The organism is Methylocella silvestris, from assembly GCF_002891535.1.
In the GTDB taxonomy this organism is placed as follows: domain Bacteria; phylum Pseudomonadota; class Alphaproteobacteria; order Rhizobiales; family Beijerinckiaceae; genus Methylocapsa; species Methylocapsa silvestris_A.
In genome coordinates, this window is sequence record NZ_PDZR01000012.1 from 1 (window position 1) to 115,343 (window position 115,343).

96 protein-coding genes and 1 other RNA gene (1 of these 97 running past the window's edge) are annotated in these 115,343 nt (G+C 64.1%); 63 read left to right on the plus strand and 34 right to left on the minus strand.

The genetic code is table 11. The features are described from left to right. From tagH to CR492_RS11485, 7 genes are all read left to right on the plus strand, one after another. Positions 1-721: type VI secretion system-associated FHA domain protein TagH (tagH, locus tag CR492_RS11455; RefSeq protein WP_102843969.1), on the plus strand; the 721-nt coding region annotated here is incomplete at its 5' end. Positions 722-783: 62 nt separating this feature from the next. Further along, on the plus strand, positions 784-2,121 hold the full coding sequence (tssK, locus tag CR492_RS11460; RefSeq protein ID WP_102843970.1) for a type VI secretion system baseplate subunit TssK: 1,338 nt from the start codon (positions 784-786) through the stop codon (positions 2,119-2,121). A 16-nt stretch (positions 2,122-2,137) separates the two neighbouring features. Further along, positions 2,138-3,631 carry a type VI secretion system protein TssL, long form gene (tssL, locus tag CR492_RS11465; RefSeq protein ID WP_102843890.1) on the plus strand — a complete coding sequence of 498 codons (1,494 nt, stop codon included), beginning with the start codon at positions 2,138-2,140 and terminating at the stop codon, positions 3,629-3,631. 7 nt (positions 3,632-3,638) lie between these two features. Beyond that, positions 3,639-7,184, plus strand: a complete 3,546-nt coding sequence (gene tssM, locus CR492_RS11470; RefSeq protein ID WP_102843891.1) for a type VI secretion system membrane subunit TssM — start codon at positions 3,639-3,641, stop codon at positions 7,182-7,184. Between the two features lie 172 nt (positions 7,185-7,356). After that, positions 7,357-8,055, plus strand: a complete 699-nt coding sequence (gene tagF / locus CR492_RS11475; protein ID WP_102843892.1) for a type VI secretion system-associated protein TagF — start codon at positions 7,357-7,359, stop codon at positions 8,053-8,055. Between the two features lie 58 nt (positions 8,056-8,113). Further along, the gene (locus CR492_RS11480; RefSeq protein WP_102843971.1) at positions 8,114-8,563 is read left to right on the plus strand and encodes an FKBP-type peptidyl-prolyl cis-trans isomerase; all 450 of its coding nucleotides are present in this window, start codon (positions 8,114-8,116) and stop codon (positions 8,561-8,563) included. 140 nt (positions 8,564-8,703) lie between these two features. Then, on the plus strand, positions 8,704-10,554 hold the full coding sequence (locus tag CR492_RS11485; RefSeq protein ID WP_102843893.1) for a serine/threonine-protein kinase: 1,851 nt from the start codon (positions 8,704-8,706) through the stop codon (positions 10,552-10,554). A 3-nt stretch (positions 10,555-10,557) separates the two neighbouring features. Here CR492_RS11485 and CR492_RS21425 read toward each other — a convergent pair whose 3' ends face one another. The 5 genes from CR492_RS21425 to CR492_RS11505 form a co-directional block, all read right to left on the minus strand. Beyond that, on the minus strand, positions 10,558-10,767 hold the full coding sequence (locus CR492_RS21425; RefSeq protein WP_348626710.1) for a hypothetical protein: 210 nt from the start codon (positions 10,765-10,767) through the stop codon (positions 10,558-10,560). Continuing rightward, complete coding sequence (locus tag CR492_RS21430; protein WP_348626711.1) at positions 10,764-11,063, minus strand: YqhA family protein; 300 nt, start codon at positions 11,061-11,063, stop codon at positions 10,764-10,766. Before CR492_RS21430 ends, CR492_RS21425 begins: the two co-directional genes overlap by 4 nt. A 104-nt stretch (positions 11,064-11,167) precedes the next feature. Further along, complete coding sequence (locus CR492_RS11495; RefSeq protein WP_102843894.1) at positions 11,168-12,400, minus strand: M48 family metallopeptidase; 1,233 nt, start codon at positions 12,398-12,400, stop codon at positions 11,168-11,170. A 189-nt stretch (positions 12,401-12,589) separates the two neighbouring features. After that, on the minus strand, positions 12,590-13,072 hold the full coding sequence (gene irrA / locus CR492_RS11500) for an iron response transcriptional regulator IrrA (RefSeq protein ID WP_102843895.1): 483 nt from the start codon (positions 13,070-13,072) through the stop codon (positions 12,590-12,592). Positions 13,073-13,336: 264 nt separating this feature from the next. Continuing rightward, the gene (locus CR492_RS11505; RefSeq protein ID WP_102843972.1) at positions 13,337-13,693 is read right to left on the minus strand and encodes a phasin; all 357 of its coding nucleotides are present in this window, start codon (positions 13,691-13,693) and stop codon (positions 13,337-13,339) included. Between the two features lie 316 nt (positions 13,694-14,009). Between CR492_RS11505 and CR492_RS11510 the strand changes: the two genes are divergently transcribed. Together CR492_RS11510 and CR492_RS11520 are read left to right on the plus strand one after the other, a co-directional pair. Beyond that, positions 14,010-14,786, plus strand: coding sequence for a PRC-barrel domain-containing protein (locus CR492_RS11510; RefSeq protein ID WP_102843973.1), 777 nt, complete (start codon positions 14,010-14,012; stop codon positions 14,784-14,786). A 548-nt stretch (positions 14,787-15,334) separates the two neighbouring features. After that, a complete protein-coding gene (locus CR492_RS11520) occupies positions 15,335-16,861 on the plus strand; it encodes a hypothetical protein (RefSeq protein WP_102843897.1) in 1,527 nt (508 codons plus the stop codon). 173 nt (positions 16,862-17,034) lie between these two features. Here CR492_RS11520 and adh read toward each other — a convergent pair whose 3' ends face one another. Further along, positions 17,035-18,555, minus strand: a complete 1,521-nt coding sequence (gene adh, locus CR492_RS11525; protein ID WP_102843898.1) for an aldehyde dehydrogenase — start codon at positions 18,553-18,555, stop codon at positions 17,035-17,037. A 788-nt stretch (positions 18,556-19,343) separates the two neighbouring features. Here adh and CR492_RS11530 point away from each other — a divergent pair. Continuing rightward, entirely contained in the window at positions 19,344-19,973 is a 630-nt protein-coding gene (locus CR492_RS11530) for a response regulator (protein WP_102843899.1), read from the plus strand. A 106-nt stretch (positions 19,974-20,079) separates the two neighbouring features. Here the strand turns inward: CR492_RS11530 and CR492_RS11535 are convergent, their stop codons facing one another. From CR492_RS11535 to CR492_RS11545, 3 genes are all read right to left on the minus strand, one after another. After that, the gene (locus CR492_RS11535; protein WP_102843900.1) at positions 20,080-21,555 is read right to left on the minus strand and encodes an ATP-binding protein; all 1,476 of its coding nucleotides are present in this window, start codon (positions 21,553-21,555) and stop codon (positions 20,080-20,082) included. Then, entirely contained in the window at positions 21,542-22,693 is a 1,152-nt protein-coding gene (locus CR492_RS11540; protein ID WP_102843901.1) for an FIST N-terminal domain-containing protein, read from the minus strand. The genes CR492_RS11535 and CR492_RS11540 overlap by 14 nt, the downstream gene beginning before the upstream one ends. A 103-nt stretch (positions 22,694-22,796) precedes the next feature. Beyond that, positions 22,797-23,198: a DUF4399 domain-containing protein gene (locus CR492_RS11545; RefSeq protein WP_102843902.1), complete on the minus strand. Its 402-nt coding sequence runs from the start codon at positions 23,196-23,198 to the stop codon at positions 22,797-22,799. A gap of 254 nt (positions 23,199-23,452) precedes the next feature. Between CR492_RS11545 and CR492_RS11550 the strand changes: the two genes are divergently transcribed. Beyond that, positions 23,453-23,695: a hypothetical protein gene (locus CR492_RS11550; RefSeq protein ID WP_102843903.1), complete on the plus strand. Its 243-nt coding sequence runs from the start codon at positions 23,453-23,455 to the stop codon at positions 23,693-23,695. A 17-nt stretch (positions 23,696-23,712) separates the two neighbouring features. Here CR492_RS11550 and CR492_RS11555 read toward each other — a convergent pair whose 3' ends face one another. The 7 genes from CR492_RS11555 to CR492_RS11585 all read right to left on the minus strand — a co-directional run bounded on the left by CR492_RS11555 (position 23,713) and on the right by CR492_RS11585 (position 31,979). Then, positions 23,713-24,537, minus strand: coding sequence for a metallophosphoesterase family protein (locus tag CR492_RS11555; protein WP_180982522.1), 825 nt, complete (start codon positions 24,535-24,537; stop codon positions 23,713-23,715). Positions 24,538-24,545: 8 nt separating this feature from the next. Further along, positions 24,546-25,481: a diacylglycerol/lipid kinase family protein gene (locus tag CR492_RS11560; protein ID WP_102843905.1), complete on the minus strand. Its 936-nt coding sequence runs from the start codon at positions 25,479-25,481 to the stop codon at positions 24,546-24,548. A gap of 68 nt (positions 25,482-25,549) precedes the next feature. Beyond that, a complete protein-coding gene (locus CR492_RS11565; RefSeq protein WP_102843906.1) occupies positions 25,550-26,275 on the minus strand; it encodes a phosphatase PAP2 family protein in 726 nt (241 codons plus the stop codon). A 13-nt stretch (positions 26,276-26,288) separates the two neighbouring features. Further along, entirely contained in the window at positions 26,289-26,684 is a 396-nt protein-coding gene (locus CR492_RS11570) for a DoxX family protein (protein ID WP_102843907.1), read from the minus strand. A 56-nt stretch (positions 26,685-26,740) separates the two neighbouring features. Then, entirely contained in the window at positions 26,741-28,447 is a 1,707-nt protein-coding gene (locus tag CR492_RS11575; protein ID WP_102843908.1) for a cation:proton antiporter, read from the minus strand. 6 nt (positions 28,448-28,453) lie between these two features. Beyond that, positions 28,454-30,139 carry an FAD-dependent oxidoreductase gene (locus CR492_RS11580; protein WP_102843974.1) on the minus strand — a complete coding sequence of 562 codons (1,686 nt, stop codon included), beginning with the start codon at positions 30,137-30,139 and terminating at the stop codon, positions 28,454-28,456. A gap of 214 nt (positions 30,140-30,353) precedes the next feature. Continuing rightward, on the minus strand, positions 30,354-31,979 hold the full coding sequence (locus tag CR492_RS11585; protein ID WP_102843909.1) for a sensor histidine kinase: 1,626 nt from the start codon (positions 31,977-31,979) through the stop codon (positions 30,354-30,356). 797 nt (positions 31,980-32,776) lie between these two features. Between CR492_RS11585 and CR492_RS11595 the strand changes: the two genes are divergently transcribed. After that, positions 32,777-34,096: a UDP-glucose dehydrogenase family protein gene (locus tag CR492_RS11595; RefSeq protein WP_102843911.1), complete on the plus strand. Its 1,320-nt coding sequence runs from the start codon at positions 32,777-32,779 to the stop codon at positions 34,094-34,096. Positions 34,097-34,115: 19 nt separating this feature from the next. Here the strand turns inward: CR492_RS11595 and hrpB are convergent, their stop codons facing one another. Then, on the minus strand, positions 34,116-36,611 hold the full coding sequence (gene hrpB / locus CR492_RS11600; RefSeq protein WP_102843975.1) for an ATP-dependent helicase HrpB: 2,496 nt from the start codon (positions 36,609-36,611) through the stop codon (positions 34,116-34,118). 270 nt (positions 36,612-36,881) lie between these two features. On the opposite strand from hrpB, the gene CR492_RS11605 reads away from it, so the two are divergent. From CR492_RS11605 to CR492_RS11615, 3 genes are all read left to right on the plus strand, one after another. After that, a complete protein-coding gene (locus CR492_RS11605; RefSeq protein WP_102843912.1) occupies positions 36,882-38,855 on the plus strand; it encodes a potassium transporter Kup in 1,974 nt (657 codons plus the stop codon). 83 nt (positions 38,856-38,938) lie between these two features. Beyond that, on the plus strand, positions 38,939-41,710 hold the full coding sequence (gene mutS, locus CR492_RS11610) for a DNA mismatch repair protein MutS (protein ID WP_432431208.1): 2,772 nt from the start codon (positions 38,939-38,941) through the stop codon (positions 41,708-41,710). Positions 41,711-41,832: 122 nt separating this feature from the next. After that, the gene (locus CR492_RS11615) at positions 41,833-42,321 is read left to right on the plus strand and encodes a MarR family winged helix-turn-helix transcriptional regulator (protein WP_102843913.1); all 489 of its coding nucleotides are present in this window, start codon (positions 41,833-41,835) and stop codon (positions 42,319-42,321) included. Positions 42,322-42,344: 23 nt separating this feature from the next. On the opposite strand, the gene hrcA is transcribed toward CR492_RS11615, so the two are convergent. Next, the gene (hrcA, locus tag CR492_RS11620; RefSeq protein ID WP_102843914.1) at positions 42,345-43,439 is read right to left on the minus strand and encodes a heat-inducible transcriptional repressor HrcA; all 1,095 of its coding nucleotides are present in this window, start codon (positions 43,437-43,439) and stop codon (positions 42,345-42,347) included. Positions 43,440-43,527: 88 nt separating this feature from the next. Beyond that, positions 43,528-43,893, minus strand: a complete 366-nt coding sequence (locus CR492_RS11625) for a response regulator (RefSeq protein ID WP_102843915.1) — start codon at positions 43,891-43,893, stop codon at positions 43,528-43,530. A 298-nt stretch (positions 43,894-44,191) separates the two neighbouring features. On the opposite strand from CR492_RS11625, the gene CR492_RS11635 reads away from it, so the two are divergent. The 3 genes from CR492_RS11635 (at position 44,192) to CR492_RS11645 (ending at position 50,793) form a co-directional block, all read left to right on the plus strand. Beyond that, a complete protein-coding gene (locus tag CR492_RS11635) occupies positions 44,192-46,978 on the plus strand; it encodes a DUF6165 family protein (RefSeq protein WP_102843917.1) in 2,787 nt (928 codons plus the stop codon). 287 nt (positions 46,979-47,265) lie between these two features. Next, entirely contained in the window at positions 47,266-48,492 is a 1,227-nt protein-coding gene (locus tag CR492_RS11640; RefSeq protein WP_102843918.1) for a glycosyltransferase family 4 protein, read from the plus strand. A gap of 111 nt (positions 48,493-48,603) precedes the next feature. After that, complete coding sequence (locus CR492_RS11645) at positions 48,604-50,793, plus strand: amylo-alpha-1,6-glucosidase (RefSeq protein ID WP_102843919.1); 2,190 nt, start codon at positions 48,604-48,606, stop codon at positions 50,791-50,793. A 106-nt stretch (positions 50,794-50,899) separates the two neighbouring features. Here CR492_RS11645 and CR492_RS11650 read toward each other — a convergent pair whose 3' ends face one another. Continuing rightward, positions 50,900-51,631: an OmpW/AlkL family protein gene (locus tag CR492_RS11650; protein WP_102843920.1), complete on the minus strand. Its 732-nt coding sequence runs from the start codon at positions 51,629-51,631 to the stop codon at positions 50,900-50,902. A gap of 258 nt (positions 51,632-51,889) precedes the next feature. Here CR492_RS11650 and aroB point away from each other — a divergent pair, with 258 nt between their 5' ends. The 3 genes from aroB (at position 51,890) to CR492_RS11665 (ending at position 56,491) form a co-directional block, all read left to right on the plus strand. Next, entirely contained in the window at positions 51,890-53,740 is a 1,851-nt protein-coding gene (gene aroB, locus CR492_RS11655) for a 3-dehydroquinate synthase (RefSeq protein WP_102843977.1), read from the plus strand. Positions 53,741-53,744: 4 nt separating this feature from the next. After that, positions 53,745-55,061 carry an HlyC/CorC family transporter gene (locus CR492_RS11660; RefSeq protein WP_102843978.1) on the plus strand — a complete coding sequence of 439 codons (1,317 nt, stop codon included), beginning with the start codon at positions 53,745-53,747 and terminating at the stop codon, positions 55,059-55,061. Between the two features lie 368 nt (positions 55,062-55,429). Beyond that, positions 55,430-56,491 carry a DUF2778 domain-containing protein gene (locus tag CR492_RS11665; protein ID WP_102843921.1) on the plus strand — a complete coding sequence of 354 codons (1,062 nt, stop codon included), beginning with the start codon at positions 55,430-55,432 and terminating at the stop codon, positions 56,489-56,491. On the opposite strand, the gene CR492_RS11670 is transcribed toward CR492_RS11665, so the two are convergent. Further along, the gene (locus tag CR492_RS11670) at positions 56,488-56,931 is read right to left on the minus strand and encodes a GNAT family N-acetyltransferase (RefSeq protein ID WP_102843922.1); all 444 of its coding nucleotides are present in this window, start codon (positions 56,929-56,931) and stop codon (positions 56,488-56,490) included. The genes CR492_RS11665 and CR492_RS11670 overlap by 4 nt on opposite strands. 10 nt (positions 56,932-56,941) lie before the next feature. Between CR492_RS11670 and CR492_RS11675 the strand changes: the two genes are divergently transcribed. The 5 genes from CR492_RS11675 (at position 56,942) to CR492_RS11695 (ending at position 60,095) form a co-directional block, all read left to right on the plus strand. Next, positions 56,942-57,964 (plus strand): polysaccharide deacetylase family protein, encoded by a 1,023-nt coding sequence (locus CR492_RS11675; protein ID WP_102843979.1) that lies wholly within the window; start codon positions 56,942-56,944, stop codon positions 57,962-57,964. A gap of 28 nt (positions 57,965-57,992) precedes the next feature. Next, positions 57,993-58,463, plus strand: coding sequence for a low molecular weight protein-tyrosine-phosphatase (locus CR492_RS11680; protein ID WP_102843923.1), 471 nt, complete (start codon positions 57,993-57,995; stop codon positions 58,461-58,463). Then, complete coding sequence (locus CR492_RS11685) at positions 58,460-59,266, plus strand: fructosamine kinase family protein (protein WP_102843924.1); 807 nt, start codon at positions 58,460-58,462, stop codon at positions 59,264-59,266. The genes CR492_RS11680 and CR492_RS11685 overlap by 4 nt, the downstream gene beginning before the upstream one ends. 3 nt (positions 59,267-59,269) lie before the next feature. After that, entirely contained in the window at positions 59,270-59,737 is a 468-nt protein-coding gene (locus CR492_RS11690; RefSeq protein ID WP_102843925.1) for a hypothetical protein, read from the plus strand. A gap of 121 nt (positions 59,738-59,858) precedes the next feature. Then, entirely contained in the window at positions 59,859-60,095 is a 237-nt protein-coding gene (locus CR492_RS11695; protein ID WP_102843926.1) for an FmdB family zinc ribbon protein, read from the plus strand. Positions 60,096-60,103: 8 nt separating this feature from the next. Here CR492_RS11695 and CR492_RS11700 read toward each other — a convergent pair whose 3' ends face one another. Then, positions 60,104-61,888 carry a glucan ABC transporter ATP-binding protein/ permease gene (locus CR492_RS11700; protein WP_102843980.1) on the minus strand — a complete coding sequence of 595 codons (1,785 nt, stop codon included), beginning with the start codon at positions 61,886-61,888 and terminating at the stop codon, positions 60,104-60,106. Positions 61,889-62,197: 309 nt separating this feature from the next. Between CR492_RS11700 and CR492_RS20800 the strand changes: the two genes are divergently transcribed. From CR492_RS20800 to CR492_RS11725, 5 genes are all read left to right on the plus strand, one after another. Next, a complete protein-coding gene (locus CR492_RS20800) occupies positions 62,198-62,368 on the plus strand; it encodes a hypothetical protein (protein WP_180982523.1) in 171 nt (56 codons plus the stop codon). A 109-nt stretch (positions 62,369-62,477) separates the two neighbouring features. Continuing rightward, on the plus strand, positions 62,478-63,506 hold the full coding sequence (locus CR492_RS11710) for an RluA family pseudouridine synthase (protein ID WP_102843928.1): 1,029 nt from the start codon (positions 62,478-62,480) through the stop codon (positions 63,504-63,506). Between the two features lie 333 nt (positions 63,507-63,839). Further along, positions 63,840-64,751 (plus strand): RNA polymerase sigma factor RpoH, encoded by a 912-nt coding sequence (rpoH, locus tag CR492_RS11715; protein ID WP_102843929.1) that lies wholly within the window; start codon positions 63,840-63,842, stop codon positions 64,749-64,751. A 268-nt stretch (positions 64,752-65,019) separates the two neighbouring features. Then, on the plus strand, positions 65,020-65,709 hold the full coding sequence (locus tag CR492_RS11720; protein ID WP_102843930.1) for a glutathione binding-like protein: 690 nt from the start codon (positions 65,020-65,022) through the stop codon (positions 65,707-65,709). Between the two features lie 186 nt (positions 65,710-65,895). Beyond that, positions 65,896-66,642, plus strand: a complete 747-nt coding sequence (locus CR492_RS11725) for a YebC/PmpR family DNA-binding transcriptional regulator (protein WP_102843931.1) — start codon at positions 65,896-65,898, stop codon at positions 66,640-66,642. A 126-nt stretch (positions 66,643-66,768) separates the two neighbouring features. Here the strand turns inward: CR492_RS11725 and CR492_RS11730 are convergent, their stop codons facing one another. Beyond that, positions 66,769-67,824 carry a hypothetical protein gene (locus CR492_RS11730; RefSeq protein ID WP_146030248.1) on the minus strand — a complete coding sequence of 352 codons (1,056 nt, stop codon included), beginning with the start codon at positions 67,822-67,824 and terminating at the stop codon, positions 66,769-66,771. Between the two features lie 35 nt (positions 67,825-67,859). Between CR492_RS11730 and CR492_RS11735 the strand changes: the two genes are divergently transcribed. Then, positions 67,860-68,144: a hypothetical protein gene (locus tag CR492_RS11735; RefSeq protein WP_102843933.1), complete on the plus strand. Its 285-nt coding sequence runs from the start codon at positions 67,860-67,862 to the stop codon at positions 68,142-68,144. Between the two features lie 366 nt (positions 68,145-68,510). On the opposite strand, the gene CR492_RS11745 is transcribed toward CR492_RS11735, so the two are convergent. Continuing rightward, positions 68,511-68,714 carry a hypothetical protein gene (locus tag CR492_RS11745; protein WP_102843935.1) on the minus strand — a complete coding sequence of 68 codons (204 nt, stop codon included), beginning with the start codon at positions 68,712-68,714 and terminating at the stop codon, positions 68,511-68,513. A gap of 317 nt (positions 68,715-69,031) precedes the next feature. On the opposite strand from CR492_RS11745, the gene CR492_RS11750 reads away from it, so the two are divergent. The 9 genes from CR492_RS11750 to CR492_RS11790 all read left to right on the plus strand — a co-directional run bounded on the left by CR492_RS11750 (position 69,032) and on the right by CR492_RS11790 (position 82,712). Beyond that, a complete protein-coding gene (locus CR492_RS11750; protein ID WP_102843981.1) occupies positions 69,032-70,510 on the plus strand; it encodes a circularly permuted type 2 ATP-grasp protein in 1,479 nt (492 codons plus the stop codon). Between the two features lie 137 nt (positions 70,511-70,647). Beyond that, the gene (locus tag CR492_RS11755; RefSeq protein WP_102843936.1) at positions 70,648-71,607 is read left to right on the plus strand and encodes an alpha-E domain-containing protein; all 960 of its coding nucleotides are present in this window, start codon (positions 70,648-70,650) and stop codon (positions 71,605-71,607) included. A gap of 476 nt (positions 71,608-72,083) precedes the next feature. Further along, complete coding sequence (gene rimP, locus CR492_RS11760) at positions 72,084-72,914, plus strand: ribosome maturation factor RimP (protein ID WP_432431209.1); 831 nt, start codon at positions 72,084-72,086, stop codon at positions 72,912-72,914. Positions 72,915-72,926: 12 nt separating this feature from the next. Beyond that, positions 72,927-74,525 (plus strand): transcription termination factor NusA, encoded by a 1,599-nt coding sequence (gene nusA / locus CR492_RS11765; protein WP_102843937.1) that lies wholly within the window; start codon positions 72,927-72,929, stop codon positions 74,523-74,525. A gap of 14 nt (positions 74,526-74,539) precedes the next feature. Next, positions 74,540-75,232, plus strand: a complete 693-nt coding sequence (locus CR492_RS11770) for an RNA-binding protein (RefSeq protein ID WP_102843938.1) — start codon at positions 74,540-74,542, stop codon at positions 75,230-75,232. 240 nt (positions 75,233-75,472) lie between these two features. Next, positions 75,473-78,139: a translation initiation factor IF-2 gene (gene infB, locus CR492_RS11775; protein ID WP_102843983.1), complete on the plus strand. Its 2,667-nt coding sequence runs from the start codon at positions 75,473-75,475 to the stop codon at positions 78,137-78,139. A 140-nt stretch (positions 78,140-78,279) separates the two neighbouring features. Then, positions 78,280-78,675, plus strand: coding sequence for a 30S ribosome-binding factor RbfA (gene rbfA / locus CR492_RS11780; protein ID WP_245412056.1), 396 nt, complete (start codon positions 78,280-78,282; stop codon positions 78,673-78,675). Beyond that, positions 78,672-79,571 (plus strand): tRNA pseudouridine(55) synthase TruB, encoded by a 900-nt coding sequence (gene truB, locus CR492_RS11785; RefSeq protein WP_102843940.1) that lies wholly within the window; start codon positions 78,672-78,674, stop codon positions 79,569-79,571. The genes rbfA and truB overlap by 4 nt, the downstream gene beginning before the upstream one ends. Before the next feature lie 96 nt (positions 79,572-79,667). After that, positions 79,668-82,712, plus strand: coding sequence for a tetratricopeptide repeat protein (locus tag CR492_RS11790; protein ID WP_245412055.1), 3,045 nt, complete (start codon positions 79,668-79,670; stop codon positions 82,710-82,712). A gap of 95 nt (positions 82,713-82,807) precedes the next feature. Here the strand turns inward: CR492_RS11790 and CR492_RS11795 are convergent, their stop codons facing one another. Continuing rightward, complete coding sequence (locus tag CR492_RS11795) at positions 82,808-83,410, minus strand: L,D-transpeptidase (protein ID WP_102843985.1); 603 nt, start codon at positions 83,408-83,410, stop codon at positions 82,808-82,810. A gap of 336 nt (positions 83,411-83,746) precedes the next feature. On the opposite strand from CR492_RS11795, the gene purE reads away from it, so the two are divergent. From purE to CR492_RS11820, 5 genes are all read left to right on the plus strand, one after another. Continuing rightward, positions 83,747-84,211, plus strand: a complete 465-nt coding sequence (purE, locus tag CR492_RS11800; protein WP_102843986.1) for a 5-(carboxyamino)imidazole ribonucleotide mutase — start codon at positions 83,747-83,749, stop codon at positions 84,209-84,211. 5 nt (positions 84,212-84,216) lie between these two features. Beyond that, positions 84,217-85,317 carry a 5-(carboxyamino)imidazole ribonucleotide synthase gene (locus CR492_RS11805; RefSeq protein ID WP_102843941.1) on the plus strand — a complete coding sequence of 367 codons (1,101 nt, stop codon included), beginning with the start codon at positions 84,217-84,219 and terminating at the stop codon, positions 85,315-85,317. Positions 85,318-85,493: 176 nt separating this feature from the next. Continuing rightward, on the plus strand, positions 85,494-85,733 hold the full coding sequence (gene rpsU, locus CR492_RS11810; RefSeq protein WP_012591288.1) for a 30S ribosomal protein S21: 240 nt from the start codon (positions 85,494-85,496) through the stop codon (positions 85,731-85,733). Positions 85,734-85,811: 78 nt separating this feature from the next. Beyond that, positions 85,812-86,687 (plus strand): tetratricopeptide repeat protein, encoded by an 876-nt coding sequence (locus tag CR492_RS11815; RefSeq protein ID WP_102843942.1) that lies wholly within the window; start codon positions 85,812-85,814, stop codon positions 86,685-86,687. A 43-nt stretch (positions 86,688-86,730) separates the two neighbouring features. Then, entirely contained in the window at positions 86,731-87,342 is a 612-nt protein-coding gene (locus CR492_RS11820; protein ID WP_102843943.1) for a nucleoside 2-deoxyribosyltransferase, read from the plus strand. 42 nt (positions 87,343-87,384) lie between these two features. Here CR492_RS11820 and CR492_RS11825 read toward each other — a convergent pair whose 3' ends face one another. Together CR492_RS11825 and gap are read right to left on the minus strand one after the other, a co-directional pair. Next, positions 87,385-88,608, minus strand: coding sequence for a phosphoglycerate kinase (locus tag CR492_RS11825; RefSeq protein ID WP_102843944.1), 1,224 nt, complete (start codon positions 88,606-88,608; stop codon positions 87,385-87,387). Beyond that, positions 88,605-89,612, minus strand: coding sequence for a type I glyceraldehyde-3-phosphate dehydrogenase (gene gap / locus CR492_RS11830; protein WP_102843945.1), 1,008 nt, complete (start codon positions 89,610-89,612; stop codon positions 88,605-88,607). Before gap ends, CR492_RS11825 begins: the two co-directional genes overlap by 4 nt. A gap of 450 nt (positions 89,613-90,062) precedes the next feature. On the opposite strand from gap, the gene CR492_RS11835 reads away from it, so the two are divergent. From CR492_RS11835 to CR492_RS11855, 5 genes are all read left to right on the plus strand, one after another. Beyond that, the gene (locus CR492_RS11835; protein ID WP_102843946.1) at positions 90,063-90,350 is read left to right on the plus strand and encodes a DUF4164 domain-containing protein; all 288 of its coding nucleotides are present in this window, start codon (positions 90,063-90,065) and stop codon (positions 90,348-90,350) included. Between the two features lie 30 nt (positions 90,351-90,380). Next, entirely contained in the window at positions 90,381-90,755 is a 375-nt protein-coding gene (locus tag CR492_RS11840) for a cell division protein ZapA (protein ID WP_102843947.1), read from the plus strand. 59 nt (positions 90,756-90,814) lie between these two features. Continuing rightward, a non-coding RNA gene (ssrS, locus tag CR492_RS11845) (6S RNA) lies at positions 90,815-90,969 on the plus strand. 66 nt (positions 90,970-91,035) lie between these two features. After that, positions 91,036-91,629 carry a 5-formyltetrahydrofolate cyclo-ligase gene (locus tag CR492_RS11850; RefSeq protein WP_102843948.1) on the plus strand — a complete coding sequence of 198 codons (594 nt, stop codon included), beginning with the start codon at positions 91,036-91,038 and terminating at the stop codon, positions 91,627-91,629. 68 nt (positions 91,630-91,697) lie between these two features. Next, positions 91,698-92,513: a TIGR00282 family metallophosphoesterase gene (locus tag CR492_RS11855; RefSeq protein WP_102843949.1), complete on the plus strand. Its 816-nt coding sequence runs from the start codon at positions 91,698-91,700 to the stop codon at positions 92,511-92,513. A gap of 43 nt (positions 92,514-92,556) precedes the next feature. Here the strand turns inward: CR492_RS11855 and katG are convergent, their stop codons facing one another. Further along, complete coding sequence (gene katG / locus CR492_RS11860) at positions 92,557-94,758, minus strand: catalase/peroxidase HPI (protein ID WP_102843950.1); 2,202 nt, start codon at positions 94,756-94,758, stop codon at positions 92,557-92,559. 281 nt (positions 94,759-95,039) lie between these two features. On the opposite strand from katG, the gene CR492_RS20510 reads away from it, so the two are divergent. The 3 genes from CR492_RS20510 to CR492_RS11880 all read left to right on the plus strand — a co-directional run bounded on the left by CR492_RS20510 (position 95,040) and on the right by CR492_RS11880 (position 98,716). After that, a complete protein-coding gene (locus CR492_RS20510; protein ID WP_146030249.1) occupies positions 95,040-97,610 on the plus strand; it encodes a tetratricopeptide repeat protein in 2,571 nt (856 codons plus the stop codon). Between the two features lie 112 nt (positions 97,611-97,722). Further along, positions 97,723-98,103 carry a nuclear transport factor 2 family protein gene (locus CR492_RS11875; RefSeq protein WP_102843953.1) on the plus strand — a complete coding sequence of 127 codons (381 nt, stop codon included), beginning with the start codon at positions 97,723-97,725 and terminating at the stop codon, positions 98,101-98,103. Between the two features lie 16 nt (positions 98,104-98,119). After that, entirely contained in the window at positions 98,120-98,716 is a 597-nt protein-coding gene (locus tag CR492_RS11880) for a DNA-3-methyladenine glycosylase (protein ID WP_102843954.1), read from the plus strand. Between the two features lie 7 nt (positions 98,717-98,723). Here the strand turns inward: CR492_RS11880 and CR492_RS11885 are convergent, their stop codons facing one another. After that, positions 98,724-99,263 (minus strand): DUF3280 domain-containing protein, encoded by a 540-nt coding sequence (locus tag CR492_RS11885; RefSeq protein WP_102843955.1) that lies wholly within the window; start codon positions 99,261-99,263, stop codon positions 98,724-98,726. Between the two features lie 12 nt (positions 99,264-99,275). Beyond that, a complete protein-coding gene (locus tag CR492_RS11890; protein WP_102843956.1) occupies positions 99,276-99,779 on the minus strand; it encodes a DUF2380 domain-containing protein in 504 nt (167 codons plus the stop codon). Between the two features lie 168 nt (positions 99,780-99,947). Between CR492_RS11890 and CR492_RS11895 the strand changes: the two genes are divergently transcribed. The 4 genes from CR492_RS11895 to CR492_RS11910 all read left to right on the plus strand — a co-directional run bounded on the left by CR492_RS11895 (position 99,948) and on the right by CR492_RS11910 (position 105,014). Beyond that, entirely contained in the window at positions 99,948-101,363 is a 1,416-nt protein-coding gene (locus tag CR492_RS11895) for a sensor histidine kinase (protein ID WP_102843957.1), read from the plus strand. After that, entirely contained in the window at positions 101,360-102,031 is a 672-nt protein-coding gene (locus CR492_RS11900; RefSeq protein ID WP_102843958.1) for a response regulator, read from the plus strand. The genes CR492_RS11895 and CR492_RS11900 overlap by 4 nt, the downstream gene beginning before the upstream one ends. A 165-nt stretch (positions 102,032-102,196) precedes the next feature. Continuing rightward, entirely contained in the window at positions 102,197-104,293 is a 2,097-nt protein-coding gene (locus CR492_RS11905) for a hypothetical protein (protein WP_102843959.1), read from the plus strand. A gap of 130 nt (positions 104,294-104,423) precedes the next feature. Then, on the plus strand, positions 104,424-105,014 hold the full coding sequence (locus CR492_RS11910) for a histidine phosphatase family protein (protein WP_102843987.1): 591 nt from the start codon (positions 104,424-104,426) through the stop codon (positions 105,012-105,014). Positions 105,015-105,065: 51 nt separating this feature from the next. Here the strand turns inward: CR492_RS11910 and CR492_RS11915 are convergent, their stop codons facing one another. Together CR492_RS11915 and otnI are read right to left on the minus strand one after the other, a co-directional pair. Continuing rightward, positions 105,066-105,572: a GNAT family N-acetyltransferase gene (locus CR492_RS11915; RefSeq protein ID WP_102843960.1), complete on the minus strand. Its 507-nt coding sequence runs from the start codon at positions 105,570-105,572 to the stop codon at positions 105,066-105,068. 168 nt (positions 105,573-105,740) lie between these two features. Next, positions 105,741-106,586: a 2-oxo-tetronate isomerase gene (gene otnI, locus CR492_RS11920; RefSeq protein WP_102843961.1), complete on the minus strand. Its 846-nt coding sequence runs from the start codon at positions 106,584-106,586 to the stop codon at positions 105,741-105,743. Between the two features lie 177 nt (positions 106,587-106,763). On the opposite strand from otnI, the gene mbfA reads away from it, so the two are divergent. The 3 genes from mbfA to CR492_RS11935 all read left to right on the plus strand — a co-directional run bounded on the left by mbfA (position 106,764) and on the right by CR492_RS11935 (position 109,733). After that, a complete protein-coding gene (gene mbfA / locus CR492_RS11925) occupies positions 106,764-107,735 on the plus strand; it encodes an iron exporter MbfA (protein ID WP_102843962.1) in 972 nt (323 codons plus the stop codon). A 22-nt stretch (positions 107,736-107,757) separates the two neighbouring features. Next, the gene (locus CR492_RS11930) at positions 107,758-108,657 is read left to right on the plus strand and encodes a metallophosphoesterase family protein (RefSeq protein ID WP_180982524.1); all 900 of its coding nucleotides are present in this window, start codon (positions 107,758-107,760) and stop codon (positions 108,655-108,657) included. Positions 108,658-108,914: 257 nt separating this feature from the next. Further along, complete coding sequence (locus CR492_RS11935) at positions 108,915-109,733, plus strand: TIGR04325 family methyltransferase (RefSeq protein WP_146030250.1); 819 nt, start codon at positions 108,915-108,917, stop codon at positions 109,731-109,733. Here CR492_RS11935 and CR492_RS11940 read toward each other — a convergent pair. Beyond that, positions 109,730-113,215, minus strand: coding sequence for a YhaN family protein (locus CR492_RS11940; RefSeq protein WP_102843964.1), 3,486 nt, complete (start codon positions 113,213-113,215; stop codon positions 109,730-109,732). The genes CR492_RS11935 and CR492_RS11940 overlap by 4 nt on opposite strands. Next, positions 113,215-114,453, minus strand: a complete 1,239-nt coding sequence (locus tag CR492_RS11945) for a metallophosphoesterase family protein (protein ID WP_102843965.1) — start codon at positions 114,451-114,453, stop codon at positions 113,215-113,217. The genes CR492_RS11940 and CR492_RS11945 overlap by 1 nt, the downstream gene beginning before the upstream one ends. 332 nt (positions 114,454-114,785) lie before the next feature. Here CR492_RS11945 and CR492_RS11950 point away from each other — a divergent pair, with 332 nt between their 5' ends. Both CR492_RS11950 and CR492_RS11955 read left to right on the plus strand, forming a co-directional pair. Then, positions 114,786-115,097 (plus strand): plasmid stabilization protein, encoded by a 312-nt coding sequence (locus CR492_RS11950; protein ID WP_102843966.1) that lies wholly within the window; start codon positions 114,786-114,788, stop codon positions 115,095-115,097. Positions 115,098-115,226: 129 nt separating this feature from the next. Continuing rightward, a protein-coding gene (locus CR492_RS11955) for a PQQ-dependent dehydrogenase, methanol/ethanol family (RefSeq protein ID WP_245412059.1) crosses the window boundary here: on the plus strand, positions 115,227-115,343 show its 5' end (the start). The gene runs 1,605 nt beyond the window's last position; 117 of the gene's 1,722 nt are visible here — the first part of the coding sequence; the start codon lies at positions 115,227-115,229; its stop codon lies off the right edge, out of view.

Here is a 115,343-nt window from a genome sequence, read left to right on the forward strand (position 1 = left end):
ACCCCAGGTTGCCCCCCAGGCCTCGCCCCAACTTCCGCCCCAATTCCCGGCCGAAGCGCCGCCAGCGGCTCCCCTTCCGCCAGCGTCGCCCGCTCCGATGGCGCCCGCGCCGCCGCCGGTTCGCGCGGATGCAACAGACGCGGCGGGCGCACGCTTCGTGCGTCGCTTCGCGGAGGCCGCCGGCCTGCCGCCGGAGGCGATCGCCAAGCAGGACGCCGACGAATTGGCGAGCGAACTTGGCGCGCTGATGAGGCTCGTCACCGAGGATTTGCGCCAGCTCCTTGGCGCAAGGCTCGAAGTCAAGCGCATGGCGCGGGCGAGCCAGACGACGATTCGCGCCGCCGACAATAATCCGTTGAAATTCTCGCCGACCACCGAGGACGCGCTGCGCCAGTTGTTCGGTCCGCCGACGCGCAGCTATCTGCCCGCAGGCGCCGCGCTGAAACAGGGTTTTGAGGATCTAAAACGCCATCAGCTTCAGTCCGCCTCGGCCATGCAGGGCGCCGTGCAAATGCTGACCGAAGATCTCGATCCGGACAAGATCGAACAGGAGATCGCGCCGGAGAGCGGCTTCATGGGGCTTTTTTCGGCGCGCAAGGGCAAGCTGTGGGACGCCTATGTGGCGCGCTTTAAAGCCAAGACGCACCGCCATGGCGATGGCCTGATCGGGGCCTTCATGCTCTACTTCTCGCAATGCTATGATCAAACGCACAAACGATAGGGTCGCGACGCGGCATAGGTTGAGGCCTCGATCAAGGCTTGGCCGCAGCAAACGGGGTGATGATGTCCTGGTACAGTAAAGTCCTTTGGTCGGAAGGACTTTTCCTTCGCCCCCACCATCTGCAGCAGGCCGACCGCTACCTCGAACATCTGATCGAGGCGCGAACGCGCAGCGCCACCCCCTATCCCTGGGGGTTTTCGCATCTTGAGATCGACCGCGACCTCGCGCAGCAGAGCAAATTCGCGGTGCGCCGCGCGGCGGGCGTAATGCCGGACGGAACGCCCTTCGACATCCCCAACGACAGCCCGGCGCCGCCGCCGCTCGAAGTGCCGGACGGCGCGGCGCAGCAACTGCTCTGGCTGTCGATGCCGACCGCATCTTCCAATACGCGCGAGGTCGACGCGGCCGAGTCCTCGAGCGCCAGCCGCTTCGTCATCGGCGCCGAGACTTTCATCGATTCCACCTCCTCGCTGCGCATCGAGGAGGAGATCGACGTCGCCTATCCGCGCCTCGCTTTTGATCTGCGCAAGACAGCCAAGCCCGGCTTTCAGGGGCTCCCCATCGCCCGAATCGTCGAGGTGCGCGACAAATCGATTGTTTTCGACGAGAAATTCGCCCCGACGGTTTTGGTTTGTTCCGCTCATCCGACGGTCGAGGGCTGGCTCGACCGGGTGATCGGCTGGATCGACGCCAAGCTTGGCGAGCTCGCCCGCTATGCGGCGGACCCGACGGCCGGCGGCGGGCTGCAAAGCGTGGACTATCTGGTGCTGCAGGTTCTGAACCGGCACATCACGGTGATGCAGCATCTGCGCGGATCGCGCTACGTCCATCCCGAACGGCTCTATGTCGAACTGATTCGGCTCGCCGGGGAACTTGCGACCTTCGCCACCACCGAGCGGCGCGCGCGGCTTTATCCGCTTTATGACCATGACAATCTGGAGGCGAGCTTTTCGCCCGTCCTGCGCGATTTGCAGGATTTCCTGTCGGCGCGACTGGGGCGCAGGGCGATCCGGCTCGATATCATCGCGCGGGCGGAAAACGCTTTCATCTCGCCGATCCGCGACCGCAGCCTGTTTCGCAATGCAAGCCTCGTCCTCGAAGTGTCGGCGCGCCGTCCGCTGACCGAGATCCAGTCGAGCTTCCCGCATCTGTTCAAGGTCGGGCCCGGCTCCAAGATGAACGAGATCGTGCACGCCCATCTGCCCGGCGTGCCGCTGGTGCATCTGCCGACGCCGCCGCCGCAGATCCGCGCCATCACCGATCATGTCTATTTCTATCTCGACCGCACCTCGCCGCTGTGGCCGGAATTCTCGACGGCGAGTTCGATCGGCATGCATTTCTCCGGCGATTGGCCCGAGCTCAGCCTCGAGCTCTGGGCCGTCCTGGAAGACCGGTCATGAGTAAGGGCCTCGCGCCATGAACGAGAAGGACCCGCCGGACAGCCTCGGGCGGCGCGACAATCGCACGATCATTGTGCCAAATCCCGGCGGGCGCAGGCCCGAGCCGGCGCGCCCGTCAGCGCCCTATGCGCCGCCGCCTCCGGACGCGCCGCAACCGCCCTATGTCCCGGCGCAACCGGGCGCGGCGCCGGCCTGGCCGTCGCATCCCTCCCACGGCGCAGACGCGTCGCCCGGCGACGAATGGATCAAGGGACGCGCGGCGGCGGCGCAAGCTCCAGATCGGATTGTGCGTGATATTCCGATCGACGATCTGCTTGTGCCCAATGAAAATCCCCTGCTGCGCGCGGCGGGGCCGCTGCTGCTGCTGCTCGGACGCCTCCGCGTCGCGCAGCTGCAGGCCTCGCCCGCGAGCCTGATGGGGCAGGTGGCGGAGGCGGTCGGCTTCTTCGACAAGGAGATCCGCGCGACAGGCGTCGCGCCGCAGCAGGCGGAAACCGCCAAATATATTCTCTGCGCCACCGCCGACGACATCGTCCAGAATATCCCGACGGAGGATCGCCACGTCTGGACGCAATATTCGATGTTGAGCCGCTTCTTCGGCGAGCGCATCGGCGGCGTCCGCTTCTTTTCCGAGCTCGATAAAGCGAAGACCGATCCGCTCAACAATTACGATCTGCTCGAACTCATCTATGATTGTCTCGCCCTCGGCTTTCAGGGCGTCCACCGCAGCTCGCCGACCGGCGCCGTCAGCCTGCAGCAGATCCAGCGCGATCTTTACGAGCTTTTGCGCCGGGTGCGCCCGCGCGTCGACCGGGAGCTGTCGCCGCATTGGCGCGGCCAGAGCCTGCCGCGCGGCGTCATGCGCGCGCGCATCCCCTTCTGGGCAATCGCCAGCCTCGCCGCGCTTTGCCTGTTCGGCCTCTTCATCACCTTGCGCATGCTGCTGACGGGCGCCGCCGACGTTGCCGCGGCGGACCTTAACGGGCTTATCGGCCGCGGCGACCTGAAGCTGGTGCGGCATAATTTTGCCCCGCCGCCGAAGCCGCCCGAGCCGCCGCCCGGCAAACTGACCCAGCTCCAGCGCATCAGGCTCGCGCTCGCCCCCGAAATCGCGGCCAAGAAGGTCGACGCCACCCAGACGGCGACGAAGATCAAGATCATCGTCGGCGATCTCGTGCTGTTTCCGTCAGGGCAGGCCAACGTCAAGCCGCAATTCGAGCCGATCGCCAAGCGCATCGCGCAAACCCTGGAAAAAGAACCGGGCGCGATCACGATCGTCGGCCATACCGACAATGTGAAGTTGCAGGCGACCTCGCCCTTCGACTCGAACTGGACTTTGTCGATGGCGCGCGCCAAGGCGGTCGCCGCCGTGCTGAAGCCGGGCCTCAGCGATCCGGCGCGGGTCGAGGTCGACGGCAAGGCCGACGAGCAGCCGATCGCGCCGAACGACACGCCTTTGGGGCGGGCGCAGAACCGCCGCGTCGAAATCATGCTCGCCCGCTCGGATTGAACCCGCGATGAACAAGGAAATCATCCGCATCATCGCTTATGGCGTCGGGCTTTCCTCGATCGCCGCGGTGGTCTATCTCGCCGGTCCGATGATCGAGATCGGCGGCGTTCGCCCGCTCGAAAATTCGATCGTTCGCGACGTCATCATCGTCGTGCTGGTCGCCGCCGCCGCCGGGTTGGCCGGCTTTACCTTCTGGCGGCGCAAGAAAAACGCCGCCGCGATCGAAAAAGGGATCGCCGAAAGCAGCGCCCCCGACAGCGACGCCGAAGTTTTGGGCGAGCGCATGAAGGACGCGCTGGCGACGCTGAAAAACGCCAGCAAGGGAGCGGGCAAGGGCGCTTATCTTTATGAACTGCCCTGGTATCTGCTGATCGGACCGCCCGGCGCCGGCAAGACCACGGCGCTTGCCAATTCCGGGCTCAAATTCCCGCTGAGCCGCGGCGCGACGCCGGCGGCGGTCGCGGGCGTCGGCGGCACGCGCTATTGCGACTGGTGGTTCACCGAAGACGCGGTGATGATCGACACGGCGGGGCGCTACACGACGCAGGATTCCGATGCGCGGGCCGATCAGAAGAGCTGGCTCGCCTTTCTGGATCTCCTGAAGAAGAACCGTCCGCGCCAGCCGATCAATGGCGTCATCGTCGCGATCGCCCTCTCCGACATCATGACCGAGACGCAGGCGCAGATCGAGGCGCATGCGCAGGCGATTCGCTCGCGGCTCATCGAGGTCAACAAGCAGCTGAAGGTCGATTTTCCGGTCTATGTGCTGTTCACCAAGGCCGACCTCATCTCGGGCTTTCGCGAATTTTTCGCCTCCCTGAACGAGACCTCCCGCGCCCAGGTGTGGGGCGCGACCTTCCAGACGGCCGACAAGAAGCTCAATCTTGTCGGCGAGGTGCCGACCGAATATGATTCGCTGATCGCGCGACTGAACGAATGGACCACCGACCGGCTGCAGGAAGAGCCGGTGCCCTCGACGCGGGCCTCGCTGTTCGGATTTCCAGCGCAGGTCGCGGCGCTGAAGAAGCCGGTGTTCAATTTCCTCAATCTGATCTTCGAGCCGACGCGCTACCACGCCAACGCCACCCTGCGCGGCTTCTATTTCACCTCCGGAACCCAGGAAGGCACGCCGATCGATCAGCTGATCGGCGCGCTCTCACGCAGTTTTGGCGCGCGCGAAGTCGCGGCCAACGCTTATTCCGGGCGAGGCCAGAGCTATTTTCTGAAGAATCTGGTCGGCAAGCTGATTATCGGCGAGGCCGCCTGGGTTTCCACCGACCGCGCTGCGGTGTTTCGCGCGCGGCTGATCAAGGGCATTGCGCTCGGCGTGCTGGCGCTTGTTTGCGCCGGCCTCTCGCTCGCCTGGTTCGGCAGCTACCAGCGCAACAGCGACCTGATCGCCCGCACGCAGGCTGGCGCGGCCGATTTCCGCGTGGTCGCCGGGCCGCTCGCGACGGAGCCCGAAATTTCCGACCGCGACCTCGCCAAAATCCTGCCGCCGCTCAACAAATTGCGTTTTCTGCCGGCCGGCTATGAAACGAAGGGCGAGGCGCCGCCGCTCGCTGCGACTTTCGGCCTCAGCCAGTTCGATCGGCTGCAATCGGCCTCGACCGGCGCCTATGACATGGCGCTCGAGCGGCTGCTGCGTCCGCGTCTGATCTATCGCCTCGAAGAGCAGATGGAGGCGAACCGCGGCGATCCGAGCTTCCTCTATGAGGCGCTGAAGGTCTATTTGATGCTCGGCGGTCTGCATGCGGTCGACCGCGATCTCGTCATGAATTATCTGCGCCGCGACTGGACTGATAATCTCTATCCCGGCTCCGCCAATGCGGACGGGCGCCGGCTGCTCGAGGCCCATGTCGCGGCGATGCTCGACATGAAGGGCGACATCATCGTCAGCCTCAACGGGCCGCTGGTGTCGGAGGCGCAAAATCTTCTCGCGCGGCTCAGCGTCTCGCAGCAGGCCTATGAGCTGCTCCGCTCGCAGGCGGCCAGCTCGGAGATCGTCGATTGGAATGCCGCGCGACAGGGCGGCCCCGATTCGGCGCTGGTGTTCGAAGCGACGCAGGGCGCCCCGCTCGATTCCATAAAAGTGCCGGCCTTCTACACTTATGCGGGTTTCCGCCGTCTGTTCATCGACCGGCTGTCCGGCATCGGCGAAAAGCTGAAGAGCGATCGCTGGGTGCTTGGCGCCGCGGGCGAGCAGGCCGCGGTCGAGGACCAGTATAAGAGCCTCAGCGACGATCTGCTGGCGATCTATGGCAAGGATTTTATCGGGGCCTGGCAAAGCGCGCTCGGCCGGCTGAAGCTGAAACGCCTGCTCGCCGACAAGCCGAAATATGTGACGCTGGCGGCAGCCTCCGCGCCGACTTCGCCCATCAAGCAGCTGATCGTCTCGGTGCGCGACGAGACCGCGCTGATACGCGAGCGGCCGGGATTCGCCAAGAAGGAAGGCGTCGATCCGAACGCCGCTTTGTTTCAGAACCGCGCCGTTCCGGGCGCCGATATCGAGCAGGCCTTCAAAGCCTATCACGTCCTGGTCGAGGGGGAGGCCGGGCGGGCGCCGGTCGATCTCATTATCTCGAACCTCGCCGAAATCTACCAAAGCCTGCTGCTGATGGGCAATCCGGCGCAGGCTCCGCTCGCGACCTCGCAGCTACAGACGCAGGTCGCGGCGTTGCGCGCCAACGCCAACCGGCTGCCGCAGCCCTTCGCCGGCATGTTGCAAACGGCAGGGACCGATATCGACGGCGATCTGACCAATAGTTTCCGCTCGCAGCTGAACCGCGCGCTGCGCGACACGGTGACCGGCGTTTGCCAGCAGGTGGTCTCGAATCGCTACCCCTTTGCGCGCACCGACCGCGAGGTCTCGCTGGTCGATTTCGGCCGCCTGTTCGGGCCGCAGGGGATCATCGACAAATTCTTCTCAACCCAGATCCAGCAATATGTCGACATGTCGAAGCCGGTCTGGACGTTCCGGCAGGACAATAATGTCGCGCGCGCGCTCGCCTCGTCCGGCGCGACGCTGAAGGAATTTCAGCGCGCGGCGCAGATCCGCGATGTGTTCTTTGCCACCGGCGGGCTGATGCCGTCGATGACGCTGACGATCACGCCGCCGCCGGCGCCGCTACCCGCTCTGCCTGCTCCGCCGCCGCCCGCTGCGGGCGCGGCTCAGGCGGCGCCGGCCGCCCCCCCGGCGCCGGCGGCGCCGACGGTGAGCATCAAGATGGACATGAACGGCACGCCGATCATCAGCCCGGCGGGCGCCTCGGCGCCAGTCGTCGCGCAATGGCCGGGCGCATCGACCAACCGCAGCGCGATCACCGTGACCTCGGATGCGCCGGGCGCGCAGCCCTCGACCATCGAGCGGCGCGGCCCCTGGTCGCTGTTCCGGCTGATCGAGGCGGGCGCTCCCGTGCCGCACGGCGATTCGATCGTCGTCAGCTACATCGTCGGCGGGCGCGAACTGCAATACACGTTCAGCGCCGGCTCGACGCAGAATCCGTTCACGCTGCCTGCGCTGCGCGAGTTTCATTGCCCGAGCGATCTTTGAGGGGCGTCCGAAAGCGCGGGTCTCCTTAGCCGAAGGAGCCTTTTCGGGAGAATGGCGTCCCCAAGGATGAGGTAGAGGCGAGCTATTGTCGCCCTCGGGGTTCGAGACGGGCTCTCCGAGCCCTCCTCGCCATCGGGGCTTTTGACGGAAGCGAAGGCGGAAAGAACAGCCAATGCGCTGCGGCCTCATCGGCAAGATCGCCGCAAAGCCCGACTATGTGGCACTCGACGCGCCGGCGCCCCTGCTCGCCGCGATGGAGCCGTGGCTGCACGCGTCAATCGCCTCCAGCCGCTTGATGCTTGGCGAGTCGTGGCAGGGCGTCTTCCGCGCCGCGCCGATCTGGCGGTTCTGGCTTGGCGCCGAGATCAGCGGCGCGCCCGTCCTTGGCGCTTTGGCGCCCTCGATCGACGCCGGGGGGCGCTATTTTCCGCTGATCGCTTTCGCCGCCAGCGAGCCCCCCATGGCGATTTTGCCGCCCGAATTCGCCGATCACGACGCCTGGTTCCAAGCCGCCGAAGCGCTGTTGCTCGCCACGCTCGCGCAGGGCGCGAGCTATGAGGCGGCGGTCGCCGCCGTGGAGCGCCTGCCCGCGCCCGCCTGCGCGCCCGCCGTCGCGATCCGGCCGCCGCTGGCCGCGCTCGCCGGGGGCGTCACGGCGCCGCTCGACGACAAGCCGCTGGCGGAGGTGTTTTCCTGGCTTCGCCGCGCCGACTGGGGCAAATCCTATGGCGCGCGCAGTTTCTGGTGGACGGCTGGCGGCGTCAATTTCCGCCCGCGCGCGCTTGGTTTTTATCATCTGCCCGACCCGTCGCTGTTTGCCGCCATGCTCACGGGTGAATTTTCTGGCGGCCCCGGCGCCGGGATGGGATAAGGCGCGTCAGGCCGGCGCGCGTCGCCGCGTCAAAGGTTCAAGAAAACACGAGGGATCCATGCTTGTCACACGCCTGTTTCGCGCCGGGCTTACGGCCGCTTATGCTCTTGTCGCCCCAGCGGTCGCCATTGCGCCGCAGCCGGCCGCCGCGGCCGACGAGACCGTCACCAAGACGGGGCTCCGCCTGATCGACACGCAGCCGGGCGCCGGCGAAACGCCAAAGCCGGGTCAGACGGTGAGCGTGCATTACACCGGCTGGCTTTATGCTGACGGCAAGAAGGGAAAGAAATTCGACAGTTCGCTCGACCGCGGCCAGCCCTTCTCCTTCACGATCGGGCAGGGCCAGGTGATCCAGGGCTGGGACGAGGGCGTCGCCACCATGCGCGTCGGCGGCAAGCGCACATTGATTATTCCGCCGGAGCTCGGTTACGGCTCGCGCGGGGCCGGCGGCGTCATTCCGCCGAATGCGACGCTGCTTTTCGACGTCGAACTGCTTGGGATCAAATAGCGCGGCGCCGCAATTAATGGTTGCGATGCAGGCGGGGCGATGGGAATCCTGCTGCCGGAGGGGCAAGACGAAGGACCAGACAGGAGAAGGCCAATCGGGGCGAGGCAAAGAGCAGGGCAGTTAGCCGGGGCCGGATCGACGTGACCGCGAAAAACGATATCGGACCGACGCAATCGATCGGGAGCGCTCCCTCGGCGGCATCCTATGGCGTCAACGCGCCGCGGGGAGCCGATCTTCCGGGCTCCGAATCGCTGCGCCCCGGCATGCAGTTGAACGGCGTCTATGAAATCGACGCCCTGCTCGCCCGCGGCGGCATGGGCGAGGTCTATAAGGGCCATTCGATCCAGACCGGCGATCTCGTCGCAATCAAGGTCATAAGGGCCGATCTCGCCGAGAATGAAGTGGCGATCGCGCTGTTTCGGAACGAAGCCTCAAAGCTGCACCGGCTGCACAATGAAGCGATCATCCGCTACTTCGTGTTTTCGGTCGATCCGGCGCTGCAGCGAACCTATCTGGCGATGGAGTTCGTCGAAGGCGAGCCCCTGTCGCAGATGCTGCGTCGCGCGCCCTTGCCGCCCGAAGCCGTGCGACGCCTCGCCTGCCGCGTCGCGCTCGGCCTTCACGCCGCGCATAAGCGCGACATCATCCATCGCGACGTCTCGTCCGATAATATCGTCATTCAGAACAATGACGTCGAAGAGGCCAAGATCATCGATTTCGGCATCGCCCGTTCGACGCAGGCGGGCACGACGCTGATCGACATCGGCTTCGCCGGCAAGCTCAATTATGTCTCGCCGGAACAGCTCGGCCTTTATGGCGGTGACGTCGGCGCGCGCTCGGACATTTACAGCCTCGGCCTCGTGTTGGTCGAGGCGCTGCGCGGCGCCCCTGTCGACATGGGCGGCACGCAGGTCGAGGTGATCGACAAGCGCAAGAGCGTGCCGAGCCTCGACGGGGTTGACCCGCGCCTCGCGCCGGTGATCGAGAAGATGCTGCAGCCCGATCCCGCGGCGCGCCAGCAGAGCATGCAGGAGGTCGCCGAGGATTTCGCGCGGATCGTGATCGAACCGCCGGCCCGCGATCGCGCCGCGCCCGCGCGCGGAGGCGCGTTCCGCAGCCCGGCGCGGGCCGGGGCGCGTAAGCCCCCGATCACGCTCGTGCTGGCGGCGGGATTGGCGCCCGTGGCGATCGCGCTGATCGCGGCCGCCTATTTTTGGCTCGCCGGTCCCGTGCAAAAACGGCCCGAGACGTCGCCGCAGGCGGACGTCGTGCTGCAACCTCCGCCAGAACAGCCGCCTTTGACCGCGCCGCCCGGTTCGCCTCCTGTAACCGAGCCGGAGGCGCCAAACCCGCCCGCAACGCCGCCCGGCGTCGTCACGCGCGAAAGCGTGCTGCGCTATGTCGAGGGCTACGCGGGGGCGACGTGCTTCAGCATCCTCTCGGCGGCGGCGACCGCCTCGTCGACGCGAATCGAGGCGATCGGGGCCGAAAGGAGCGCGTTCGACGAACTCAACGCCGCCTTCAGCCGGGCCATGGGCTTTGAGGCGGATATCAAAGCAATTCTCGTCCCGACCGCGGAATGCGCCGCGCTTGACTTCTACAAGGCGGCGAAGCCTGCCGCGGCGCTCGCCCCACAGGTGCAGATCGACACGCCATTCCTGCGCGCGGGCCAGGCCCTTACGGGGTCGATCGCGGGAGCCAGGGATCGCAAGGTCGAGGCGCTGCTTATCAGCGACGATGGGATGATCCAGAACGTCACCAATGCGCTGCCAACCTCCCGTCCGCGCCCGTTCAGCCTTGCGGTGACGCGGCCGAGAGCGGGCGGGCAGCCGCAAATTCTGATGTTTGTCTCGAGCGCCAGTCCGCTGGCCGCGCTGAAACTCGGAAAACCCGGCAAGGCCGCGCAGATTCTTGCCGCGGCGGAGGCGGAGGCGGCCGGGCGCCAGGAGCAGCTCGGCGTTGCGATGAACTATTTCTACGTGACGGAGTAAGACTTAATGATTGCCGCCGCTGGTGCGGTCGGCCAGGGCCAGGATCAGCATCGTCAAGGCGAAGATCATCAAGGCGCCGAGCGCCAGCCCCAGCTTCGCGGGCTGAAAGCTTTGGTCGAGCTCCAGCAGGCGCTCGAGAATATTGACCGAAGTGATCGCGACGATCGAGCTCAGAAGCTTCTGCTTGAGGCCCGCAAAGCCGATCCGGGTCAATCCTTCCGGCCAGCTCGGATGGTCGGAGACATTGATCGGGCGCACGAAGTTTTCGAAGGCGAGCAGATGACGATCAGGATGAGATTGGCGGTGAGAGAGAAATCGATCAGGCTCAATATGCCGACAATGACGTCCGACTGATCCGCGTCCTTCAGATGCGTGACGAAGGCGAAAAGCTTGACGCAGAATTTATATAAAAGCGCGACGAGGCCAATGATCAGGCCGGCGAGAAACGGCGCCATCAGCCAGCGGCTTGCGAAGAACAGATTTTCGATGCCGCGTTCGACAGGTTTCATGGAGCCTCCGCCTGGAGCGGTTCGGATCGGATTGCAGCTCCGGCGTGATGCCATGGAAAGCGCAAGCGAGGCAACAGGCGCCTTTACGGCCGCGACGGCCTGGCTCAGGCCGCCTTCAGCTGCGCCACGCGGATCGGGATCGGCGGATGCGAGTAGTAGAACATGGCGTAGATCCTGTCCGGCGTCAGCGTCGCCAGATTGTCACGCGACAGACGCGTCAGCGCGTTGATCATATCGTCCTCGCCGACGATCGCCTTGGCGAAGGCGTCGGCCTGAAACTCGGCGCGGCGCGACAGGAAATTGAGCAGCGGGGCGGCCAGCCGAAGCAGCGGGCCAAGCGCCGCGGAGACGATCATCAGCACGATCCCCGGATCATCTGGAAGCCCGAACTGGCGGGCGAGGCCGCCGGCCGAGAAGGCCCAATGCAAGACGGCAAACATCGCAAAAAGGAGGATCGCCGATTGCGTCAGCCTCTGGCCGATATGGCCGAGCTTGAAATGGCCGAGTTCATGCGCGAGCACCGAAATGATTTCGTCTTCGGTGTGTTTTTCGAGCAGGGTATCGAAGAAGACGATCCGTTTGACCTTGCCGAAGCCGGTGAAATAGGCGTTGCCATGGCTCGACCGTTTGGAGGCGTCCATCACATAGAGGCCGTTCGATTTGAAGCCGCAACGCGCCAGCAGCGCTTCGATGCGGCTTTTCATCGGGCCGTCGGGCAGCGGCCGGAAGGCGTTGAACAGCGGCGCGATCCACAGCGGATAGATGACGCCGGCGCCGATGGTCAGCAGGACCGCCGCGCCCCAGCCGATCAGCCACCACAGGCGCGGCAGCGCCTCGATCAGCCAGAAAAGGCCGAACAGGAGCGGGGCGGCGATGGCGAATTGCAGAGCGAGACCCTTGATCTGGTCCAGCGCGAAAACGCGCGGCGTCGTGCGGTTGAAGCCGAAAGCCGTCTCGATCTTGAAAGTCTTGATGAGCGCAAAGGGAAGGGCGAACCCGTAGCTGACCGCGCCGATCGCCATCACAAGCGCCACGCTGCGCACAAGGCCCGGCTCGAACAGCGCCGCCGCGAGCGCGTACAGCGGCGCCAGCAGAACAGTTAGCCAGAGAACGGAGAGGCAGGTGTCGAAAACGGTGTGGAGCGCCCCGAGCCTGGCGTTCGCCAAGGTATAGTCGGCGGCGCGCTGATGCTCTTCGAGCGTGACGACGGAGCGGAAATCGGCCGGAATGCTGTCTCGGCTGGCGCGCACCGAGTCGATTTGTCGGCGGCGCAAATAGAGGTCGAGCGCGCCGGAGGCGATGATTGCGGCGATGATCGCTAGGGCGGTGAGGCTCAACGACGGCTCCGAACTCAATGCCGGGCGGGGGTTCTCGCCACGCCGACGCTATTGGACCGGCCGGACCGGAGCGATGCGTCGATCAGGGCGCGAAAATCTGGCGGCGTCGCGTCCGGGAGCAAAAGCCGATCTGCTCGGTCCAAAACGTCTTCGGGTTTGCGGGCGGATGCTCTGGCACCGGGCGCCTTGCTAGACGCCCAAACGATGACGGGCGACGACGGCCGGGCCGCCGTTTTTCGGGCGCAGCCTGACGACCACATCGACTTTCGAGATCTCATAGCCTTCGGGCGCTTCGATGCCTTCGGCAAATCGCGCGCAGTCGGGGCCGATGTCGCAGACCGCGCCGCTATCCTCGAAGAAAAAGTGCGAGTGATTGCTCGTATTGGTGTCGAAAACCGTTTTGCCGCCCTCGATCGCAAGGCCGCGCACGAGGCCGACCTGAGCGAACAGATTGAGGACATTATAGACCGTGGCGAGCGAGGCCGGCATCCGGGCGGCCTGCGCTTCGGACGCGAGCGCGTCCGCTGTCAGGTGTCGATCGCCCTTGCCGAACAACAGCTTCGCCAGCCCGAGCCGCTGCCGTGTCGCCCGCAGACCGTAACGCTCCAGCAGAGCGCGGCCCTTGAACGGCTCGCCGGCGTGATGGAACTCGGTGCCCTTGGACTCATACATGAACGGACGCGCTTTCCCAGAATTCGTCTCGTCACATTGAATGCAATTTTTGCGTAAGACACAATCGAAAAGATGATGTTTAGAGCAATTCTAACGGAATGTTCAACGCGACTGTCTTTGGCGCAGCCTTATTGTGCGGTGAGGTTGAAAGGGCATAAGACCGCTCTGCCGACAAGCGGTCGGATTTCACCAATATATTGTCCGACCGAATGAATTGATCCGGTCGGCGCTTTGGCGAATCGGCCAGCTGGACTGGTCGCGAGGCTACTTCTTAGCGACGGAGTTGAAGGCCGCCTGCGCCGACTCGCCGAGCTCCTTGGCCTGGGACTGGATTGCCTGAAGCTGGGATTTGGCGAATTCGGTCTGCAGCGCGAAGACTTCCTGAACGTCTTTGGCGTGGAGCAGCTTCTGCGCCAGATCGAAAGCGGCGTTGACGTTGCTTTCCGCAAACGACATGGCCTTGGTCACGGCTTCCTTGGCGCTCGAGGGAAGCGCCTCGGCCGAGCCCGTCGCTTTTTGAGCCGCGCCGATAAAACCCAAAAACGCTTCGCGCGCTTGTTCGAAGTTCTTTTCCGCAAGGTCGCGAATCTGAGTGGGGATTTGCTGCGGTATGTCGATCATGGCGTTCTCCTTCAGCTGAAAATCTGGTCGATCCGAGGTTGAGAGACGGCTTTTGGCGCGATGCATGTCTTGGGCGTTATGAACGGGGCGGGAGATTTGGCGATTGGCGCATTGTTGCCAACTCCAGGTTCAGCGCCCCAAGTTCACAGCATTGGGGACGAAGCGGCCTGATCTTTCCAGAATTTAGCCGTTTGCGCCACCCCCTTGGGGTCGTAGTCGCAAACTGTGACGTTTCAGCTGCGGCCGCCGCAAACATCTCGCTTTCGCGCCCGTGGCGCGTTACATCGATGTCAGCCGCTTTCGAAAGGATTTCGCCATGTTGTTCGTCGCATCGGTGCTGAAGGGATTTGCCGTCGCGGCGAGCGACGGAAAGATCGGAACCGTCGATGATTTTCTGTTCGACGACGAGAGCTGGAAGGTCCGCTGGCTGGTAGTCGACACGGGTGGTTGGCTAAGCGGGCGCAGGGTCCTCGTCCATCCCTCCGCGCTGGGCGAGCCTGATCCCGCGCGGCGCGTGCTGCCCGTGCTGCTGACGAAGGCGCAGATCGAAGCCGGGCCGGACCTTGCCGAGCACCAGCCGCTGTCGCGGCAGATGGAATCGCATCTTTACGATTATTACGGCTGGGATCCGTCATGGGGGGTCAGCTATTTCGGCGTTGGCGCGATCGCCCAGCCGTTATCGTTGCCGCCGCTGGAGGGCGAGGCCGACGCCGCCGACGCCGCCGAGAACGCCGCGCATCCCGGCGAGCAGGATCCGCATCTGCGCAGCGCCGCGGAAATCAATGGCTATCACATTGAGGCAAGCGACGGCGAAATCGGCCATCTCGAAAGTCTTGTGCTCGACAACGCCAATTGGGACATTCGCTATCTCGGCATCGCCACGAGCAATTGGTGGGGCGGCCAGCACGTCCTTATCGCTCCCTTCGCAGTCAAGGAGATCGACTGGGCTGACCGGCGCATTGCGATCGACATCACCCGCGTGCAAGTGAAGTCGAGCCCGCCATGCGATTCGATCGAGATGGTCGACGAGGCCTATGAGCGGATGCTCCACGGGCATTATGGCTGGCCGGGCTACTGGTATTATCCGAATTAGCGCGGCCGGAGCGTCAAGCACCCGCCGCGCGCGCCCGCCTCGCGCAAATACCTGATTGTTTTTAGAAGATCTTCGAACTTTCTGCATTGCAGCAGGAGTTGTCTGTCCGGCAGCGGGCCGCGGCTAGAATAGCGCCACGGCGATGCTGTGGAACACTGCGTCAATTTCCATTCTTCTTCTGTGATATTCGCGCGCACTTTGTGCGGCGCGAAGAAACAGTTGCGCAAATGTCGCACCTAGCTCTCCTTCAACTTGGCGCATGCGAGATCGCGTTGACAGGGCGGGACACGAAATGTACCGATGATTTCAGGCTCCTACGTATTTCTTCTTGTGTTTATACGTGGAGCAGAACGGTTTAGCAGTAATAAAGCGGGAGAGGTCGCCTTCCTGCAACAGCCTGAAAATACAAACAAAAAATTAAACGGCGTTGCTTGCAAATCGATCAATAAGAAAATAGGCGACTCTTTATTTAAACTAGCAAACAACGGATGGGGAGAGTAATGGCTAACCGCAATGGAAGATCCAGGAGTCGCCGAAGCGGCGCCTATATGGCTATGGCCGGCCTGATGGCCTCTGTTTTCGTCGGTTCGGTCGCCGCGCGCGCCGATACGACAGATGAATTGCTCGATCAGCTCAAGGCCAAGGGCGTCCTGACCAAGAGCGAATATTCCAAGCTGAAGCAGCGTCACGCCGCCGAAGTCTCGAAGCCCGGCCCGCATAGCGCGGCGCCTGTCGGCAACGGCCGCTACCTGACCGCGCTCGACAAGGGCGTCGGCTTCCGTATTCCCGGCCAGCAGATCGTCACCAAGGACAATGGCGTTGTCTCCGTCGGCGACGTCGACGTGAAGCTCACCGGCGCGCTGATCTTCTTCGGGGCTGAGCAGTTCAAGAATAACGTCACCGGCACCGCGATCGCTGGCGGCGTGACGGGCGGCCTCGCTGGCGGCAGCACGGTCAACAATTCCAACGCCATTCGTTCGGGCCTGTTGCCGAGCAACGTGGTCCTCAGCCTTGCGACCAACCAGATGGGTTGGGATCTCGGCTTCACCGTCGGCGCTTATTTCGGCGGCAACAACGTCAACGTCGGAAGCGATCCCAGAAATGCGAACGCGGGCGGTTCGGCCTTTGCGCTCGGCACCCCGGGCATCGACCTTCGTCAGGTTTTCGGCACGATCGGAACGCCTGAGCTTGGCAGCCTGAAAATCGGCCGCGACCTTGGCCTGTTCGGCGGCCAGGCGATCCTGAACGACTTCACCCTGTTCGGGGTTGGCACTGCGGCCGGCAACGCCGCCCCCGGCAATACGGCGCTCGGGCGCATCGGCCTTGGCTATGTCTATGCCGACTGGATTCCGCAGATCACCTATACGACGCCCGGGTGGAACGGCTTCACCGCCTCGGTCGGAATGTTCTCCCCGCTCGCCGCCACGGATATTTTCACCGGCGGCGCCACGAGCGGCGTGATGACCGCGCATGACCAGCCGCAATTCCAGGGCCAGATCAAATACGTCGGTCAACTCGCGCCCGACTTCAAGCTGACGGCGTGGGTCGACGGGATCACCCAGTTGCAGCGCGCCGAAACCGGCGATTCCGTCACCGCCTTTATCAGCCCCGGATCTCAGACCAGATCGTCCGGCGTCGACGGCGGCGCCCGCGTCGACTGGAATGGTTTCAGCGTCGTCGGCTACGGCTACTGGGGCAGCGCGCTCGGCACCACTGGTCTCTTCTGGCAAGCCCTCAGCCCGAATGGCCAGGCTCGCAACTCGTCCGGCTGGTACGCCGAGGCGGAATACACCTTCGGCGGCCCGTACTTCCCGTCCTTCCTGGCCGACCGGTTTACCATCGGCGGCAGCTACGGCCAGAGCTTCCTCCAGGCGAACAGCTTCGACTGGTCGACAGGCGCGGGCTATGTTCCCTTCCTCCTGCATAGCAATCAGTCAGCGATCGGTTTTGTCCGCTACAAGATGACCGATTGGGTGGCGTTCCAGTTCGAGTTCATCAACTCGACGTCCATCAACCAGTCCGGCGGCGCCTACAGAACAAACGCCGTCGTCGGTGGAACGACCTTCTTCTTCTAAGCTTCTGCCTCGAAGCCCAGCCAAAAACACGCCGCCCCGTCTCAGACGCGGGCGGCGTTTTCTTTTGCGAAATTGTCGGGGGGATAACAAAAAGGGCCGACCGGTTTCCCGATCGGCCCTTTTGCGTCCGGCGATTCGGCGCCGCTCCGGGGAAATTCCGGAGCGGCGAAAGATCAGAAGAAGCCGAGCGGCTTGTTGCTGTAGCTGACCAGCATGTTCTTGGTCTGCTGATAGTGATCGAGCATCATCTTGTGATTTTCGCGGCCGATGCCTGACTTCTTGTAGCCGCCGAAGGCCGCGTGAGCCGGGTAGAGGTGGTAGCAATTGGTCCACACGCGGCCGGCCTTGATGGCGCGGCCGAAACGATAGGCTCTCGTGCCGTTGCGCGTCCACACGCCCGAACCGAGACCATAGAGCGTGTCATTGGCGATCTCGAGCGCCTGCGCATCGTCCTTGAAGGTCGTGACCGACAGCACCGGCCCGAAGATCTCCTCCTGGAAGATGCGCATCTTGTTGTGGCCTTCGAACACCGTCGGCTGCACATAGAAGCCATTGGCGAGCTCCGGGCCGACATCCGCGCGGGCGCCGCCGGCGAGAACCTTGGCTCCTTCCTGACGGCCGATGTCCATATAGGACAGGATCTTCTCGAGCTGGTCGTTCGAGGCCTGCGCGCCGATCATGGTCGCGGGATCGAGCGGGTTGCCCTGCTTGATCGCATTGACGCGCTTGATGGCGCGCTCCATGAAGCGGTCGTAGATCTTCTCATGCACGAGGGCGCGGGAGGGGCAGGTGCAAACCTCGCCCTGGTTCAGCGCGAACATGGTGAAGCCTTCGAGGGCCTTGTCGAAAAAATCGTCGTCTTCGTCGGCGACGTCCTCGAAGAAGATGTTGGGGCTCTTTCCGCCGAGCTCAAGCGTCACCGGAATGATGTTTTCCGACGCATATTGCATGATGAGGCGGCCGGTCGTCGTCTCGCCGGTGAAGGCGACTTTGGCGATGCGCGGGCTCTGCGCCAGCGGCTTGCCGCATTCGACGCCGAAGCCGTTGATGACGTTGAGGACGCCGGGCGGCAGCAGATCGCCGATGACGTCCATCAGCACCATGATGCTCATCGGCGTCTGTTCGGCCGGCTTCATGATGATGCAATTGCCGGCCGCGAGCGCGGGGGCGAGCTTCCACACAGCCATCAGAAGCGGGAAATTCCACGGGATGATCTGGGCGACGACGCCGAGCGGCTCATGGAAATGATAGGCGATGGTGTCGTGGTCGATCTCGCTGATGCCGCCTTCCTGGGCGCGCAGAACGCCAGCGAAATAGCGGAAATGATCAACGGCGAGCGGCAGATCGGCGGCCTTGGTCTCGCGGATCGGTTTGCCATTGTCGATCGTCTCGACCATGGCGAGAAGCTCGAGCTTTTCCTCGATCCGGTCGGCGATGCGCAAAAGCGCCAGCGAGCGCTGCGCCGGCGAGGTATTGCCCCAGGCCTCTTTGGCCGCGTGAGCGGCGTCAAGCGCAAGCTCAACGTCCTCTGCGGTGGAGCGGGCGATGGTGCAGACGACATTGCCGTCGATCGGCGAGATGTTTTCAAAGGTCTGGCCCTTGACCGGCGGCGTCCACTTTCCGCCGATGAAATTGTCATAATGCGGCCGGATGGCGATCTGATCCTTGAGATCGGCCAGAAGCTTTTCAACCATAAATATTCCTCCCCTTTTTAGATCACTCGCCCGTCGGATCATTCGGGCTGCGCCGCGTCCTGCGCCGCCGCCCGAAGCATTTGCCGGACACTTGCGGCCAAGGCGCGCCGCCGTCCGATCGTCCGCCAAAGGAATCGCTCGCGCATCCCTCTCTCAACGCAACCGCTTGCGCGATCGCCTGAATTCATTTTCGTGAGGCCGGCTGGCCTCGGCGTGGTCCATTTGCCGGCAACAGATCAGAGTGTAAAGCCGCCTTTGCGGCGGCCGCGAGGTTCCGCTCCTACACTTTCCAGTTGCCTGACCGGCAAAGGTCATGCTTTGTCCTTTTGAGATGAAACCCATTCTATGTGCTGAGGGCCGGACCGCTCGCCACCGGCGGCAAATGCGTCACGCGACAGGCGGTCTGGCTCCGCGGATCCGGCCGGGCGTCTTTGCCGCCTGGCGGACAAAACCAGCGGCGCAACTTTTTATCCTGGCGGACGCCCGCGGAACGATTTTTAGTGGCGCAGCGCGTCATTTGGTTCAAGCATCCTCTGGGACCAGTCGGCGTTCTTGCGCTGTGCGCACAATAGAATCAGACCGGCGGGATGTTTGTTCCCCACCTGTTCCTCCCATTCGGCGCGCCCCGATTGCGGGATCGACGGGCGCGGAGTTTAATGAGCGGGCCGCGCTGATGGCTATACCCTAAAGGTCGCACCAGCGATGCTCAGGGACCCGGCTAAGACGCGCAGCCGCCGCCCGTTGAAGGACAGCGCGTCGAAATTGCGCCGGTGGGCGCGGGGAGCCCGATGTCGAAAGTTCTGATTGCCGACGACCATCCGGTATTTCGCCGGGCGCTTGGCGATATCGTTGGCCAGTTGCTGCCCTCAACCGGCCTTGTGCTTGTCGAGGCGGCGGATCGCAGGCAATTGTTCGAGATCGTCGAAAACGACGACGTCGATCTCATCCTGCTCGATCTCTGCATGCCGGGCATGACGGGGCTGCCGGAACTGGTTGCGATCCGCAACATTGCGCCGGCGACGCCGGTGGTCATCATCTCGGCCATCGACGATACGACGATCGTCAACCAGGCGATCAACTGCGGGGCCGCCGGCTTTATCCCCAAATCCTCCTCCATGGAGGGTCTGGCGGCCGCGTTGAAACAGGTTCTCGATGGCGGGGTCTATGTTCCCGGCAGCGACGAGGCCCGCGAGAAGCGCGGCCCCGCGGAGGCCGACGCGTTGACGCCGCGCCAACTCGCTGTCCTCGGTTTGCTCTCGGCCGGCAAGTCGAACAAGGAGATCGCGCGTGCGCTGTCGATCAGCGACCTCACCGTTAAAGTGCACATCACGACGATTTTTCGGAAACTGGGCGTCGCCACGCGCACGCAGGCGATCGTCGCCTTTCAGCGCGAGCGCGTGCAGGTGTCGAATAATTGAGCGCTCGGACAAACTTGTGCGCCAGGATATTTTTTCAACGCATCCGCCTGGTCCAAAAAGCCTCCAGCTTTTTGGGCGGAAGCTCCAGCGCGCGCGCTGCGGGATGTCACGGGCTGGACGATTGCTGAGACGCCGCTGAGGCGGCGCGACGCGAGGCGAGCGCGCTGAGCATCGCGCGCAGCCGCATCGGCGGGGCGGTCTTGGCGAGAAAATCATAGCCCTGCCGCTTCAATGCGCGCTGCAGTTCTCCGCTCGAATCGCTCGAGACGATCAACGCCTGCAGCTCCTGCCCGAACGCCTCCCGCATCGCCGCGACCGCCTGCGTTCCGAAAACGCCATTATCGAGATGATAGTCGGCGATGACGAGCTGAGGCGCCTTCCTTGCGGCGATGAGCGCGGTGATCGCCGCATGCGGCGAGCGCACGGCGATGGTGATGCAGTTCCAGGAGCGCAGCAGCGCGGAAAGCGCGTTGCGCAGACGCATGTCATTATCGATCACGACAACGCAGAGCCCGGCGAGCGACGCCCCGCCAGGCTCGGCGATGGGCTCGGGGACGGCAGGGGGCGCCTCGCTCGACCTGAGGCGCAAGGCGAAGCGCGAGCCGCGTCCGAGGGTCGAGCGGACCTCGATTTTGGCGTCGATCAGGCGGGCGATCCGCTCGGTGATCGCAAGCCCGAGCCCCAGGCCGCGGTCGCCCTCGCGCGCCGCCGCGCCAATTTGTCGGAACTCTTCGAAAATCAGCTTCAAATTATCCTCGGCGACGCCGACGCCGGTGTCATGAACTTCGATCACGATCTCCGCGCCGCGCTTGCGGCAGCCGATCAGGATCGAGCCCTGCGCAGTATAGCGCAGCGCGTTGCTGATAAAATTGCGCAGCACGCGTTCGATCAGAACGCGATCGCTATGAACCGAGGCGGCGCTCGCGACCGTCCTGAGGCGAAGACCGACGGCTTCCGCCTGCGGCTCGTAATCCTGACGGAGCCGATCGAGCAGCGGCTGAAGCGGGAAGGAGCTGAATTCGACCGGCCAGACGCCGGCGTCGAGGCGGGAGATATCGACGAGCGTGCATACCAGCTCGTCGACCGTGTCGAGCGCCGCCTCGATATTGGCGACGAGTTCGCAGCCGCGCGACTGTGGGTCGGGAAAGCCGGCGACATGCTCGCCAAGCATGCCAAGGAACAGGCGCGCCACATTCAGCGGCTGGTGCAGATCGTGACTCGCCGCGGCGAGAAAGCGGGTTTTGCTGAGATTGGCCTTTTCGGCATCGCCCTTCGCCGCCAGCAGGGCTTTTTCGGCAGCGCAGCGCTCCGAGATCTGCTGGAACAGCTGATGCGTCAGATTGGTCAACTCGGCGGTGCGCTCCGCAACCCTGTTCTCCAGCGTGATCGCCGCCTGAAACAAGGTGAAGGCGTTGTTGCTTTTGGCGCTCATGTCGTTTTCGACACGGTCCATCAGCACCGAGTTGACCCGGCGCAGCCTTGCGATTTCCGCCCGCAGCGCCGCGGCCTCCTGCTGCTCCGCAGAAGGTTCAAAAGGCGGCGTCCGCGCCGCGCCCGGAGCGGAAAAGTCAAAGATCGTCATAAGGCTTGCCAATGGCGATCGCGGTAAAGGTCTGGTTCAGATGCATGCCGGCGAATTGCTCGCCATAGGTGCTGAAGCCGATCACATGATTGGCGGCGAGCAATTCTCCGGCGAGACGTTTCGTCTGCGCCTTTTCCAGTGCGAGGCTGCGATAGATGCAGTCGAAGCCGATGACGAGCTCGGGTCGTCCGAAGCTTTCGTTCACGCCCTCGAAAAAGGCGGCGAGATTGGGCAGCACCGCCTCGCTTTTTGCGAGGCGCAGCACCACGCCTTCGTCGATGGCGCAAAAGAAGGTGAGACTGTCGTCGAAATGGGCGGCCTGAATCGAGCGGACATGAAAATCAGGGCCGATCTTGACCATCAGCGGATAGGCGGAGAAGGTCGAGGGCGTCAGGGCCCGCTCGGGCAGATTGAGCAGACGCGCATATTCGCGCGCCGCCGGTTCGCCGTTGAGCTCGAACACTTTGCGGCTGTGGGGATCGGCGCGCGTTACCACCATGCGCTCGTCGGAGCCGATGAGATGCTGGCATTTCAGGATTCGGAACGGCGCCTTGATGCGGATCGCCGCGAGCAGGGCGGCGTCGCTGTGGAAGGCGCCGTCGCAATAGACGAAGGCGCCGTTGAGGCAGAGATTGTCCGCCGCTGATCCGCCGACGAGCGGCGTCATGTCCATCAAGAGATGCATCGAGGCGAGCACGACCTCCTCGTTGCGGGACATGCCGTCGATGAGGAGCAGGGCGAAAGAATCCCGCGGGTCGAGCGTATAACCTTTTTCGCCCATTGCCGAGACGACTTTTTGCGTCGCGGCATGGCCGTCGGACATCTGGAATCTTGACAGATTCTGCATCAATGCGGTCGCCGCGACGCAATGCGAGGCGGCGATGCTGAAGCCGGTGATCGATCCGTCAAGATAGCCGATCGGGGTGATTTCTCCGGCCGTGGTGCAGCCGATCATTTGAACGCCGGCGAACATGCGCCGCAGCTCCGGCTCCAGCACATTGAGGTCGAAGCTGTACGAGCAGAAGAATACGACAAGGCCCATGTCGGGCTGGGAGATGGCGTCGTGAAATTCGCGCACCGCTGTCACGGGATCGGGCGCCGTCGAAAATCCGCGTCGTATCGCCCCGCGCCCGCTCATTGGCCTGTCTCCACTCGCGGCGCTTGCCGCGCCTGTCCTGTCTTGAATCTTATTCTAGCGCAGGAACTGCGCGGCCCGAAATCTGCGCCGCGCTTGCAACCGATCATTTCACGTCGATCGTGATCGAGGCGCTGAGATCCGGCCCATACGACAGATGCGCGCCATCGCCAAGCTGCAGGGTCAGCTGGTGCTTGCCGGGCGGCAATTTAAGCTGTGTTTCCGTTTGCGCCTTGCCGAAGTGAATCGAGGTTGCGCTGGCGCCGATGACCTCGCCTTTCGGAATGGGCGCGCCGTCGACGATGAGATGATGGTGGCCGCTGTCCGGCGTTGTGTCGCCAGCCGGCTTCAGGTTGAAATTGTCCAGCCCGAATTTGACTGTGACTGGGCTTTCAACGCTCGCTCCATCCTTGGGCTCGATGAAATAGACGCGCGGCTCGGGGGCGGCGAATGCCGGCGCCGCAACCGTGAACGCAAGGAAGGCGGCGAGATTTATGGCATGCTTCATGATAAAATCCTGTCGTCTTGGCAGCGCGCCTGAAGCCTGATCTGCCTGAAGGCCGCGGGTGGTGATGGAGTAGGCCCGATGTCGGCGTCTGCGGAAAGCCGATTTTGAAAAAATTGGCCCCCCGGGCTTACAAGAGACCCCCGACGGCCAATATGAAAGAGAGCGCCTTTTGGGGATGGCGAGCGCTTGACGAACGGCGGAATTCTCGCGCCTTGTGTCCGCAATCGACCGCGTCTGTTCGAAGGAAAGTTCACATGAAATGGTTTGGGGCACTCCTTGTCTCGGTCGCAATGGCCGCTCCCGGCGTGGCCCTGGCGCAGCGCTATCACGAACCGCCAGAGTCTTATTATGAACCAACCGATCGCTGCCCGACGGGCTATTCGCTGCAGCAGCAGGACCGCGCGGCCTATGATTGCTCGGGCACCCGCGGCCGCATTGGGCTTGGGGCGAGTCCCTATCATCCGGAAGGTCCTGGCAACTTTTCCTTCGGCAGATAGGCTGCGGGCGTAGGCCTCTAGCGGAGGGGGAGGCTTGCCTCCTCCTTCGAGCGACAATCTTCGAGGCGGCGGCGCGGCAGCGCCCAGACGAGTCCCTGCTCGAAACCGGCGCCGGTCCATTCTTGTACGGCAACCGTGATCGTCTCCAGACTGGCCTCGATGGTCAGGAAGCAGGCCGGGGTTCCCCGCGTGCGTTGCGAGAGCGTGCCGGCCCCCACGGCATAGGTCATTCCGTCGCCCCACGGCAAAGCGAGGGCGAAGGGATTATGGACATGGCCGCTCAGGATTAGATCGATGTTCTGCTCGGCGAGTAGGCGGGCGGCGGCAAGGCCGCGATGCACGCCGCCGGACACGGCGGCATTCGACATCTCGATCAGCGGATGGTGACAGACAAACACTTTGAGCGCCTTGCTGGCGATCGCCATTTCCTCGGCCGCCTTCTTTACGGCGGCAAGGTCGATTGAGCCCTTCGACCAGTCGAATCGGGGCTGAACGCCGCGCGCCGTATTCAGGCTCCGGACGGTGAGGCCGGGAAAATAGCCGTTCGTGGCGGACTGACCGACGAAGTCGCGATAACGGCCGAAGGGCCGGAACAGGCGCTGGGCGAGGTTCCAGACCGGTGTGTCGTGATTGCCCGGCGTGACGATCTGCGGCTGCGGCAGACGCGCCAGCCATTCCCGCGCGGCGGAAAATTCGCGCGATCGTCCCTCGGCGGTGAGGTCGCCGGAAATGATCGTAAGATCCGGCCGCAATGCTGTCGCGGCTGCTGCTGCGGCTTCAACCGCCTCGCCGTTCTCACAGCCAAAATGCGGATCGCTGAGATGGACAAGCCGGATGGTCACGGGGCCTGTCACAGTTTAGCAGCATCGGCCGCTGCCGGCGGCGCATCCGGCCCGACGAGCGCGTAGAAGGCGTTGGAGACAAAAGCGACATCGACGTCGCGGTCGAGGCGGCACAATTCTCCGTCGAGCAGGCATGGAATGGCCTGCCTTGCGGCGACATGCGCCGCCTTGCAGCAGTGCGAGCGGACCGCCGGATCGCTCCGCCAATCGCCAAAAAGGGAAGTGAAGCCGATCCGGAACGCGTCGGCGGCGTGGCGCGGATCGAGAGCGACCGCCTCCATATAGGCCTCGCCGGCGCAAGCGGCCGTCATCAACGGCGACACGAAAGCGACTGCCTCCGCCTTGCTGGTTCGGCCGCCGTCGAGTTCAAATCGAAGCTTCGATTTGAAGGAGAGGGCGAGCGCCCGCCGCGCCCGCATCAGGGCCAGCATGAGCTTTCCGTGCCGCACCGCTTCGCGCGCCGGGGCCCAGAGCGCGGGGGCGCCGAGAATCGCTGCGACGTAGAACTGGCGTCCCGCGACCGAGCCGCCGGGCGCTGCGCGAATGCGGCCGGCCTTGAGCGCGCTTTCGAGCGCGTCCTGCCATTTGCCCCGGCCATAGAGCGCATAAGGCAGCATGTTCATGGTGCCGCCGGCGAGCGGGGCGAACAGCGGGCCGTCGGCTCCGCATAATTCGGCGGCGAGACGCGCCGTGCCGTCGCCCGCGAGGGTGATGAGAAGGTCTGGATTTGTGTCGACGGCGGCGCGCAGCGCGGCGACGATCTCGCCCGGCCCGACGCTGACGACCTCAGCGTCGCCTGTGAATGCTGAAAGGATCGTCCGCATCTCGTCGGCCGCGCCGGCGCCGACGCTGCCGCCAGCCTCGTTGACGATGGCGGCGATGCGTCGGATGGAAGGCGTTCCAGCAGGCCGCCGATCAAGATCTGGCGATAAATTATCGGTCATGGTGAACTGAACGCCGCGCTGCAGCCAGCCGTTCCGAAGAAAGACGATTGACGGCTTTGCCTTGGCTGTCAGTTTTCGTCGCGCAAGGCCTCCTGCGCCTGTCTCGTTTCCGGCGCGGCCTTTCGCGCGATGATCCAGAAACAGAGCGCGAAGGCGGCGCCCGCGCCCCAGCCGGCGATGATGTCGGAGGGCCAATGGACGCCCAGAAAAATCCGGCTGACGCCGATCGCCACCGTCATCAGCACCGCCAGCGAGACCAGATAAAGGCGCACGGCCTTCGACGTCTGCGTTTCCGCGACGATTGCGGCGATGGTCAGATAGGCGGCCGCCGAGATCATGGCGTGGCCGCTTGGAAAGCTGGCGCTCCAGCTTTGCGTCAGATGCGGAACGATATCGGGTCGGGTTCGATGAAAACTGAGTTTGATCAAAGCGTTGAGCACTGAGGCGCCGCCGATCGCCGCCACAAGAATCACAAGGGCGCGCCACCGCCTGGCAAGAATGAGAAAGCCGCTCGCGGCGGCGGTCATGAGCCAGATCACAGTGAAGCCGCCGAGCGCCGAGATATCGATAGCCGATTGCAGCAGCCAGGGCGGTCCAATGGGAATGGCGGGGTCGGCCGGCGTCCGTAACGCAAGCAGAAGCGCGCGGTCGGTCGCCGCCGTGCCGCCTTCGAACACTTCGTCGACGATGAGCGCGAAAGCGATCAGGGCCGAGATCAGGAACAGGGCGACCAGCGGCTGAAATCCGGAACGCGCGACAGCGGAGCGGATCGTTTGCAGGGATGGCGGCTTCAAGGCGCGTTCCGCCTCATGTCGAAGGAGCCTTCTTGTGGCGCAGGCTGAAGGACCAGTCGATAACGCCGGAGCAAAACAGCGCCCACCAGACCAGCACAGGCTGCATCGCGAGTCTTGGCCCATGATAAATCCAGCTGTCGGGCAGGCCCTCGACGCGCACGCCTGCAAAGGCGTGTTTGAGATTGGCGGGGAAGACCGCGATCGCATAGAGGGCCAGCATAACGCCGGCAAGGCGGCGCAGGCGCGGGACCATCAAAGCGAGCGCGCCGGCGATCTCGCAGACGCCCGTCGCGAGCACCACCGCGCGAGGGTAGGGAACCGAGCCGGGCATGATTGGCAGGAACCGTTCGGGATGGGCGAGGTGTAGCGCGCCGGCGGCGAAATAGAACGCCGCCATTGCCCAGCGCATCGGCGCGCGACAACGATCCGCCCGCGACCCGCCTGCTCCAAGGTGCGCCGGCGCGCCTATTCGGCCGCCTCGGCGGCGACGATGGAGTCCCGCGCGCGCGCTTCATGTTCGAGCGCCCAGGCCTCGGCCGCCGCGCGGTCGATGCCGAGCTCGACCAGCACGGCGACGGCGAGATCGAGGCCCGGCGGGGTCGAGGCGTCGATGACGGGCAGCAGGCCGATCGCCGCAAAGGCCGCATGTTCATCCTCGTCCGCGGCAAGCGTGAAGCGCTTGATGTGGGGAAAGGCCAGCGCCGCGAGCGGAGTCAATTCGCGCGAAACCCGAAGGTCCGGCGTCGTGATGACCACGATTTTGCGCTCCCTGACGTTGAGCGGCTCCCAGATGCGCGGATCCGAGGCGTCTCCGAACAAGACCTCATAGCCGTCGGCGTTAGCGTCCGCGAAGGCCTTCTGATCGGCCTCGATCGCCGCATAGCCGATGTCGAATTCGCTCAGCGCGTCGGCGACGGTGCGGCCGACTGCCCCCATGCCGATAATCAGCACGGGAGCTGCGAGTTCGCTCTGGAGAAGTTCGCGCTCCTGCTTCGCCGCCCGGCGCGCGCGCATTTTGCCGGCGAGTTTGCGGCCGACCTTGGCGATTGCCGGCGTTAGCGCGAGGCTAAGAGCAACGGCGGAAATAATGATCGCCGCGGCGCGGTCGCCGATCAGAAGGCGCATCGTTGGCATGCTGAGGATGACGAAGGCGAATTCCGAGCCCTGGGCGAGCAGGAAGCCGAGCTGGGTCGAGCCGGGAATCGACCAGCGGAAGATCAGGCTGGCGACGCCATTGGTGACGATTTTGATGGCGATCAGGGCGATGGTGACGCCAAGGATCGCCAGCCAGTTCTGGCCGAGCGCGTTAAGATCGAGCGAAAGGCCGACCGAGATGAAGAAGAAGCTCAGCAGCAGATTGCGGAATGGCTTGGTCTCCGCCTGAATGATCGGCCGATAGGGCGTCTCCGCGATGATCATGCCGCCGAGAAATCCGCCGAGCGTGAGGGAAAGTCCGATCGAGCCCGTCGCCCAGCTCGCAGCGAGGGCGACGAGCAGTGCGCTCGCCGTAAAAACTTCGGCGTTGTCGGTGCGGGCGATGAGATCGAAAAGCGGCCGCACGACAAGGCGGGCCAAGGCGAAGGCGACGCCGAAGGCCGCCGCCGCCTTGAGCACCGCCAGGAAGAGCTGCGGGGCCATCGAGCCCGACTCGCCGCCGATGGCGTTGACGATGATCAAAAGGAAGATCGCGGCGACGTCCTGAAAGATGAGAATCGCGGTGGCGGTAAGGCCGACCGGGCAATTCTGCTGGCGCCGCTGCGCCAGCAGCCCGGCGACGACCGCGGTGGAGGAGAGGGCCAGCGTCGCCCCGAGCAGAAAAGCGGGCAGCGGGGCGAGCCCCAAAATGAGGCCGCCAAGGCCGAGACCCAGCCCGCCAAGTGCGACCTGCACCGGTCCGAAGCCAAAGATGTCGCGCGCCTGCTCGCGCAGATGACCCAGCGAGAAATGCAGGCCGATATCGAACAGGAGGAAGACGACGCCAAGCTCCGCCAGCAGGGCGATGGTGGAGCTCGCGCCGTCGACGCCGCTGGCGTGCAGCAGGATGCCGAGCACCAGATAGCCGACAATCGGGCTGAGGCGCGCCGCGCGGCAGGCCACGGCGGCGATGACGCCGAACAGCAGCAAGAGGACGACGGGCTGAAGGGAATCAAGAACGGCGTGAATATGGTCCATAGACGATCAGCCCCGCTTCGCTTCGAGGAAGCGGTGTATGTCGGATACGACGACGGAGCCCTCGCCTACGGCCGAAGCGACCCGCTTGGTCGAGCCGGCGCGGACGTCTCCGACGGCAAAAATGCCCGGTAGCGAGGTGGCGTAGGGAGAGGCGGCCGAGACCCCCGCGGCCGCGCCCGTCGCGACAAAGCCCTTTTCGTCCAGCGTCAGACAGCCCTGAAGCCAGCCCGTATTCGGCGTCGCGCCGATCATGACGAACATGTTGCAAACCTGCAGCCGTTCGCTTGCGCCAGTCGTTTTGTTAGTCAGCGTGACTTCGCTCAGCCGCTCGCCGCCATGGACGCCGCTAATTTCCGTCCGCACATGCAGCGTGATCGACGGCGAGCCCAAAATCCGCTCGATCAGATAATAGGACATGGTCGCGGAAAGATCGGGCGCGCGCACGACGATATGGACATGCCGCGTCTTGCGCGACAGAAACAGCGCGGCCTGGCCGGCGGAATTGCCGCCGCCGACGACGATGACTTCCTCGTCGCCGCAGAGCGCCGCCTCCATGGCGGTCGCGGCGTAATGAATGCCCTGGCCCTCGAACCGTTCATAATCGGGCAGGTCGAGCTTGCGATAGCGGGCGCCGGAGGCGATGACGAGCGTCTCCGCGCGAACCCTGCCGCCGTCTTCGAGTTGAAGCACCAGAGGCGACCCGCAGCAGTCGATCCCCGCCACATCGCGCGAGATCGCCAGCTTGGCGCCGAATTTCTGCGCCTGCACCTGCGCCCGGCCGGACAGCGCCTGTCCTGAAATGCCGGTCGGGAAGCCGAGGTAATTCTCGATCTTCGAGCTCGTGCCCGCCTGTCCGCCGGGCGCCTCGCCTTCGATCACCAGCGTGTCGAGCCCCTCCGAGGCGGCGTAAACGGCGGCGGCCAAGCCGCCCGGACCGCCGCCGACGACGACGACATCATAGACATGGGCCGGATCGATCGTCTCGGTGAGGCCGAGCGCGTCGGCGAGCGCCGCAGTCGAGGGGTTGCGCAGCACCTCATGCCGGGAATCAATCACGACCGGCAATTGATCCGCCCTGATCTCGAAGCAGTCGATGAAGCCGTCGGCGTCGGGGTCGGTCTCGGTGTCGAGCAGCCGGTGCGGATAGGCGTTGCGCGTCAGAAAGCGTTGCAGCCGGATGGTGTCGCCGGAGTGCGCCGGACCGACGAGAAAGACGGCGCCGCGCGCATGGCGGATAAGGCCGACGCGGCGCAGAATGAACGCTCGCATGATGATTTCGGCGCAATCGACATCAATCGATGACATGCGGCGGAAATCGGCGCGCTTGACGCGGATGAGGCGCGTTTCCCCACGCGTCCGCCCGCTGACGAGCGATTCGCGCTCGTTGAACAGATTGAGTTCGCCGGTGAACTGCCGCTCGGTGAGGACGATAAAGACATCCGGCTGGCAGTCTTCGCCATGATCGAAAATTTCGATCGCGCCATCGAGGACGATGAAGAAATCGCTGTTGCGCTGACCGCGATCGAACAGGATTGCGCCGGACGGCAGCAGCTCCTGCTTGCCGAACATGGCGAGGCGCGCGACCTGCTCATGCGTCAGCTGGGGAAAGGTTTGCGCCCGGCGCTCATAGGGGTCGGCCGGGTCGAGCGCGGCGCCAGTCGTGAGCTGCGGCGTTTCGAGCGTTAGGGTCAATCGCGCGTCTCCGTTGCGGGCAAATTTGAGTCCACGGTCAGCGCGCGCGGCGCCGCGGCGGGGCATTCCTAGTGAGTGTGGCGGCGAAACGGAATTTTCGGCGAAGCCGGGCCGGATGGCAAGGCTAAAATCCAGCCCGCCCAAAGGCGCGAAATCGCCAAGGCGTCAACGGGGCACCTTCGGCGCTGTGCCGGCCGCATTCTGTCGCAGGTGATTATGGGCGTTCGCGGTCAGGTAAAGCGTTTTCAAAACGCGCCGGCGCCGCCGCGTCGGCGTCGGTGACGTAAAGCGGCAGGGTGATGACGAATTTGGCGCCGGGCGGCTCTGTTCCGCTGGCGGCCGCTGCGGGAGGCGCAAGGGCGAGGGATCCGCCATGGGCGCGCACGAGGTCGGAGGCGATGACGAGGCCAAGGCCGGTCCCCCCGGCGCGATCGGCGGTGAAAAAGGCGGCGAACAGTTTTGAGCGGGCGGAGTCCGGGACGCCTGGACCTGAATCCGAAACCTCGATGATCGTTTCGGCGCGTCCGGGCAGCGCGGCCGGCGCGCCCTTTGCCGGCGCGGGGCGCCCCTCGCAGGGACCGAGCCGCTCGCGCGCGGCAATGCGGATCTCGGCTGGCCAGCCGGGCGCGGGTCCCGCGCTCTGCAAGGCCTCGACGCCATTGCGCAGAAGATTGACGAGGACGCGGAACATTTGCTCGGCGTCGGCGCAGACCTCGAGGCGCTCCGGCGCGTCATTGACAAATTCGATATGCCCCGCGGCCAGCGGCGAAACGCTTTCGATCGCTTCCTCGACAAGCGGGCGGAGAAGAAACCGGCGCAGCTTCGGCGGCTCGTCCACGGCCCGGCCGTAGGTCATCGTCGCCTGGCAGAAGCGGATCGCGCGATCGAGCGTCGCCACCAGTTTGGGGGCGATGCGCTGGGCCAGCGGATCGGTGACATTGGCGAGGCGGTCCGACAGAAGCTGCGCCGAAGACAGCATGTTGCGCATGTCGTGGTTGATCTTCGCCACCGCGAGGCCGAGCGCGGCGAGATGCTTTTTCTGGTTCAGCTCGCGCACGAGCGATTCCTGCATGACGGCGAGCGCCGCCTCCGCCTGGCCGATCTCGTGTTCGCTGCCGGAGGGCTCGATGATGCGCGCCGCATTCTCGGGGTCAGCGCCAAATTCGGTGATGTTGTCGGTCAGCCTTCGGACGGGCCGCAGCACCATGATATTGGCGGCGATCGTCGCCAGGATCGCGACGATCGCGGACATCACGAGGGTCATGACGAGAAGCCGCCGAGAATAGGCCTCCATGCCGCGCTTGAGCGGCGCCTCGTCCATGGTGATGGCGACGGCGTCGCCTCCCATAGGGGCCGCCCCCAGAACGGTGATGACGCGCCCGCTCGGGGCGAACAGCGTCTCGATCGCCTCGAGCGGGACGTCGCCCAGCGACTGGGTGCGCAGATCATAGACCGCGTCGACGGCCGGCGGCAGGTCCGACGAGGCGAGGATCCGCTTGGTGCCTTTCATATTGAGGACGATCACCCGCGCGCCGACGCTTTCGAGCAGCATGCGCGACAGCTCGGGCGGGGTCATCGCGCTCGGCGCGGCTTCAAGCACGAGCGCGGCGGTATAGGCGGCGCTGAGCCGGTTATGCAGCCAATAGGAGCGGTAGATCGACAAAGCCGGCACGTAAATCATCGTCGCCGCGATCATGACGAACGCCGTATTCAGCACCAGGACGCGCATGGAGAGGCCGAAGGACAGCCGGCGCCGCCGGCGCGCGCGGGCTGCCTCCGCCGCTGGCTCGGCGGCGAGCGACTCATGGCCGACATGCGGAGGAATGGCGAGTTCGCTCATGGTCTTTCAGCGCTCCCGCGCGGCAAAGGGGACGTTCGCCGCGCGGCGAACGCCATCGTCGTCAGGCCGCTCCGCCGCCGCGCCGAGGCTGAATTGAAAGCGTACATCCCTCCGCATATGGGAGCGCGACGGATTTGATCAACTCCGAGCCCAAGCTTGCGGCGGGCGTCGGCCCGAAGTTTCTTGTCCTGTCGCCGCGATCCGGCGCGGCGCCGCGCGCCCAGAGGCGGAGTCCCTGGCGTCTGTGGGGCGTTTTGCCGCATCGCGGTCTTCAGCCTCATGAATTTCGCCTTTGACGGCAGCTTCGCCTCGAGGACCATTCGGCAGCCGCAGATGGTCCAGAACCTCACTTAACGATCAAAATACCGTTTGGGACTTCATTCAAAAGCGCCAAATTCTAGCAGGCGGTCGGAGTCGCGCATGTGTGATTTCACACGCGCCGTGCCGGGCGACACGGCTGCCGCTTTATTCCGTTAATGAAATACGCTGGCGCGCGTGGTTTCGTTTCGCGCTTGCGCGAACGGCCGCGCCGTTCGGGTCGGCGGCGCTTTTGAAAGTATCACCGCTTTTTCCGGCCGATCTTGTCGCGCCGCGCATGATTTGATTAATCGGGTGGCATGATGTCGCGGCGTTTTCCGCAAAACAAGGCGAGATCGACGCCGACCGAGAGCGGCCGGGGTCAAAATGACACTTTCGCTACACTCCGCCTTCTGACGGGGGTTGCTTCAACATGTCTTTGCGAAGTGGTATAGCTCCTGCAGGGGTTTCAGGCGGCTCATCCTTTCTGGAGGCGGAATATGCATATCGCAATGGTTGGCTCAGGCTATGTTGGACTGGTTTCCGGAGCCTGCCTCGCCGACTTCGGGCATAACGTCATCTGCATCGATTCCGACGTCCGGAAGATCGATTCGCTCAAGGCTGGCAAAATGCCGATCTATGAGCCGGGCCTTGCCGAACTCGTCGGCAACAACGTCCGCCACAAGCGCCTGTCATTCACGACCGATCTCGTCGGCACCGTCGGCAAGGCCGACGCCGTCTTCATTGCGGTCGGCACTCCTTCACGGCGCGGCGACGGCCACGCCGATCTCTCTTATGTCTATCAGGCCGCGCGCGATATTGCGGCGGGCCTCGACGGTTTCACGGTGGTGGTCACGAAATCCACGGTGCCGGTCGGAACGGGCGACGAAGTGGAGCGCATCATCCGCGAAGCGCGTCCCGACGCTGAATTCGCCGTGGTCTCGAACCCCGAATTTCTGCGCGAAGGCGCGGCGATCGACGATTTCAAGCGGCCTGACCGCATCGTTCTCGGCGTCGAAGACGAGCGCGCCAAGGAAGTGATGACGGAAGTCTATCGCCCGCTTTACCTCAACCGTGCGCCTTTCGTCTTCACGAGCCGGCGCACCTCCGAATTGACCAAATATGCCGCAAACGCATTTCTTGCGACCAAAATCACCTTCATCAATGAGATCGCCGATCTGTGCGAGCGCGTCGGCGCCAATGTGCAGGATGTCGCGCGCGGCATCGGCCTCGACAACCGCATCGGCTCGAAATTCCTGCATGCCGGGCCGGGCTATGGCGGATCCTGCTTTCCCAAGGACACGCAGGCCCTGATCAAGACGGCGCAGGATTATGATTCGCCCATCCGGATTGTCGAGATGGTCGCCGCCGTCAATGACCAGCGCAAGCGCGCCATGGCGCGAAAAGTTTTCGCTGCGCTCGGCGGCTCGGTGCGCGGCAAGACCATCGCCGTCCTCGGCCTGACGTTCAAGCCTAACACCGACGACATGCGCGATTCGCCGGCGATTTCGATCATCACCGCCCTTCAGGACGGCGGCGCCAAGGTCAATGTGTTCGACCCAGAAGGCATGGATCAGGCGCGTCTCGTGCTCGAGGACCTGACCTATTTTTACGATCCCTATTCCTGCTGCGACGCCGCCGACGCGCTTGTCATCATCACGGAATGGGACGAGTTCCGCGCTCTCGACCTCGAGCGGGTGAGGTCGCTTTTGACGGCGCCGATCATGATCGATTTGCGCAATATCTACGATCCGGCCGAAATGGAGCGAAAGCAGTTCCATTATTCCGACGTCGGACGCGGCGCCCGGGCCAAAGCGTAAGAAGGAAACCGGCCCGAATCTATCGGGTTCTCGGCTTGGCGCGCGCGGTCGGCTCCGCGCGCGCCGGATCTTCGGGCCAGAGATGGCGCGGATAGCGGCCCTTCATCTCCGTGCGCACCGCCGCCCATGAGCCGCGCCAGAATCCCGGCAGATCAGCGGTGACCTGAATCGGCCGCGAGGCTGGCGACAGCAGTTCGAGCGTCAGCGGAATCTTGCCGCGCGCCAGCGCCGGATGGCGCGATAGCCCATAAAGCTCCTGCACCCGCACCGAAAGCGTCGGCGGCCCTTCCGATGAATAATCGAGCGGGATGCGTGATCCGGCCGGCGTCTCGAAATGGGTCGGCGCCTCTTCATCGAGCCGGCGGCGCATGTCCCACGCCAGCATGGCGCCAAGGGCCTGTTCGAGATCGTCCGATGTGATCGCCGACAGACTCGTTCGGCCTTCGATGAAAGGGCCGAGCCAGTCGGCCGCGGTTCGCGCCAGCGCCGCGTCGGAGAGATCGGGCCAGGATTCGCCGGGCGCGGCGCGGCGCAGGAAAGCGATCCGGTCGCGCCATTGCGTCTGCGCCCTGGTGAACGGCAGTTTCCCCAATCCCCCGCAGGCGGCGAGACCCTCGGCGAGCGCGCGGGCCGATTCCGGCCCCGCTGGCGCCGGCAGATTGTGCTCGCCAAGAACGAGCGCGCCGAGCCGGCGCCGACGCCGCGCCCGCAGCGACAGGCTGCCCGGATCGAAACTCACCTCTTCCAGCGTTACGATGTCGGCGCCCGCCGCCCTTTCAAGCTCGGACTCGCCTAGCGCCGCGGCGGCAAGGATGCGGGCGGCGCCGGCGCGGCCGGCAACCTCGCCGATGGCAAGGAAGTTTTCGCGCGCCAGCGCCTCGTGCGGCTCCAGCGCGGCGGCGCGTCCGCTCGCCATCAGAAATTCGCCCAGAGCGCCGCGGCGTTTGGCGATCCGGTCCGGAAAGGCGAGGGCGAGGCAGGCGCCGCACAGGCCCGCGTCCTGCATCTCCCAGCGGGCGCCAGCCTTGCGCGCGAATCCTTGCGCGAGTTTTCGCGCCGCCTCGCCGCGTGGCGAACGGTCGCGGCGAAAGCGATCGAGTTTTTGCGCGAGATCTGGCGAGTCGCCGCCAAGTCCGCGCTCGACAAGCAACGTCGCGACTTCGGCGGCTAGCGCGCCGAAACCTTGTGCCGCGGCGATGATGATCATGCGCGCCAATCGCGGCGGCAGCGCGAAAGTCTGGATCGTGCGGCCAAGGTCGGTCAGCGCGCCGTCCGGTTGCAACGCGCCGATTTCGCCAAGGAGCGCTCTTGCCTCCTTGAGGGCCGGCAGCGGCGGCGGATCGAGCCATCGAAGGCTCAAAGGATCGCGCGCGCCCCAGGCGGAAAGATCGAGAACGAGGCCGGAGAGGTCCGCCGCCATGATTTCGGGCGGCGCGAAGGGCGCGAGCGATCCGGTGGCGGGCGCCTCCCACAGCCGGTAGCAGACGCCCGGTTCCGTGCGGCCGGCGCGTCCGCGGCGCTGGTCGGCCGCGGCGCGCGAGACGCGCACGGTTTCGAGCGAGGTGAGGCCGCGGTCCGGTTCAAATCGCGGCGCCCGCGTCAGCCCGCAGTCGATCACGATCCGCACGCCCTCGATCGTCAGCGAAGTTTCCGCGATCGACGTCGCGAGGACGATTTTTCGCTGCGGCGGCATGATCTTCTGGATGGCGCGGTCCTGCGCCGCGCGATCGAGCGCGCCATAGAGCGGCGCGACAGAAACGGAGGAATCGCGGATTTTGTCGGCCAGGATCGAAGCCGTGCGCAGAATTTCGCCCTGGCCGGGCAAAAACGCGAGGATGGAGCCGCGCTCTCCGGCGAGCGCGCGAAGCGCGGCGGCGGCGACGGCGTCCTCGATCCGCTCCCCTGGCCTGCGGCCGAGGTAGCGCGTCTCAACCGCAAAGGCGCGGCCCTCGCTGACGATCACGGCGGCGTCGTCAAGAAGCGAGGCGACCCGCGCGCCATCAAGCGTCGCCGACATGACGAGGAGGCGCAGATCCTCGCGGAGGGCGGAGGCGGCGTCGAGAGCGAGCGCCAGCGAAAGGTCGGCGTCGAGCGAGCGCTCGTGGAACTCGTCGAAGATGACCATGGCGACGCCCGTGAGCGCCGGATCATCGAGAATCATGCGCGCAAAAACACCCTCGGTCACGACTTCGAGGCGCGTCCGTTTTGAGACTTCGGTCTGCGCCCGGACGCGCAAGCCGATCGTCTCGCCGACTTTTTCGCCAAGCGTTTTCGCCATGCGGTCGGCGGCGGCGCGCGCGGCGATGCGGCGCGGCTCCAGCACGATGATTTTCTGGCCGCGCGCCCACTCCTGTTCGATCAGCACAAGGGGGAGACGGGTGGTCTTGCCGGCTCCAGGCGGAGCGACCAGCACGGCCCGATGCGACGCGGCGAAATGCGCGACGACGTCGCCGAGAACGGCGTCGATGGGCAAGGGGGAGGCGAAAACGCGCGGAGAGGGGGAGGGCTTGGGCATTGCAGCTTTGATGGCGCTTCGACCGCCGATCGGCAAGGGGAGACACGCTGATGGGAGCGGAACCGCATGGCGCGCGGCTTGCACCGCGCTCCGCCATGCGGCAGCGCAAAAAACCTGCAACCGGCGTCCTGTGGCGGCGTTGACACGGCCAAGGCTTATCGGCCGCGGCCCGCTATCAACGCATCTTGATTAAAGCTAGTTTCAGCCCGTGTGGGCAGTCCGCCTGTTCGCGCCGCAGCGCATCATGACGTCTGCCGAAGGACATCGAGTATGGCGCAGCAGATTGCGCATGAAACGCCGGCGTCCGGCAAGCCAGGGGCGAGCCCGCCCATCGGCGGGCAACCCGGCCATCATGCCGCGGGCCACCCCCCTGCGGGCCATCCGCCGGCTCGGCACAAGACGGCGGTCGCCGGTCTGGCGCTTGGCTCTCTTGGCGTCGTCTTCGGCGACATCGGCACGAGCCCACTCTACGCGCTGCGCGAATCGCTTCATCACATGAAGGGCGAGGTCACCGACACTGGCGTAATCGGCACCGTGTCGCTGTTGATCTGGGCGCTGTTCTTCACGGTGACGGCCAAATATGTGCTGTTTCTCATGCGCGCCGACAATAAGGGCGAGGGCGGCACCCTCTCGCTGATGGCGTTGGCGCAGCGTGCGCTCGGGCATCGCACCGCCCCGGTGTTTTTTCTCGGCGTCGCCGGCGCCGCGTTGTTTTCGGGCGACGCCATCATCACGCCGGCGATCTCGGTTCTGTCCGCCCTCGAAGGCCTTGAACTGGTGACGCCGCATTTCTCGCCCTACGTGCTGCCGGCGACGATCGTTCTGCTCATCTCGATTTTCTGGGTCCAGAGCCACGGCACTGCGCGGGTCGCGGCTTTTTTTGGCCCGATCATGGCGGTCTTTTTCCTTTCCATGGGCGTGCTCGGCGCGATGCACATTCATGATTCGCCACGCATTCTCCTCGCCTTCGATCCGATCCGCGGCCTCGCCTTTCTGTTCGGCCACGGCCTGCTCGGCTTCGTCGTGCTCGGCTCGGTGTTTCTTGCCGTGACGGGAGCTGAGGCGCTTTACGCGGATATGGGCCATTTCGGCCGCCTGCCGATACAGGGCGCGTGGCTGCTGTTCGTGCTGCCGGCGCTCGTCCTGAATTATCTCGGCCAGGGCGCCCTCGTCCTTGCGAACCCGGCCGCGGTCGAAAATCCCTTCTTCCTGATGGCGCCGCCCTGGGCGCTGCTGCCGCTGGTCCTTCTGGCGACGATGGCGACCATCATCGCCAGCCAGGCGGTGATCACCGGCGCCTTTTCACTGGCGCGCCAGGCGATCCAGCTCGGCCTCTTGCCGCGCATGCTCATCCTGCATACTTCGGAGACGCAGGAGGGCCAGATCTATCTGCCGCGCGTCAACCGCCTGCTGTTGATCGGCGTGCTGATTCTCGTGCTGATGTTCAAGAGTTCGAGCGCGCTCGCCTCGGCCTATGGCATCGCCGTCACCTGCACCATGGTCGTGACGACGCTGCTCGCTTTTGTCGTCGTGTGGAAGCTTTGGCGCTGGCCGCTCTGGCTCAGCGTCCTGTTCGTCTCCGCCTTCCTTATCGTCGATCTCGCCTTCCTCAGCGCCAATCTTCTGAAGGTCGTCGACGGCGGCTGGGTGCCGCTGCTGCTTGGCGCCTGCGCGATGATCGTGATGTGGACCTGGGTGCGCGGGGCCGATCTTCTCGCCCGCAAAACACGGCGCGATTCGATCTCGATGCAGGATCTCATCCGCATGCTCGAGAAATCGAAGCCGATCCGCGTCGCGGGGACGGCCGTCTTTCTCACCACCTCGCCGGAGGTCGCGCCCTCTGCTTTCATGCATAACCTCAAACATAACAAGGTGATGCACGAGCGGGTGCTGCTCATGTCGGTGAAGACCGAGGAGACCCCGCGCGTGCCAGCCGAAAAGCGCATCGAGATCACCAAGCTGTCCGACGATTTTACCAGCATCGTGCTTCATTTCGGCTTCATGGAGAGCCCGCGCATTCCGGCGGCGATGGCCAGCCTGCGCAAAGCGGGGCTGAAATTCGACATCATGACCACTTCGTTCTTCGTTGGGCGACGCAAGATCAAGCCGGCGCAGAATTCCGGCATGCCGGTCTGGCAGGACAAGCTGTTCATCGCGCTGTTCCGCCAATCGGCCAATCCGACGGATTATTTTTCCATTCCCTCCGACCGCGTCGTCGAACTTGGCGAGCAATTGACGATCTGACCTCGTTGCGGCGGACGAAAATCCCTCTGGACAGCGTCCGTGCGGGCGATGCGCTCCAGCGCCGGCTTTGCTAGCTTGGCGCGATGTCCATCGAACCCGACGCAAAAAAATTGCGAGCGCTGGCCGCGACGCCGCAGGGTGAGCGCCGCCGCTCCGCCGAGCAGCCGGACAGTCCCGCCAAAATCTCGCCGATGATCGCGCAGTTCATCGAGATCAAGGCGGCCAATCCCGGCTCGCTTCTGTTCTACCGCATGGGCGATTTCTACGAGCTCTTCTTCGAGGATGCGGAGATCGCCGCCAAGGCGCTCGGCATCGTGCTGACGCGTCGCGGCAAACATCTCGGCGAAGACATTCCGATGTGCGGCGTGCCGGTCGAGCGCGCACAGGACTATTTGCGCCGGCTGATCTCGCTGGGATATCGCGTTTCCGTCTGCGAGCAGATCGAGGATCCGGCCGAGGCGAAAAAGCGCGGCGCGAAATCGGTGGTGCGGCGCGAGGTGCGCCGCCTCGTCACCCCGGGCACGATCACCGAGGAATCGCTGCTTGACCCCGCGCGCGCCAACAGGCTGCTCGCCATCGCGCGCGCACGCCGAAGCGACGGGCAATGGTCCTATGGCCTTGCCGCGCTCGATATTTCGACCGGCGAGTTTCTGCTCAGCGAGGCGGCCGAAGCGCTGATCGAGACCGAGATCGCGCGCATCGAGCCGGCCGAGATCGTCGTCCCTGAAGCGCTGATGGATCAGCCACTGTTCGCCCGCCTCGCCCGCGAGGCGCGGGCGCCGCTGACGCCGCTCGGACGCCTCGCCGCCGAGGGCGCGACGGCCGAGCGGCGCATTCGGGATTTCTTTGGCCTTGCGACGCTCGACGGGCTCGGCGCCCTATCGCCTGCGGAAATCGCGGCGGCGGCGGCGGCGCTGTTTTACGTCGAGCGCACGCAATTCTCCGCGCGCCCAGCCTTGAGCCTGCCGACGCGGGTGGCTTGCGAGGCGCATATGTCGATCGACGCCGCGACGCGGGCCAATCTGGAGCTGACCCGGACGCCGGGCGGCGCGCGCGAAGGATCGCTGATCGGCGCGATCGACCGCAGCGTGACCGCCGCCGGCGGACGGCTGCTGGCCGAGCGGCTCGCCGCGCCCTTGACCGATCCGCAGGAGATTGCGCGCCGCCAGGACGCCGTCGCCTTCTTTCTGGATGAGCCGGGGCTGCGCGAGGCGGCGCGGCGGGCGTTGAAAGCTGCGCCCGATCTCATGCGCGCGATCGCGCGGCTTGCGCTCGAGCGCGGCGGTCCGCGCGATCTTGCCGCCCTGCGCGACGGGCTTTTCGCCGCCCGCGCGCTCGTCGAGACGCTCCGCGCCGCCGAAAACCTTCCCGACGAACTTTTGCAGGCGTGCCTGGCCGCCGGCGCGCTCGATCCGCTGGTCGCGCAAAAACTCCAAGCGGCGCTCGCCGACGTCCTGCCGCTTAACCGGCGCGACGGCGGCTTCGTCGCGCCAGATTTCGACGCCGGCCTCGACGAATTGCGGGCGCTGCGCGACGACACGCGCAAAATCGTCGCCGCGCTGCAGGCGCGCTATTGCGACCTCGCCGACATGCGCCAGCTCAGGCTGAAGCATAATAATTTTCTCGGCTTCTATCTGGAAGCGCCGCAGGCGCAGGGCGAAAAACTGCTGAAGCCGCCGTTTGACGCCATGTTCATCCATCGTCAAACGATGGCCGGGGCCATGCGCTTCTCGACGCCGGAGCTGGCCGAACTCGACATCAAAATCTCGACCGCGGCGGATCAGGCGCTTGTCCGGGAACTGGCGATTTTCGATGAGCTCGCGGCGATCCTGCTGGCGCAAGGCGAGGCGATCAATCGCGCCGCGGCGGCGCTCGCCTCTATCGACGCGGCGGCGGGCCTTGCGGAACTCGCCGCCGATTGTGGCTGGACCCGGCCGGAGGTCGACGGCTCGCTGAAATTTCATATCGAAGGCGGGCGCCATCCGGTCGTCGAGGCGGCGCTGCGCCGCGGCGGCGCGCCCTTCGTCGCCAATGATTGCGATCTGTCCGGCCTCGCAGAGGAGGGCGGCCGCATTGCTGTCGTTACGGGGCCGAACATGGCCGGCAAATCGACCTATCTGCGCCAGAACGCGCTGATCGCCGTGCTGGCTCAGATCGGCTCCTTCGTTCCGGCAAGGCGCGCCCATATCGGCGTTGTTGACCGCCTGTTCTCGCGTGTCGGGGCGTCGGACGATCTCGCGCGCGGGCGCTCGACCTTCATGGTCGAGATGGTCGAGACCGCGGCGATCCTCAATTCCGCCAGAGCCCGCTCGCTGGTCATTCTCGACGAGATTGGCCGCGGCACGGCGACCTTCGACGGCCTCTCGATCGCCTGGGCGGTGATGGAGCATCTGCATGAGGTCAATCGCAGCCGGGCGCTCTTCGCCACGCATTTCCACGAGCTGACCCAGCTCGGCAAAAGGCTGTCGCGGATCGACAATCTGACCGTGCGCGTCAGCGAGTGGAAGGGCGACGTCATATTCCTGCATGAGATCATCGCCGGCGCCGCCGACCAATCCTACGGCGTGCAGGTGGCGAAGCTGGCAGGACTTCCGGCGCAGGTCGTCGCCCGGGCAAAGCTGCTCCTGTCCGAATTCGAGGCGGCGGAGCGCATGAGCAGCCGCGACCGCCTCGTGGCCGATCTGCCGCTGTTTTCGGCGTCTTACGCTAAGGCCCCGGAGCCGGCTGAGCATGGCGGCGGGCCGGCCGACGCCCTTGGCGCTGCGCTCGACGCGGTGAACCCGGACGATCTCTCGCCGCGGGCCGCGCTGGAGGAACTCTATCGCCTGAAGCGTTTGCGCGCCGGCGAGGCGTAAGCTTGCGTCCATCGGCGCAAGGTCGGCCTTCTTTGCGCCCTTATGCGGATGGCCGTTTCATTGCCTGCAAATCAATCGTATAGGTGATGCTGCCTCAAAAGGGTGGCGAACGGGGGCTCGCAATGGCCGATGACGAACTGCCGCGCGTAGACCAGCAGGTCTGCTTCGCCCTCTATTCGACCCTGCATGCGGTGAACAAGGTTTATGCGCCGCTGCTGGAGCCGCTTGGCCTCACCTATCCGCAATATCTGGTGATGCTGGTTTTGTGGGAGGCCGACGACATTACGGTCAAGGCCATCGGCGAGCGCGTCTATCTCGATTCCGGCACCCTCACTCCGCTGCTGAAGCGGCTTGAGGCCTCCGGATTGCTCGCCCGCGCACGCGATCCGAAGGATGAGCGCCAGGTGCGCGTCAGCCTGACGCAAAAAGGCGGCGACCTGCGCGCTTCGGCTAAAACCATTCCCGGCGAGATCGCTCGGGCGATGGGGCGGTCGCCCGAGGATTTGAAGGCGGTGCGCAAGGAGTTGCGGCGGATCCGCAACGCGCTGCTCGGCAAGCGCGAAAAGCCGGACAAGCCGCCGAAGGCCGGTTCGCGGCTCGATCCGAGCTAAAGGTCTGAGAAAAGCTCGCCGCATCAGCGATTTTGCAGCATCCGCGAGACGACTTTCGACGTGTAATCGACCATCGGCACAATGCGCGCGTAATTCAGCCGCGTCGGCCCGATTACCCCGAGCACGCCGACGATGCGCTGATGCTCGTCATGGAAGGGCGCGGCGATCATGGACGAGCCGGACAGCGAAAACAGCTTGTTTTCGGAACCTATGAAGATGCGGACGCCCTCGCCGCTGTCCGCGCGGCTCAAAAGGTCGATCACATCCTTTTTTGTCTCGAGATCGGCGAACAGCAAGCGGATGCGTTCGAGATCCTCGATCGCGGTCAGGTCCTGCAGCAGATTGGCCTGACCCCTGACGATCAGCTGCGGCCCGCCGCCAGAGCTGTCGGCCCAGCTCGCAAGACCGGCGTCCACCAGCCTCGCGGTCAGTTCGCCAAGTTCGCGCTCGGCCGCTTTCTGCGAGGCTTCGATCTCGCCCCGGACCTCGACGAGCGTGCGCCCGCGGATGCGCGCATTGAGGAAATTCGCCGCCTCGACCAAAGCAGAGGGCGGCAGCAGCGGCGGGATGTGAAGAATGCGGTTCTCGATCGATCCATCGTCCGCGACAAGCACAGCTAACGCGCGTTCCGGTTCGAGCCGCACGAATTCAATATGCTTCAGCCGCGCGTCTTCTTTCATTGTGACGACGACGCCGGCGCCGCGCGTCAGTCCTGACAGCAGGCTCATCGCGTCGCCGAGAACGCCTTCGAGCGGCTGCTCATGGGCGCTCGCCCTGACCTGCGCCTCGATCTGCTCCCGCTCGCCGGGGCCGACATCGCCGAGCTCCAGCATGGCGTCGACGAAAAATCGCAGCCCAAGCTCGGTCGGCAAGCGCCCGGCGCTGGTATGGGGCGCGTAAATCAGCCCGATTTCTTCAAGGTCCTGCATGACGTTGCGGACGGACGCCGGAGACAGCGGCGTCGGCAGGAGCTTCGACACCTGGCGCGAGCCGACCGCCTCGCCATAGGCGAGGTAGGAATCGACGATTTGGCGAAAGATTTCTCGCGACCGCTCGTTCAGGCTGGTGAGGCCTCCGGAGCGCATCCGATCGAGTGAGCTGTCGAGAGGCCTGACCATGTCAGGACAATGGCCGTGGCGCTGCGCGGATGCAAGCGCGGCGATGAAGCTTCACCCTCTCGCCCGGGAGCGCGGACGATTTGACGCGTCAACCCGGAGCGAGCGCGGCGTCGAGGCAACTTTCGAGGTCGGCGAGCTGGAAAGGCTTTTGCAGCACTTTTGCTCCGACGTAGCCTGGCTCGAGCCCGCGCGAGCCATAGCCCGAGAGGAAGACAAAGGGGATCGCGCGCGACATCAGCACGTCGGCGATCGGAAAGCTCCGCTTGCCGTTCAAATTGATGTCCAGCATGGCAAAATCCGGCCGAATCCGCGCAAGCGCCTCGAGCGCTGCTTCCACGGACGGCGCGACTTCCACGCATTTGCAGCCGATATCGGCGAGCATGTCCTCGATCAACATGCTGATCAAGGCTTCATCCTCCACAACGAGGACGCGGAATTCATTGTCAGGTTTCAAGGGGCTCCGCCATCGAACGCAATGTCCTTCAAAGCAATCCGGAACCCCCCGGATTGGTTCCCCAAAATCGCGTGTGAAATCTCGTGCGGGGCGGTCGTCAGGCTCGCGAAAGCCTGCGGCCGTTGAATGGCCTTGGGCAGTCCGCTGAGGATAGCCGCGGGCGCATTCGGGCCAGTGGCCGCAGGGTTGCAAAGCGCGGTCGTGGCGGCCGACGCTCTTTGAGGCGAATAACCCACGCCAGCTCTTTGTCAATTCGTCTGGCCGGCGCGCACGGCTTGGCGCTGTTCGCGAGATATGCATGAGCGTGCCAAAACAAGAAATCGCAGCCGTCTCGGGCCAGGCCAATAGCCGTGACAAAGCGCTCCTGCAGGCCGCGATTACGCGGGCGTTCGCGTTTCTGAATGCCAGCCAGCCGGAGGCGGCGCTGGCGGAGCTCGGCGAACATAGCGACCGGGCGATGCGGAGCGATGTCGCCTGTCATGTCTTCGGGCTCGTTTGCTTCAACGCCGGCGATCTGCGCGAGGCGCTGATCTGGTTCGAGCGCGCTCTCACTTTGAGGCCCGATTATTTCGAGGCTCTCAGCGCGCGCGCCATCCTGCTGCAAAGGCTCGGCCAGCCCGAGGATGCTCTCGAGGCGTTCGAGGACATCCTGAAACTCCGCCCGAATGACGCCGACGTCCTGTTCAGCATCGGCGTCATTTTACAAAGTCTTGGCCGTATGAACGAAGCCCTCGTCGCCTATGAGGGCGCGCTGCGGGCGCGGCCCGACCATTGCGAGGCATTGACCAATCGCGGCGCCCTGCTCGAACGATTTGGCCGTCTTGCCGAGGCGCTGTCCTGCTTCGAGGCGATCATCACCCTGCGCCCGGATAATGGCGGCGCTCATTTCAACAGGGGCTCGGTGCTGCAAAAGCTCGGCCGCAGCGAAGACGCGCTCGCCGCCTACGAGGCGGCGGCTCAATCCGGGCCGCTCGATCCCGAGACGGAGCTCAATCGCGGCAATGTGCTGCAGAAACTCGGACGGCTCGATGAGGCGCTCGTCTGCTACGACCGCGCCGCGCGCCGCCTTGGCGGTTATCCTCACGCCCTCTACAATAAAGGCATAGCGCTGCAGGCGCTGGGCCGCCGGCAGGCCGCCCTCGCCGCTTACGACGCGGCTCTGGCGCTGGACCCCCGCTACTGCGAGGCGATCTGCAATCGTGGCAATCTGTTGCATGAATTCGGCCGGCTCGAGGATGCCTATGCGGCCTATGCCGACGCGCTGAAAATCAGGCCCGCATTCCTGCCGGCGTTGACCAACCGCGCCAACATCTGCCTGCAATGGGGCCGCCTCGACGAGGCGATCCGCCATTGCGATGAGGCGTTGCGGCATGACCCAAAACACCCGCAGGCGCTGGGTCTGCGCGGGGCGGCGCTGCGCCGTCTCGGGCGGCTCGAAGAGGCGCTTGTTTCGCTCGACCTTGCCGTGACCGTCAAGCCAGCCGCGCCGGAAGCCTGGCTCAATCGCGGCAATGTGTTGCAGGAAATGGACAAGCTCGCAGACGCCATCGCCTCCTACCACGAGGCGCTCCAGCTCTACCCTCATTATCCCGAGGCGCTATCAAGCCTTGGCGTCGCGTTGAAGGAACAGGGGGATGTCGACGAAGCGCTTGCATGTTTCGATGAGGCTCTACACTACAAGCCGGATTATCCAGATGCGCGCAACAACAGAGCCGGAGCGTTGTTGCTGAAGGGAAGGCTGAAGGAAGGTTTTCGTGATTTCGAAAGCCGTTGGGACCGCTCCAACGCGCCGCCGCGAACCATCGTCCCCGCGGCGGCCAGATGGACGGGAGAGGATCTGACGGGCAAAAGGATCCTTGTGTACGACGAGCAGGGGCTCGGCGATCTCATCCAGTTTTGCCGCTACATACCCTTGCTTGAGGAGCGTGGCGCCGAAGTCACCCTGTTGTGCCGCAGAAACATGCAAAGGCTGCTCCGTGGCCTGAAATCCCGCGTCCGCATGATTGACTCAACAGACCCTCAAGGCCGGTACGATTTTGCATGCGCCTTGCTCAGTCTGCCAATCGGATTTGGCGTCGAGCTCGAAACGATTCCCGCGCAAATCCCATATCTTTTCGTAGAGCCTCAAGCTGTCGCGCAGTGGTCGCAGCGCATCGGCGCCGGGGGATTTCGAATTGGCATATGCTGGCACGGAAATTCGGCGATCAATTTGAAACGTGGCTTTTCCCTCGATCGCCTCGGCCCGATCGCCTCGATCGAAGGCGTTCGCCTCATTGGTCTCGTTAGGGGCGAAGGGCGGATCGAGATCGAGACGCCGCAGGGACCGATCTGCGTCGAAGGTCCGGGGCCGGATTACGACGCAGGGCCGGACGCCTTTATCGATTGCGCGGCTGCGATGGAGTCTCTTGATCTCGTCATTACCTCGGACACCGCCATTGCCCATCTCGCCGGGGCCCTTGGACGGCCTGTGTTCGTCGCCCTGAAACATGCGCCAGACTGGCGATGGCTGCTGCATCGGAGCGACTCGCCGTGGTATCCGACCATGCGGTTGTTCCGGCAAAGCGAGCGCGATCAATGGCAATCGGTTTTCGACGAAATGGCGGCGGCGATCAGGCTTGCCCGCGGCAAGGGCGGCAACTCTATTACGCCGCAGCGCGCGGCGGCGCAGCCGCGCGGGTTCAAACCGACGGATCCTCCGGCGCTCATCGCCATACCGGCGGGCGTTGGCGAGCTCATCGACAAGATCACCATTCTCGAGATCAAGGAGCGCCGCGTTAACGATCCGGCCAAGCTGTACAACATACGCTTCGAACTCGGCCTGTTGCGCAAACTGCGGGACGAGCGCGATCTGTCGGACCCGGAGCTTGGGCTTCTCGAGGCGGAGCTGAAAAAGGCAAATGAGACGCTGTGGGATGTCGAAGACGCATTGCGCTCATGTGAATCGCAGAACAAATTCGACGAGGAGTTTGTTGCTCTGGCGCGACTTGTCTACACCTCCAATGATAAACGCGCCCGTCTGAAAAGGGAGATCAACCTGTTGTTCAATTCCGCCATCGTCGAAGAAAAATCCTACGCCCGCGCGTGAGCGGCGGCGCGTTCGGAGCACTAAATCCAGCGGCCGAAAACAGGCCAGGCGGGTGGTTGGTTTGATTGAAAATCGTGGAGCGCCTACAAGCGTTCCGCAGATCGAAAATCATGTCATGACAGCCGCAAGATGAGAATAAAGTCGAGGGAGTTCAAGCGCTGCGGATCCGATCCGGGCGGGCGCCAACAAGGGCGCCGCAGCAAAGCTCGTGGAACTTACGCGCGATCGCAGCATTTCATCGTCGTGGCCTCAACGAAAGGGTCGTGGCCTCAACGAAAGGATAGTCGATGCGTGTCGCGCTGGTCGCTCCCCTGGCTGAAGCTGTGCCGCCGAAACTATATGGCGGCACCGAGCGCGTCGTATCCTGGCTTTGCGAAGAACTGGTGCGGCAAGGTCATGACGTCACTTTATTCGCGAGCGCCGAATCCGTAACGAGCGCCGAATTCGCACCCTGCGCCCCGCGCAGTCTGCGGCTTGCGGGCATCAAAGACCACATCGGCAGCACGCTCGCCATGCTGCGCGCGGTTCGCAAGCGTGCGGATGAGTTCGACGTCATCCATTTTCACGTCGACCTTCTGCCCAATGCGCTGTTTCAGGACATCGCCGACAAATGCCTGATGACGCTGCACGGAAGGCTCGATCTTCCCGATGCCCTGCCGCTCTATGAGGCCTATCCCGAGATGCCGCTCGTCTCGATTTCGCAGTCGCAACGCCGCCCCATGCCAAAAAGCGCCAACTGGCTTGCGACCGTCCATCATGGTTTGCCCAAGCAGGTCTGTCCCTTCAACCGCAACGGCGGCGACTATCTTGCCTTTCTTGGCCGTATCTCGCCGGAAAAGCGACCCGACCGGGCGATTGAAATCGCCAAGCGCGCCGGCGTCAAGCTGCGCATCGCCGCCAAGGTGGACGAGGCCGACCGCAAATATTTCAAGACGACCATCGAGCCGATGCTGGATCATCCGCTGATTGAATTTATCGGCGAGGTCAACGAGAGCCAGAAATCGGAATTTCTCGGCAGCGCGCGCGCCCTGTTGTTTCCGATCGATTGGCCGGAGCCCTTTGGCCTTGTCATGATCGAATCCATGTCGGCCGGAACGCCGGTCATCGCCTGGCGCAATGGCTCCGTGGCGGAGGTGGTGACCGATGGCGTGAGCGGCGTCATCGTCGAGTCGATCGACGAAGCCGTTCTCGCCGTCGAGGCAGCCGGCGATATGAGCAGATCCCGTGTGCGCGCCGAGTTCGAGAAACGCTTCACGGTTGAGCGGATGGCGCGCGACTATGTCGACGCCTATCGCCGGCTCCTCGGCCGCGGCGCGCTCAAGGACTATGCTTCGGCCCTTGCGGCGGCGCAGCCTGTAAGGGCTCCCTTGGCCGCGGCTCCCTTCAGCGCCGGGAAGGATCGCGCCGTGGCTGCCGGCGGCATGCTCCAAACGCCGCTGGAGCCTGCGGCGGTCGAGCGGGCGTCATGGTCTGAAGGCGCGGCGAAGACCGGACGGTTAAGTTCGCGCCTTTAGGACGCGGAGCGCCCGGGGACGAGTGAGGAATACGAAGCTTTGCCAGCGGCGTTTATGGCGGCCGAAGGCCGGCGCTGCTTCGTTCCTTGAGCCGCAACAAGGAGAGCCGAGTTGACGGAAATTGCGCGCGGCCTCGATCCCCTTGCCGAGGCGGCGAATGAGCTGCCGGAACATTACATCGAAACGACCACGGCGCTGGTGCAAAGCGAGTTGCGCAGCCTGAAACATGGCGACGCTTTCGCGGTGCTCGATGAATATGGCGATATCGGCGTATCGGGTCCTTGCGCCGAAGGCGTATATTTCAACGACACCCGCTATCTGTCTTGTCTCAAGTTGCTGATTGAAGGCATTCGGCCGCTGTTGTTGAGCTCGGTGGTGCAGGACGACAACGTCGCGCTGTCTGTCGATCTCGCCAATCCCGATGTTGCGGAGGACGGATTCATCGTTCTCCCGCGTGACACCATCTTCATCGAACGAACCAAGTTTCTCTGGCGCGGCGTGCTCTATGAGCGGATCGGCTTTCGCAATTTCGATGGCCATCGGCGACAGTTTTGCATCACGGTTTGTTATGATGCAGATTTTCGCGATCTGTTTGAGATTCGCGGTTCCCGAAGGATGCAGCGTGGCCGCGTCACGCATGCGCTGGGCAAGGCCGGGCCGGAGTTTCACTACGACGGCCTCGATGGCGTCAAGCGGACGACGCGGCTCACTTTTTGGCCGGAGCCGACCACGGCCGACCATAAAAGCGCGACCTTCCTGATCGATATCGGGCCCTATGAGCGCAGCTCGATGTTTGTCTCGATCGTCTGCTCGGATCGCTGCGCGCCGCAACTGACCCATTTCTCGCTGGCGTTCCGCGATCGGCGCCGCGCCATCAGGGCGAAGACCGCGGCCATCGCCACGATCGACAGTTCGAACGGTCTCTTCAACGAGGTTTGCCGAAGAGCGACCTCCGATCTCTACATGCTGGTGTCGCGTACGCCGCACGGACTTTATCCCTACGCGGGCATTCCCTGGTATTCGACGCCGTTCGGACGCGACGGGATCATCACGGCGATGATGCTGTTGTGGGCCGATCCCGCCGTCGCGCGCGGCGTCCTGTCCTTTTTAAGCGCGACGCAGGCCGATCGCTTCGATCCCGCCGCCGACGCCCAGCCGGGCAAAATCCTGCACGAGACGCGCAACGGCGAAATGGCGCGGCTGGGCGAGGTGCCGTTCCGCCGCTACTATGGGGCCGTGGACGCGACGCCGCTGTTTGTGATGCTCGCCGGCATGTATTTCGAGCGGACGGGCGATCGCGACACCATCGCGAAAATCTGGCCGAATATTCTTGCGGCGTTACGCTGGATCGACGAGTTCGGAGACCGCGACGGCGACGGTTTCGTCGAATATCTGCGCGAGACCGAAAACGGGCTCGCCAATCAGGGCTGGAAGGATTCGCATGATTCGATCTTCCACGCTGACGGTTCGCTTGCCGAAGGGCCGATCGCCCTTTGCGAGGTGCAGGGCTATGTATATGCGGCAAAAAGCGCCGCCGGGCGCCTCGCGCGGCTGATGGGCGACGACGACGCCGGCGCAAAATATGACGCCGCCGCGCAAGCGCTCAAGACCGCTTTCGACAAGGCCTTCTGGTGCGAGGATCTGGGCTGTTACGCGTTGGCGCTCGATGGACGCAAAAAGCCCTGCCGTGTGCGCGCATCGAATTCCGGGCATGCCCTGTTTGCTGGAATCGCGTTGCCGGAGCGCGCAAAGACGGTTGCAAAAACGCTGCTCGGACGCAGCTTCTTCAGCGGTTGGGGCATTCGCACCGTCGCCAGCGGAGAAATGCGCTACAATCCGATTTCCTACCACAACGGCTCGATCTGGCCGCATGACAATGCGATGATCGCGCTTGGATTTTCGCGTTACGGCCTCGGCAGCGAGGCGATCCAGATCTTTTCGGCGATGTTCGAGGCGGCTGCGCATCAGGATTTGCGTCGCCTGCCCGAGTTGTTTTGTGGGTTCAGCCGCAAGCCGCATCGTGGGCCGACGTCCTATCCCGTCGCCTGCGCGCCGCAGGCCTGGGCGGCCGCGTCAATCTTTGCGCTGCTTCAGGCCACTCTGGGGATGGAGCTTTGCAGCCAGTCCCACTCGATCCGCTTCGTCAATCCCTTGATGCCGCAATTTCTTGATTCCGTCACGCTCACCCGGCTGACGGTTGGCGAGTCGCATGTCCGCCTGAAGCTGCAAAGACATGGCGATGACGTGACCTTGAATCTCTTGGAGCGCAAGGGCGCCGCGACGGTCATGCTGGTGAAGTAGCGTTGGCATGGGCGCAACAAAAAAGCGCATGGACCTCAGGTCCATGCGCTCGAAGATTTTGGGTCCGGCCTGGATCGCCCTGCCGGGGGCGCTCCTGGCGCTCGCCTCAGTATTTGGCGACGACTGGGGCCGCCGCGCCGCCGAAGCGGAAGGTAATGCCGCCGCCGATCAGCCAGGGGCTGAGGGCCGCGCGGCCGATGATCGATGTGTTGCCCGGCGCGATCGTGCCGGTGACGCGCGGATTCATCATGATCTTCTTGACGTCGAAGTTGAAGCCCCAATGTTCGTCGATCATGTAGTCGAAGCCGACCTGCCCCGCGATGCCCCAGGAATCGCCGATCGTCACTGTGTTGAGGATGAAATAGTCAGGCTGCGTCGAGAAATAATGGGTGTAGTTCACGCCGACGCCGATATAAGGCTGAAAGGCGCCGAAATTGGTCCAGTGATACTGGGCGAGAACGGTCGGCGGGAACAGCAAAGCGCTTGCAACCCGCTGGCCGCTTAGGGAGCCGCCGCTCAGATAAACATTATGCTTGGTCAGGCAGCAGATTGCTTCGATCGCCAGATTCTTCGTGAAGAAGTAGGAGATGTCGAGTTCCGGAACCACCGTCGAATTGGCCCTGAAGCCGTTGCTGACAAAGCCGCCGCCCGTCGTCGACAGGGAGCCGCCGGAAGTCGGCACAACGCCGAGGGCGCGCAGGCGCACCTGCCAGGGCTGATAGAAATCTTGCGGCGGCGGCGGGGCGGGTTCAACGGCTGGAACATCGGCCGCTGACGCAGCGCCGGCGGCGCAGCCGAGTATAAGTGCGGCCATCGCGCAGCGAACGAGCCTGATCATTGGAATTCTCCGAGTCTGTCCACTCCGACGGTTGCGGCGGCGCCGCTCTCCGGTGGACGCGATTACAATGAAATTATAGGTCGCGCTTTAGTTTGATCTGTATCAAATTCTGGTCGTGCAAACGCCAATGCTGAATCGTGTTGCTGGGCGGCAACACCTCGAGGGGACAACTTTTTCGCGCGGCCGCGCTGGCCGCGGGCGCGCATAACCCTGTAAAGTGACGCTTATATCCCGTCCGGACGCATGCTAATGTTTGCCATGACCAACTCCGATTTCGTGAAAGACAGGCCGGAGAGTGTAACAGACCGGCGGCTTGCCTCGCTTGTGCGATCGCTCGGCGATCGCTCGATCGTGCTCGTCGGATTCATGGGATGCGGCAAGACTTCTACCGGCCGGCGCCTGGCGCAGCGGCTCGGCCTGCCTTTCATCGACGCCGACGCCGAGATCGAAGCGGCTGCCGGCATGACCATCGCCGAGATTTTTGCAAAGCACGGCGAGCCCTCGTTCCGCGACGGCGAGCGCCGCGTCATGGCCCGGCTGCTGGAAGATGGCCCCCGCGTGATCGCGACCGGGGGCGGAGCTTTCCTCAACGAGGAAACGCGCGCGCGAATCGCCCGGCGCGGCATCTCGGTCTGGCTGAAGGCCGAGCCGGACGTGCTGTGGCGGCGCGTGCGCAAACGCTCACACCGGCCTCTGCTGCAAAGCGCCGATGCCGAAAAAACGCTGCGCACGCTGTTGCGCGAGCGGTATCCCTATTATGCACGGGCCGACGTCACCGTGATTTCGCGCGACGGCCCGCATGAGACGGCAGTCGAGGAAATCATCGCCGCGACCGAATTCTTCATGCGCTTTTCGCCCGATCTGCCCGTTCTTTCCGCGTTGGAGCCGATGAATCACGCCGCAAAGTCCCCACTGCCGTCGATCCCCTCCGCCGATGGCGAGCCTCTTTTCGGCCCCGCGGCGACGGCCGCGCCGCCGACGCCGGGGGCGCAGAACGCCGCCGCGGTGCGGGTCGAGCTCGGCGAGCGGTCCTATGACATTCTGATTGGCCAAGGGCTCATCGTTGCGGCGGGAGCCTGCGTGCGCCGGCTTGCGCCTGGCGCCGCCTGCGCCATCGTCACCGACGCCAATGTGGCGGCGCTGCATCTTGGCGCGCTGGAGTGCTCGCTGCGCGAGGCGGGCGTGCGCTATAGCGCCGTGATCGCGCCGCCGGGCGAACAGTCGAAATCCTATGGCGTCTTCGCCAAGGTCTGCGACGACATTATCGCGGCGCGGCTCGAGCGCGGCGATCTTGTGATTGCGCTCGGCGGCGGCGTCATCGGCGATCTTGCGGGCTTTGCCGCCGCCTCGATCCGGCGGGGCATGCGCTTCGTGCAGATCCCGACGAGTCTGCTCGCTCAGGTCGATTCCTCCGTCGGCGGCAAGACCGGGATCAACTCCGAGCACGGCAAGAATCTGATCGGCGCCTTTCATCAGCCTTCGCTGGTGCTCGCCGACGCCGACGCGCTGGCCACCCTGCCGCTGCGCGAATTCCGCGCCGGCTACGCCGAGATCGTCAAATATGGGCTGATCGGCGATGCGCCCTTCTTCGTCTGGCTCGAGAACCATTGGCGCGGCGTTTTCGCGGGCGGGCCGGATCGCGTCCACGCCATTGCCACGAGCTGCCGCGCCAAGGCGGCGATCGTCGGCCGCGACGAGCGCGAAAGCGGGGAGCGCGCCCTGTTAAATCTCGGCCACACCTTCGGCCATGCGCTGGAACGCATCAATCATTATGACGGCGAGCGGCTGGTGCATGGCGAGGCCGTCTCCGTCGGGCTCGCGCTCGCCTTTCGCTTTTGCGCGAGAGCCGGATTGTGCGAAAGCGCCGACGCGGATCGCGTTAGCGCGCATCTGCGCGAGGTTGGCCTGCCGACGCGGATCGCCGACATCTCCGGCCTCGCGCTTGACGCCGATCAGATGCTCGACGCCATGCGCCAGGACAAGAAGGTCGAACGCGGCGCTCTGACCTTCGTTCTGGCGCGCGCGATCGGCGATTGTTTCGTCGCCAAATCGGTCGAGGCGGCCGATGTGCGCGCTTTTCTCGAGGCCGAGCTCAACACAGGACTTTGAAATCATGCACGGCGCCGGCGCCGAGGCTCTATCGGTATCTTTGTGGATCGCCATCGCGATCATCATCTTATGCGTCGCCCTCTCGGCGTTTTTCTCCGGATCGGAAACGGCCCTTACCGCCGCGTCAAGAGCGCGCATGCACGCTTTGGAAAAAGCGGGCGACCGCCGCGCCGCTCTCGTCAACATGCTGCTCGCCAGACGCAACAGGTTGATCGGCGCCTGCCTGCTCGGCAATACGATCGTCAACATCGGCTCGTCGGCTTTTACAACGAGCATCCTTGTGTCTTTTTTTGGCGACAGCGGCGCGTTCTATGCGACGGTCGTGATGACTGTCCTTCTGCTCGTCTTCGCCGAGGTGATGCCGAAGACGGTGGCGATCAATTATCCAGACCGGGCTTCGTTGCTCGTCGCGCCTGTTCTATCGGTTTTCGTCGCGGCCTTTGGGCCGCTTCTGGTCGGCGTCGAGATTTTCGTGCGCGCCGTTCTGCGGCTTGCAGGTCTTGGCGTTGGCCGTCAGCGCTCGATTCTGTCCGGCCACGAGGAACTGAAAAGCGCCGTCGATCTCCTGCATCAGGAGGGCGGCGTCGCACGCGCTGATCGCGACATGTTCGGCGGCCTGCTCGATCTCAACGATCTCGAAGTCTCCGATGTCATGGCGCATCGGACCGACATGCTGACGCTGAACGCCGATCTGCCGCAGCAAGAGCTGATCGCCGCAATTGTCGCCGCGCCCTATTCGCGCCTGCCGATCTGGCGCGACGATCCCGAAAATATCATCGGCGTGTTGCACGCCAAGGACCTGTTGCCCGCCCTCGACGCGTCCGGCGGCAAGCTCGACGCCCTTGACGTCGAAAGTATCGCGGTAAAGCCCTGGTTCGTGCCGATGACGACGCCGGCGCAGGATCAGCTGCAGGCGTTTTTGAAGCGCAAGACGCATTTTGCGATCGTTGTCGACGAATATGGCGTGGTGATGGGCCTCGTCACGCTGGAGGACATTCTGGAAGAAATCGTCGGCGCTATTTCCGACGAGCATGATCTTGTCGTCGAGGGCGTGCGGCCGCAGGCAGACGGGTCGATCACGGTGGAAGGCTCCGCGCCGATCCGCGATCTCAACCGGATCATGGGCTGGAGCCTGCCCGACGAAGAGGCGACGACCATCGCCGGCCTCGTCATCCACGAGGCGCGCGCGATCCCGGACGCGGGCCAGACATTCACTTTTCATAATTTCCGGTTTGAAGTGCTGCGCAAGAGCCGGAACCGCATCACGCTCTTGAAAATCATCCCCGCCGCCGTCGAGAAGGGCGAGGCGGCGGCGCGGTGAGGGCGGAACGACGCAGGGCGGCCTCGCAAAGCGCTTTCCTTCGAAATCATTTGGCGCCAGCCGACTGCCGTAAGCTCCGTGACAGCTCGCCCAACTAGACAATTCACCCTGGTCTGCCGCTTCGCGCACTGTGACGCGCGAGCCTCAGGGGCGTTCAAAAATCGAAAATTGAGCGCTTTAATTGGCAATTAACTAAAAATCGCCTCAATGCGGCTTCAGCAAGTTCTGCGAAGCTTTGTGTCCCGGCTCGGGCCAGCAAGGCTTAGAACCCTTGCCGGCTTTCGAACGTCGGCGAAATATTTTCGCGCCCCCGGGCGCTCTGACGAGTGGACGGGTAAGCGTATGAAATTGCGTCGAAAGCAGGCCCCATGACGCAGGCTTACTATCGCGTATCCGATTTCGCTTCGCTGGAAGTGCGGCGACGGTCTTCCGGCACACTTGCCTCCTATGCCATCCCCGTTGGCGGCGCTTTTCTCGCGGTGTGCGCGCTTGTCGGCGGGTCGATGCTCAATCGAGGCGACGGCGCGAGGCCGGTTGAGGCGCCCGAAATAGCGGCTCTGGTCGAGACGCCGCGAGACCAGGCGCCGCAAACCGTCGCGTCCAATCTCGATACGCCGTCCAATAGCTTCGGCGAACTGATCAATCCCGGATTTTCAACGCTCCCCAAAACGGTTGCCTCGGAGCAAGACGCTCCCGCCGCATCGAAGTTCGCCGCGCTGGAGCCGGCGCCTGCGCCCGAGATCGCAAAGTCGGAGTTGGAGCCGGCCGCGCCGACGGCGCCCCAATTCGGCGAGACCGCGCCTTTGCCGACGCCGCGTCCGCCCGAACTCCGGTCTTCAGAAGACCGCGGCTTTGTGCCGCGGGGCCGGCGTCTCGCCAATCAGGACAAAACCGCGCCTCTCCCGGCGGCTCCCGCCGATACGCGCAATTTCTTCGAAAAGCTGCTCGGAATGCCGACGCAGCAGCCGACGCGCGCGCTGGCCTATGCCGCGCCGGAAGAACCTGCGCCAGGTCCCGCCAAAAAAATCATCGCCACCGCGACGCTTCGCTCCGATCGTTACACCGCCATCTACGATATCTCGGCGCGCACCGTGTACATGCCGGACGGAACGCGGCTTGAAGCCCATTCCGGGCTCGGCGAGCTGATGGACGATCCGCGCCACGTCGACAAGCCCATGCGCGGCGCAACGCCGCCCAACGTCTATGAGCTCTCCATGCGTGAAGAGCTGTTTCATGGCGTGCAGGCGCTGCGCCTTACGCCCATTGGCGGCGAGGTCTATGGCCGCAACGGCTTCCTTGCGCATACCTACATGCTGGGCGCCGCCGGCGCTTCCAACGGCTGCGTGTCGTTCAAGAACTATGCTTCCTTCCTGCAGGCCTATCAGAGCGGCTCTATCAAGCGTCTGCTGGTCGTCTCTCGTTTGAACTAGACCAGCGTCTTGGACAAAAAGATGCGCGCATGGCCGGGCGGAAATCCGTCGATCCGGCCGAAGCGGACAAAGCCGGCGCGCTCGTAGAAGGCCGCCGCGCGCGGATCGAAGGTGTCGAGGTAAAGGCCGCCGCAGCCCCGACGCCGCGCCTCGCATTCGGCCTGACCCAAGAGGCTTTGGCCGATCCCCCGGCCGCGAAAATTCGCATCGATCCAGAGGTGGCGGATATAGAGCCAGCCCCAATGCGTGACGCCGGCGAGGCCGCCGATCAGCATCTTCCCGTCATAGGCGCCGATGGCGAGCGGCGTCTCGTTACGTTCGCCGAAGCCGGCGGCGATTTCGACGCCGAGCGCCGCGGCGATGCGGCCGGCGAGTTTTTCTTCGTCAGCGTCGTGACTTATAAGGATCAGCGGCTCTTGTGAGTCTGTTTTTCGGGTCATGGTCCGGCGCATGAAGCAACATATCATCGGGCGGACAGGGGCCTTGGGTCTGGCCTCCGCCCTTCTTGCGATCGCGGCGGCGGCGTCGGCGCAAGGCGTCGTCTCGCCAGCGCCGGAGAGGATAGTCGCAAAAGCGCCCGCCGCCGACCCCCCGCCGCCGATGCGCGTGCAAAACTACAGGCCGGTGTTTCAAGAATGTCATGACGCCGGCAAGCGCCGGCTGCTCGCCATCCGCGCCATGAGCGTCGAGGCGAGGCGCAAGCTTCTCGTGGTCGATCCGACGTCGCTGGCGACGAGCCTCGCAGACGAGGTCGATCTGACCTGCGCCGACACCAATGACGCAGCGCAAAAAGACACGCGCTTCATGGCGGCGATCGCCGCCTCGGCGCAAGCTTCGGGCCATGCATCGACCGCGCAGCCTTCCGTGCTGCAGAACGCGGGCCTGTCGCATGGCGCGGGGGAGGGTTCGTTCATCACCGGCGATCTTTGCCCCAGCCGCAAACCGCTCGACCGCGCCTTTCTGCAGGGGATCGAGGCGCTGGGACCGGCCACCCCCGTTTCGCTTTCGATCTCCGGCCTTTGGCTCAAACGGCATGGCGCCGATTTCCAATGGCTGCTGCATGAGGCGCGCGCCGGCGCCCTCGCGATCACATGGGTCAATCATTCCTTCCATCACCCCTATGTTCCGGGGCGCCCGCTCTCCAAAAACTTTCTGCTGACGCCGGGCGTGGATATTCAGGCGGAAATTCTCGACACGGAACAGATCTTGATCGCGAATGGGCAGACCCCTTCCGTGTTTTTCCGCTTTCCCGGCCTCATCTCGGATGCGGCGACCATGGACGCCGTCCGCGGCGATCATCTCGTCACCCTAGGCGCCGACGGCTGGCTCGTCTTCATGCCGCCGCTGCGCCCGGGTGCGATCCTGCTCGTCCACGCAAATGGCAATGAGCCGGAGGGGCTCCGGCTGTTTTCGAAACTGCTCGGCCAGGGCCGGCTGCCGCGTCCGTTCCGGCCGATCCTTGAGGCTCCCTGACGAAATCGATCACGGAGGATCGCGCCGCATGTCAAAACCCGCCGTGCTGTTCGTTTGCCTCGGCAACATCTGCCGCTCGCCGCTGGCTGAGGCGGCGTTTCGCATCGAGGCGGAGCGGATTGGCCTTGACGTTGCGATCGAGTCAGCCGGCACGGGCGATTGGCACGCCGGCGAGCCGCCCGACCGGCGCGCGCAGGCGACGGCGCTCCGCCATGGCGCCGACATCGGCGCCTATCGCGCGCGGCAGGTGAGGGAGAAGGATTTCCAACGCTTCACGCATATCGTCGCGCTCGATCCTAGGAATCTGGCCGCGCTGCAGGCTCTGGCGCCGGCAGAGGGGCGCGCCGAACTCAGCCTGTTGCTCGATCATGTCGAGGGGCGCCAGGGCCTCGGCGTCGCCGACCCCTATTATGGCGATGAAGCTGGCTTCGAGACGGTCTGGATCGAAGTGACGCGCGCGGCGCGAGCGCTTGCCGCCCGAATCGCCGCAAGCTTATGAATGAGTTCGCCGAGCGCGGCGCCGCACTGCTCGGCGGCGTGTTGCGCCATGCCGAACGGGTCAGCGGCGGCGACCTTTCGCAGATCCTGCGTGTCACGCTCGAAGACGGACGGCAGGCGATCGTCAAGATCGGGCCTCATCCTGAAACCGAGGCGGCCATGCTGCGCGCGATCGCCGCCAGCGGCGCGCCGGCGCCGGCTGTTCTGGCGCTCAGCGGCGAGCTTCTCGTGCTCGAGCTTTTGACGGCGGGCGAGGCTCTTGGCGCGGCCTGGGCGAGCCTTGGCGTTGCGCTCGCGACGCTCCATGCGGCGCCGGGGGCGCGCTATGGCTGGCCGGAGGACTACGCCTTCGGGCCGGTTGCGATCGAGAATGGCTGGAGCGATGACTGGCCGCGTTTCTGGTCCGAGCGGCGCCTCCTGACGCATTGCTCCCGTCTGCCGGCCACGCTCGCTCGCCGCGTCGAGGCGCTGGCCGCCGCGCTGCCGGATCGCTTGCCGGCGCAGCCGCGGCCGGCCCTTCTGCATGGCGATCTTTGGAGCGGCAATATTTTGGCGGCGGGCGGCAAGGTCAGCGGCTTGATTGATCCGGCCTGTTATCATGGCCATGTGGAGGTCGATCTCGCCATGCTAAGCCTGTTCGACCAGCCGGACGCTCACTTTTTCGACGCCTATGGACGGCTGGAGCCCGGCCATGAGGAACGAAGGCCGATCTATATGTTATGGCCGGCGCTGGTCCATTTGCGGCTGTTCGGCGCCGCCTATCGGCCGATGGTCGAACGCCTGCTGCAGGCGAGCGGGGTCTAACTCATGAGCGTAGACGAGAAGCCGCGCCGCGCCGCGCCAAGGCGTGAGGATTACGCCCTCGTTCCTGGCTCGATGGGGCCGCGGCGCGATTTCAGGATCGCCATCGGCCTTCGCGAGGGGTGGGACGCCGAAGGCCGCGTCTTCGACGTTTCGGAAGCTGTGCGCACCGCCCGCGTCTGGATGCGGCGCCGGGTCGAGGCCGGGCTGCCGGCCCTTTCCGGCATGTTCGCGAGAGCCGAGGTGACCTATGCCTGGCCGCGTCCGGACGGCTCGGTCGGTTCGGACCGCGAGCCCGTGGCGCTCTTTACCGGTGAGGCGGTGCATGCCTATCTCGGCCATCTGCCCGACGCCGACGTCGAGGCGATGCTGAACGAACTTGCAGCCGAACTCGGCGCAGCGCTCGGGCAGGAGCGGATCTATGTGGCCTTTTGCGGCCGCACCTGGATTCTCGACGCCGGGCGCGAAGCCTGACGATTTTGACGAGCGCGCCGCGCGGTGAGACTGTGTGTCACGGAGATCGCGGCGGAAGCTGAGCTTATAAGGCGTCACGCTTTCGCTTCTGGCTCATTCTCCAGAGCCATGCGGGGATCTGATGCCGCTTTTTGCCTATGCCTGCCGGGATTGCAACGCCGAATTCGAGGCGCTCGTGAGGGCGTCTGACGTCCCGGCGTGCCCCTCTTGCGGCAGCCAGAATTTGCAGCAGCAGATTGCGCGGGTCTCGGGCGACATCAAGCACAAGGCGCTGGCGCAGGCCGGCCGCCGCGCTGCGGCGCGCGAGGGTCATGTCAGCAATTTCAGCGCAAAAGAAGCGCCCATCAAGAAGGGCTGAGCCGGGGCTTAAGCGTCCGCGGCGGCGCTGGGTCGATCCGTGTCGGGCGCCATGAATTGCGCCCGGGCCAAGGCGGCGAAGCGGCCGTTCTGCGCGACGAGTTCGTCAAAACTTCCCTCTTCGACGATCGCGCCCTGATCGAATACAAAGATGCGGTCGGCGCCGCGGATCGTCGCCAGCCGATGCGCGATTACAAAGGTGGTGCGCCCCTCCATCGCCTTTTCGAGCGCCTCCTGCAGCTGCCGCTCGGTCGCGGCGTCGAGCGCGGCGGTCGCCTCGTCGAAAATCATGATCGGCGGATTCTTCAGAAGCGCCCGCGCGATCGAAACGCGCTGGCGCTCGCCGCCGGACAGCGAGCGGCCGCGCTCACCGACGATCGTTTTCAATCCGTCGCTTTGGCGGCCGACGAATTCGGAGGCTTGCGCAAGCTCCAGCGCGGCTTTGATCTCGGCTTCGCTCGCCTCCGGCCGCCCGACGCGCAGGTTCTCTTCGATCGAGCGCGCGAACAGCATCGGCTCTTGAAACACGACGCCGATATTGCGCCGTAACGCTTTCAGCGTCAGGTCGCGGATGTCGATGCCGTCGATCGTGATCTTGCCCTCGGACGGATCGAATACGCGATGCAACAGACCGAGCGTCGTTGATTTTCCAGACCCGGTCGACCCGACGAGAGCGACCGTCTCGCCCGGCGCGACCTCAAAACTCACGTCGCGCACGGCCATGCGCCGGCCGTCATAAGAGAAGCTCACATGATCGAAGGCGACAGCGCCCTTGAGGCGTCCCGGATCGACCGCGAAGGGATTGTCGGCGACCTGCGGCGCCGTATCGAGCACGTCGAAAAAATCCTGCAGTTTGGGCCCTTGCAGGAAGAGGCTGTTCACGAAGCCGACGATCTGCTCCAGCCGGGCGATCAGCATCGTCGCCAGATTCATGAAGGTGACGATCTCGCCGACCGAGGCGAGGCCCTTCAGATTGAGAATGGTTCCGAGCAGAAAGATCGACAGCAGGGTCAGGGTCGCCGAGGCGCGTGTCGCCACCGCCGCGATCGCCCACCAGGACAGCACCGGCATTTGTGCGGCGAGCACGGCGTCGGTGATCTGCCGCAGCGCCGAGGCCTCGGTCTCGATGCGGTTGAAACTCTGCACCACCGAGACGTTGCCGAGCGCGTCGGAAACATGTTCGGCGAGCGAGCTGTTATGGCGTTCGACCTTCTGCTGCAGCGATTCGGTGCGGCGTAGGACGAAATAGGTCAGGACGCCGAATATGGCGACAAGCGCGATCAGCACCGCCGCGAGGCGCCAGTTGAGGAACAGCGACAGCGGCAGCAGGATAAAAAGCGTCGCCAGAGAGGCGCAATTCTCGCGGAAGAAGGAGAGCCAGAGGCTCGCCATCCCGTTTGCGCCTTCGAGCATGATTTTGAGGAGGCGGCCCGAATGCGCAGCCGAGTGGAAGCTCAGCGGCAGATGCAGGACATGCTCGAAAAACTCCGACATGATCCCCAGCCGGCGCCGATGGGCGAGCCGCTCGGCCTGCAGCGCGACGATCACCGCGACGGGAATTGAGAACAGCGCGAAGCCGACCCAGGCGGCGAGAAGCGGGATGAGATCGGCGAAGGCAAGGCTTTGCGGAGCGGCCTGCGCGCTACTGAGCTTGTCGATGACGCGTCCGAACAGAACAGGTTCGGCGAATTGCGCGGTGGCGAGCGCGAGATTGGCCAATGCCAGTATGATTGCAAGGCGCTTTTCGCGCCCTAGCAGAGCGAGTACACGGAGATAGACGGAGAGGATCGACATTGCGGGCTCGCTGGCGGCAGCTTCACTATAGCCGATTGCGCTGCCTTGGCGAAGCGGGCGCCGCAAGGCAAAAACAGACGGCGAGCGGCGTTGTTCTCGGCGCTCCATGAACCGGTCTCCTCGGCGCCGGCGTCCGTTTCAGTATAGATTCGCTCCAACGGAGGCTGTTTCCACAGTTGCCCGTCGCGGCAAGGAATTTTAAGCTTCTTTGCCGGATCTGATCTGCCGGCGAAACAAGAGGGGGCATGTATGCGCGCTTGGCTCAAGATGGCGGCTTTAGGCTTTATGTTTTCAACGGCTTTGGGCGGAATGGCGTGGTCGCAAGATTCGGCGCGCGAGGCGACGACCAAAATGTGCTGGATGGAGGCCCACAAGGAATATCCGAAGAACTCCGGCAACGATGCCGATAACGCCGCTCTCGCCAGAGACGCGTATGACCATTATGCGGCTTGCATGGTCAATCACGGCCTCCAGCCATAGGGCGCGATGTCGTTGAGTCGCCGCCAAGCCCAACGCGAAACGACGTCTCGCGCCTGTTGGGGTTGGGATTTCCTCGATTGCCTGAGGCAACTTGCAGCGTCTCTTGCGAATGAATCCGGTTGAACCCGCCCTGCACGGCTCGACGGCGTCCGTACAATCCTTCGCCGTCGCGCCGGGCCGGGCGGGCGAGCGGCTCGACCGTTTTCTCGCCGCTGAGAGCGCCGCCGCCGGCGCAGACCTCTCCCGCACCAGGCTGAAGGCGCTGATCGAGGGCGGCCATGTCAGCGTCAACGGCGTGATCGTCACCGAGGCGAGCTTTGCCGTGCGCGCGGGCCAGGCGCTCGCCGTCGCCGTGCCGCCCGCCGCCGAGCCGATCCCGGCCGGCGAGGCGATCGCCCTCGACATCCGTTTTGAGGACGAGCATCTGCTTGTCCTCGACAAGCCGGCCGGGCTCGTTGTGCATCCCGGCGCCGGCCACGAATCCGGCACGCTCGTCAATGCGCTGATCGCCCATTGCGGCGACAGCCTGTCCGGGATCGGCGGCGTCAAACGGCCGGGCATCGTGCACCGGCTCGACAAGGATACCTCCGGACTGATGGTCGTCGCCAAGACCGACCGGGCGCATCAGGGCCTGGCGCGGCTTTTTGCCGATCACGGGCGGACCCTGCCGCTCCTGCGCGAATATCTCGCTTTCGTCTGGGGCGCGCCCGACCGCGCTATGGGGCTGGTAGACGCGCCGCTCGGACGCCATCCCGTCGATCGCGAAAAGATCGCCATCGTCGCGGCGGCGCGGGGGCGCCATGCGATCACGCATTGGCGGCTGCTGGAGCAATTGGGCCCCGAGGTCGCGACGGTCGCCTGCCGTCTCGAGACAGGGCGCACGCATCAGATCCGCGTCCATATGGCGAGCCTCGGCTGGCCGCTGCTCGGCGATCCTGTCTATGGGCGGGGGTTCAGGACCAAGGCGGCGCGGCTTTCGGCCGAGGCGCAGGCGGCGCTGATTGCGCTTGGCCGGCAGGCGCTGCACGCGCGGACGCTGGGCTTTGAACATCCCGTCACGGGCGCGGCGCTGGAGTTTGAAAGCGAACCGCCGCGGGACATGGCCGAGCTGCAAGCGGCCCTGCGACGCTCCGCGTAGCGCAGGCCAGCAGCGTAATCCCCGCGCAAGACTTCAGCGTCACAATGAAATGGCTGGTTACGGCAAGACAGCCGGACGCCGTTTATCTTGAATGTGATGAAACAAAACAGGCCGTCGCGCGTAATCAGGTGTGGGGCGGTGCTCAACGTCAATGACGGGCCGTCTTGTTGCGGCCGTGTTCACCGATGTTGCGAAAATGTAATGCGGCGCAACATCGTCCGGCCCTTTCAGCCCTGTTTCAGGCGCCTTATATTCAAAAGCCGTGCGGTCGGCTTGTTAGGAGCGATCGCACGAGGACCCGCCGAGCACGGGGGTCTCAGTGGAGGTAACATTATGGCTGCTGCGCTGCCAATGATCTCGGGAGAGAGTGGTCTCTCCCGTTACTTGAACGAAATCAGACGGTTCCCCATGCTGGAGCCGCAACAGGAATATATGCTGGCCAAGCGCTGGCGCGAGCACGCCGATTCCGACGCCGCGCACAAGCTTGTCACGTCTCATCTTCGCCTCGTCGCCAAGATCGCGATGGGCTATCGCGGCTATGGCCTGCCGATCAGCGAAGTCGTCTCGGAAGGCAATGTCGGCCTGATGCAGGCCGTCAAGCGCTTCGAACCCGATAAGGGGTTCCGCCTTGCGACCTATGCAATGTGGTGGATCCGCGCGTCAATTCAAGAGTATATCCTGCGCTCATGGTCGCTTGTGAAAATGGGCACCACCGCCAGCCAGAAGAAACTGTTCTTCAACCTTCGCAAGGTGAAGAGCCAGATTTCGGCTCTTGAAGAAGGCGATCTGCGCCCCGAACACGTCGACACGATTGCGCACCGGCTTGGCGTTTCCAAGCAGGACGTCATCGACATGAACCGCCGTATGTCCGGCGACGCTTCGCTGAACGCTCCCTTGCGCGAGGAAGGCGAAGGGGAATGGCAGGACTGGCTTGTCGATGACAGCGCCAGCCAGGAAAAACTGCTGGTCGACCGCGAGGAGACCGACAATCGGCTCGGCGCCCTGCGCACGGCGCTGAACGTGCTGAACGACCGCGAGCGGCGCATTTTCGAGGCGCGCCGCCTCGCAGACGATCCGATGACTCTGGAGGCTCTCTCCGACGAGTTCGATATCTCGCGTGAGCGTGTGCGTCAGATCGAGGTGCGCGCCTTTGAAAAGGTGCAGTCGGCCGTCAAGGCGGGCGTCGCCCGCGTCGAGGCCGGGGCGCTCAGAGCGCAGATCGCCGGTCCCGCTGCGCAGGCGTGATCGTCTGCGCGGGGTCGCGTAAAACAAAATATGCAGCGGGAAGCGTTTCGAGGGAAACGCTTCCCGCTTGCGTTTCAGCCCATACCGCCCGCGCGCGAATTGGGCGCAGATCAAAAGCCTGAGCCGACGCGGGGCGATCGATAAAACTCCGTACGGCCTCGGGGCGATCGCGGCGTCTCACGCTGCCCCTAAAACGGTCGGACCGATTCGCCGCGGCGGTTCGTCTATTGAGCACAAGCGCGGCAGTTCTTACGCGACAGGCGACACGATGATCGATCTCTATTACTGGACGACGCCGAACGGCCACAAGATCACGCTTTTCCTCGAAGAGGCCGGGCTTCCCTATGCCGTTCACCCCGTGAATATTGGCAAGGGCGAGCAATTCACCCCTGAGTTTTTGACGATCGCGCCAAACAACCGGATCCCGGCGATCGTGGATAGCGAGCCCGCCGGCGGCGGCGCTCCCGTCTCGGTGTTCGAATCGGGCGCGATCCTCCTCTATCTTGCCGAAAAGACCGGCAAATTCATCGCGTCCGATCTGCGCGGCCGCGTCGCCACGCTCGAATGGCTGTTCTGGCAAATGGGCGGCCTTGGGCCGATGGCCGGCCAGAATCATCATTTCAACAAATACGCGCCCGAGAAAATCCCCTACGCCATGGAGCGTTACGTCAGGGAAACCAGCCGCCTCTACGGCGTGCTCGACAGGCGCCTTGCCGATCATCCTTTCGTCGCGGGCGATTATTCGATCGCCGATATGGCGATCTATCCCTGGATCGTTCCCTATCGGGACCAGAGCCAGGACCTTGAAGAATTTCCTCACCTCAAAGTCTGGTTCGAGACCATCGCCGCGCGGCCGGCGACGAAACGCGCTTATGACGTTGCGGCCGCGATCAATGCAACTCCGACCATCGCCGACGAGCAGTCGCGCCGGGTCCTGTTTGGCGGCGCACGGAGCTGAGGCTTCGCGCTGTCCGCCCAGGGCTTTATTTCCGCTTCGTCCCGGCCTATATGCTTGCCCTCCGCTCGCCGGAAAGTTTTTTCGCACGCTTCGGAGGCGTCGAAACAATGCGTTAGGCCGTGGCGCGAATCCGCTTCGCACTCCGCGGCGCTCGGGCGTGCGCGCATTTGAGGGGAACGAGGGGGCATGGCCGGACATAGCCAGTTCAAGAACATCATGCATAAGAAGGGCAAGCAGGACGCGATCCGCTCAAAGCTCTTCTCCAAGCTCGCGCGCGAAATCACCGTCGCCGCGAAACTCGGCCTGCCCGACCCCAACATGAATGCGCGTTTGCGCGCCGCCGTGATTGCCGCGCGCGTCGAAAACATGCCGAAAGACAATATCGAGCGCGCCATCAAGAAAGCGTCCGGCGCGGACGCCGAAAATTACGACGAAGTGCGCTACGAGGGCTATGCTTCCGGCGGCGTCGCCGTCATCGTCGAGGCGCTGACCGACAACCGCAACCGCACGGCGGGCGAAATACGCTCCTATTTCACCAAGGTCGGCGGCGCGCTCGCCGAAACGGGCGCGGTGTCGTTCATGTTCGACCACATCGGCCGCATCGAATTTCCTGCGAAAGCCGCCTCGGAGGATGTGATGCTCGAGGCGGCGATCGAGGCCGGCGCCGAGGACGTCCTGTCAAGCGAAGAGGGCCACGAGGTTTTGACCTCGCTGGAGATGCTGCGCGAGGTCGCGCAGGCGCTTGAAGCGAAATTTGGCGAGCCGACGCGGGCGAGCCTCATCTGGAAGCCGCAAAACGCGATCAGCCTCGACGATGAGACGGGCGAAAAAGTTCTGCGCCTGATCGGCCTGCTTGAGGACAATGACGACGTGCAGAACGTCTACGCCAATTACGAGGTATCCGACGCCCTGCTGGCCAAGCTGGAGGCTTGATCCGGAGCCGGGCGGCCAGGGCAATCCCGTTCCGATGGATTCATCCGGACCATCCGGAATGCTCCAACTCATTGATGTGGAGCGATTTTTTACCGATCACATATTTCCATGTGATCGGTAAGCGCTCTAGTTGGACGTCACGACATTGGGCTTTGCGTGAGCGCGGCCCGGGTTCTCGGCGCCGTCGTCGAACGGCGCTTTCGCGCTGTCGTGCGCGATCGCCGCCATGCGGATGATGGCCGCGCCGATCTCGTTGATATTCTGGCGCAAAATGGCGTTTTCCTCGCGTTCGGTCGCGGCCGGCGCGCCGTCTCGCGCAGCGGAGAGGCGCCTCGTCGTCTCCAGCTCTTGGGCGAGGCCGTCGGCGCGCTGGCGCTCGGCCGCGAGCTGCTGGCGGGCGGTGGACTCGGCGGCGCCGACGCGGGCGATCTTCTCGAACATCCGACGTTCGGCGGCGCGCGCGGTTTCGACCTGCCGTTTGCGCCGCCGCTGCAGCTCTGCTTCGCGGCTCTCGGCCGCTTTCAGCGCCTCGTCGCGATCGGCGAGCTGCGCCGCAGCCGCCTTGAGGGCGGCGAGACTGGCGTCGCGTTCGAGCCCAAGCGTCGCCAGCGTCTCGCGCAATGTGGCGACATCGTCGCGCGCAGCGGCAAGGTGGCGCTGCCGCATGGCGATGTCCGCTTCATAATCGGCGATGATCGCGGTCTTGCCCTGGTCGGAGGCGCGCAGCTGCCGCGCTTCGAGCGTCGCGTCGACGAGATCGGCATGCTTGCGCTGCAAAAGCCCTTCTGCGCCATAGAGAGCGGTGCCGGCGACGGCGAGTTCGGCCTTCGCCTCGTCAAGGGCGCGCAGGGCCGCGGACAATTCCGCGCCCTGGGCGGCGTGCCTTGCGGCGAGCTCGGCGAATCTATTGCTTCCTTCGACGAGCTGCGCAGCGCGGCGGCCAAGTTCAGCCATATCGGCCCCGCGCAGCGACGCGATCTGCGCGGCGCGCTGCTCGATGACTCGCCGTTCGACGGCAAACTGCGCCCGCAAGAGATCACGCTCGGCGATGATCTCCCGCGTCGAGAGCGGCACCAGCATTTCGAGCCGTCGCGTCGACAGCCGGATGGCGCGTCGCCAAAAGGCGGGCGCGATCGCGAGGGCCAGAAGCCCCGCAATCGCAAAACCCAGCACGAATGCCATCGCCTGTTCGATCAAACCAGCACCTCGTCCCGCCGATGGCGAAAGGCGGACACAATTTATGGGATAATATGAAAACAAATCGTATGCGAGAGACGATCCGCTTCAAACGCAGCGGCAATGTGACGTTGCGCGCAATTGAGCCGGAAGCCGCCGATTTTCACCGAAATGGCGGCCAGTCGGTGCCAGACGGCGCGATTTTAAGCGAAGCCCGCGCCTTTCGCAAAAAGGGGGAGGCGTATTGCTCAGCTTTTCGGCAGAAGCAGGCCTCGATGATGTGGATGACGCCGTTCGTCTGGGGATGTCGGAAATCATCGCCATAGCGCTGGCTGCCCGGGCGTCGGTGATCTCCGGCCGAATCTTTCCCGCTACGGCATGATAGGAGACGATCCGTCGCAACATGGCGATGATCTCCTCGCTTACAGGCGGTTCGGCGAAAATCCGCGCGATATCTCCCCGGAGACTCTGGAAGCCCTGTCGACCGGGCCTGCGAGGCTTTGGCCAACGGCGTGCGAATGCGCCACCGGCGCGGCGCCGACAGTGACGGAAAGTTCGAATTTTGGCGCCGCTGCGACCAGCGCAGAATGACAAAAAATCAGCCTGCCCAGCGCGCGGCGCCTGCGTGTAGCCTGCGCCAAAAAGCCGATCGGCTCAAAATCCCTTCCGCCTGGATTTTCTGAGGCAAGGTTCTAGCGAGCGGAAGCGGAGAGGGCTGCGAGCGAAAGCTGCGTGGCGTCGCCCGGCTTTTCCCGCAGCACGGCGGCGGTGGCGATCGACAGCGCGGCGATAACGACGATCGCGCCGAGACGAACAATCTGCGCCAGCGAATTTCCCTCCGCCGCCTTTTGCGGAAGCGCGCGACTCATGGCGATGGCGATCTGGTCGAACGACATGGGACCTCCTGCAACCGTTGCGCGAATTTGCGGCCCCGCGAGCTGGAAAACACATGATTCGCGGCGGCGGAGCTATGCTTAGCGCGCGAGAGTTTCTAACTTATTAACCATGGCGGTCCCGATTTGGGTCAAGTGAGTCGCTGGATTTATTCACGACATTTGCGCTGGCGCGCTATGCCCGCTGAGGCATTTGGTTAGAATGGGCGGCGTCTTCGGGCGCTCTTGCCTCTGGTATGCAAAATGCTTCGACGGTTCCGCCGCCGGACGTCCTTAGCTAGGAGCTAAACATTTTGGGAGACGGGCTCTTTTTCGATGAAATGACCTTGGACGACGGCAATGTCCGCCCCGTCTACGGCAAGATCGCCCGCTGGCTTGAGGCGACGCCGATGGAGCTTTTGTCCTCGCGGCGCGCTCAGGCGGAACTGCTGTTTCGCCGCATGGGCATCACCTTTGCCGTCTATGGCGAGAAGGACGCCGGCGAGCGGCTGATTCCCTTCGACATCATTCCGCGCATCATGCTGCGCTCGGAATGGACAAGGCTCGAGGCCGGGCTGCTCCAGCGCGTCAAGGCCCTGAACGCCTTTTTGAAGGACGTCTATGGCGCGCAGGAGATCATCAAATCCGGCAAGATTCCAGCCGATCTCATTCTGAATAATCCCGAATTCCGCCCCGAGATGGTGGGACGCCCGGTTCCGCACGATATCTATGTCCAGATCGCGGGCATCGACATCGTGCGCACAGGCGAAGATGATTTCTACGTGCTCGAGGACAATGTGCGCACCCCCTCCGGGGTCTCCTATATGCTGGAGAACCGCGAGGTGATGATGCGGTTGATGCCCGATCTCTTCGCCGAGCATCGCGTCGCGCCGGTGGAGAATTATCCCGACGTGCTGCTTGCGGCTCTGCGCTCGGTCGCGCCGCATGGCGAGGAGCAGGCGACCATCGCCCTCCTGACGCCGGGACGCTTCAACTCGGCCTATTACGAGCACTCCTTCCTAGCAGACAAGCTCGGCGTCGAGCTGGTCGAAGGGCGCGATCTGTTCGTCGAGAGCGACAAGCTCTACATGCGCACAACGCAGGGGCCGCGGCAGGTCAATGTGCTGTACCGGCGCATCGACGATAAATTCCTCGATCCGGAAGTGTTTCATCCCGATTCCGTGCTCGGCGTGCCGGGGCTGATGCGAGCCTATCACGCCGGCAATGTGACCCTTGCCAACGCCGTCGGCACCGGCGTCGCCGACGACAAGGCGATCTACACTTACATGCCGGAGATCATCGCGTTCTATCTCGGCGAGAAGGCGTTGCTGAAGAATGTGCCGACCTGGCGCTGCCGCGAGCCGGAGGCGCTTCGCCATGTGCTGGCGAACCTTGGCGATCTTGTCGTCAAGGAAGTCAATGGCTCGGGCGGCTACGGCATGCTCGTCGGCCCGCGCGCGACCAAGGCGCAGATCGAGGCCTTCGCTGGAAAACTCGCCAAGGATCCCAATAATTTCATCGCCCAGCCGACCCTCGCGCTCTCGACCACGCCGACCTTCTTCGACACCGGCATTGCGCCGCGCCATGTCGATCTCCGGCCCTTCATCCTCACCGGAACGAATGGCGTTCGCGTCGTGCCCGGAGGCCTGACGCGCGTGGCGCTGATCGAGAACTCGCTCGTCGTCAATTCGAGTCAGGGCGGCGGCACCAAGGACACCTGGGTCGTTGACGATGCTATTTTTGAACGGCAGCAGTCCTTCCAAAGCCAAAGCCAGAGTCAGAGCCAGGGTTTTCAAGGCCAGAGCCAAATGCAATCCTGAGTTCCCGCTGCCTGACGGGGTCTCGCCCTCTAGGCGACATCCCGTCGGCCCATATCGCAAGCGTCTCGCCAAATCCCCGCCCGAACCTTTACGGATCGAGTGCTCGCCGGATCCCAACAGAGGCTCAAAGCCAGGCAATGCTTTCCCGCACAGCTGATCATCTTTATTGGCTCGCCCGCTACGTCGAGCGCGCCGATTTCCTCGCCCGCATCGTCGAGGCGACGCAGCGTCTCGCCACCCTTCCGACCAATTATTCCGGGACCGGAACGGAGTGGGAAAGCGCGCTCGAATCCTCGGGCGCTGCGGCCGGGTTCCGGGAGACGCGGGGCGCCGCCGAAGAGCAGAGCGTCGTCGAATATCTGACCTTCGCCCCCGATAATCCGTCCTCGATCCGCAATTGCATCGAACTCGCGCGCACCAATGCGCGGGCGGTCCGCACCGCGCTCACGGTCGAGATGTGGGACGCGATCAACGGCGCCTGGATCGAACTCAAGCGTTTCGAGGCGAACAACGCCTCGCGCGGCTTTTATGACCGGCGAGAGCTTTCGCGCTTCCTCGATTTCGTCAAAAAGACCTCGCTCGACTACGATGGCTCCGCGTACCGCACGATGCTGCGCAACGACGCCTTCTGGTTTTCGCGGCTCGGCCTTTTCATCGAGCGCGCGGACAATACGGCGCGCATTCTCGACGTTAAATATCACGTGCTGCTGCCGGAAAACGAAGCCGTCGGCGGATCGCTCGACTATTTCCAATGGACGGCGATTCTGCGCGCAGTTTCAGCGCTGACCGCCTACCACTGGGTTTACCGTGAAAATGTGAAGCCCTGGCTGATCGCCGATCTTTTGATCCTGAAACTCGAAATGCCGCGCTCGCTGATCGCTTGCTATGACAATATCGTCTATTTCCTCGACGCGATCGCCAAGGCCTATGGCAAGCCGGGGCCCTCGCAGAAGCAGGCCCACGCCATCATGCAGCGGCTGGAAAGTGCCTCGACAAGCGAAATATTCAAGATGGGGCTGCATGAGTTCCTGACCGAATTCGTGCAGGACAATGACCGGCTCGGCCACACCATCTCGGAGCAATATCTGCAATATTAGATGCCGGCGATCTGGATCGAACCGATCTGGTCATGAGAGGCCGATGCAGGCGATGCGCCGGCGTTGCCTGACCCTTCGCTCTGCTTGTGTGAAACAGTCAATCGGCTGGTTGCGTTCGCTCGGGTGCGAGCGGTTCGGCCAGCGCGTTCCGAGCCTGCGTTCAGCGTCCCTGGACGCATCTTGAGACGATCTGGCGCGCGGGCGGGACGCGGCCCGCGGCCAATGGGATAATCAAGGCAGGCATCGCGTAAACCGCGCTAAAATAATTCGATTGACGGGTCCGGATCGAAGCTATTTTGCAGAGCAAAACATTCGTTTGCGACCGAGACTTGCGCGAGGGGGGCTTCAGGGCTATATTCGCGCTATTCATTTTCTCATAGCGTTTATCTTCAGGTTGGATGAGCGCCGTATCGAGAGTGGGCCCGTCCGGACCCGCTCTTTTTTATTGCCGCCGCAAGGCGAGGATCAAACAGAGCTTGGGGAACGCCACGCAAGTCGAAACCGATTCAACGGCCCTGCTGGCCGAGCCGCGCCTTGTCGCCGAGACGGGCGTCGCCGCGCGCATCGCGCATATCGCGACGCCGGTCCTCGCCGATCTTGGCTACAGGCTGGTGCGGGTCAAGCTGTCTGCGCAGGACGGCATGACCGTGCAGATCATGGCCGAGCGCCCCGATGGCGCGATGACCGTCAATGATTGCGAGGCTGTGAGCGCCGCGCTTTCTCCGGCGCTCGACGTCGAGGACGTCGTCAAGCAGGCCTATCGGCTCGAAATTTCTTCTCCCGGCATCGACCGGCCGCTCGTTCGCGTTTCGGATTTTTGCCGCGCGCTCGATCAGGAGGCCCGCATTGAGCTGCGGCTCGGGCTTGATGGCCGCAAGCGCTTTCGCGGCCTCATCAAGGGCGTGGCCGGGGTTGGCGCCGCCGCCGCCGTCACGCTTGAGCGGGTTGACGCCAAGCCGGGCGAGGCGATCGAGGCCTTGCTGCCGCTTGACGATCTCGCGGAGGCAAAGCTCGTTCTCACCGAGGAGTTGATCCGCGCCGCGCTAAGGGCGGCCAAGGCGGCGCTTTCCGATGAAGGCGAGCCCGATGAGGACGGCGGCGAGGCGGCGCCCGAGGCCAGGACCGAGCGTGACCCGGGCCGCTTTGCGCCAAAACCCGGCAAGACAAAATCCGCCCCGGGAAAGCCGGTCAAAGCGAAGCCGGTGCTGCCCGCCGGCGTCAGAACGCAGTTCAAACAGCTTAAATCAGGCCGACTGCAAGGGTCCGCGCGCGAAGGCGCGCCGACCTTGCGCCCGACGCCGAAATAAGGAGAGGCAATCATGGCCGTCAGCGCCAACAGGCTCGAACTTTTGCAGATCGCCGACGCGGTGGCGCGGGAAAAATCGATCGACCGTCAGATCGTTCTCTCCTCGATGGAAGATGCGATCCAGAAGGCGGCGCGCTCGCGTTACGGTCAGGAGACCGAGGTTCGCGCCGAGATCAATCCGAAGACTGGCGAAATCCGGTTCTCGCGCCTGCTGCTGGTGGTCGATCAGATCGAAAATGACGCCATCCATATCACTCTCGATGACGCCCGGAAGAAGAACCCGGCGGCTCAGGTCGGCGACTGGATCGCCGAGACCCTGCCGCCGTTCGACTTCGGCCGCATCGCCGCCCAGTCGGCGAAGCAGGTCATCGTGCAGAAGGTGCGCGAGGCCGAACGCGACCGCCAGTATCAGGAATACAAGGATCGCATTGGCGATATCGTCAACGGCGTCGTCAAGCGCGTCGAATATGGCAATGTCATCATCGATCTTGGCCGCGGCGAGGCGACCATCCGCCGCGACGAAATGATCCCGCGCGAGATGTTCCGTCCGGGCGATCGGGCGCGCGCCTATGTCTATGACGTGCGCCGCGAACAGCGCGGGCCGCAGATTTTCCTGTCGCGCACGCATCCGCAGTTCATGGCCAAGCTGTTCCAGCAGGAAGTGCCGGAGATCTACGACAATATCATCCAGGTGAAGGCGGTCGCCCGCGACCCGGGCTCGCGCGCCAAGATCGCGGTGATCTCGCGCGACGCCTCGATCGATCCGGTCGGCGCCTGCGTCGGCATGCGCGGCTCGCGCGTGCAGGCCGTCGTCAATGAATTGCAGGGCGAGAAGATCGATATCATCCCCTGGTCGCCGGACGCCGCGACCTTCATCGTCAACGCGCTGCAGCCGGCCGAGGTGGTCAAGGTCGTGCTCGACGAAGATTCGGCGCGTATTGAAGTTGTCGTGCCAGATGACCAATTGTCATTGGCGATCGGGCGCCGCGGCCAGAACGTGCGCCTCGCCTCGCAGCTGACCGGCTGGGACATCGACATCCTGACCGAGGCCGAGGAATCCGAGCGCCGGCAGAAGGAGTTTGTCGAGCGCACCAACGCCTTCATGAACGCGCTCGACGTCGATGAGGTGGTCGGCCAGCTTCTCGCTTCGGAAGGTTTCCGGTCGGTTGAGGAGCTTGCCTTCGTCGAACCGGCCGAGCTTGCCGCGATCGAAGGCTTTGACGAGGACACCGCGGTCGAAATTCAGACGCGGGCGCAGGATTATCTGGCGCGCGTCGAGGCCGAGCTGGACCAGCGCCGCGTTGAACTCGGCGTCGCTGACGAGCTGCGTGAAGTCGCCGGCGTCACGACGGCGATGCTGGTCAAATTCGGCGAGAATGACGTCAAGACGGTGGAGGATCTCGCGGGCTGCGCGACCGACGATCTGATCGGCTGGACGGAGCGCAAGGATGGCGAGAGCGTCAAGCACGCCGGCTATCTCGACGGCTTCGAGCTGACGCGCGAGGAAGCCGAAATGATGATCATGACCGCCCGCGTTCACGCCGGCTGGATCGATTCCATCCCGCAGCCCGCGGTCGAGGAGCCCATGCTCGAGGGCGAGGTTTCCGACTGACGCAGGAGCCGCACGTGGAAGCGGTCGATCTCGCCGCGGCGGAAGACCCCTTCGAGGATTCCGAGAAGGGGCCGGAGCGGACCTGCGTCGTGACACGCCGCAAAGCCGCCCCGGACGAAATGATCCGCTTCGTCGTCGGGCCGGACGGCGGAGTGGTTCCCGACATCAGGCAGAAATTGCCCGGGCGCGGCGTTTGGGTTACAGCGAGCGCAGCAAAAGTCACGGAGGCCGTCGCGAGACAAGCCTTCGCCCGCGGGTTCAAGAAGAAGGTCGCCGTCTCGCCGACGCTGGCGGTCGAGGTCGAGGCGCTGCTGACGCGGGACTGCCTGCAGTCTCTCGCCATCGCCAATAAGGCGGGTCAGGTGATCGCCGGATTCGGCAAGGTCGAGGAAGCGATTGCGGGCGGAGCGATCGAGGGTGTGATCCACGCCTGCGACGGCGGCGAGGACGGCGCGCGCAAACTTGCGCAATGTTTGCGACGCCGGTTTGGAGACGAGAACGTAAGGCCGCTGATCGAACTGTTCCGGTCGGATCAATTGGATTTGGCGTTGGGGCGGTCTAATGTGGTACATGCGGCGTTGCTGACGGGGTCGGCAAGCGCCGCGGCGCTCGTCCGCTGCCGCAGACTGGCCATGTATCGCCAGGAATTTCCGGTTTCTCGGCAGGGGCCTGGTCAAGGGCGCGGGCCGGAGGCGGAAGCCGACTGAACCTGCTGCGCATGCTGCAGGACCGGACGGCGGTCGTTCGATGGATGTAGGGATTTGTCGCCGCAAGGCGATTGCGAAGCAAGCGGTGCGGTCTATCCCGAAGGTTTCAGCCTTTCGGATAGATCGTGAACTTGGATGGACACACTAGGCCAGGAGCGGCTTTCGCGCCCTGGCGCCGCGGCCGGGCCTCTCCGGCTCACTGAATTTCGAATGGGCGCGAGCCCCGGGAACGCAAGACTGATGAGTGAAACGAAGAACCCCGGTGATCATACGCTGAGCGTTTCTCCGACGAAGACGCTGTCGCTCAAGCGGCCGGTCGAGGCTGGCATCGTGCGCCAGAGCTTTTCGCACGGCCGCAGCAAGGCGGTCGTCGTGGAGAAGGTGAAGCGCCGCGCGCTGGGGGATCCGCATGTGCTGCGCGAAAGCGCGCCTGCGCCGGAGGTCGTCGCGCCCGCGCCGCAGGCGCCGCCGCCCGCGCCCGCACCCGCACAGCAGCCACAACCGCGCGTCGCTTCGCGTCCCCAGCCGCAGCAGCGCTCGTCCTCCGGCGTCATCCTGCGCTCCCTGACCGAGGAGGAGCGCGAAGCCCGTTCGCGCGCCCTTTCGGGAGCGCATGAGCGTGAAATCGAGGAGCGCAAGCGCGCCGAAATCGAAGCCAAGGCCCGCGACGAGCGCGAAGCGCGCGAGCGTGAAGAGCGCGCCGCCGCCGAAGCGCGCAAGCGTGAGGAAGAGACCCGCCGCCTGCAGGAAGCCGAATCGAAGCGTCGATCGGAGAGCGAAGCCAAGCGACGCCTCGCCGGCGGCGAACCCGCGCCCGCCGTCGCGGGCGCCGCGCCGCGCAAGGCTCCGGCCATGTCGGCCGTGCCGGGCTCAGCCGCTCCTTCGGGCCAGCCGGGGCCGGCCGGCGCTGTCGGCGCTCGTCCCGCCGAGGAAGAGGACGCCGCCAAGCGCATCATCCGCCGTCCCGGCATGCCGACCAAGGTCATCGTTGCGCGTCCGGTGAAGGGCGCGGAGCAGAAGAGCCGCGGCCGGCTTACCGTCGCCAGCGCGACGGGGGACGAAGAAGAGCGCACGCGTTCGATCGCCGCCTTCCGCCGCCGCACCCAGCGCCTCAAGGGTCATGTCAGCGAAGCCAAGGAAAAGCTCTCGCGTGAAGTGGTGCTGCCGGAGACGATCACGGTCCAGGAGCTCGCCAACCGTATGTCGGAGCGCGCCGTCGACGTCATCAAGCTCATGATGAAGCAGGGGCAGATGGCCAAGATCACGGACGTGATCGACGCCGACACGGCCCAGCTGATCGCCGAGGAACTCGGCCACACCGTCAAGCGCGTCGCTGAATCCGACGTCGAGGAAGGTCTGTTCGACAGCCCGGACGTCGAGGAGCACCTGATCTCGCGCCCGCCGGTCGTGACCATCATGGGCCATGTCGACCACGGCAAGACCTCGCTGCTCGACGCCCTGCGCCACGCCAACGTCGTGTCCGGCGAGGCCGGCGGCATCACGCAGCACATTGGCGCCTATCAGATCGTCGCCTCGAACGGACTGCCGATCACCTTCATCGATACGCCCGGCCACGCCGCCTTCACGGCGATGCGCGCCCGCGGCGCCAAGGTGACCGATATCGTCGTGCTCGTCGTCGCCGCCGACGACGGCGTGATGCCGCAGACGGCTGAGGCCATCTCGCACGCGAAAGCCGCCGGCGTGCCGATCATCGTCGCCATCAACAAGATCGACAAGCCGGACGCCAAGCCCGAGCGCGTGCGGCAGGAGTTGCTGCAATATGAAGTGCAGGTCGAATCGCTCGGCGGCGACACCCTCGAAGTCGAAGTCTCGGCCACGAAGAAGATCAATCTCGACAAGCTTGCCGATCTGATCGCGCTGCAGGCCGAACTGCTCGATCTCAAGGCCAGTCCGGATCGTCCGGCCGAAGGCACCGTGATCGAGGCGCGCCTCGACAAGGGGCGTGGCCCGGTCGCGACCGTACTCGTCCAGCGCGGCACGCTGAAGGTCGGCGATCTCATCGTCGGCGGCTCGCAATGGGGCAAGGTCCGCGCCCTTATCGACGACAAGGGCGTCAATCAGCAGGAAGCTGGCCCCTCGATGCCGGTCGAGGTCCTCGGCTTCTCCGGTTCTCCCGAGGCGGGCGACCGCGTCGGCGTCGTCGAGAATGAGGCGCGGGCGCGCGAGATCGCCGCCTATCGCGACCGCCAGAAGCGGGAGCAGGCGGCGGCGCGCGGCAATCTCGCGCGCGGCTCGCTCGCCGATATGATGAGCCAGATGAAGACGGCGGCCCGCAAGGAGTTTCCGCTTGTCATCAAGGCCGACGTGCAGGGCTCGCTCGAGGCGATCGTCGCGACGCTCGAAAAGCTCAACACGGACGAAGTCGCGGCGCGCATCATTCATGCGGGCGTCGGCGGCATCACCGAATCGGACGTCACCTTGGCGGAAGCGTCGGGCGCGGTGCTGATCGGCTTCAACGTGCGCGCCCACAAGGAGGGACGTCAGCTCGCCGAGCAGCAGGGTCTGGAAATCCGCTATTACAATATCATCTATAATCTCGTCGACGACGTGAAGGCGGCGATGTCGGGTCTCTTGGCTCCGACCTTGCGCGAAGACATGCTCGGCAATGCCGAAATCCTAGAAGTCTTCCATATCTCCAAGGTCGGCAAGGTCGCCGGCTGCCGGGTCACCGACGGACGGGTCGAGCGCGGAGCCAATGTGCGGCTCATCCGCGACAATGTCGTGGTGCATGAGGGCAAGCTGTCGACGCTCAAGCGCTTCAAGGACGAGGTCAAGGAAGTCGTCGCCGGCCAGGAATGCGGCATGGCGTTCGAACACTACCAGGACATGCGCGTCGGCGACGTGATCGAGTGCTACCGGGTCGAGGAGATCCAGCGCACGCTGTAGGAAGGTCCGGCGGCTTCAGCCGCCGGTCCCTCGACGTATCCAAGGCTTAAGCAAAGCCTGAAGCTGAACGCCCCAGGGCGTCGGAGTTTTCTAAATTGTCCAGGTTACATCATCAGCAGGGCGGCCAGCCTTCGCAGAGAATGCTGCGCGTCGCCGAGCTTGTACGCCACGCCATGTCCGAGCTTTTGACGCGCTCGGATATCAACGATCCGGCGCTCGTGGGGAAGGTCATCACCGTTCCCGATGTGCGCATGAGCCCCGATTTGAAGCTGGCGACCGTCTATGTCATGCCGCTTGGCGGCGAAAACATCACGGAGGTGCTGGCCGCGCTCGATCGGCACAGGAAGCTGCTGCGCGGCGAGATCGCGCGCCGCGTCAATCTGCGATTTGCCCCGGACGTCCGCTTCAAGGCCGACCCAGGCTTCGAGTACAGCGGCCAGATCGACGCGTTGCTTGCCTCGCCAAAGGTGAAGCAGGATCTTGAGACGAAAGATTCGGACGAAGCCGGGGCCGACGCAGAAGGCCGCGGCGAATGAGTGCGCCGCGCTCGACGCGCCAGGATATCGACGGCTGGGTGGTGCTCGACAAGCCGGTCGGCATGACGTCAACGCACGCCGTCGCGCGCCTGAAACGTATTTTCAACGCCAAGAAGGCGGGGCACGCGGGCACGCTCGATCCGCTCGCCTCGGGCATTCTGCCGATCGCGTTCGGCGAGGCGACCAAGACGGTCCCTTTCGTGCAGGACGGCGAGAAGGCCTATCGTTTCACTGTTCGGTTCGGCGCCGAAACCGATACGGATGATTCCGACGGCAGCATTGTTGCGCAATCCGAGCTTCGGCCGGCGCCGGCGGATATTCTCGCACTGCTGCCGAATTTCATTGGCGTGATCGAGCAGACGCCGCCGGCCTTTTCCGCAATCAAGATCAATGGCGAGCGCGCCTATGATCTCGCCCGCGACGGCGTGACGCCGCAACTCGCGGCCCGACCGGTCACCATCCATGCGCTGGACCTCGTCAGCGCCGGCCCGGATGAGGCCGTGTTCGAGGCGCGCTGCGGCAAGGGCACCTATGTGCGCGCCATTGCCCGCGACCTCGGCCGCCTGCTCGGCTGTCTCGGCCATGTCACGACCTTGCGCCGCACCCGCGTCGGGCCGTTTCTCGAGGCGGATTCGATAAAGCTGAGCGACCTCGAAGAGGGGGCGAGCGCTCCCGTGATGCGCCGGGTCGAGGCGGGGCTTGGCGAATTGCACCGGATCATCGTCGACCGCGACGCGGCGGCAAGGTTACGGCGCGGTCAATCGGTCCTGCTGCGCGGCGCCGATGCGCCAATGGACGGCTCGGCCTATGCCGCCTGCGGCGGCGTCGTCATCGCCGTCGGCGCGGTCGAAAAGGGCGAACTCGTCCCGGGCCGCGTGTTCAACCTGCCGTTCTGATCCGCGCCTTTAAGGCGCCGCCTACTGCCAAGACAGGATTCGCGCAAGCCTCGGGCTTTACGGTCCGTGCTCGGGACAGTGGCGCGGATGAGGGCGATGCGGACGATTGGTGGAAATGAAGCGCGCGCGGACGAGACGGAAGCCGCGCGGCGCTGCGAGGATGGGCGCGCTCTGACGCTGGCGCTGGAATTATTCCGCGCCGGCCGCCTGCGCGCCGCGGAGGACGCCTATACGCAAATTCTGGCGCGGGATCCCGGCCAGTCGGTATGCCTGCATCATCTCGGCTTGATCGCGCATTACCGCGGCGCGCATGATGACGCCGCCGGTCTCGTCTCGCGCGCCATTGCGGCCAAGCCCGACTATGTGGAGGCGCTTTCGAATCTCGGGGCGATTTTCCGCGCGCTTGGCCGCAGCGAGGAGGCCGTCGCCGCCACACGGCGGGCGATCGCGATCCGGCCCGATTTCGCGCAAGCCTATTCCAATCTCGGCAATGCGCTCGAAGATCAGGGTTTCTTGACCGAATCGCTCGAGGCCTATGCCCGCGCCGTCGCGCTCAATCCGGGATTTGTCGAGGCGGCGACCAACGTCGCCAATGTTTTGCGCAAGCTCGGCCGGCCGCGCGACGCGCTCGCCGCCTGCGAGGAGATCATCGCCGCGCGGCCCGATGCGGCGGACCCTTATTTCAGTCTCGGCAATATCTTGAAGGAATTGCATCAGCCGGCGCGGGCGATCGAGGCCTACCATCGCGCCGTCGCGCTCCGCCCGCAGTTCGCCGAAGTCTATCTCAATCTGGGCAATGCGCTGCAGGGGCAGGGCGCTTTCAAGGAGGCGATCGAGGCCTATGAAGAGGCGCTCGCCCAGCGTCCGACGATGGCCCAGGCCCACGCCAACATGGGCGCGGCGCTGGAGCGGCTCGGCCAGCTTGGCGCGGCGATCGACAGCTACCGCCGCGCGATCGAGCTTGACCCGGAGCTCATCGCGGTTCGCGTCTGGCTGCACCATAAACGCCGCTCAATCTGCGACTGGGACGCCATCGAGGCGGAGGAGGCCGAGCTTCTGTCCCTTCTCGACGGGCGCGGCGGCGCGCCCAATCCCTTTGCGGTCCTCAGCATGGCGGCGACGCCTTCGCTGCAGCTGACGGTCGCGCGCGCCGCCGCTCGCGAGCTGAGGGTCGGCCCGATGGATTTCGGTCCAAGAGCCGCCCGACATCCCGAAGGCAAACTCCGCGTCGGCTATGTTTCAAGCGATTTTTGCCGCCACGCCACCGCGCTTCTCGTCGTCCAATTGTTCGAGCTGCACGATCGGACGCGCTTCGAGATCATCGCCTATTCGCACGGTCCCGACGACCGCAGCGAGATCGGCGCGCGCATGCGCAAGGCGTTCGACCGGTTCGTCGATATCAACGCCATGAGCGATGAAGAGGCCGCGCGCCGCATTCATGCAGATGGCGTCGACATATTGATCGAGATGAAAGGCTTTACCTCAGGCGCGCGGCTTGGGATCGCCGCGCGCCGGCCCGCGCCGGTGCAGGCGAGTTTTCTCGGGTTTCCCGGCGCCACAGGCGCCGATTTCATCGATTATGTGATCGCCGATCCCGTTGTGCTGCCATTTCAGGAAGAAGCGTCTTTCAGCGAGAGAATCGTCCATCTGCCGCATTGCTACCAGCCGAATGACGCCAGCCGCCGCATCGCCGATCTGACGCCGACGCGGGCGCAATGCGGCCTGCCCGAGCAGGGCTTCATCTTCTGCTCCTTCAACAACAGCTACAAGCTGACGCCGGCCTTCTTCGACATCTGGATGCGGCTGTTGTCCGCCGCGCCCGGCAGCGTGTTGTGGCTGCTTGGAGCGAATGATCTCTTCAGCAACAATCTGCGCGGTGAGGCGGCGCGGCGTGGGGTCGATCCCGACCGGCTGGTGTTTGCGCCGAAACTGCCCTCGCCCGAACATCTCGCCCGGCACCGCCTCGCGGATCTCTTTCTCGACACGCTGCCCTATAATGCGCACACCACGGCGAGCGACGCCTTGTGGGCGGGGCTGCCGGTGCTGACCTGCCTTGGCGCGACTTTCGCCGGCCGCGTCGCCGGCAGCCTGCTGCACGCCGTCGGACTGCCCGAACTCGTCACGACTTCGCCCGCGGCATATGAGAGTCTGGCGCTCAAACTGGCCTGTGGCGATCCGGCCCTGCTGCAAGACTTTCGTCACAGGCTGCTTGGCGGCAAATCAGCCTCGCCCCTGTTCGACACGCCGCGCTATGCGCGCAATTTCGAGGCGGCGCTGATGCAGATGTGGCGCTTGCATGAGGCTGGCGAGCCGCCCCGGGCCTTCGCTGTCGCGGACGCGCCGGCGCCTGCTGCCGAACCCGCTACGATCGAGCGGGTCCCCTATACGTCATGCCCCCTTTGCGGCGGCCATGACATCCCGCTGGCTCTTGGCGCGGACTGCACGAAACACGCGCTCTACCAGAAGGCGCTGCCGCCGGCGATGAACTGGCGCGAATGCGGCGATTGCGGCCATGTCTTCACCGAGGGATGGTTTGGCGCCGCGGCGGCCGAAGTGGTGTTTGCGAAGACCCACCCAAACCAGACGGTAGGCCATGACATGGAGCGCCAGCGTCCGGTCTCCGGCCGCATCGTCGAGCGCGTCGCGCGCCGCGTCGGCGGCGGCGACTGGCTCGACGTCGGCTTTGGCAATGGCTCCTTGCTGTTCGCGGCGGAGGAATGGGGCTTTCGGCCGGTCGGCCTCGATTTGCGCAAGGAGAATGTCGCTACGCTGAAGGCGCTGGGCTATGAGGCCCATTGTCTATCGATCGAGGCGCTGGATCATCCGCAGCGCTATGACGTCATCAGCATGGCGGATGTGCTGGAGCATCTGCCCTTTCCGCGCGAAGGCCTCGCCGCCGCAAGGGCGCTGCTGCGGCCGGGCGGCGCGCTATTTCTGTCGATGCCCAATATGGACACGATGGTCTGGCGCCTGCTGCACGCCAACAAGGTCAATCCCTATTGGGCCGAGATCGAGCACTACCATAATTTTTCGCGGCGACGGCTCTATGCGCTGCTGCGCGAACATGGGTTCGAGCCGGTCGAATATGGCGTCAGCGAGCGCTATCGCGCCTGCATGGAAGTGATCGCGACGGGGGTGTAGAGCGTCGCGCGGCCGGCTCGATCGAACCAGCGCGCTTCGTCAACATTCGGCAATGATACGGCGTCGGCGCGATCGGCCGCCGCGCAGAGCCTGCTCTATTTCAGCACCTCGACCTTGGTCCCGACCTTTACCCGCGCGGCGAGATCGGTGACGTCCTCATTGGTCATCCGGATGCAGCCGGACGAGACCGCGGCGCCGATCGTTTCGGGCTCGTTCGAGCCGTGGATGCGATAAAGGCTCGAGCCGAGGTAGATCGCCCGCGCGCCCAGCGGATTGTCGATGCCGCCCGGCATGTAGCGCGGCAAATCCGGCCGGCGCTTCAGCATCTGGCTCGGCGGCGTCCAGCCCGGCCATTCGCGGACCATCGTCACCTTTTTGGTCCCTGACCAGGTAAATCCTTCGCGTCCGACGCCGACGCCATATTGAATCGCGGTCCCGTCGCCAAGCACGTAATTGAGCTTGCGCTCGCTCGTCGAGACGACGATCGTGCCGGCCGGCTGCTCGCCGCTCCAGGCGATTAGCTTCCGCTTCGTCGCCGGCTCGCGAAACATGTTGAGGAAGTCGCCAAGCGGATTGAAATTCGCAAGTCCGACGGCGGCCATCGGATTGTCGAGCGCTTGTGCGGGAGCGGCGTAAAGCGCGGTCGCGACTGCTGCGGCGCCGATGAACCGGCGCGCCAATTTTTGTGTTCCAAGCATTCTGATCAAGAGTCCCATCCGAGTTGGCGCCGCCATATCGCCCGCTTGCAATGAATTTTGCGCTAATTCCCGGCGGCCTCACGTATCGGACGCGCGCCGGCGCGCCAAATGGCGATCAGCTTTGGGGCCGAAGTTTGGCGCAAGACTTCGGAACGAGACCTCGGGCGCGAGCGCGCGTCAAATTTTGCGCGCGAGCGACCGGATATTTTCCTCTTGCGGACGCCGGCGGCCTCAAGCCTTGCGCGGCGCTCCTCCTTGGTCTATGCCGCTCGCTTCGCCACCGCCCCTTCCCGACAGGCCGCCTTGTTCGCTCATTTGAGACCCGTCGCCGTCATCATGGGCAGTCAGTCCGATTGGGAGACGATGCGGCACGCCGCCTCGGTGCTCGACGAACTCGAGATCGGCTATGAGGCGAAGATCGTGTCGGCGCACAGGACGCCGAAGCGGCTCTATGATTTTGCGGCCGGCGCCAAGGCGGCGGGCTTTCGCGTGATCATCGCCGGCGCCGGCGGCGCCGCTCACTTGCCGGGGATGACCGCCTCGCTGACCCAGCTTCCCGTTCTCGGCGTCCCGGTCGAGAGCCGTGCGCTGAAAGGGCAGGATTCGCTGCTGTCCATCGTGCAGATGCCCGCCGGCATTCCGGTTGGCGCCCTGGCGATCGGCCGCGCCGGCGCGGTCAACGCCGGCCTCCTCGCCGCGGCGATTCTCGCCCTGACGGACGCCGCGCTCGACGCGCGTCTTTTTGCCTGGCGGGAGGCGCAGACCCAGGCGGTCGCGCTCGAGCCCGAACGCGAGGACTGAGCGCCATGCCGTTTACGCTGTCGCCCGGCGCGCTCGCGCCCGGTTCAAGGATCGGCATTCTCGGCGGCGGACAGCTTGGCCGGATGCTGGCGATGGCGGCCGCGCGGCTCGGCCTTCACGCGCATATCTATGCGCCGGAGCCGGACAGCACGGCTTTTGAGGTTTGCCGCGAGCGCACGCTTGCCGCCTATGAGGATGAGGAGGCGCTCGCCCGCTTTGCCGAAAGCGTCGACGCCGTCACTTACGAATTCGAGAATGTGCCGGCGCGGACGGCGTCGCTGCTCGCGGGCCTCCGGCCCGTCCGGCCAAGCGCCGCGGCGCTCGCGGTCTGTCAGGATCGCCTGATCGAGAAAGAGTTTCTGGCCGATATTGGTGTCGCCACCGTCAATTTCATGCAGGTCGATCATGCCGGCGCGATGGCGCGGGCGGTGGCGCAGCTCGGTCGGCCTTCGATCCTGAAGACGCGGCGGTTCGGCTATGACGGCAAGGGCCAGGTGCTGGTCCGCGAAGGCGGCGACCTTGCCGTGACTTTCCGCTCGCTTGGCGGCGGCCCGGCCATTCTCGAATCCGTGGCGCCCTTCACAAAAGAGATTTCCGTCGTCGCGGCGCGCGGCGCCAGCGGCGAATTCGCAGCCTTCGACGTCTGCGAGAACGTCCATGAGAACCACATCCTGAAATTCACGACGGCGCCCGCAAGGATCGGCGCTGAGACGGCGGCCGAGGCGGTCCTGCTGACGCGGGCGATCGCCGAGGCGCTCGATTATGTCGGCGTCCTCGCCGTCGAGATGTTCGTTATCGAGCCCGCGGGCGGCGGCGAGCAGCTGCTCGTCAATGAGATCGCGCCGCGCGTGCATAATTCGGGTCATTGGACCCTCGACGGCGCGACGACCTCGCAATTCGAGCAGCATATCCGCGCCATCGCTGGCTGGCCGCTCGGCGCGACTTTTCGCAATGGGAGCGAAGTCGAGATGGAAAATCTGATCGGCGAGGATATTTTCGCTTTCGAGACGATCTTGCGCGAGCCCGGCGCCTGTCTTCACCTTTATGGCAAGGCCGAAGCTCGGGCCGGCCGCAAGATGGGGCATGTGACCCGCATCCGGCGCTAGAACGCGAGGGTCGTAGCGGCCGAAAAAAGGGCGGAACTCTGGACAGCCGCCCGTGATGCTGCTATTCGCGTGTCTTTCGAGTGTCCGGCGCTCTTTCGCGCCCGATTTCCCGTTCCGTCATTTCTGTCACGTCCGTCGCGCAGAGCGATGGTTTGACTCACATCAAGGACTCCTGCGTGCAAGTTCTCGTTCGCGACAATAATGTCGATCAGGCCCTGAAGGCGCTTAAGAAAAAAATGCAGCGCGAGGGCATTTTCCGTGAGATGAAGCTGCGCGGCCATTACGAAAAGCCGTCGGAAAAGCGCGCTCGGGAGAAAGCTGAAGCCATTCGTCGCGCCCGCAAGCTCGCCCGCAAGAAGATGCAGCGCGAAGGCCTGCTGCCAATGAAGCCGAAGCCGGTCGTCGGCGTACGTTAAGTTTTCAGCCCGAAATCATTTGAAGCAGTCAGCAGGCCGCGGCGGCATGTCCTCCGGCCGGCGCATGGGGATCGCCGAATGACGGCTTACGCGGCCAGACGCAGGAGCGCGACGCCGCTTTCTCGCGCGGTTCTGACAGGCGCCGGCGTCCTCCTTGGGGCCTTGGCGCTGGCGGGCTGCGAATCGGCCAATAATGCGCTGAAGACCGGACCCGGGGTCGCGGAAGTCGCGAGCCAGTCGCCGCAGGAGGCGCAGGCCAATATCGCCTCGCTGACAGACGTCGTGCAGCGCAATCCCAATAGCGCGGACGCCTATAACACGCGCGGCGTGGCCTACGCGAAAAGCAGCCGCTACAATGAGGCGATCGCCGACTTCAGTCAGGCGATCAAGATATCGCCGACAGCCGCCTCGCTCACCAATCGTGCGCTCGCCTATCGGCAGATCGGCCGTAACGACGCGGCCCTGACGGATTTCAATTCGGCCATCGCGGCGGACGCCAATCACGCCCCCGCCTATCTCGGCAGAGCCAATCTTGAGCGCGCGTCAGGCGATCTTCCGGCCGCACACGCCGACCTTGATTCCGCGATCAAGCTCAATCCGGAAAACGCGCAGGCGTTTCACGCAAGGGGCTTGATCTATCAGCGCGAAGGCAAGCATCCGCAGGCGATCACCGATTTCGACAATGCGATCGACCGCGATCCCTTCGCCGGAGCGCCTTATCTGGCGCGTGGGCAGAGCCTGATCGCGATCGGCAAATATGACAAGGCGATCGAGGATTTCAACGCCGCGCTCAATGTCGACAACAAGAACCCTGACGCCTGGGCCGGGCTTGGCCTTGCCTATGAGAAATCGGGCAATCGCGCCAAGGCGAGCGAATCCTATTCGCGCGCGCTGAATTTCGACCCGTCCAATCAGCTCGCCAAGGAAGGTCTGTCGCGCGTCGGCCGGGGCTGAGGCGCTGCTCGGCGATAGGCGTCCCAGATAAGGGACCGCAGCGATGAATGAGGACGCTGAAAGAAAGAAAATTTACCTCGCCGGGCCCGAGGTGTTTCTACCTGACGAAAAAGAGATTGGTCAGCGGAAGAAAGAGCTTTGCGCGGCCTATGGGTTCAGGGGGCTTTTCCCCTTCGACAACGAAGTCCCGCTGAGCGACCCCGAAGCTTCTCTTCTCATTTACCGCGCCAACCTCGGCCTGCTTCGGGAGGCGGACTGCGGCATTTTTAATCTTACGCCCTTTCGTGGGCCGAGCGCCGATGTGGGAACGGTGTTCGAACTCGGCCTGCTCGCCGGATTGGGAACGCCCGCCTTCGGCTACAGCAATGAGCGCGCCTCGCTCCTCGAACGGATGCGGCGCGACGGTCAGGCGGCCTTCGACGAATCCGCGTTGGTCTGGCGCGATGCTTCAGGCCTGTCGATCGAGGACTTCGGCAATGCGGACAATCTGATGCTCGACGCCTGTCTGGCCGAACAGGGCCGGCCTCTGGTCAGGACACAAGCCGGCGCGGGCCATCGTTTTACCGATCTCGCGGGCTTCGAGCTTTGCCTCGAACTGGCGCGGGATTATTTTGTGAGCGCTCCATCCCAGCGCACAGCCGTCCGCGCCTTCTGAGCCCTTTTGTGCGCCAGGAACCGCGCCGGGGGCCTTTGGGTCTTAGACCGCCTTCTGGCCGCGCAGCGCCTCGACGCCCGGAAGCAGCTTGCCTTCGAGCCATTCCAGAAAGGCGCCCCCCGCCGTCGACACATAGGTGAAGTCGTTGAAGGCATTGGCCTGATTGAGTGCGGCGATGGTGTCGCCGCCGCCGGCGATGGTGTCGAGCGAATGCGTCTTGGTCAGCACGGCGCAGACTTTTGCGAGCGCCACTGTGCCGGCCTGGAAGGGCGGCGTCTCGAAGGCGCCGACGGGTCCGTTCCAGACCACCGTGCGCGCCGCGGCCAGCACGCCGACGAGCTTTGAGATGGTGCGCGGGCCGATATCCAGAATCATGTCATTGTCGCCGACCGAATCGATATCGACGGCGCGGCAGGAGGCGTTGGGCTCGAAGCGCGTCGCGACAATGGCGTCGACGGGCAGGATCAGCTGGCAATTGGCCTCGTCGGCGTCGGCGATGATCTTGCGCGCCGTTTCCGCGAGCTGCGTCTCGCAGAGCGACTTTCCGACGCTTTTGCCGCTGGCCGCCAGAAAGGTGTTGGCCATGCCGCCGCCGATGAACAGGAATTCGACCCGGCGCATCAAATTGCCGAGGAGCTCGAGTTTGGTCGAGACCTTGGCCCCACCGACGATGGCCGCAACCGGGCGCTCGGGATGGGCCAGCATGCCGGTCAACATTTCGAGCTCGCGCTGCATGGTCCGGCCCGCATAGGCCGGGAGCTTGTGGGCGATGCCTTCGGTCGAGGCGTGCGCGCGATGCGAGGTCGAGAAGGCGTCGTTGACATAAAGATCGCCAAGCTCGGCCAGCTGATTCACGAAGTCCGGATCGTTCTTGGTTTCGCCCGCGTGGAATCGCGTGTTTTCGAGCAGCAGGATGTCGCCGTTGCGCAAAGCCGCGACGGAGGATTTGGCGACGGGCCCGACGCAATCGGAGGCGAAATAGACCATCTGCTGCAGCTCGTGCTCCAGCGCGACGGCGACCGACTTCAACGACGTCTCCGCCTCGGGGCCGTTTTTCGGGCGCCCGAGATGCGAGAGAATGATGACCTTGGCGCCTTTCTGAGAGATTTCGCGAATGTTCGAGAGCACCCGGTCGATCCGGGTCAGATCGGTGATCCGCCCGTTTTCCATCGGCACGTTAAGGTCGACCCGGACCAAGACCCTCTTGCCGCCCAATATGGCGTCGTCGAGGGTCGGGAAGGGCGAGGACTGGCCGGATCTCGTCATATAAGTTTCCCCATTGCGACGGCGGTGTCGATCATCCTGTTCGAGAAGCCCCATTCATTGTCGTACCACGAGAGAACCCGCACGAAGGTCCCGTCGATGACGCGGGTCTGGTCGATGTGGAAGACCGAGGAATGGGAGTCGTGATTGAAGTCGGCGGAGACGTTCGGGCTCTCGGTAAAGCCGAGAATGCCCTTGAGCTCGCCGCTGGCGGCGGCCTTCACCGCCTCGGTGATTTCCGCTGCGCTGGTCGCGCGCCTAGCGATGAATTTGAAGTCGACCACCGACACATTTGGGGTCGGCACGCGGATGGCTGAGCCGTCGAGCTTGCCGTTGAGTTCCGGCAGCACCAGGCCGACGGCCTTGGCGGCGCCGGTCGAGGTCGGGATCATCGACAGGGCGGCGGCTCGCCCGCGGTAGAGATCCTTGTGCAGCGTGTCGAGGGTCGGCTGGTCGCCGGTATAGGAATGGATCGTCGTCATGAAGCCGCGCTCGATGCCGATGGCGTCATTCAGCACCTTGGCCACAGGAGCGAGGCAGTTCGTCGTGCAGGAGGCGTTGGAGACGACGAGATGGTCCGGCGTCAGCTTGCCGTGATTGACGCCGAACACGACGGTGAGGTCGGCTTTGTCGCCGGGAGCCGAGATCAGGACGCGCTTGGCCCCGGCGGCAAGATGGGCCGCCGCCTTGTCGCGCGAAGTGAAGATGCCGGTGCATTCAAGCGCGATGTCGACGCCAAGGTCCTTGTGCGGCAGATCCTTCGGATCGCGCACCGCGGTAACCTTGATCGGCCCCATGCCGAGATCGATCGTATCGCCCGTCACGGTGACGACGCCCGGAAACCGGCCATGCACAGAATCGAAACGCAGAAGATGAGCGTTGGTCTCGACCGGGCCAAGGTCGTTGATCGCGACGACCTCGATGTCGGTGCGCCCAGATTCGGCGATCGCCCGCAAAACATTGCGCCCAATGCGTCCAAATCCGTTGATCGCGACTTTAACCGGCATCCCGAAGCTCCCTGTTCGCCGGGTCGGCCAGGCGCCCGGACAACTGTCTAATTGATAGGCATGGTGGTATGTCGCGCTATTGCAAGACCGTCAACTTAGCAAATTGAGCGCCAGTTCCACCGCCTTGCGCTTGTGTCTATTGTCGAAGATCGTTCCGGACCGTGCAGCGCGATGCTTGGGCGCCCAGCATAGTCGATCGACGCGGGCGAACACTATTTCCTTGGTCGTAGGTTCGAATGAAACTGTTCGACGAATGATTTTGCGCCGCGGCGCGCTGCTCTTTGAGCGAGTTTGACCGAGCAATGTCAATGCGGCATGCCTGTTTCCTAGCGTCGCACCCGAGCATGCGGCGCCGCCATAAATTGTGCATCTATGCTCCATCGCCCGTACATTGTATCAAAGGGGGCGAGCGCAGCCGGGCTCTGCGCGCTGGGAATGTGACTGACAGCAATGGACATCCCGCAACGCCTCGACGACGCCTTGAAGCGTCTTTCCGCCTCCCTCGAAAAGCTTGAGGCGGCGGCGGACCGGCGCGCCAAAAGCGACGCCATGCGCGCCAATCTCGAGGAAGAACTCGCCGTGTTGCAGGACGACCGCTCGCGGCTCGCCGTCGAGCTTGACGGAGCCATCGCCCGCGCGGTCACGCTCGATGGCGCAAATGAAGATATCGCGCGACGGCTGAAGAACGCCAATGCGGCGATCCGCGACATATTGGGCGAAGTCGACGCCGACCAATAGGCGCGCCACAATTCGATCGGGAGTTGAACGATGGCCCAGGTTGCCATGCAGATCGCCGGACGCGTTTATCGGGTCGCTTGCGACGAGGGCGAGGAGCCTCATCTCGAAGGCCTCGCGCGGATGGTCAACGGCAAGATCGCCGGCATGCGGGAAAAATTCGGCGAGATGGGCGACCAGCGCCTGACCATCATGGCGGCGGTGACCCTCGCCGACGAATTACATGAATCGCAACGCCGAATCAGCGAGCTCGAAGCGCGACTGGCGCAGGTGCAGGAGGACGCGGCGAGCGCCCTCAGCGGCCGCGAGGCATGGATCGACAAGGTGGCGGAAACCGTCGGCGAGGCAAGCGCCCGCATCGAGCGCGCGGCGCAGGACATGAGCGGCGCCAGAAGCGGCGAGGACTAAAACAGGCTTTTGCGCCGCGCCCTCTGGCGCTTTGCGCCGCGCCGCCTTAAGTTGCAGGAGCGGAGCTGCGGGGCGCGTGCAGGATCAGTAACCCCGGGGCCTTATCGATCTCAAAGGGAGCTGTCCCTGGCCTTGCCCGTGGGCTTGGCCACATGGCGCCCACCTACGTTGTAGGTACCCGGGATCGATATCCCACGGCCATCGTGGCCCCGCGCTTTACGCCTCGCAGCCTGTTTCGACGTCGAGCGGGCGCCTGGACGCCTCCTCCGACCGACGCTGCATGCAGACGCCCCTCTCAAAGCAAGTTTTGCGCTCCGAAGCCCTGGCCCGCCGCCGCGCCGCTGCGGCCGTGATCGATTCTGAGGCCTTCGCGGCGCATCTTGCCGTCGCGGGCGCGGCGATCGTGGCCGAGATGCAGCCCGGCATTGTCTCGGCCTATTTCTCGCTGCGGGATGAAGCCTCGACCATGCCGCTGATCGAGGCGCTGGCCGAGCGCGGCGTACTGACCGCGCTGCCGATCACCGGCGCGCGTGGAACCCCTCTCGTGTTCCGGCTGTGGCGTCCAGGCGACGCGCTGGTCTCCGGCAAGATGGGCATTTCCGAGCCGGCGCCGGCGGCGGCCGAGGTCGCGCCCGATCTTTTGTTCGTGCCGCTGGCCGCCTTCGACCGTTCCGGGCACCGGATCGGATATGGCGCCGGCTTTTACGACCGCACGCTGGCGGGCTTGCGCGCGCGCAAGAAAATCGTCGCGGTCGGCGTCGCCTACGCCAGCCAGGAGACGGATAAAATCCCGCATGAAGCGCATGACCAGCGGCTCGATTTCGTGCTAACCGAAAAAGAGCTGATCGACTGCCGCGTGTCGGATTCGGCCTGAAATTCTGGTTTTTTCGTCGCAACGCCGGGTCCGCCGGGGCGGACGGCGTTTTCGACGGGTTCTTGCGCATGCGTCTTCTGTTTATCGGCGATGTGGTCGGGCGCGCCGGCCGTTCCATCATTAACGCCGAACTGCCGAAACTGCGCGCGGCATGGGGCCTCGATTTTGTCATCGTCAATGGCGAGAACGCCGCCGGCGGCTTTGGCATCACGGAGGCGGTCTGCGACGAATTTCTGGCCGCCGGGGCCGACTGCGTCACGCTCGGCAATCATGCCTTCGACCAGCGCGACGCGCTTGTCTTCATCGCCCGCCAGCCGCGCCTGATCCGGCCCGTCAACTATCCGCGCGGAACGCCGGGGCGGGGCGCGAACCTGATCGAGGCGGCCTCGGGCGCCCGCGTGCTCGTCGTCAATGTGCTGGGCCGCGTGTTCATGGATGCGCTCGACGATCCCTTTGCGGCGATCGAGCGCGAGCTCAAGGCCTGCCCGCTCGGGATCGGCTGCGACGCGGCGGTGGTCGATTTTCACGCTGAGGCGTCGAGCGAGAAGCAGGCGTTCGGCTATTTCGTCGACGGCCGCGTCTCGCTGGTCGTCGGCACGCACACCCATGTGCCGACCGCCGACTGCCGCATCCTCGCGCAGCGCACCGCCTATATGACCGACGCCGGCATGACCGGCGATTATGATTCCGTCATCGGCATGGACAAGGAAGAGCCGGTGCGCCGGTTCACGACCAAGCTGCCGACCTCGCGCTTCGAGCCGGCCTCAGGTCCCGCCACCCTCTGCGGCGTCGCCGTGGAGCTGGACGCGCAGGGATTGGCGACACAGGTCGCGCCGGTGCGGATCGGCGGCAGGCTCGCCGAGGCGAGGCCGGCGTTTTGGTGAGGCTGCGGACCCCCGGCAGACGCCGGGAGCCCGTGTGGAAGAATCAGGCGAGATCGAAGCGGTCGAGGTTCATCACCTTGGTCCAGGCCGCGACAAAGGCGTTGACGAAAGCGTCGCCGGAGTCATCGGTCGCATAGGCCTCCGACAGCGCGCGAAGCTGCGAGTTCGACCCGAAGATCAGATCGACGCGCGAGCCCGCCCATTTCTGTTCGCCGGTTGCGCGGTCCCGCGCCACGAATGTGCCGTCGCTACTGGCTTCCCATTTCATCGCAAAGCTGGTTTTCAGCAGATTGACGAAGAAGTCGTTGGTCAGCGTTTCAGGGCGGTCGGTGAAGACGCCGAGATTTGATCCGCCGAAATTCGCGCCGAGCACGCGCAACCCGCCGACCAGCGCCGTCAATTCGGGCGCGGTGAGCGTCAGCAGATGCGCGCGATCGACCAGCGCCTCCTCCTCCGACCATGGCAGCTTCACGCCGACATAATTGCGGAAACCGTCGACCTTGCGTTCGAGCGGCGCAAAACTGTCGATATCCGTCTCCTCCTGCGAGGCGTCGGTCCGGCCCGGCGCGAAGGGTACGGCGATGTCGCGGCCGGCCTTTTTCGCCGCCGCCTCGACGGCGGCAGAGCCGCCAAGGACGATCAGATCTGCCAGCGAAACCTTCTTGCCGCCCGTTTGCGCCGAGTTGAATCGGGTCTGAATCGCGGCAAGCTTGGCCAGCGCCGCCGCCAGTTGCTCGGGCTCATTGACCGCCCAGTCCTTTTGCGGCGCGAGGCGAATGCGGGCGCCATTGGCGCCGCCGCGCTTGTCCGAACCACGGAAACTCGCGGCGGAGGCCCAGGCGGTCGCAACCAGCCGCGAGATCGACAGGCCGGAGTCAAGGATCTGCGCCTTGAGCGCGGCAATATCGGCGCCGTCGATCAAGGGATGGTCGGCGGGCGGAACGGGATCCTGCCAGATGCGCGGCCCGGGAACTTCCGGGCCGAGCAGGCGGGAATGCGGGCCCATGTCGCGGTGGGTCAGCTTGTACCAGGCCTCGGCGAAGGCTTGGGCGAGCTGATCCGGGTTCTCGTAGAAGCGCCGGGAGATGGGCTCATAGGCGGGATCGAAGCGCAGCGCGAGATCGGTCGTCAGCATGGACGGCGCATGGCGTTTGGCCGGGTCAAAGGCGTCCGGCACCGTGCCCTGGGCTTCCGGGTTTTTCGGGCGCCACTGATGCGCGCCGGCCGGGCTCGACGTCAGCTCCCAGTCAAATTCGAACAGGTTCTTGAAGAAATTATTGCTCCATTGCGTCGGGGTCTGCGTCCAGATCACCTCGATGCCGCTGGTGATGGCGTCGGGGCCGGCGCCGGAACCGTAGCTGTTGGACCAGCCGAGGCCCTGCATCTCGATCGGCGCGCCCTCGGGTTCCGGGCCGACATATTGGTCGGGAACCGCGGCGCCATGGGTCTTGCCGAAGGTGTGGCCGCCGGCGATCAGCGCGACGGTTTCCTCATCATTCATCGCCATGCGCGCGAAGGTTTCGCGAATGTCGCGCGCCGCGGCGAGCGGGTCCGGCACGCCGTTCGGGCCTTCGGGATTGACATAGATCAGCCCCATCTGGACGGCGGCCAGCGGATTGGCGAGATCGCGCTCGCCGCTATAGCGCTTGTCGCCGCCAAGCCATTCGCGCTCGGGGCCCCAGTTGATATCGTTTTGCGGCTCCCAGACGTCCTTGCGCCCGCCGCCGAAACCGGCGGTCCGGGCGCCCATGGATTCCAGCGCGCAATTGCCGGCCAGAATCAGCAGATCCGCCCAGGACAGCTTGCGGCCATATTTCTGCTTGACCGGCCAGAGCAGCAGGCGCGCCTTGTCGAGATTGGCGTTGTCCGGCCAGCTGTTCAGCGGGGCGAAGCGCTGCGCGCCCGCGCCGGCGCCGCCGCGCCCGTCGCCGATCCGGTAAGTTCCGGCGCTGTGCCAGGCCATGCGGATGAAAAGGGGGCCATAATGGCCGAAATCGGCCGGCCACCACGGCTGCGAGTCGGTCATCAGGGCGAAAAGGTCCCGCTTCACCGCGGCAAGATCGAGGCTCTTGAACTCGGTGGCGTAATCGAAGCCCTTGTCCATCGGATCGCCGGCCGGCGGATTCTGATGCAACACCGAAAGATCAAGCTGATTTGGCCACCAGAGCCGGTTGGTCATCTCGAAAAGAACGGCGTTGCCGTCCACCTTGCCGCCATCCATGGGGCACTTGGCTTCTACGTTCATATCGTCTCCGCCCTGACTGGTTTTTCGTTAAGGGAGAATGGCACCAGGAGGGGGGCGGAGGAAATAGATTAATCCGATTGCTATGATCGGGAGCAAGGGCCAAACTGCCAACCTCGCGCTTTGAGGCGGAGGTCGGCACTCTCTACAGCGTGGTGTTGCACTCTGGCAGTTTTCATCGTTTCGGTGGGGCTATAGGGAAGGCGCATGAAATGGTTCCGGTGCGGGGAAGCATTTACTTTTGAAAGCTCAATTAATCTAAAAAGAAGTTGGAGATATAACGAATGGCGAGCTATCAGCGCGTTGCATTATTTTTGTTTTTTGACGCTATCGAGCGTGACCTCGTTGCAAAAATTCGCTCTATTTCCTTATCTCAACCTGATCTATTACTTGAACCGCAAAAAACGAAAGCTATTGCTCGTTTGCAGAATCGAGAAATTGGTCTCGACATCGGTGATGACTATGATCTTTTATACGGGCTAGACATGGGAGAGAAATACGAAATATTGCTAAGACATAAGCAAGTCATGGATATATCTTCTGCAAATTATTACAATAATAAATATAAATCGTTTATGAAATGTGTTCCGATACGCAATTCCGTTATGCACGGGAGGCCTCTTACAACAGAGGATTATGCTTTAGGTTTTTCTTTAGCAAACGAATTTCTGCGTGCTCCGAGTTATTGGTCTGAGTTAAATAAAATTTACAGAAACTTCAATAATAACCCAAATTCTTTCCTTAATTTATCGATCCCTCTTACCGAGGATGACTCTACTCAAGAGGTATTAAACAACCTGCCTTTGCCCGAATACGATGATACGGGATTTTTGCCTCGTCCGTCCCTAGAAAGGGATCTCAAGAAAAAAATACTGGGACGTCATCCTGTTATCACGGTGCTTGGCGATGGTGGCAACGGAAAAACAGCCCTGACTCTTCAAACATTATATGGGCTTGTTCATTCAAATGACCACGCCTTTGACGCTATTGTTTGGGTATCCGCCAAATCTACTCGACTTTCAAACAACGAAATCACCCGAATTGAAGGGGCGATAACAAGCTCATTAGGCATTTTTGGTGAAATCGCCGACACGTTCGAAGCAGGAACTGACAGCCCAATTGATAGAGTCCGAAGATTGCTTGAGCAGAACAAAATTTTACTTGTCATTGACAATCTTGAAACGGTTTTGGACAAAACGATAAAGGAATTCGCGGCCGATGTTCCTGGCGTTAGTAAGCTGTTGTTTACGTCGCGGGTACCTCTCGGATCAGACCTCTCAGTTGTTGTTGAATCATTTTCAGAATCAGAATCAGTTGCGTATTTGAAACGGCTCATCGAAGCCTATGATATAGGAAGGCTAAGAAATGATGCATTGGATAAGATAAAATTGTATGTCGCGCGCTTGGGTCACAAACCTCTACTTTTGAAATGGTTTGCATTAGGCGTTTTGTCAGGGCTCGAACCAGCAAAGATCACGAGTAATCCAGAGATTGCGCTACGATTTTGTATGGAGAATATTTTTACAGAACTTGATACGACAACTCGACAAATATTTGCAGTCATGTCAACCATTCCCGTTGCTGTATCGGCAACGGTGATACAGCATGTAAGCCATTTTTCTGCAGAACAAATAGAGTCATCGTTGACTGATCTTCTTAGATTCGCTTTAATAGACAGCACGCAGTCAACTGCGTATGAGCGCCTTTATAATGTTAAAATGTTTGCTAAATCATATCTTGTACGTGTTCTAAAAGAATTGCCAACAAATTCTGTAGAAATAATTGCAAGATATAGAAACATAGAAAGTATATATCAAACAGAAAGAGGGGGAGAGCGGAGGAATAGATACGACCCAAGAAATTATATTGTTCGATCGAAATCTGAAGCTATAGTCGCTCAAAAATTGCGTCAGTCTGTCTCGCTCGCCCTAAGAGAAAATTTTGAGGATGCATACGGGATTCTTGACGAGGCGAAAATAATAAGTCCTGATTACTTTGAAATATTTAGGATAGAGGCCTTCGTCGCTTTCAGGCAGGGCGATAACCCGCGCGCGGCCAACGCCTACGAGACGGCTTTTGAGTACGGCATTAACCAACCTCAGTTGCATCATTTCTACGGCGGCTTTCTTATAAGAAGTTTTGGTGATTACCCTGCAGCGTCAAAACAATTCGATATCGCGTTGGAATCTGATCCGCTCGCCGTTCCGGTTCTTCGAGAGGCGGCTCGAAACAAATTCTTCCTTTACGACTTTGGTTCTGCACAGGGACTTTTAAGCAAGGCTTATGGTGTCGGGTTTTTGAGTCACAAAGACGGTGTGCTGGTCTCGGATCTTCAGGCACAGTTGTACTATCGTCAGGCCGAGTTTTTATTGAGATCTGGGGATCCAAGGGGTGCGTTTGAATCACTTAGGGGCCTTCAGGCTTTTGTTTCTGGGCTAAGTCAGGAATATTTTGACGCTACTTTGGTGGAGCATTTGCAGAAAGCCCTGCCTGTTATCGAATCGATGCAGAGATATGAACAATTTTGTGATTTAGAAATGTTAGATACTCTTGAACTTACGATCCGTAAGCTTCACCCGGCTTTTGCGGTTTCCGCGTTAAATGAGAAATGTGCACGCGATATTTATCCGCGCCGCGTCGGTTTGATGAAGGTCCAGGGCCGAAAGGAAACATTCGGTTTTCTGAGAGATGAAGAGGGGGTGGATGCGTTCATCGCACGCGCTAGTGTGGATGAAAGTCTTTGGGCAGAAATGTGTAATGGAAAGTATGTCGAATACAGCATTGATGAGCATGCAGATGGGAAAGCGAAAGCAACTAATGCTCGATTGTGGGAATTCAAACTAGGAAAGGCATAGTCTTGAGCACGACGCGGATCGTCGCATTGCGGAGACCGCATGAGTTGTCGAACCGGCAGTGTGCTTCTCGCCCCGACAGCGCAATACAACATCGTGTTCAAGGAGTTCCGCCATGCAAGACCCAAAAATTCGCGCGGCGCTGGATCGCCACTGGGCCGCCTCCGACGCCAACGACTTTGCGGCCGAGCACGAGATTTACCGCGAGGACGCGGTGCTCGAATATCCGCAATCGGGCGAGCGCATTCGCGGGCGCGCGAACATTCAGGCCTCTCGCGCCGCGCAGCCGAACCAAAAACGCTTTACCGTGCGGCGGATTGTTGGCGCGGGCGATCTCTGGGTCACCGAATTTATTCTGACCTATGACGGGCGCCCGTCCTACACGGTGAGCATCATGGAGTTCCGCGATGGCAAAATCGCTCGCGAGACGCAATATTTCGCCGATACGTTCGAGCCGGGCGCTTCGCGCGCGCAATGGGTCGAGCTTATGCCCTGAAACCCGGCTGAAGTGAGTGACCCGCCGCCCGCTCGCCCGCTCCGATCTGCCGGTCGACACCACCGCTCTCGCCCGTTTTCTCATCGGCAAGCTCGTCGTGCGGGAATTGCCTGAAGGCGTTGTGAGCGGCCGCATTGTCGAGACCGAGGCCTATGTCGTCGGCGACGCCGCCGGCCATGGCTACCGCGGCATGACCCGGCGCAACCGGTCGCTGTTTCTCGAACGCGGCCACGCCTATGTCTATCTCGCCTATGGCAGCTCATACATGCTGAATGTGTCGAGCGAGGCGGAAGGGATCGGCGCCGGCGTGCTGATCCGGGCGCTCGAGCCGCGCGAAGGCGTTCCGATCATGCAAGCCAATCGCAACATCATGCGCCTGCGCGATCTGGCGCGGGGTCCCGGACGGCTCGCCGCGGCGTTGCGGATCGATCCTTCGCTGGACGGGCGCGATCTTTGCCGGCAAGGCCCTCTGTGGCTCGCGGGCGCAGAGGAGGAAGCCGGCGAAATCGGGCAGAGCATCCGGATCGGCATTTCGAAGGAGGCGGAGCGCCCCTTGCGGTTTTATCTTCGCGGCAATCCCTTCGTCAGCGGTCCGGGATCGCTCAACGGATAAGGCCCCCTCAACCCCCCCCGAGCAACTTGTCCCGCACGAGCGCCGCCGCCCCGCGCGACCAGGAATAATCCGCGCCGATGCGCAAATCGCTCGTCCGCGCCAACACCACAGCGCCCGTATGCGCGTCGCGGATCTGGAAGCGCACCACATAATCGGTGCGGGTGATCCGCGTGACGATGCCGACAAAGGATTGATCGGCGCCGAGTTTTTGCGCGAGCATGGCCTCGCAGCCGTTGCAGAGGTGCAGCGCGCGCGCCTTTGCCTCCTCGCTGTCGGCGCCCGCGACATTGACCAGCCGGTAGCGTCCCGACTCGGCGATCAGCTTGCGGGCCGCGCTCGTCGCCTGATCGAGATAGCCCAAATCGGCGGCGTGATCGCCGGCGATCCCCGCGCCGCCGCTGAAATCATCGAGCTCGAAATCGAAGACGGCGATAGCGATTGGCGCGGGATCGGCGCCGGCCGCAACAGGCGCTAGCGCTCCCATCAAACAAACAACGGCGCAGAGGCCAAGCCAAAGGCGCGCGCGCAACGCGATTCGGTTAGTCATCGCCAAAATCCCTTACGACCGCGGCAACGCGGCGAGCTCGCCAAAAATGAAGCTTTCGGCGCGTTGCCAGGCTTCATCCGTATCGCCGCGAAAAGTGAACAGCTTGTCGAACAGCACGCGCCCGGTCCTCGCGTCGATTGCCTCGATTTTCGCCCATTGCACCAGCGTGCTCATCTTGTGGACGCCGCCGATCAGCAGAATATCCGCGCCGGCCTCGCGCGCCGCGGCGACGAGAGCCGGGACGCCCGCGCCCTGAACAGAGCAGGGGTCGGGGCGACAGGCTGCCGCGACGACGCGGAATTTTGCGCCCTTGGCGAGATCGCTTTTCAGGGCGTCCATGAAGGCGGCGAGCCGCGCCTCATGCTCCTTGCTCTGATCGCGCGGCTCGCCCGAAGTGTCGACATAGTCGAAGTCGATCACCGCGATCGCCGCGCCCTGCTCGGGTTCGGCGGCTATGCCGCAGGACGGCGCAAACCACAGTCCGGCCGCCAGAATAGGAAGAAGCAAACAACGCATCCGACAATCTCCCCTGGTTCGACGCTACATTGCGCGGATGGCGTGGGGCGAACAGCGCACCCGTCCCGGCGCCTGCCGGGCAAATTGCCCGATTTTTGACGCGCGCCTTCCTTGCGGCGCGCTCCGCCCGTAGATTGGGGCCGCGCGTTCCTATGAAAGAAGCCGTCCATGCCGGCGCCAAAACTTGATCTGAAACTTCGCCTCGCCCTTCGCGTTGCGGCGCTCGCGGCGGCCTGTTTCGCTGCTGCCGCAGCCTATGTTCTGTTCGATACCGATCGCGCCGCGCGGGCCAGGGCCGAGGCGGTCGCCGAGGCGGTTGCGGGCGATCTCGCCCTGCAACAGGGCGTCGCCCATTGGGTGCAGATTCCCCACGCAGGGGGCGGGTCCAATCCGTTTCCGGATTTGCAGCGCATCGCGACGGCGGTGATGGCGCCCGGCCTTTGCATCGCCTTTCGCACTGAGAATGGTGACATCGTTCAGCGCCTTTGCAGCGGCGCGGCGCCGGGCGACGCGGCCGCGCCGGAGCTTTTCGCCGCGCTCTATCAGCGCCTGTTCGGCGCGGGGCGTGAAGCGGCCCATCCGGTGATGTATGGCGGCGCGGCGCATGGCGAGGCCGTGGCCTCGATCGATCGGCAGACCCTCATCGGCCAAAGCTGGCGCGAGACGAGCCGGCTCCTCGCAATCATGGCGGCGACGCTGGTCGGGCTCTGCGTCCTCGTCTATGCGGCGCTGGCGGGCGCTTTGCGGCCGACCCGGGCGATCCGCGAAGGTCTTGAGCGGCTCGCCGGCGGCGATCTTTCGGCGCGTCTGCCGCCCTTCGACCTTGCCGAGCTTTCGGCGGTCGGCGCGGTGTTCAATGATCTTGCCGGTAATCTCGAGACGACGCTGGCCGAGCGCAACGCGCTGACGCGGCGGCTGATCGCGGTGCAGGACGAGGAGCGGCTTCATCTTGCACGGGAGCTGCATGATGAATTTGGCCAGTGTCTCGCCGCGATCGGCGCCATGGCCGCCTCGGCCGGGCAGACCGCGCGGCGCGACTGCCCCGCGCTGGAGCCGCCGTGCCAGAGCATCGGGCGCACGGCCGCGCATATGATGGAAGCGCTGCGCGGCGCGCTGCTGCGGCTGCGCCCGCCGGACGTCGATGAACTCGGCCTTGCCGCGAGCCTTGAAGGCCTTGTCGCCGGATGGAACGGCCGCGCTGGCGCCACACGTTTTTCGATCGAGCTAAACGGCGAATTCGACGCGCTGCCGCGCGATTTCGCCGCAAGCCTCTACAGGGTCGCGCAGGAAGCCATCACCAATGCGGCGAAACATGCGAAGGCCTCGAATGTCACGCTGCGGCTCAGCTTGCGCGAGCCCGAGGGATCGGACCGGCGGGCTCACATCGAGCTTGCCGTCGACGATGACGGCAAGGGCGGAGCCGACGCCAAATCGGGCATGGGCCTGCTTGGCATGCGCGAGCGCATCGAAGCGCTCGGCGGCAGTTTGAGCCTTCGCGCCTCGCGCCCGAGCGGCCTTGCGCTCCGCGCGCGCATTCCCGTCCCGCCGGCGCCGCCTGCGGACGAAACGCGGGCCGCGGCATGAGCGGGGCCGCGACCATCCTGCTCGTCGACGATCACGCCATCGTGCGCGAAGGCTACCGCGCGCTGTTGCAGCAGCAGCCGCGCCTCAAGGTCGTTGCCGAGGCGAGCGACGGCGCCGAGGCCTACCGCCTGTTCAAGCAGGTGAAGCCCGACCTCGTCATCATGGATCTGACCATGCCGGGCTTTGGCGGCCTCGAGGCCATCAAGCGCATCCGGCAATGGGATCCGGCCGCCCGCATTCTGGTGTTCACCATGCATCAGAACGCAGCCTTTGCGGTGCAGGCGATCCGCGCCGGGGCGAAGGGCTATGTCACGAAAAGCAGCCCGCCGGAAGCGTTGGTCCGCGCCGCCTTCGACATCCTGCAGGGCAAAATCGCGCTCAGCGCCGACATCGACCATGAGCTTGCGCTGAGCCGCGTCACTGAAACGCCGGTTGCGACCGACGTGCTGACGCCGCGCGAGTTCGAAATCTTGCGTCTGCTGCTGGCGGAAAAATCGACCGAGGCCATCGCCGCGATTTTGGGCCTCAGCCCGAAGACGGTGGCCAACACGCGCTATCTCATCAAGGCCAAGCTTGGCGTCGCCTCGGACATCGCTCTGGTTCTCGTGGCGCTGCGGCAGGGGATTTTGGGCGCCGAGGGCGAGAGGGATGAGATCGCGCCGCTTTGAGGCCGCGGCGTAGCGCGATTTGAAATTGACCACAATTCGCGCTTTAACTGGGCGGTGCGCTGAGTTGTGGCGCGGAAAATCGGGAGCGTGGCGGGGGCCTCGAACAAGCGTATTCTGGACGGCGCCCGCAACGACAAAGCTTAACTCCCGAGGCTCCAGGGTTTTATGAATCAGTTCAATTTGTCCTTCGCGCCGATGCTGCCCCCAGCCGTTCTGGTCGGGCTTGGCGCGCTGGCGCTCATCGTCGTCGCGCTGGGCTTTCTCGCCCGCCGGCGCGGGACGGTTTTGCGCGCGCTCGGCCTTGCCCTTCTGCTGCTAGCCCTGACCAATCCGTCCCTCGTTCGCGAAGATCGCGCCGGCCTCAAGGATGTCGTCGCCATCGTCGTCGATCAGAGCGGCAGCCAGACCATCGGCGAGCGCGCCGCGCAGACCCGCAAGGCGAGCGAGGATCTGCAAAAACAGATCAATGCGCTTGGCAATGTCGAAGTTCGCGTGATCGACGGCGGCCGCGGCGACGAGGACGCCGACGGCACGCGGCTGTTTTCGGCTTTGAACGCCGGCCTTGCCGACGTCCCGCCGGAGCGGATCGGCGGCGTCTTCATGGTCACCGACGGGCTCGTCGACGACATTCCGGCAAAAGTCGAGGCGCTTGGCTTCAAGGCGCCGCTGCATGCTCTGATTACCGGCCACGAAGGCGAGCGCGACCGCCGCATCGAACTCATTGAAGCGCCGCGCTTTGGCATTGTCGGCAAGGATCAGACGATCGAGCTCAAGGTGCTCGACACCGCCGCCAGGGACGATCCGGTCGTCCTGAAAGTGCGGCGCGACGGGGCACCTGTCGCGACCCTCTTCGCCAAGCCGGGCGAACGCGTACGCGTGCCGGTGCGCATCGAGCACGGCGGCCAAAATGTTGTCGAACTCGAGGTCGAGGCGCTGCCGGACGAATTGACGGCCATCAACAACAAGGCGGTGGTGACGATCGAGGGGGTGCGCGACAAGCTCAAGGTTCTGCTGGTTTCCGGCGAGCCGCATTCGGGCGAGCGCATGTGGCGCAACCTTTTGAAATCCGACGCCAACGTCGATCTGGTGCATTTCACCATCCTGCGGCCGCCGGAAAAGCAGGACGGCACGCCGATCAATGAACTTTCCCTGATCGCTTTTCCGACCGCCGACCTCTTTGGCCGCAAGATCAAGGAGTTCGACCTCATCGTGTTCGACCGCTATTCGAACCAGAGCGTGCTGCCGCTGGTCTATTTCGACAATATCGTGCGCTATGTGCGCGAAGGCGGCGCCCTGATGCTGGCGGCGGGGCCGGATTTTTCGGGGCCTGACGGGCTCTATTTTTCGCCGCTCGGGCGCATCGCGCCGGCGCGGCCGGACGGCGATCTGACCGAGCGCCCCTTTCGCGCCGCGATCTCGAAGGATGGCGAAAAACACCCCGTGACCCGCGGACTGCCCGGCGCCGAGCAGACCCCGCCGGCATGGAGCGAATGGTTCCGCCAGGTCAATGCGCAGGTGACGCGCGGCTCCAGCGTTCTCGACGGCGCCGATCACAAGCCGTTGCTGGTGCTCTCGCGCGAGGGCAAGGGCCGCGTCGCGCTGCTGCTGTCCGATCAGATGTGGCTGTGGGCGCGGGGCTTTGAGGGCGGCGGTCCCCATCTCGACCTGCTGCGCCGCCTCGCCCATTGGCTGATGAAGGAGCCGGAGCTGGAGGAGGAGGCGCTGCGCGCCACTGTTCGCGGACGAAAGATCGAGATCGAACGCCAGAGCCTCAAGGCGGACAATCCCCCCGTCAAAATCACCGCGCCGTCCGGCGTCGAGGCGACCGCGACGCTGAAACCCGCCGAGCCGGGTCTGTGGCGCGCGAGCTTTGATGCGCCGGAGCTCGGGCTCTACAAACTGACCGACGGCGCGCTGTCCGTTCTCGCCAATGTCGGGCCGGACAATCCGCGCGAATTTCAGGAGGTGGTCTCGACGCCGGACCGCTTGCGGCCGCTCGCGGAGGCAAGCGGCGGCACCGTGCGGCGGCTCAGTGAGGGCGCGTCGGGGGAGATCGCGCTGCCGCGCCTTGTGGCGATGCGTGAAAGCCCGATCTATGGCGGCTCCGACTATGCTGCGATCAAGCGCAATGGCGCGAGCGAGGTCAAGGGAGTCGGCGTGACGCCGCTGGCGATCGGCCTCGCCGGGCTGCTGGCCTTGCTCGGCAGCGTGGTTGCGGCCTGGCTTTATGAGGGGCGTCGCGGAGCGAAGCGGGCGGCGTAAAGTCAGAAAGCGTTCTCTTCCGCGTCCGCTCAATCGCTTCGGCGCCGCCGAACCCGGCACGCGGCCTTTTGATTGGTTGAAGCTGCCAGCCTGCGCGACGGTTCCCGTTCTCCGCGACAAGGAGGAAGCCATGTCGGCGCTTACCATCATATTGATTCGCCACGCCGAGAAGCCTGCGGCAAAGCCCGGCGATCCTGACCGGGGGCCCGGATTGACGTCATTCGGCGAGACGGACAAACATTCGCTCGTGGTCCGGGGCTGGCAGCGCGCAGGCGCGTGGGCCGCGCTGTTCGGGTGCGGACTCACTCCGGGCGGCGACTACCCGACGCCGGACATCGTCTATGCCGCCAATCCCGACGAGCCGCCGACGGATGGGGGCGACGCCAGCAGGAGGCCGGACGAGACGGTCACGCCGCTGTGCGGACGGCTCGGCCTTTCTCCTCGGACGAGCTATGCGGTCGGCGAAGAAGGGAAGATGGTCGCAGAGGTTTGCGCCCTCGCCGGCGTCGTGCTGGTCTGCTGGGAGCACAAGCACATCGTCGATCCGATCCTGACGCTCATCGCCGGCAAGCAGAAGATCCCGCAGCTTCCGACGCGCTGGAACGGCGACCGTTTCGACCTCGCGCTGCGGTTCGACCGCTCCGGCCCCGATGCACCATGGAGCTTCCGCCAGCTGTTTCCGCGTCTTCTCGCGGGCGACACGGATGTTCCGCTAACGTAGCGATGGCGCAGACGCCCGACTGGGGCGCCGCAGGCCGAGGCGCCGTATATCTCACCGCGCTCGCACGCGCCGCACTTTTGCGCCGGCCGCGTTCAACGCGCCCTCGACCAACTCGCAATAGAGCAGCCGTTCGGGATCGACCGGCCCAATGAAAGTGATTTTGCCCGGCGGGACGCGGCGAAATCCCATCTTTTCATAATAGGGCAGGTCGCCGACCAGCAGCACCAGCCCATGGCCGGCGGCACGGGCGGCGTCGAGCGATTTCTGCACCAGGGCTTCGCCGATGCCGCCGGAGCGGAAGGCCGGATCGACGGTGAGCGGGCCGAGCAGCAGGGCCGGAGCCTCGCCGCAGCGGATCGCCGTGATGCGATTGGCGCCGACAAGCAGCGTTCCGACCCGCGCGACGAAGGACAGGCTGTAATCGGGCTCGACGCCTTCCCTCAGGCGATAGGCTGAACGGGCGAAGCGGCCCGGCCCGAAGGCGTGTTCGTCGAGCCGCTCGATCGCGGCGAGATCGCCCGCGGTCTGCGGCGTTAGGACAAGGGAGAGAGCCGCCATGGCGAGGCCTGTTCAAAGATCGTGACGCTGCGAGAGCCAACAGGGCCAAGCGCTTCGGCTAGCCTTTCTAGAGCATCCGCCCGAAATGCTGAAGGCTTTTTGGGCCAGGCGGATGCGTTGAAACAATGGGTTAGAGGAGAAGTCCGATCCACTTGGATCGGTTCTGCTCTAACGTCCCTCGGGCGAGGGGGCGAGAACGTCGACAATGGCGGCCCGCCGTTGGCCGCCCGCATTGGCGGACTTTGCGGCGTAGGGCGTGAACCAGCCAAGGCCCGCAAGCGTGCCCTGGCGCGGAACATATTCGCAGCCGATGAAGCCGTCATAGGAGAGCCGCTCGATCTCCTCGAACAGGAACGGATCGTTCAGCTCCTCCCCACAGGGTTCATGCCGCGAGGGGACGCTGGCGATCTGGATATGTCCGATGATCGGCATCAAGGTCCGCAACGCGATCGTGACGTCGCCCTGCATGATCTGGCGATGATAGACGTCGAATTGCAGTTTGACATTCGGCAGGCCGAGGTCGCGGATGAGGCTTTCGGCAAAGGCGAAGTCGTTGAGGAAATAGCCCGGCATGTTGCGGGCGTTGATCGGCTCGAGCAAAAGATCGACGCCGCACCGGGCGAGTTTTTCGGCGCTCCATGCAACGGCCTTGCGATAGGCCTTGACGCTTTCGGCGTCGTGGCGGTCGGCAATTCCCGCCATCAGATGCAGGCGCTTGACGCCGGTCGCCGCCGCATAGGCGAGGCCGGTTTCGACGCTGTTCTGAAGCTCTTTGAGGCGACCGCTCAATGCGGCAAGGCCGCGCTCGCCCGCCGCCCAATCGCCAGGCGGCAGGTTGAAGAGAGCCTGGGTCAGATGATTGCGCTCCAGCCGCGCGGCGATCGCCTCCGGCGGGAAATCATAGGGAAACAGATATTCGACGGCCTCGAACCCGGCGTCAGCCGCGGCGTCGAAGCGGTCCAGAAAGGACCATTCATTGAACATCATGGTGAGGTTCGCGGCGAAACGAAGCATCGGCGTTCCTTGACGATAAGGGTAATCAATTCCAGATCGTTAACGCATAATATCGGCCCGCAGCATTTGCCGCTTATCGGCGTCATGCACATAGAACGCGGCATATTCACGCGGCCCGATCTGTTGCGCTCCTTCCATAATTTAGACTAATTCTAATTCATAAAGGGGGCCGACTTCTTGACGCGACTTTCAGATCTCACCGAACGGGAAATCCTCGCCCTGGCGATCGCCTCGGAAGAAGAGGACAATCGCGTCTATATGCTGTTCGCCGAGCAGCTGAAGGAGCGCTATCCGGCCACCGCCGAAATGTTCGAGCGCATGGCTGAAGTTGAGCTCGACCATCGCGAGGCGCTGAGCGAGCTTTACAAGGACCGTTTCGGGCCGATCATCATCCCGATCCGCAAAGCCGACGTCGTCTCTTTCGTGCGGCGGCCGCCGATCTGGCTGACGGGCAACCTCTCGCTTGCCGCCATCCGCCACGAGGCGGAAGCGCGCGAGGCCGAAACGGTCAAATTCTACGCCCGCGCCGCCGAACGCGCAAAAGATCCCGCCGTACGCGATCTCCTGCAACGCCTTGTCCGCGACGAGCGCTCCCATCAGGAGTTCGCCGTCGAACTTGAACAGTCGATCGCGGGCGGACCGGCGGGGGCGGCGGAAGCCGAGACCGGGCGGCGCCAATTCATCCTCGAATATATTCAGCCGGGCCTTGTCGGACTGATGGACGGCTCGGTCTCGACGCTAGCGCCGCTGTTCGCCGCAGCCTTCGCCACGCATAATAATTGGCAGACTTTCCTGGTCGGCCTCGCCGCGTCGCTGGGCGCCGGCATCAGCATGGGATTCGCCGAGGCCTTGTCCGATGATGGCGAACTCTCCGGCCGCGGCTCTCCGATCGTGCGCGGCGTGGTAACCGGCGCGATGACGACCGTCGGCGGCCTTGGCCATACGATGCCCTATCTCGTGCCCGACGCCTGGCCGAACGCTTTCTGGATCGCGACCTCGATCTCGGCCGCCGTCGTCTTCATCGAGCTTTGGGCGATCGCCTGGATCAGGGCGCGCTACATGAACACGCCCTTCGTCAAGGCCGTGCTGCAGATCGTGCTCGGCGGCGCGATCGTCCTTGCCACCGGCATTCTCATCGGCGCGTCTTGACGGATAAGGGGCGGCGCTGATAGTGGCGCCCGTGCTGTTCCGCCTCGCCCATTTGACCGATCCCCACATCGGCCCGCTGCCGCGCCCGCGCCGCCGCGAGCTGCTCGGCAAGCGCGTCACCGGCTATTTGAACTGGCGCCGCGGCCGTCATCTCGTGCATGACATGGCGACGCTCAGTCACATCGTCGCGGACGTCAAAGCGCAAAATCCCGATCACATCGCCATGACCGGCGACATCGCCAATATCGGCCTTCCGGCCGAATTCCAGCTTGCCCGCAAATGGCTCGAGACGCTGGGCCCGAGCGAGGACGTCAGCTTCGTTCCGGGCAATCATGACGCCTATGTGCGCGGCTCGCTGCCTGATCTTGCCCGCGCCTTCGCGCCCTGGACGACGGGCGAAATGGGAACCGCGGCGCGCTATCCCTATCTTCGGGTGCGCGGCAATGTCGCCCTGATCGGCCTCTCGTCCGCCGTGCCGACGCCTTTCTTCATCGCCTCGGGCCGGCTTGGGCGCCGCCAGCTCGAATGGGCCGACGCCATGCTGGCCGATTGCGCGACGCGCGATCTCATCCGGGTGGTGATGCTGCATCACCCGCCGCAGGTCGACGCGGCAGGGCTTGCGCGCGGCCTCATCGACGCCCGTGAATTCGAAGAGATGATCTGGCGCCGCGGGGCGGAGCTGATCCTGCACGGCCACAACCACAAGACGAGCGTCGCCTATCTTGACGCGGGCCGCTCGCGCAAGACGCCGGTCGTCGGCGCGCCATCGGCCTCGTCCGCCCGCCTCGCCGCGCGCCACAGGGCCGGCTATCATCTGTTCGAAATCTCCGGAAATCTGCAGGACTATGAGATCAAGGCCTATGCCCGCGGCGTCTTGCCGGGGTCTGGTTTGATCGGCGATCTTGGCGCGCTGGCGCTGTGAACCGGCGCCGTCCCTGAACCGATCGGCGTCTTCCTCGCAATGGCGAAGGTTCCATTCCATCGCGATCTGAAGTGCGTGCGTTTAAGCACATCTTTGCGCGCAAATCCGTTTATTAAAAAGCGCTCTGACCGCACAATAAAGTTTCAAGCAAAACTTCCGATTCAATCTGGCGTTGCTTGCGGATATTGACCATCTGCCTGCATAAGGTATTTCGCGCGCTGTTTTGCGCGCTCTGCGACTTTGAGGCAGGCGTTATCATGTCTATTTACGATTTGGCAAAAATCGGGCTCGGCGGCACGTCGATCGGCTCGGTTCTTGGGCGGATCCCCTTCACCAAGGCGCTATACCGGAAGTTCGCGCTGACTTATCGCCATCACGCGGGTCTGTTCTGCGGCGTCTATCGCAGCTATGAGGACGCCGAGGCCGATATCATTGACGGCCGCGCCACGGGTTGGAACAATGAAGAGACCGCGTCAATCTGGCTTGATAACATCGCGCCGATGCGGGAGGCTACCTATCCGCTTTTGATGTGGCTGTCGATTTTGCTGCGCGAGAATATGACGCTGGTCGACTATGGCGGCAGCATTGGCCTCACCTATTATGGCTTCAAGCGCTATTTTACTCTTCCCACCGCAGCGCGTTGGGTGGTGGCGGAGGTCGATGCGATCGCAGCACAGGGCCAGAAAATTGCCGGAGAGCAGAAGGCTCGGGTCGAATTCGTGACCTCGCCGGAGGCGGCGCCGCCGGCCGATATTCTGATCTCGGCGGGCGCGATCCAATATATCAAAGACGCTGTGCCGGGCCTCCTCGATCGCTTCTGCTCGCGGCCAAGACATGTCCTTTTGAACAAGGTTCCGTTGACCAGCGGTCCGACGTTCTGGACCTTGCAGAATTTCGGCTCTGCCGTGTCGCCCTATCAAGTCTACAATGAGTCCGAGTTTCTCCGTTACTTCACTGAGGCGGGCTATCGTCTGCGCGACCGCTGGGATGTGCATGAGCTCGATTGCTTCATCCCGTTCCACCCTGACAAACGCGTCCCGCATTTCGCTGGTCTCTATTTCGAGAAGGCGGATTAATCTCCGCCAAGCTCGATCACCGCCGCCTTCCCTCGTCCGGCGAGGTCGGCCGCTGCGTTGCTGACGCTGCGGTGATGGGTAAACAGCAACACCTGCGTCGTCTCCGCGAGGCCAGCCAGAAGCTCCAGCGTCGCCGCGCTGCGCTCATCGTCGAAATGGACCAGAAGATCATCGGCGATGAAGGGCAGCGGCTCGGCGGCGCTGGCGTAGCGTTCGACGCTGGCGATGCGGAAGGCGAGATAGAGTTGATCGCGCGCGCCATCGCTCATCAGCGCGACGGGAATTTCCGCGCCCCCCGCGCGCCGCCCGACGACAATCGGCGCGCCCTCCTTGTTGACGTCGGTTCCGACGCCTGAAAAAGCGCCGCGCGTTGCGGCGGAAAACAGCGTTCCGGCGCGCGCAATCAGTGGGTCCTTCTGCTGGTCGCGCATTTTATCCATCGCCTCGCGCAAAAGCTCTTCGGCCAGCGCGATCTCCACATAGCGCTCCAAAGTCTCGTGCATCTGCGCCGTCGCCCGTTCGCGCCCGCAGACGGCTGCGTTGACGCTTTCATGCGCGGCCAGCGCGGCGGACTCGCGGCTGCGATCCTGCAACGCGGCGCGCGCTTCCTCAACGCTCTGCTCGAGGTCTTTCGTCTCGCTTTCGAGTTCGGCCGCGGTCGCCTTGATCTCGTCCACGTCGCGGCTGGCCCATTGCGTCCGCAGCGTGGCGAGGGCCAGCCCGTCGCCGAGCGCTTCGATGCGCGTTTCCTGCTCATGCATCCGGCGTGCGATCTCGGCGCGCTCGGAGCAACGCGCGGCAAGAGCGGCAAGCTCGGCTCCCGCGCATCCCGCGCGCGCGACGAGCGCATCGAGCTCGTCACGGGAGGTCGAAGCGCGGCGCCCGGCTTCGTCGCGCTCCAAAGCCAGCACCGGCAGTTCGCTCTCAAGACTGGCGCGCTTGATCGCAAGATCGCGCGCTTCCCTTTGCCGTTCGGCGAGGAGGTTTGCCGCCGCCACAGCATCGTGCGGCAGAGCGAGTTCGATTTGTTCAGCGATGGCGCGGACGCCTGCGGCAAGCTCCGCCTCATCCTCGTCCATTCGCTTCAGCCGGTTGCGGGTGACGCGCAGCCCCTCGAAATGGCCGTGCGCCGCGGCCCAGAGCGTCGCGATCTCATTGGCTTCTTCAAACGCCGTCGGCGCGCGAACGCCGAGCAGGGCCAGCGCCGCGCGCCAATCCTCGCTCCAGCACGCCTCGCTTTCGACCTGTGCGTAATGCGTCGCGTCGATCCGCTCCAGTTTCGCCGCGATGTCGTCGAGCGCGCGCTCGTCGCGGCGAAAATCGGCGTAAAACTCCTCATGGATTTTTGCTGCCCGGATCGCGGCGACGACGCGGTCGGCGAGACTGGCGCCTGCCAGGGCGCCCGCCGCCAGTCCAAGCCGTACTTCGGCGCGGGTGAGGGCGTCGCGGCGCGGCGCAAGCGCTTCCTCTTCCATTGCGAGAGCCTCGGCCTGCGCCTGCAACTCCCCCCACCGCGCAAGCAGGGCGGCGCGCGCGGATGAAGCCTGTTTCAGCCGGCCGAGATCTGCGAATGGCGCCGCCTGTGGCCATGCCGCGCGCCAGGCTGCAAACAGCGCGTCGCGTCGCGCCAAAACCTCCTCGCGCCGCTCCTTGAGCGCCGCCGAAGCGAGATCGGCGCTCGCTCGCTCACGCAGGCCGAGCTCCAGCGCCGCAACCCGCTCCGCTTCAAGCGAGCGCCGATCGGACAAATCATCCGCAGCCCGCGTCCGCGATTCGCTGAGCGCGACATCGGCGGCGCGTTGTTCCAGCGGCGCGGCGCCGGCGCCTGCCGAAAGATAGCGCGCCTTGATCGCGGCGAAGACCTCGTCGCGCTCGGCCCGCGCCGCGGCGATCGCAGCAAAGGTCGCGGGCGCCCCGCCAACCATCAGCCGGTCGATATCGGCCGCTGCGTGCGCGGCTTTGTCGGCTTCCGCCGCGATCCGCTCATTGAGCCGCGAAAGCTCCGCCTCGATGGAGGCGCGGCGGTTGGTCTCGCTCTCAATCGTCGGCGCATCGGGCAGCGCCTGCTCCATGAGTTCGTCGAAGCTGGCGAGATTTTGCCGGGCGAGCTCGCGGCCCAGCTCGGTTTCGTTCTTGCGCAGACGCAGCTCTTTTGCGGCAACGGACGCGGCCTTGTCGGGAAGCGCTGAAAACGCTTCGGCGGCAAAACCCAAAGGCTCATGCGCTCTAGCCGCGCGGCGCCCCTCCTGACGGCGTAAAATCGCCTCGCGCGTCTGCGTCTCGCGCAGCCGCTCCTCCTTGATCGCCGCGAGCGCGGCGCGGCGGCCGACGCCCTCGGCCGCGAGTTTCTGCGCGCGGGAGATGGCCTCCGGCGGAGGCGAGGCTGCCTCGAGCGCTTCGTCGCTGGCAAGGCCAAGGCTTTGTCGCAACGGGCGCAGCTCTTCGCCGAATCTGGCAAGTTCGCGCTCGCGATTGCGCCGGTCATCGCGCGCCTTGGCGACATGGAGCGCCTTTACGCCAACGGAAGCAATCGCGGCCTCGGCCGCGATCAGCGCCAACGGCACATTGAGGGCACCGATTTTGGTTTCCAGCGTCTTGAGGCGAAGCTCCGCGTCGGCCAACGCCTTTTCCTCAGCTTTTGCGCCCTCGATCGCCGCGCAGCAGGAAGCAGCGAAATCCTCTCCGAGACGAGCCAGTTCGGCATGGGTTTCGAACTCTTCGCTCAACCGGTCAAGCGTGCGGATCGCTGGGGCGACTCGCGCCAGGCGCTCGAGCCGGAGCCTTTCCGCGGTCAGCTCGGCGAGGCGGCGGCGGCGCGCCTCCAGCGTATCGTGCGCGGCGTTCAGCGATTGCAGCGCTTTTTCATGTTTCTCGCGGGTGACGAGGCCGCTCTTGATCGCGCTCTCGGCCGCCTCGAACGCCTCGAGCCCGACATAGAAGGCGCGGTCCGCGCTCTTGCGCGTGGCGAACAAGGCCGCGGCGTCCCGGCGCAGCGTTTCGATGAGCGGGAGCAGCGAGCCGAGGCCGCCGCCCGCCGCCAGAATGAGGCGTCCGATCTCGCCGTCGGCCGCGAGCAGATCGTCGCCGCCGCTGCGCAGGCTCGCGTGGGTGAGCCCAAACAGCGACTGGAAGCGGCGCCGGTCGGTCGAGCCCAAAAGCCGTTCAAGAATCGCCTCGTCGGCGATCTCGCCGCCCTCGCCGGTCAGCGTGCGCGCGCGCCCCTTGCGGCGCCTAAGGCTATGCTGCGTTCCATCCTTCAGCGCGATCGTCGCGCCGATTTTAAGTTTGTCGGCGCCGAAAAGCTCGACCCGCCTGCTGCGCTCGGGCACGCCGAAGAGAAAATCGGCGATCGCTTCAAGCGTCGTGCTCTTGCCCGCCTCGTTCATTCCAAAGACGATGCAAAGTCCGGGCGAATCGGGAAAGCTCAAGACGCGCCTGTCGAAGCGGCCGTAGCCTTCGAGCGTCAGGGATTGAAAGCGCATCAGCCCTGCCCCTGTTCGATCAGGGCGAGGGCGAGTGCGCGGGCCTTCGCGGCGCCTTCGCGGCTCAACTGGTCGAACAGATCGTCGGCGCGCGCGCCCGCCGGCAGTTTTGGCCGGATTTCGGCCAGTTTCAAAGCAAGCCTCGCCTCAAGCCATCCATTCGCCCCGAGTTCCGCGATGGCGTCGGCAAGGCCGCCCGCAACGGTCGGATCGACGCTGGCCGGACGGTGTGGCGGCTCTGTGCGATCGGCGAGCTTTTCGAGCCAGAGATCGGGCGCGATGCTGGCGAACAGGGTTTCCACCTCCTCGCGAAGATGCTGCGCTTTCGCGGCGATCTCGGCGTGAAGACTGCTTTGCCCATAAAGCGCGACGCGCAAGGCGAGCGCGCGACCGTCCGCCGCTTCATAGGCCGATTGCGCGCGCGCGCGAAGGGCGGCGAACAAAGCATCGCGATCCGTCAGGCCCGAAACATCGATCCTCTCCACGCCAAAGCGCACGACGTCGAGGGCGCGATGCTCCAGCGCGACAATCTCATGATGGTCAACTGTAACCAGCGTAGCGCCTTTCGCGCCGGTCTCCTTGATGCTGCGGCCTTGAAGATTGCCGGGAAAGATGATCGGCGGCACCGTCGCGAGCACTTCGCGGGCGTGGATATGGCCGAGCGCCCAATAGTCGTAGCCGTGATTGGCCAGTTGCTCGACGCTGCACGGCGCGTAATTGTCATGGCCCTCGCGGCCTGTGCCGGCGGTATGCAACAGGCCGATGTTGAAACGGCCGGGCAGCGGCTTTGGATAGTCGAGCGCGATATTCTCCAAAACCTCGCGCCGCGGAAAACTGCGTCCATGCACGGCGACGCCGATCTCGTCGATCTCGATCGTGTGCGGCCGGTTCGACGGCAGCAGCGTGACATTGTCGGAGAGTTCGAGGCGGCTGGCGAAGGGGTTTGCCGCGTCGTGATTGCCGAGAATCATGACGATTCGCACGCCTCTTTCTCGCAAGGGGCGCATGCGGTCGACGAAGAATTGGCCGGTGCGATAGTCGCGCCAATTGCCGTCGAACAAATCGCCGGCGATGACGATCAGCTTGCAGTCTTCCCCTATGGCGAGAGCGATCAGATTGTCGAACGCCTGACGCGAAGCGTCCTCGACCCGCGCGGCGAACTCCGGCGATTTCTGCGACAGGCCGAGCAAGGGGCTATCGAGGTGGAGATCGGCGGCGTGAATGAAGCGAAAGCGCAAAGGCGATCCTTCGAGCCCTTTGCGACGGAACCGGACGCAGCCGATGCTCAGGCTCTTGGCGAAACCACAGGGCTTTGACCTATAGAATCAAAGGCCGGCTGCCGTCATCTGATTCGGGACGTTTTCCCCCTCTATGAACGATGAGGAGCCAAGGGCGGGGAGCCAGGCTCTGCGGCCGCTCTCGGTCCGCGGCATCGCCCGCATCCTCGAATGACGATCCTTTCGCAGGAACGGGATGCAAAGCGTGACGTTTTAAGAGCAACGTGAATCGCAGGCGGCCTCAAAATGTTGCCAATGGGGCGGCGGCCTGTCCGGAGGACGGAGGACCGATCATGCCGCAGGGCGACAAATCGAAATACACCGACAAGCAGGAACGCAAGGCCGACCATATCGCGGACAGCTACGAGGCCAAAGGCGTTCCGGAAAAAGAGGCGGAGCGCCGCGCCTGGGCGACCGTCAACAAGGACGACGGCGGCGGCAAGAAGCCGGGTGGCTCGGGGCGCGGCAAGGAAACCGGCCATCCGGCGGCGCAGAAGGGCGGCGAACTGGGCGGGGCGGCGGCGGCCGGGCGATCCCCGGCCGATCGCTCCGCCTCTGCGAAAAAAGCCGCGGCGACCCGCAAGGCGAAGGCGGCGCAGGGCTGAGCGGGCGCCTTGCAGTCGCAGCTTGCAATGAAGGGATTTTGCCGCAACCTTCCGGCCGATTGATCGGAATTCGGAGGGACGCGCCTGAAACGGAAATTCTTGATCCGGGCGGCCTGCGCGCTTGCGGCGATAACGCCGGGCGCACAGGCCGGGAGCGCGGCAAACGCTGATCCTGATTACGCCAATCTCCGATATTCGTCGTTGAGCGAGATCAACGTCGACACGGTAAAAAACCTTGCGCCGGTC

Excerpts from the sequence above, each read along its gene's own strand:
- tssK (WP_102843970.1), top strand. The coding sequence starts at position 784 with ATGTCCTGGTACAGTAAAGTCCTTTGGTCGGAAGGACTTTTCCTTCGC.
- tssL (WP_102843890.1), top strand. The coding sequence starts at position 2,138 with ATGAACGAGAAGGACCCGCCGGACAGCCTCGGGCGGCGCGACAATCGC.
- tssM (WP_102843891.1), top strand. The coding sequence starts at position 3,639 with ATGAACAAGGAAATCATCCGCATCATCGCTTATGGCGTCGGGCTTTCC.
- tagF (WP_102843892.1), top strand. The coding sequence starts at position 7,357 with ATGCGCTGCGGCCTCATCGGCAAGATCGCCGCAAAGCCCGACTATGTG.
- CR492_RS11480 (WP_102843971.1), top strand. The coding sequence starts at position 8,114 with ATGCTTGTCACACGCCTGTTTCGCGCCGGGCTTACGGCCGCTTATGCT.
- CR492_RS21430 (WP_348626711.1), bottom strand. The coding sequence starts at position 11,063 with ATGAAACCTGTCGAACGCGGCATCGAAAATCTGTTCTTCGCAAGCCGC.
- irrA (WP_102843895.1), bottom strand. The coding sequence starts at position 13,072 with ATGTATGAGTCCAAGGGCACCGAGTTCCATCACGCCGGCGAGCCGTTC.
- CR492_RS11505 (WP_102843972.1), bottom strand. The coding sequence starts at position 13,693 with ATGATCGACATACCGCAGCAAATCCCCACTCAGATTCGCGACCTTGCG.
- CR492_RS11510 (WP_102843973.1), top strand. The coding sequence starts at position 14,010 with ATGTTGTTCGTCGCATCGGTGCTGAAGGGATTTGCCGTCGCGGCGAGC.
- CR492_RS11520 (WP_102843897.1), top strand. The coding sequence starts at position 15,335 with ATGGCTATGGCCGGCCTGATGGCCTCTGTTTTCGTCGGTTCGGTCGCC.
- adh (WP_102843898.1), bottom strand. The coding sequence starts at position 18,555 with ATGGTTGAAAAGCTTCTGGCCGATCTCAAGGATCAGATCGCCATCCGG.
- CR492_RS11530 (WP_102843899.1), top strand. The coding sequence starts at position 19,344 with ATGTCGAAAGTTCTGATTGCCGACGACCATCCGGTATTTCGCCGGGCG.
- CR492_RS11535 (WP_102843900.1), bottom strand. The coding sequence starts at position 21,555 with ATGACGATCTTTGACTTTTCCGCTCCGGGCGCGGCGCGGACGCCGCCT.
- CR492_RS11540 (WP_102843901.1), bottom strand. The coding sequence starts at position 22,693 with ATGAGCGGGCGCGGGGCGATACGACGCGGATTTTCGACGGCGCCCGAT.
- CR492_RS11545 (WP_102843902.1), bottom strand. The coding sequence starts at position 23,198 with ATGAAGCATGCCATAAATCTCGCCGCCTTCCTTGCGTTCACGGTTGCG.
- CR492_RS11550 (WP_102843903.1), top strand. The coding sequence starts at position 23,453 with ATGAAATGGTTTGGGGCACTCCTTGTCTCGGTCGCAATGGCCGCTCCC.
- CR492_RS11560 (WP_102843905.1), bottom strand. The coding sequence starts at position 25,481 with ATGACCGATAATTTATCGCCAGATCTTGATCGGCGGCCTGCTGGAACG.
- CR492_RS11570 (WP_102843907.1), bottom strand. The coding sequence starts at position 26,684 with ATGCGCTGGGCAATGGCGGCGTTCTATTTCGCCGCCGGCGCGCTACAC.
- CR492_RS11575 (WP_102843908.1), bottom strand. The coding sequence starts at position 28,447 with ATGGACCATATTCACGCCGTTCTTGATTCCCTTCAGCCCGTCGTCCTC.
- CR492_RS11585 (WP_102843909.1), bottom strand. The coding sequence starts at position 31,979 with ATGAGCGAACTCGCCATTCCTCCGCATGTCGGCCATGAGTCGCTCGCC.
- CR492_RS11595 (WP_102843911.1), top strand. The coding sequence starts at position 32,777 with ATGCATATCGCAATGGTTGGCTCAGGCTATGTTGGACTGGTTTCCGGA.
- hrpB (WP_102843975.1), bottom strand. The coding sequence starts at position 36,611 with ATGCCCAAGCCCTCCCCCTCTCCGCGCGTTTTCGCCTCCCCCTTGCCC.
- CR492_RS11605 (WP_102843912.1), top strand. The coding sequence starts at position 36,882 with ATGGCGCAGCAGATTGCGCATGAAACGCCGGCGTCCGGCAAGCCAGGG.
- mutS (WP_432431208.1), top strand. The coding sequence starts at position 38,939 with ATGTCCATCGAACCCGACGCAAAAAAATTGCGAGCGCTGGCCGCGACG.
- CR492_RS11615 (WP_102843913.1), top strand. The coding sequence starts at position 41,833 with ATGGCCGATGACGAACTGCCGCGCGTAGACCAGCAGGTCTGCTTCGCC.
- hrcA (WP_102843914.1), bottom strand. The coding sequence starts at position 43,439 with ATGGTCAGGCCTCTCGACAGCTCACTCGATCGGATGCGCTCCGGAGGC.
- CR492_RS11635 (WP_102843917.1), top strand. The coding sequence starts at position 44,192 with ATGAGCGTGCCAAAACAAGAAATCGCAGCCGTCTCGGGCCAGGCCAAT.
- CR492_RS11640 (WP_102843918.1), top strand. The coding sequence starts at position 47,266 with ATGCGTGTCGCGCTGGTCGCTCCCCTGGCTGAAGCTGTGCCGCCGAAA.
- CR492_RS11650 (WP_102843920.1), bottom strand. The coding sequence starts at position 51,631 with ATGATCAGGCTCGTTCGCTGCGCGATGGCCGCACTTATACTCGGCTGC.
- aroB (WP_102843977.1), top strand. The coding sequence starts at position 51,890 with ATGACCAACTCCGATTTCGTGAAAGACAGGCCGGAGAGTGTAACAGAC.
- CR492_RS11660 (WP_102843978.1), top strand. The coding sequence starts at position 53,745 with ATGCACGGCGCCGGCGCCGAGGCTCTATCGGTATCTTTGTGGATCGCC.
- CR492_RS11665 (WP_102843921.1), top strand. The coding sequence starts at position 55,430 with ATGACGCAGGCTTACTATCGCGTATCCGATTTCGCTTCGCTGGAAGTG.
- CR492_RS11670 (WP_102843922.1), bottom strand. The coding sequence starts at position 56,931 with ATGACCCGAAAAACAGACTCACAAGAGCCGCTGATCCTTATAAGTCAC.
- CR492_RS11675 (WP_102843979.1), top strand. The coding sequence starts at position 56,942 with ATGAAGCAACATATCATCGGGCGGACAGGGGCCTTGGGTCTGGCCTCC.
- CR492_RS11680 (WP_102843923.1), top strand. The coding sequence starts at position 57,993 with ATGTCAAAACCCGCCGTGCTGTTCGTTTGCCTCGGCAACATCTGCCGC.
- CR492_RS11685 (WP_102843924.1), top strand. The coding sequence starts at position 58,460 with ATGAATGAGTTCGCCGAGCGCGGCGCCGCACTGCTCGGCGGCGTGTTG.
- CR492_RS11690 (WP_102843925.1), top strand. The coding sequence starts at position 59,270 with ATGAGCGTAGACGAGAAGCCGCGCCGCGCCGCGCCAAGGCGTGAGGAT.
- CR492_RS11695 (WP_102843926.1), top strand. The coding sequence starts at position 59,859 with ATGCCGCTTTTTGCCTATGCCTGCCGGGATTGCAACGCCGAATTCGAG.
- CR492_RS11700 (WP_102843980.1), bottom strand. The coding sequence starts at position 61,888 with ATGTCGATCCTCTCCGTCTATCTCCGTGTACTCGCTCTGCTAGGGCGC.
- CR492_RS20800 (WP_180982523.1), top strand. The coding sequence starts at position 62,198 with ATGGCGTGGTCGCAAGATTCGGCGCGCGAGGCGACGACCAAAATGTGC.
- CR492_RS11710 (WP_102843928.1), top strand. The coding sequence starts at position 62,478 with ATGAATCCGGTTGAACCCGCCCTGCACGGCTCGACGGCGTCCGTACAA.
- rpoH (WP_102843929.1), top strand. The coding sequence starts at position 63,840 with ATGGCTGCTGCGCTGCCAATGATCTCGGGAGAGAGTGGTCTCTCCCGT.
- CR492_RS11720 (WP_102843930.1), top strand. The coding sequence starts at position 65,020 with ATGATCGATCTCTATTACTGGACGACGCCGAACGGCCACAAGATCACG.
- CR492_RS11725 (WP_102843931.1), top strand. The coding sequence starts at position 65,896 with ATGGCCGGACATAGCCAGTTCAAGAACATCATGCATAAGAAGGGCAAG.
- CR492_RS11730 (WP_146030248.1), bottom strand. The coding sequence starts at position 67,824 with ATGGCATTCGTGCTGGGTTTTGCGATTGCGGGGCTTCTGGCCCTCGCG.
- CR492_RS11735 (WP_102843933.1), top strand. The coding sequence starts at position 67,860 with ATGGCGAAAGGCGGACACAATTTATGGGATAATATGAAAACAAATCGT.
- CR492_RS11745 (WP_102843935.1), bottom strand. The coding sequence starts at position 68,714 with ATGTCGTTCGACCAGATCGCCATCGCCATGAGTCGCGCGCTTCCGCAA.
- CR492_RS11750 (WP_102843981.1), top strand. The coding sequence starts at position 69,032 with ATGACCTTGGACGACGGCAATGTCCGCCCCGTCTACGGCAAGATCGCC.
- CR492_RS11755 (WP_102843936.1), top strand. The coding sequence starts at position 70,648 with ATGCTTTCCCGCACAGCTGATCATCTTTATTGGCTCGCCCGCTACGTC.
- nusA (WP_102843937.1), top strand. The coding sequence starts at position 72,927 with ATGGCCGTCAGCGCCAACAGGCTCGAACTTTTGCAGATCGCCGACGCG.
- infB (WP_102843983.1), top strand. The coding sequence starts at position 75,473 with ATGAGTGAAACGAAGAACCCCGGTGATCATACGCTGAGCGTTTCTCCG.
- rbfA (WP_245412056.1), top strand. The coding sequence starts at position 78,280 with ATGCTGCGCGTCGCCGAGCTTGTACGCCACGCCATGTCCGAGCTTTTG.
- truB (WP_102843940.1), top strand. The coding sequence starts at position 78,672 with ATGAGTGCGCCGCGCTCGACGCGCCAGGATATCGACGGCTGGGTGGTG.
- CR492_RS11790 (WP_245412055.1), top strand. The coding sequence starts at position 79,668 with ATGCGGACGATTGGTGGAAATGAAGCGCGCGCGGACGAGACGGAAGCC.
- CR492_RS11795 (WP_102843985.1), bottom strand. The coding sequence starts at position 83,410 with ATGCTTGGAACACAAAAATTGGCGCGCCGGTTCATCGGCGCCGCAGCA.
- purE (WP_102843986.1), top strand. The coding sequence starts at position 83,747 with ATGGGCAGTCAGTCCGATTGGGAGACGATGCGGCACGCCGCCTCGGTG.
- CR492_RS11805 (WP_102843941.1), top strand. The coding sequence starts at position 84,217 with ATGCCGTTTACGCTGTCGCCCGGCGCGCTCGCGCCCGGTTCAAGGATC.
- CR492_RS11815 (WP_102843942.1), top strand. The coding sequence starts at position 85,812 with ATGACGGCTTACGCGGCCAGACGCAGGAGCGCGACGCCGCTTTCTCGC.
- CR492_RS11820 (WP_102843943.1), top strand. The coding sequence starts at position 86,731 with ATGAATGAGGACGCTGAAAGAAAGAAAATTTACCTCGCCGGGCCCGAG.
- CR492_RS11825 (WP_102843944.1), bottom strand. The coding sequence starts at position 88,608 with ATGACGAGATCCGGCCAGTCCTCGCCCTTCCCGACCCTCGACGACGCC.
- gap (WP_102843945.1), bottom strand. The coding sequence starts at position 89,612 with ATGCCGGTTAAAGTCGCGATCAACGGATTTGGACGCATTGGGCGCAAT.
- CR492_RS11835 (WP_102843946.1), top strand. The coding sequence starts at position 90,063 with ATGGACATCCCGCAACGCCTCGACGACGCCTTGAAGCGTCTTTCCGCC.
- CR492_RS11840 (WP_102843947.1), top strand. The coding sequence starts at position 90,381 with ATGGCCCAGGTTGCCATGCAGATCGCCGGACGCGTTTATCGGGTCGCT.
- CR492_RS11850 (WP_102843948.1), top strand. The coding sequence starts at position 91,036 with ATGCAGACGCCCCTCTCAAAGCAAGTTTTGCGCTCCGAAGCCCTGGCC.
- CR492_RS11855 (WP_102843949.1), top strand. The coding sequence starts at position 91,698 with ATGCGTCTTCTGTTTATCGGCGATGTGGTCGGGCGCGCCGGCCGTTCC.
- katG (WP_102843950.1), bottom strand. The coding sequence starts at position 94,758 with ATGAACGTAGAAGCCAAGTGCCCCATGGATGGCGGCAAGGTGGACGGC.
- CR492_RS20510 (WP_146030249.1), top strand. The coding sequence starts at position 95,040 with ATGGCGAGCTATCAGCGCGTTGCATTATTTTTGTTTTTTGACGCTATC.
- CR492_RS11875 (WP_102843953.1), top strand. The coding sequence starts at position 97,723 with ATGCAAGACCCAAAAATTCGCGCGGCGCTGGATCGCCACTGGGCCGCC.
- CR492_RS11885 (WP_102843955.1), bottom strand. The coding sequence starts at position 99,263 with ATGACTAACCGAATCGCGTTGCGCGCGCGCCTTTGGCTTGGCCTCTGC.
- CR492_RS11890 (WP_102843956.1), bottom strand. The coding sequence starts at position 99,779 with ATGCGTTGTTTGCTTCTTCCTATTCTGGCGGCCGGACTGTGGTTTGCG.
- CR492_RS11895 (WP_102843957.1), top strand. The coding sequence starts at position 99,948 with ATGCCGGCGCCAAAACTTGATCTGAAACTTCGCCTCGCCCTTCGCGTT.
- CR492_RS11900 (WP_102843958.1), top strand. The coding sequence starts at position 101,360 with ATGAGCGGGGCCGCGACCATCCTGCTCGTCGACGATCACGCCATCGTG.
- CR492_RS11905 (WP_102843959.1), top strand. The coding sequence starts at position 102,197 with ATGAATCAGTTCAATTTGTCCTTCGCGCCGATGCTGCCCCCAGCCGTT.
- CR492_RS11910 (WP_102843987.1), top strand. The coding sequence starts at position 104,424 with ATGTCGGCGCTTACCATCATATTGATTCGCCACGCCGAGAAGCCTGCG.
- CR492_RS11915 (WP_102843960.1), bottom strand. The coding sequence starts at position 105,572 with ATGGCGGCTCTCTCCCTTGTCCTAACGCCGCAGACCGCGGGCGATCTC.
- otnI (WP_102843961.1), bottom strand. The coding sequence starts at position 106,586 with ATGCTTCGTTTCGCCGCGAACCTCACCATGATGTTCAATGAATGGTCC.
- CR492_RS11935 (WP_146030250.1), top strand. The coding sequence starts at position 108,915 with ATGTCTATTTACGATTTGGCAAAAATCGGGCTCGGCGGCACGTCGATC.
- CR492_RS11940 (WP_102843964.1), bottom strand. The coding sequence starts at position 113,215 with ATGCGCTTTCAATCCCTGACGCTCGAAGGCTACGGCCGCTTCGACAGG.
- CR492_RS11950 (WP_102843966.1), top strand. The coding sequence starts at position 114,786 with ATGCCGCAGGGCGACAAATCGAAATACACCGACAAGCAGGAACGCAAG.